Annotated in this window: 92 protein-coding genes, 1 tRNA gene, 5 pseudogenes and 2 riboswitches (1 of these 100 only partly in view); of the genes and pseudogenes, 67 read left to right on the forward strand and 31 right to left on the reverse strand. The window is 61.2% G+C overall.

Annotated features, from left to right (window positions below; translation table 11 throughout):
* Positions 1-187 precede the first annotated feature (187 nt).
* From J3T93_RS09995 to J3T93_RS01965, 6 genes are all read right to left on the reverse strand, one after another.
* Complete coding sequence (locus J3T93_RS09995; protein ID WP_416378821.1) at positions 188-535, reverse strand: DUF1643 domain-containing protein; 348 nt, start codon at positions 533-535, stop codon at positions 188-190.
* Between the two features lie 58 nt (positions 536-593).
* Positions 594-797 (reverse strand): hypothetical protein, encoded by a 204-nt coding sequence (locus J3T93_RS01945; RefSeq protein WP_267430340.1) that lies wholly within the window; start codon positions 795-797, stop codon positions 594-596.
* 679 nt (positions 798-1,476) lie between these two features.
* Positions 1,477-1,552, reverse strand: a tRNA-His gene (locus J3T93_RS01950).
* A gap of 132 nt (positions 1,553-1,684) precedes the next feature.
* Positions 1,685-2,143, reverse strand: coding sequence for an ASCH domain-containing protein (locus tag J3T93_RS01955; protein WP_267430341.1), 459 nt, complete (start codon positions 2,141-2,143; stop codon positions 1,685-1,687).
* Positions 2,133-2,711 carry a DNA-deoxyinosine glycosylase gene (locus J3T93_RS01960; protein ID WP_267430342.1) on the reverse strand — a complete coding sequence of 193 codons (579 nt, stop codon included), beginning with the start codon at positions 2,709-2,711 and terminating at the stop codon, positions 2,133-2,135. The genes J3T93_RS01955 and J3T93_RS01960 overlap by 11 nt, the downstream gene beginning before the upstream one ends.
* Positions 2,708-3,700 (reverse strand): YwiC-like family protein, encoded by a 993-nt coding sequence (locus J3T93_RS01965; protein ID WP_267430343.1) that lies wholly within the window; start codon positions 3,698-3,700, stop codon positions 2,708-2,710. Before J3T93_RS01965 ends, J3T93_RS01960 begins: the two co-directional genes overlap by 4 nt.
* A gap of 81 nt (positions 3,701-3,781) precedes the next feature.
* Between J3T93_RS01965 and J3T93_RS01970 the strand changes: the two genes are divergently transcribed.
* The 10 genes from J3T93_RS01970 to gmk all read left to right on the forward strand — a co-directional run bounded on the left by J3T93_RS01970 (position 3,782) and on the right by gmk (position 16,075).
* Positions 3,782-4,189: a DUF488 domain-containing protein gene (locus J3T93_RS01970; protein ID WP_416378719.1), complete on the forward strand. Its 408-nt coding sequence runs from the start codon at positions 3,782-3,784 to the stop codon at positions 4,187-4,189.
* A 494-nt stretch (positions 4,190-4,683) separates the two neighbouring features.
* On the forward strand, positions 4,684-5,055 hold the full coding sequence (gene rpsL, locus J3T93_RS01975; protein WP_015022141.1) for a 30S ribosomal protein S12: 372 nt from the start codon (positions 4,684-4,686) through the stop codon (positions 5,053-5,055).
* A 3-nt stretch (positions 5,056-5,058) separates the two neighbouring features.
* Complete coding sequence (gene rpsG, locus J3T93_RS01980) at positions 5,059-5,529, forward strand: 30S ribosomal protein S7 (RefSeq protein WP_015022140.1); 471 nt, start codon at positions 5,059-5,061, stop codon at positions 5,527-5,529.
* A 26-nt stretch (positions 5,530-5,555) separates the two neighbouring features.
* The gene (fusA, locus tag J3T93_RS01985; RefSeq protein WP_045924656.1) at positions 5,556-7,682 is read left to right on the forward strand and encodes an elongation factor G; all 2,127 of its coding nucleotides are present in this window, start codon (positions 5,556-5,558) and stop codon (positions 7,680-7,682) included.
* A 195-nt stretch (positions 7,683-7,877) separates the two neighbouring features.
* Positions 7,878-9,077, forward strand: a complete 1,200-nt coding sequence (gene tuf, locus J3T93_RS01990; RefSeq protein WP_267399656.1) for an elongation factor Tu — start codon at positions 7,878-7,880, stop codon at positions 9,075-9,077.
* 236 nt (positions 9,078-9,313) lie between these two features.
* Positions 9,314-9,877 (forward strand): elongation factor P, encoded by a 564-nt coding sequence (gene efp, locus J3T93_RS01995; RefSeq protein WP_045924655.1) that lies wholly within the window; start codon positions 9,314-9,316, stop codon positions 9,875-9,877.
* 23 nt (positions 9,878-9,900) lie between these two features.
* Positions 9,901-10,581: a transcription antitermination factor NusB gene (gene nusB / locus J3T93_RS02000; RefSeq protein WP_267399657.1), complete on the forward strand. Its 681-nt coding sequence runs from the start codon at positions 9,901-9,903 to the stop codon at positions 10,579-10,581.
* A gap of 196 nt (positions 10,582-10,777) precedes the next feature.
* Entirely contained in the window at positions 10,778-11,989 is a 1,212-nt protein-coding gene (gene carA, locus J3T93_RS02005) for a glutamine-hydrolyzing carbamoyl-phosphate synthase small subunit (protein WP_267430344.1), read from the forward strand.
* On the forward strand, positions 11,982-15,356 hold the full coding sequence (gene carB / locus J3T93_RS02010; RefSeq protein WP_267430345.1) for a carbamoyl-phosphate synthase large subunit: 3,375 nt from the start codon (positions 11,982-11,984) through the stop codon (positions 15,354-15,356). Before carA ends, carB begins: the two co-directional genes overlap by 8 nt.
* A 95-nt stretch (positions 15,357-15,451) precedes the next feature.
* Positions 15,452-16,075: a guanylate kinase gene (gene gmk / locus J3T93_RS02015; protein WP_267430593.1), complete on the forward strand. Its 624-nt coding sequence runs from the start codon at positions 15,452-15,454 to the stop codon at positions 16,073-16,075.
* Between the two features lie 74 nt (positions 16,076-16,149).
* On the opposite strand, the gene ilvD is transcribed toward gmk, so the two are convergent.
* Positions 16,150-18,009, reverse strand: a complete 1,860-nt coding sequence (gene ilvD, locus J3T93_RS02020; RefSeq protein ID WP_267430346.1) for a dihydroxy-acid dehydratase — start codon at positions 18,007-18,009, stop codon at positions 16,150-16,152.
* Positions 18,010-18,187: 178 nt separating this feature from the next.
* Here ilvD and rpoZ point away from each other — a divergent pair, with 178 nt between their 5' ends.
* The 10 genes and pseudogenes from rpoZ (at position 18,188) to J3T93_RS02070 (ending at position 29,702) form a co-directional block, all read left to right on the forward strand.
* Positions 18,188-18,472 carry a DNA-directed RNA polymerase subunit omega gene (rpoZ, locus tag J3T93_RS02025; RefSeq protein ID WP_015022131.1) on the forward strand — a complete coding sequence of 95 codons (285 nt, stop codon included), beginning with the start codon at positions 18,188-18,190 and terminating at the stop codon, positions 18,470-18,472.
* 61 nt (positions 18,473-18,533) lie between these two features.
* Positions 18,534-19,754: a methionine adenosyltransferase gene (gene metK / locus J3T93_RS02030; protein WP_267430347.1), complete on the forward strand. Its 1,221-nt coding sequence runs from the start codon at positions 18,534-18,536 to the stop codon at positions 19,752-19,754.
* A gap of 92 nt (positions 19,755-19,846) precedes the next feature.
* Positions 19,847-22,150 carry a primosomal protein N' gene (locus J3T93_RS02035; protein ID WP_267430348.1) on the forward strand — a complete coding sequence of 768 codons (2,304 nt, stop codon included), beginning with the start codon at positions 19,847-19,849 and terminating at the stop codon, positions 22,148-22,150.
* Positions 22,151-22,251: 101 nt separating this feature from the next.
* Positions 22,252-22,956, forward strand: a complete 705-nt coding sequence (locus tag J3T93_RS02040; protein ID WP_267430349.1) for an HAD family hydrolase — start codon at positions 22,252-22,254, stop codon at positions 22,954-22,956.
* Positions 22,957-23,001: 45 nt separating this feature from the next.
* Positions 23,002-23,976, forward strand: coding sequence for a methionyl-tRNA formyltransferase (fmt, locus tag J3T93_RS02045; protein WP_267430350.1), 975 nt, complete (start codon positions 23,002-23,004; stop codon positions 23,974-23,976).
* A 71-nt stretch (positions 23,977-24,047) separates the two neighbouring features.
* Positions 24,048-25,610 carry a proteasome ATPase gene (gene arc / locus J3T93_RS02050; protein WP_267430351.1) on the forward strand — a complete coding sequence of 521 codons (1,563 nt, stop codon included), beginning with the start codon at positions 24,048-24,050 and terminating at the stop codon, positions 25,608-25,610.
* On the forward strand, positions 25,607-27,115 hold the full coding sequence (gene dop, locus J3T93_RS02055) for a depupylase/deamidase Dop (protein ID WP_267430352.1): 1,509 nt from the start codon (positions 25,607-25,609) through the stop codon (positions 27,113-27,115). The genes arc and dop overlap by 4 nt, the downstream gene beginning before the upstream one ends.
* A 90-nt stretch (positions 27,116-27,205) precedes the next feature.
* Positions 27,206-28,042, forward strand: a complete 837-nt coding sequence (locus tag J3T93_RS02060) for an inositol monophosphatase family protein (RefSeq protein WP_024626589.1) — start codon at positions 27,206-27,208, stop codon at positions 28,040-28,042.
* Positions 28,043-28,163: 121 nt separating this feature from the next.
* Positions 28,164-28,271, forward strand: a pseudogene (locus J3T93_RS02065) (ubiquitin-like protein Pup); the annotation flags it as partial.
* 3 nt (positions 28,272-28,274) lie between these two features.
* Complete coding sequence (locus J3T93_RS02070; RefSeq protein WP_267430353.1) at positions 28,275-29,702, forward strand: proteasome accessory factor PafA2 family protein; 1,428 nt, start codon at positions 28,275-28,277, stop codon at positions 29,700-29,702.
* Positions 29,703-29,803: 101 nt separating this feature from the next.
* On the opposite strand, the gene J3T93_RS02075 is transcribed toward J3T93_RS02070, so the two are convergent.
* The 12 genes from J3T93_RS02075 to J3T93_RS02130 all read right to left on the reverse strand — a co-directional run bounded on the left by J3T93_RS02075 (position 29,804) and on the right by J3T93_RS02130 (position 42,109).
* Entirely contained in the window at positions 29,804-30,091 is a 288-nt protein-coding gene (locus J3T93_RS02075) for an HU family DNA-binding protein (RefSeq protein WP_015022121.1), read from the reverse strand.
* A 169-nt stretch (positions 30,092-30,260) separates the two neighbouring features.
* Positions 30,261-32,732, reverse strand: a complete 2,472-nt coding sequence (locus tag J3T93_RS02080) for a lysylphosphatidylglycerol synthase transmembrane domain-containing protein (RefSeq protein WP_267430354.1) — start codon at positions 32,730-32,732, stop codon at positions 30,261-30,263.
* A gap of 2 nt (positions 32,733-32,734) precedes the next feature.
* Positions 32,735-34,180, reverse strand: coding sequence for an adenylosuccinate lyase (gene purB / locus J3T93_RS02085; protein WP_267430355.1), 1,446 nt, complete (start codon positions 34,178-34,180; stop codon positions 32,735-32,737).
* A 72-nt stretch (positions 34,181-34,252) separates the two neighbouring features.
* Entirely contained in the window at positions 34,253-35,680 is a 1,428-nt protein-coding gene (locus J3T93_RS02090; protein ID WP_267430356.1) for an alpha/beta hydrolase, read from the reverse strand.
* A complete protein-coding gene (locus tag J3T93_RS02095; RefSeq protein ID WP_267399675.1) occupies positions 35,677-36,006 on the reverse strand; it encodes a hypothetical protein in 330 nt (109 codons plus the stop codon). Before J3T93_RS02095 ends, J3T93_RS02090 begins: the two co-directional genes overlap by 4 nt.
* Positions 36,007-36,132: 126 nt before the next feature.
* Positions 36,133-36,666 carry a DUF6466 family protein gene (locus tag J3T93_RS02100; protein WP_267430357.1) on the reverse strand — a complete coding sequence of 178 codons (534 nt, stop codon included), beginning with the start codon at positions 36,664-36,666 and terminating at the stop codon, positions 36,133-36,135.
* Entirely contained in the window at positions 36,663-37,691 is a 1,029-nt protein-coding gene (locus J3T93_RS02105) for a vWA domain-containing protein (RefSeq protein WP_267430358.1), read from the reverse strand. The genes J3T93_RS02100 and J3T93_RS02105 overlap by 4 nt, the downstream gene beginning before the upstream one ends.
* Positions 37,688-38,764, reverse strand: a complete 1,077-nt coding sequence (locus J3T93_RS02110; RefSeq protein ID WP_267399678.1) for a vWA domain-containing protein — start codon at positions 38,762-38,764, stop codon at positions 37,688-37,690. The genes J3T93_RS02105 and J3T93_RS02110 overlap by 4 nt, the downstream gene beginning before the upstream one ends.
* On the reverse strand, positions 38,761-39,294 hold the full coding sequence (locus tag J3T93_RS02115; RefSeq protein ID WP_267399679.1) for a hypothetical protein: 534 nt from the start codon (positions 39,292-39,294) through the stop codon (positions 38,761-38,763). Before J3T93_RS02115 ends, J3T93_RS02110 begins: the two co-directional genes overlap by 4 nt.
* Complete coding sequence (locus J3T93_RS02120; protein ID WP_267399680.1) at positions 39,291-40,223, reverse strand: DUF58 domain-containing protein; 933 nt, start codon at positions 40,221-40,223, stop codon at positions 39,291-39,293. The genes J3T93_RS02115 and J3T93_RS02120 overlap by 4 nt, the downstream gene beginning before the upstream one ends.
* Positions 40,220-41,275: an AAA family ATPase gene (locus J3T93_RS02125; protein ID WP_373312847.1), complete on the reverse strand. Its 1,056-nt coding sequence runs from the start codon at positions 41,273-41,275 to the stop codon at positions 40,220-40,222. Before J3T93_RS02125 ends, J3T93_RS02120 begins: the two co-directional genes overlap by 4 nt.
* A 45-nt stretch (positions 41,276-41,320) precedes the next feature.
* Entirely contained in the window at positions 41,321-42,109 is a 789-nt protein-coding gene (locus J3T93_RS02130) for a uracil-DNA glycosylase (protein ID WP_267399681.1), read from the reverse strand.
* Between the two features lie 148 nt (positions 42,110-42,257).
* Here J3T93_RS02130 and J3T93_RS02135 point away from each other — a divergent pair, with 148 nt between their 5' ends.
* From J3T93_RS02135 to groL, 3 genes are all read left to right on the forward strand, one after another.
* Positions 42,258-42,902, forward strand: a complete 645-nt coding sequence (locus tag J3T93_RS02135; RefSeq protein WP_267430359.1) for a LytR C-terminal domain-containing protein — start codon at positions 42,258-42,260, stop codon at positions 42,900-42,902.
* A 169-nt stretch (positions 42,903-43,071) separates the two neighbouring features.
* Complete coding sequence (locus J3T93_RS02140; RefSeq protein ID WP_015022108.1) at positions 43,072-43,275, forward strand: cold-shock protein; 204 nt, start codon at positions 43,072-43,074, stop codon at positions 43,273-43,275.
* A 297-nt stretch (positions 43,276-43,572) separates the two neighbouring features.
* Positions 43,573-45,192, forward strand: coding sequence for a chaperonin GroEL (gene groL, locus J3T93_RS02145; RefSeq protein ID WP_024626575.1), 1,620 nt, complete (start codon positions 43,573-43,575; stop codon positions 45,190-45,192).
* Between the two features lie 207 nt (positions 45,193-45,399).
* Here groL and J3T93_RS02150 read toward each other — a convergent pair whose 3' ends face one another.
* Positions 45,400-45,693, reverse strand: a complete 294-nt coding sequence (locus J3T93_RS02150) for a WXG100 family type VII secretion target (protein WP_024626574.1) — start codon at positions 45,691-45,693, stop codon at positions 45,400-45,402.
* Between the two features lie 69 nt (positions 45,694-45,762).
* Between J3T93_RS02150 and J3T93_RS02155 the strand changes: the two genes are divergently transcribed.
* The 6 genes and pseudogenes from J3T93_RS02155 (at position 45,763) to J3T93_RS02180 (ending at position 53,541) form a co-directional block, all read left to right on the forward strand.
* A complete protein-coding gene (locus tag J3T93_RS02155) occupies positions 45,763-46,554 on the forward strand; it encodes a TPM domain-containing protein (protein ID WP_267430360.1) in 792 nt (263 codons plus the stop codon).
* A 4-nt stretch (positions 46,555-46,558) separates the two neighbouring features.
* Positions 46,559-47,317 (forward strand): response regulator transcription factor, encoded by a 759-nt coding sequence (locus J3T93_RS02160; protein WP_267399685.1) that lies wholly within the window; start codon positions 46,559-46,561, stop codon positions 47,315-47,317.
* Positions 47,307-49,226 carry a HAMP domain-containing sensor histidine kinase gene (locus tag J3T93_RS09935; protein WP_324123860.1) on the forward strand — a complete coding sequence of 640 codons (1,920 nt, stop codon included), beginning with the start codon at positions 47,307-47,309 and terminating at the stop codon, positions 49,224-49,226. The genes J3T93_RS02160 and J3T93_RS09935 overlap by 11 nt, the downstream gene beginning before the upstream one ends.
* Positions 49,227-49,349: 123 nt before the next feature.
* Positions 49,350-49,739 carry a cold-shock protein gene (locus J3T93_RS02170; protein WP_015022102.1) on the forward strand — a complete coding sequence of 130 codons (390 nt, stop codon included), beginning with the start codon at positions 49,350-49,352 and terminating at the stop codon, positions 49,737-49,739.
* Positions 49,740-49,806: 67 nt separating this feature from the next.
* Positions 49,807-50,760: pseudogene (locus J3T93_RS02175) on the forward strand (DUF3027 domain-containing protein); the annotation flags it as partial.
* 132 nt (positions 50,761-50,892) lie between these two features.
* Complete coding sequence (locus tag J3T93_RS02180) at positions 50,893-53,541, forward strand: ATP-dependent Clp protease ATP-binding subunit (protein WP_267430362.1); 2,649 nt, start codon at positions 50,893-50,895, stop codon at positions 53,539-53,541.
* A 383-nt stretch (positions 53,542-53,924) separates the two neighbouring features.
* Here J3T93_RS02180 and J3T93_RS02185 read toward each other — a convergent pair whose 3' ends face one another.
* Positions 53,925-56,351, reverse strand: a complete 2,427-nt coding sequence (locus tag J3T93_RS02185; RefSeq protein ID WP_267430363.1) for an energy-coupling factor transporter ATPase — start codon at positions 56,349-56,351, stop codon at positions 53,925-53,927.
* Positions 56,352-56,384: 33 nt separating this feature from the next.
* Entirely contained in the window at positions 56,385-56,990 is a 606-nt protein-coding gene (locus J3T93_RS02190; protein ID WP_267430364.1) for an ECF transporter S component, read from the reverse strand.
* A gap of 5 nt (positions 56,991-56,995) precedes the next feature.
* A riboswitch (FMN riboswitch) is annotated at positions 56,996-57,130 on the reverse strand.
* A 144-nt stretch (positions 57,131-57,274) separates the two neighbouring features.
* On the opposite strand from J3T93_RS02190, the gene J3T93_RS02195 reads away from it, so the two are divergent.
* From J3T93_RS02195 to J3T93_RS02225, 7 genes are all read left to right on the forward strand, one after another.
* A complete protein-coding gene (locus J3T93_RS02195; protein ID WP_267430365.1) occupies positions 57,275-57,946 on the forward strand; it encodes an RNA polymerase sigma factor in 672 nt (223 codons plus the stop codon).
* A complete protein-coding gene (locus tag J3T93_RS02200; RefSeq protein WP_267430366.1) occupies positions 57,933-58,775 on the forward strand; it encodes a hypothetical protein in 843 nt (280 codons plus the stop codon). Before J3T93_RS02195 ends, J3T93_RS02200 begins: the two co-directional genes overlap by 14 nt.
* A gap of 81 nt (positions 58,776-58,856) precedes the next feature.
* Entirely contained in the window at positions 58,857-59,687 is an 831-nt protein-coding gene (locus J3T93_RS02205; RefSeq protein WP_267430367.1) for an ABC transporter ATP-binding protein, read from the forward strand.
* Positions 59,688-59,853: 166 nt separating this feature from the next.
* On the forward strand, positions 59,854-60,954 hold the full coding sequence (locus J3T93_RS02210; RefSeq protein ID WP_267430368.1) for a hypothetical protein: 1,101 nt from the start codon (positions 59,854-59,856) through the stop codon (positions 60,952-60,954).
* Between the two features lie 39 nt (positions 60,955-60,993).
* Positions 60,994-61,731 (forward strand): ABC transporter ATP-binding protein, encoded by a 738-nt coding sequence (locus J3T93_RS02215; protein WP_267430369.1) that lies wholly within the window; start codon positions 60,994-60,996, stop codon positions 61,729-61,731.
* 140 nt (positions 61,732-61,871) lie between these two features.
* Positions 61,872-63,779, forward strand: a complete 1,908-nt coding sequence (locus tag J3T93_RS02220) for an ABC transporter permease (protein ID WP_267430370.1) — start codon at positions 61,872-61,874, stop codon at positions 63,777-63,779.
* Positions 63,780-63,841: 62 nt separating this feature from the next.
* Positions 63,842-64,867, forward strand: coding sequence for a glycosyltransferase (locus J3T93_RS02225; protein ID WP_416378810.1), 1,026 nt, complete (start codon positions 63,842-63,844; stop codon positions 64,865-64,867).
* Between the two features lie 13 nt (positions 64,868-64,880).
* Here the strand turns inward: J3T93_RS02225 and J3T93_RS02230 are convergent, their stop codons facing one another.
* Entirely contained in the window at positions 64,881-65,651 is a 771-nt protein-coding gene (locus tag J3T93_RS02230) for a histidine phosphatase family protein (protein WP_267430372.1), read from the reverse strand.
* A 51-nt stretch (positions 65,652-65,702) separates the two neighbouring features.
* Positions 65,703-66,482: a nitroreductase family protein gene (locus tag J3T93_RS02235; RefSeq protein WP_267399701.1), complete on the reverse strand. Its 780-nt coding sequence runs from the start codon at positions 66,480-66,482 to the stop codon at positions 65,703-65,705.
* A gap of 173 nt (positions 66,483-66,655) precedes the next feature.
* On the opposite strand from J3T93_RS02235, the gene ppgK reads away from it, so the two are divergent.
* The 4 genes from ppgK to J3T93_RS02255 all read left to right on the forward strand — a co-directional run bounded on the left by ppgK (position 66,656) and on the right by J3T93_RS02255 (position 72,499).
* Complete coding sequence (gene ppgK, locus J3T93_RS02240) at positions 66,656-67,426, forward strand: polyphosphate--glucose phosphotransferase (protein ID WP_220236045.1); 771 nt, start codon at positions 66,656-66,658, stop codon at positions 67,424-67,426.
* A gap of 74 nt (positions 67,427-67,500) precedes the next feature.
* Positions 67,501-68,682, forward strand: coding sequence for a pyridoxal phosphate-dependent aminotransferase (locus tag J3T93_RS02245; RefSeq protein ID WP_267430373.1), 1,182 nt, complete (start codon positions 67,501-67,503; stop codon positions 68,680-68,682).
* A gap of 131 nt (positions 68,683-68,813) precedes the next feature.
* Positions 68,814-70,190: an MFS transporter gene (locus J3T93_RS02250; RefSeq protein WP_267430374.1), complete on the forward strand. Its 1,377-nt coding sequence runs from the start codon at positions 68,814-68,816 to the stop codon at positions 70,188-70,190.
* 71 nt (positions 70,191-70,261) lie between these two features.
* Complete coding sequence (locus tag J3T93_RS02255; RefSeq protein WP_267430375.1) at positions 70,262-72,499, forward strand: glycoside hydrolase family 3 C-terminal domain-containing protein; 2,238 nt, start codon at positions 70,262-70,264, stop codon at positions 72,497-72,499.
* 18 nt (positions 72,500-72,517) lie between these two features.
* On the opposite strand, the gene J3T93_RS02260 is transcribed toward J3T93_RS02255, so the two are convergent.
* Positions 72,518-74,776 carry a hypothetical protein gene (locus J3T93_RS02260; protein WP_267430376.1) on the reverse strand — a complete coding sequence of 753 codons (2,259 nt, stop codon included), beginning with the start codon at positions 74,774-74,776 and terminating at the stop codon, positions 72,518-72,520.
* 50 nt (positions 74,777-74,826) lie between these two features.
* Between J3T93_RS02260 and J3T93_RS02265 the strand changes: the two genes are divergently transcribed.
* The 3 genes from J3T93_RS02265 to J3T93_RS02275 all read left to right on the forward strand — a co-directional run bounded on the left by J3T93_RS02265 (position 74,827) and on the right by J3T93_RS02275 (position 82,102).
* Positions 74,827-78,255 (forward strand): tetratricopeptide repeat protein, encoded by a 3,429-nt coding sequence (locus J3T93_RS02265; protein ID WP_267430377.1) that lies wholly within the window; start codon positions 74,827-74,829, stop codon positions 78,253-78,255.
* Complete coding sequence (gene ligA, locus J3T93_RS02270) at positions 78,248-80,836, forward strand: NAD-dependent DNA ligase LigA (RefSeq protein WP_267430378.1); 2,589 nt, start codon at positions 78,248-78,250, stop codon at positions 80,834-80,836. Before J3T93_RS02265 ends, ligA begins: the two co-directional genes overlap by 8 nt.
* 69 nt (positions 80,837-80,905) lie before the next feature.
* A complete protein-coding gene (locus tag J3T93_RS02275) occupies positions 80,906-82,102 on the forward strand; it encodes an Mrp/NBP35 family ATP-binding protein (RefSeq protein ID WP_267430379.1) in 1,197 nt (398 codons plus the stop codon).
* Positions 82,103-82,199: 97 nt separating this feature from the next.
* Here J3T93_RS02275 and J3T93_RS02280 read toward each other — a convergent pair whose 3' ends face one another.
* From J3T93_RS02280 to J3T93_RS02300, 5 genes are all read right to left on the reverse strand, one after another.
* Positions 82,200-83,546: an MFS transporter gene (locus J3T93_RS02280; RefSeq protein WP_267430380.1), complete on the reverse strand. Its 1,347-nt coding sequence runs from the start codon at positions 83,544-83,546 to the stop codon at positions 82,200-82,202.
* Positions 83,547-83,748: 202 nt separating this feature from the next.
* Positions 83,749-85,185, reverse strand: coding sequence for a type I glutamate--ammonia ligase (gene glnA / locus J3T93_RS02285; RefSeq protein WP_024626535.1), 1,437 nt, complete (start codon positions 85,183-85,185; stop codon positions 83,749-83,751).
* A 142-nt stretch (positions 85,186-85,327) separates the two neighbouring features.
* Complete coding sequence (locus tag J3T93_RS02290) at positions 85,328-86,062, reverse strand: DUF4191 domain-containing protein (RefSeq protein WP_267430381.1); 735 nt, start codon at positions 86,060-86,062, stop codon at positions 85,328-85,330.
* A 48-nt stretch (positions 86,063-86,110) separates the two neighbouring features.
* Complete coding sequence (locus tag J3T93_RS02295; protein WP_267430382.1) at positions 86,111-87,598, reverse strand: dihydrolipoyl dehydrogenase family protein; 1,488 nt, start codon at positions 87,596-87,598, stop codon at positions 86,111-86,113.
* A 141-nt stretch (positions 87,599-87,739) separates the two neighbouring features.
* Positions 87,740-88,366, reverse strand: coding sequence for a DUF3043 domain-containing protein (locus tag J3T93_RS02300; RefSeq protein ID WP_267430383.1), 627 nt, complete (start codon positions 88,364-88,366; stop codon positions 87,740-87,742).
* Between the two features lie 66 nt (positions 88,367-88,432).
* Here J3T93_RS02300 and J3T93_RS02305 point away from each other — a divergent pair, with 66 nt between their 5' ends.
* The 5 genes and pseudogenes from J3T93_RS02305 to J3T93_RS10010 all read left to right on the forward strand — a co-directional run.
* Positions 88,433-89,809, forward strand: a complete 1,377-nt coding sequence (locus J3T93_RS02305) for a dipeptidase (RefSeq protein WP_267430597.1) — start codon at positions 88,433-88,435, stop codon at positions 89,807-89,809.
* Positions 89,810-89,812: 3 nt separating this feature from the next.
* Positions 89,813-89,928: riboswitch (TPP riboswitch) on the forward strand.
* 49 nt (positions 89,929-89,977) lie between these two features.
* Positions 89,978-90,652, forward strand: a complete 675-nt coding sequence (locus tag J3T93_RS02310; protein WP_267430384.1) for an ECF transporter S component — start codon at positions 89,978-89,980, stop codon at positions 90,650-90,652.
* Positions 90,653-90,662: 10 nt separating this feature from the next.
* Positions 90,663-91,223, forward strand: a pseudogene (locus J3T93_RS10000) (energy-coupling factor ABC transporter ATP-binding protein); the annotation flags it as partial.
* A 450-nt stretch (positions 91,224-91,673) separates the two neighbouring features.
* A pseudogene (locus J3T93_RS10005) lies at positions 91,674-92,066 on the forward strand (ATP-binding cassette domain-containing protein); the annotation flags it as partial.
* Between the two features lie 357 nt (positions 92,067-92,423).
* Positions 92,424-93,152: pseudogene (locus J3T93_RS10010) on the forward strand (energy-coupling factor transporter transmembrane component T family protein); the annotation flags it as partial.
* Between the two features lie 109 nt (positions 93,153-93,261).
* Here J3T93_RS10010 and J3T93_RS02320 read toward each other — a convergent pair.
* Positions 93,262-93,882, reverse strand: a complete 621-nt coding sequence (locus J3T93_RS02320; protein ID WP_024626528.1) for a superoxide dismutase — start codon at positions 93,880-93,882, stop codon at positions 93,262-93,264.
* Positions 93,883-94,103: 221 nt separating this feature from the next.
* Between J3T93_RS02320 and J3T93_RS02325 the strand changes: the two genes are divergently transcribed.
* The 19 genes from J3T93_RS02325 to J3T93_RS02415 all read left to right on the forward strand — a co-directional run.
* Positions 94,104-95,024, forward strand: a complete 921-nt coding sequence (locus J3T93_RS02325) for a TrmH family RNA methyltransferase (RefSeq protein ID WP_267430386.1) — start codon at positions 94,104-94,106, stop codon at positions 95,022-95,024.
* A 69-nt stretch (positions 95,025-95,093) separates the two neighbouring features.
* Positions 95,094-96,161, forward strand: a complete 1,068-nt coding sequence (pheS, locus tag J3T93_RS02330) for a phenylalanine--tRNA ligase subunit alpha (protein ID WP_267399717.1) — start codon at positions 95,094-95,096, stop codon at positions 96,159-96,161.
* A gap of 7 nt (positions 96,162-96,168) precedes the next feature.
* Positions 96,169-98,775 (forward strand): phenylalanine--tRNA ligase subunit beta, encoded by a 2,607-nt coding sequence (gene pheT, locus J3T93_RS02335; RefSeq protein ID WP_267430387.1) that lies wholly within the window; start codon positions 96,169-96,171, stop codon positions 98,773-98,775.
* A 25-nt stretch (positions 98,776-98,800) separates the two neighbouring features.
* A complete protein-coding gene (locus J3T93_RS02340; protein WP_267430388.1) occupies positions 98,801-99,409 on the forward strand; it encodes a DUF4190 domain-containing protein in 609 nt (202 codons plus the stop codon).
* 23 nt (positions 99,410-99,432) lie between these two features.
* Positions 99,433-100,023, forward strand: a complete 591-nt coding sequence (locus J3T93_RS02345; protein WP_267430389.1) for a DJ-1/PfpI family protein — start codon at positions 99,433-99,435, stop codon at positions 100,021-100,023.
* Positions 100,024-100,131: 108 nt separating this feature from the next.
* Positions 100,132-101,226, forward strand: coding sequence for an N-acetyl-gamma-glutamyl-phosphate reductase (gene argC / locus J3T93_RS02350; RefSeq protein WP_267430390.1), 1,095 nt, complete (start codon positions 100,132-100,134; stop codon positions 101,224-101,226).
* Positions 101,223-102,392, forward strand: a complete 1,170-nt coding sequence (gene argJ / locus J3T93_RS02355) for a bifunctional glutamate N-acetyltransferase/amino-acid acetyltransferase ArgJ (protein WP_267430391.1) — start codon at positions 101,223-101,225, stop codon at positions 102,390-102,392. Before argC ends, argJ begins: the two co-directional genes overlap by 4 nt.
* A 70-nt stretch (positions 102,393-102,462) precedes the next feature.
* The gene (argB, locus tag J3T93_RS02360) at positions 102,463-103,410 is read left to right on the forward strand and encodes an acetylglutamate kinase (RefSeq protein WP_267430392.1); all 948 of its coding nucleotides are present in this window, start codon (positions 102,463-102,465) and stop codon (positions 103,408-103,410) included.
* Positions 103,397-104,692 (forward strand): acetylornithine transaminase, encoded by a 1,296-nt coding sequence (locus J3T93_RS02365; protein WP_416378811.1) that lies wholly within the window; start codon positions 103,397-103,399, stop codon positions 104,690-104,692. The genes argB and J3T93_RS02365 overlap by 14 nt, the downstream gene beginning before the upstream one ends.
* A 47-nt stretch (positions 104,693-104,739) precedes the next feature.
* Positions 104,740-105,714, forward strand: a complete 975-nt coding sequence (gene argF / locus J3T93_RS02370; protein ID WP_267430393.1) for an ornithine carbamoyltransferase — start codon at positions 104,740-104,742, stop codon at positions 105,712-105,714.
* Entirely contained in the window at positions 105,714-106,250 is a 537-nt protein-coding gene (locus tag J3T93_RS02375) for an arginine repressor (RefSeq protein WP_267399726.1), read from the forward strand. Before argF ends, J3T93_RS02375 begins: the two co-directional genes overlap by 1 nt.
* Before the next feature lie 59 nt (positions 106,251-106,309).
* The gene (locus tag J3T93_RS02380; protein WP_024626517.1) at positions 106,310-107,545 is read left to right on the forward strand and encodes an argininosuccinate synthase; all 1,236 of its coding nucleotides are present in this window, start codon (positions 106,310-106,312) and stop codon (positions 107,543-107,545) included.
* 17 nt (positions 107,546-107,562) lie between these two features.
* The gene (argH, locus tag J3T93_RS02385; protein ID WP_267430599.1) at positions 107,563-109,008 is read left to right on the forward strand and encodes an argininosuccinate lyase; all 1,446 of its coding nucleotides are present in this window, start codon (positions 107,563-107,565) and stop codon (positions 109,006-109,008) included.
* A gap of 93 nt (positions 109,009-109,101) precedes the next feature.
* The gene (locus J3T93_RS02390) at positions 109,102-109,833 is read left to right on the forward strand and encodes an SGNH/GDSL hydrolase family protein (RefSeq protein ID WP_267399728.1); all 732 of its coding nucleotides are present in this window, start codon (positions 109,102-109,104) and stop codon (positions 109,831-109,833) included.
* A 248-nt stretch (positions 109,834-110,081) separates the two neighbouring features.
* On the forward strand, positions 110,082-111,413 hold the full coding sequence (gene tyrS / locus J3T93_RS02395) for a tyrosine--tRNA ligase (protein ID WP_267399729.1): 1,332 nt from the start codon (positions 110,082-110,084) through the stop codon (positions 111,411-111,413).
* A 23-nt stretch (positions 111,414-111,436) separates the two neighbouring features.
* Positions 111,437-113,611, forward strand: coding sequence for a helicase (locus tag J3T93_RS02400; protein WP_267430394.1), 2,175 nt, complete (start codon positions 111,437-111,439; stop codon positions 113,609-113,611).
* The gene (locus J3T93_RS02405) at positions 113,608-114,672 is read left to right on the forward strand and encodes an HAD-IIA family hydrolase (protein WP_267430395.1); all 1,065 of its coding nucleotides are present in this window, start codon (positions 113,608-113,610) and stop codon (positions 114,670-114,672) included. The genes J3T93_RS02400 and J3T93_RS02405 overlap by 4 nt, the downstream gene beginning before the upstream one ends.
* A gap of 5 nt (positions 114,673-114,677) precedes the next feature.
* Complete coding sequence (locus J3T93_RS02410; RefSeq protein ID WP_267430396.1) at positions 114,678-114,998, forward strand: hypothetical protein; 321 nt, start codon at positions 114,678-114,680, stop codon at positions 114,996-114,998.
* A 47-nt stretch (positions 114,999-115,045) separates the two neighbouring features.
* Positions 115,046-115,343: the 5' end (the start) of a TlyA family RNA methyltransferase gene (locus J3T93_RS02415; RefSeq protein WP_267430600.1), read on the forward strand. 461 nt of this gene lie beyond the right edge of the window; only the first 298 of its 759 coding nucleotides appear in the window; the start codon lies at positions 115,046-115,048; its stop codon lies beyond the right edge, outside the window.

Consider the following 115,343-nt stretch of genomic DNA (forward strand, 5'->3'; position numbering starts at 1 on the left):
TAGTGAGGGGAGCAGGTTAGTGCTCCCCTCATGTAAATATCTTTTGTTAGGATACGCCTATAAATTGAACTAATTCAGCAAGCGAATTATAGAATATAGCCATTGCGCCGTTTTTCGCTTCATTATTACTAAAATCCATTATACGATAAGTCATCGTAGCTCTCACCGATGCAGGAAATAAGCAAAGCTAGCTATAAATCTGGTGATTATCGTTCTTCTTCAAATCACAACTCTCTTGGCCATTTTGAATAAGTAACCTATCAGCCAATGTAAAACAACGGGGTTGTCCCTCTTTCTTTGTGCCTAGACAGTAAATCCCAGTCTTGGGTGGCATTGCCCATAATGCTCTGCAGCGACGCGTAAATTTTGGCGGATCACCCGATCCATTTCCCCAAGCAGCAATGATGCTATCAGAGTATTTACTGATTGCCTCCCTTGTGAATTCGTCGTTTTCAGAGCCAATTGGGTCGTTTACCGCTTGAAATGGTTCTTTGCCAGGAGGTCTTACACCGGCATAAAGATCAACTATTGCTATGCCATCATGACATAGTCCTTTTTGTCATCCCATTTTTGAACGAGTTTTATGCATTTATCTATAGCGGGGCGGTCATCGTATTCGTTGCCCGTAAAAAATTCTGCATAATGATGCATGCCGGATTCGGCTTTTCAGCGTCGGTGCTCCATTCTCTGGCGAGCAGGAAGCGATATGCTCTTTGGTCGTTTTTTGAACCAGCAAAAACTGCTGTCTGTTTCATGTTTTGGACATGTGTTGCAAGTGAAGAGGTTTTACCTACCATGATTCTCCTTTCAAAATGGAATATAGGCAAAGAGGCATTTAAATATATCGGGTTATATAGGGTGGCCGCTTCATGATTGTTTCGGAGCTATCCGAGTTGTGTGGAGCAATCTACTCCCTGGTATTTCGCAAAGGCAGCATTGTATTGAAGAAAGTTGTATATGTTAAACTTAAATTATTGTTATGTCAAAGTGCCTAGTGTTCATTAAACATGAAGCATTCTGCATAGTCCATTTCAAGGTTCTGCCTGTAGTTGCTTTTGAGAGGTCTGTTTCCTAGAAATCTGCATATTTAATGGGGCGACATCAATTACTTAACGGCTAGCGTAAATCTAAAGCTATTGGGAATTAAAATAAATATGTGAGCACAAAGTTTATCATCAACTACTCTGCTCGATCTTTGGTGCTGCTCCTAATAATTGCCAATTATTTCTTTCTCTCAAGATCTTTGATCTTTCTGCTGATCGGAACAACTTTCTGCGAACATGAGCTTTTACTGCAGGATTGCATTGAAATAACTTGCACAAGTTCTGTAGAGAGGAAAATAATCTTGGTGGGCTCTAATCGTATGTCAACCGTCAGCACTTTTATCTAAGGCACACAAATGGCATACAAGAGTAGTTTAAAAAGTCCTTCTGCACATATGGAAACCCTGCTTGTCAAGCGGAAGCAAGGTTGTGGTGGGGTGGCTAACGCGGCTCGAACGCGCGACCTCCTGAACCACAATCAGGTGCTCTACCAACTGAGCTATAGCCACCATGGTGAATCGACCCGCGATGCGGATCAATGCAACAGATGAAACTATACACGATGGCGCGACATGGCACGCCGGTGAGGTGTGACCCATGCGATAAAAGCCAGGTTTTGTCTTGGCATATTTCATGCATATTCAATTCACGACCGCGGCCTCTACGTAAAAAGTTTCCAGCACCACCAGGGTCTTGTCGTCGGCGGCGAAGTCGGGATCATCCAGTGCCTGTCGCATGTTCTCTGAGGTCCAGAAGGACTCATGAGACTCTCGCCACTCCGCCAGACTTTTATGGCCTTCTCCTTCGTTCAGAACATGCTGCAGCGCGACCACGCCCAGTCGGGTCACGCTCACCGAGGCATATCTGAGGACGGCAACCGGTTGCTCATCTGAGTCCACTAAAACTGTTCGTCGGCCGGAGGAGGGAAGTGGTTCATGACCATGGATGAACTCTGCCATAAGACTGGTCGTAGCAGTTTTGCGCCCGTCCAGAATAGCCTCCACCAGGCGGTCACGTTCTGGACCAGGGAAGACGAATTCATCCTTGGGTAGATTCCTAACATCTTGGGCTTCTATAGTCGGTACTTGTTTATTTGACATAGTCGATGCGATTGTCTTGCCTCTTAGGCTCTTCGTTGTCGAGCGCTTTTCTTACCGGCTGGTAGGCCTTGATCAGATCAGCCAGACTCATAGCGGCGTTGGCAGGGCTGGTGGACGGCAGATTGATCATCGTCGGTCGATGCCCTTTCTCTTCCAGATCCGGCAGGCAGTAGCGACGGTAAAGCTGACCGGCCTTGCGTCCTGTAGTGAAAATGGTGCCGATCGGCGCACCATCCAGCAGATCGGCGATGTCGGTCGGCACCACTCCGGTGATGGAGGCATCGGAGGCGCCGCAGATGTCGCATTCCTGAACGACATCCCAGAGCGCTATGCGGTGATTGAGGGCGAACCGAGCGCGGACAGCCGGATCGGGCTCCGGAACAGGCTGGTCGAAGAGTGCGGCCAGTACAGGCCAGAAGCGGTTGCGCGGAAACATGTAGTAGAAGCCAGCCTCGCGAGAACTTGGGCTGGGTATAGATCCAAGGATCAGCACACGGGACTGGTCATTCCAGACAGGCCCGAACCCGTGGGTGACGTGGGTGACATGTGTGGACGAACCTGCGATCATGCGCCAAGCAGACTAGTCAGAGACGCGGTCATCACATCAGCCTGAGCGACCACCATAATGAAGACCAGCAGACTGGTTGCACATTCAACCAGGCCCACATACAAAATGGGAATGCGGCGCCGACGGGAGATGGCAGGCAGCAGGGCCGCACGCACCAGCAAAACCAGGCCGGTCAGCAGAGGCCACCATCCTGCGGTGTGCACCATGGCGACCCCGATCAGGCAGAGGGCCAGGTTCCAAGTCAGCGAAAGCAGGTAGCACCAGGTCTTGCCACGCTCGCGGATCATGGTTTTGACGAAGATGACCGACCCGAACTGGGTCACAGCGAAGACCGCTGCACTGACCACTCCGATCGATGGCAGGGAGGCGCTTGGCAGGAATCCGCTGGCAAAGCAGTCCACTGCAGGATTCGGTTGGCATCCAGAGTAGCCGGCGTTGGCACCTGTCAGACCCGATTCCGGCTTCTGGAATCGTGACCCTAAGGAAACGACGATCAGACAGAGCATGCAGGCTGCAATCACCGCTACGGCATCGTTCCACCAAGAGCGCTCCGTGCGCATCCAGGCGGCGGCAAAGTTCAGCACGCCCAGCACCAGGTAGAGCGGGGCCCATCGCAGGAGCCCAGGGGTGCCGACCAACAGGATCAGCCCGGTCACAGCCGTGAGCAGAGCGTATCCCAAAGCCGGTGGCGCGAATCTGGCAGCTCGGTGCGAAACCATCCACCGCGAGCCCGTGAACTCAAAGCAGTAGCAGAAAGCCCAAGCGACCATGAGCAGCAGGCTCCTCCAGGTTCGGCCTCCGACCAGCAGCCCAGCCAGGCCCGGCATCAAGGCCATGGCCCAGCCGCCTATCTGGTCGGGTATCCATAAACGACGCCACTGTCGACCCTTGGACCCTGATCCGGTCGGTTTTGCTGATTTGCAGGCTCGAGGGCTCGGTCTGCTGCCGTTTGATCCGGCTGCCTTGACCCTTTCTGCGTCTGTAAGCATACTCATCAGCCTACGCCCCGGTATGGCTGTCGCCGCCTCTTCCGTAATGCAGACTCAGTCAATATCATGGTCGAAGGAGTCATGGGGATCATACGGGTCCCTGGTTTCAGGAGGCGGATGATGGGTCAGGTGGATATTAAACGCGTATACGAGCAGGCCGCTGACGAGGACGGGGTCCGCATCCTGGTCGACAGGCTCTGGCCGCGCGGCGTCAGCAAGGAGCGGGCAGCCCTGTCCGGCTGGCTCAAGGATGTTGCGCCCAGTCCGGATCTGCGGCGCTGGTGGCACCATGATCCGGACCGCTTCGAGGACTTTGCACGCCGCTACTGCATTGAGCTGGATGACAATCCCGCCCTGGAGGATCTGCTGAGCATCGCGCGTGAACATGATCGGACAACACTGGTTTATGCAGCCAAGGACCCAGCCGTCAACCATGCCCTGATCCTGCGTGACTACGTCCGCCAGGCTCTTGACAAGGAAGATAAGTAGACGCTGACCATTCACAAATGTCAGAGCATTTCCGGACGCTGGCATTGATGTTTCTGGTGACTATATTTACCGATCCAGATGTGCTTTTCCGATACCTATATATGTGTATAGTAGGAATCTGCCATAGACGGGTACCTCATTGTAGGTATCTGTAAATATAAGGCATGTGCAAGGATCTCCCATTAACAGTTTCAGTGCGGCATTGCAGCGAGCACAGCCTAGAGCATACTTCCAAGTGCAAGACATGGACATGTCTGCCCCGATGATATACTTTTCATCGTGTGTGCCGACAGCACGCCTTATGTTACAGGTGGGCTCGTCGGGGTATCCCCGGATCCGAAGAGTGCAGGCAGCAATGCCCAGCAGGAGGATCAGGGGCCATCGGGCCGGTGGACAGTGGCTGATCTCTCCTTTTGGGAGCGACTGCGGCTGCGGTGCGGCGGTCTCGCAGTGCAAACGAAGACAAGTTCATCGAAGGAATCGGAGAGAGTCAGTTGCCAACAATTGAACAGCTCGTCCGCAAAGGGCGCAAGGCCAAGCCTCGCAAGTCGAAGACTTTGGCGCTTAAGGGCAGCCCGTTGCGTCGCGGCGTATGCACCCGTGTTTACACCACCACCCCCAAGAAGCCGAATTCGGCTCTGCGGAAGGTTGCCCGTGTCCGTCTGAGCTCCGGCATTGAGGTTTCCGCCTACATCCCCGGCGAGGGCCACAACCTGCAGGAGCACTCCATCGTGCTGGTGCGCGGCGGACGTGTCAAGGATCTGCCCGGCGTGCGCTACCACATCGTGCGCGGTGCGTTGGATACCCAGGGAGTCAAGGATCGTAAGCAGGGCCGTTCCCTGTACGGAGCAAAGAAGGCCAAGTAACACATGTCACGCAAAGGACCAGCTAAAAAGCATCAGCTCCTGCCCGATCCCATCTACGGTTCCACCGTGGTGGCCCAGCTGATCAACAAGATCCTGCTGGACGGCAAAAAGTCCATCGCCGAGAACATCGTCTACACCGCTCTGGAGCAGGTCAAGGAGAAGACCGACCAGGAGCCTGTGGCCGTGCTCAAGCGCGCCTTGGACAACATTCGTCCCAGCCTGGAGGTCCGCAGCCGTCGTGTCGGCGGCGCCACCTACCAGGTCCCCGTCGAGGTCAAGCCGAACCGCGCCAATACGCTCTCGTTGCGGTGGCTGACCGATTACAGCCGCGCCCGTCGTGAGAAGACCATGTCGGAGCGGCTGGCCAACGAGATCCTTGATGCCTCCAACGGCCTGGGTGCCGCGGTCAAGCGCCGCGAGGACACCCACAAGATGGCCGAGGCCAACAAGGCATTCGCCCACTATCGCTGGTAATCCCAAGAGAGCGAGAACAAGGAATTATGGCACAAGACGTGCTCACGGACCTGACCAAGGTCCGCAACATCGGCATCATGGCCCACATCGATGCCGGCAAGACAACGACGACCGAGCGTATCCTCTACTACACCGGCGTCAATTACAAGATCGGCGAGACCCACGATGGCGCCTCCACTATGGACTGGATGGATCAGGAGAAGGAACGTGGCATCACGATTACCTCCGCCGCCATCACGGCCTTCTGGAACCGTCAGTCTCACGATCCTGAGGACCGCTACCAGATCAACATCATCGACACTCCCGGCCACGTGGACTTCACCGCCGAGGTGGAGCGCTCCCTGCGCGTGCTCGATGGAGCTGTGGCGGTGTTCGACGGCAAGGAGGGCGTGGAGCCCCAGTCCGAGACCGTCTGGCGTCAGGCTGACAAGTATGGCGTGCCCCGCATCTGCTTCATCAACAAGATGGACAAGCTGGGTGCCGACTTCTACTACTCGGTGGACACCATCAAGGACAAGTTGGGCGTCAAGCCGCTGGTCATGCAGTTGCCCATCGGCGCTGAAAGCGACTTCCACGGCGTGGTCGACCTGGTTCGCATGGTAGCCTACTACTGGAAGGACGAGGCCGACCTAGGCGCCAAGTATGAGACCATCGACATCCCCGATGATCTCAAGGACAAGGCCGAGCAGTACCACACCGAGCTGCTCGAGGCCGTGGCCGAGTCGGACGAGGACCTGCTTGAGAAGTACCTGGGCGGCGAAGAGATCTCCCAGCAGGAGATCCGCACCGCTGTGCGCAAGATGACCATCGAGCAGTCAGCCTTCCCGGTCTTCTGCGGATCCGCTTTCAAGGACAAGGGCGTGCAGCCCATGTTGGACGCGGTCGTGGACTACCTGCCCAGCCCCGAGGACGTGCCGGCCATCAAGGGCTACAAGATCGGCGACGAGTCCGTCGAGATCGATCGCAAGCCCACCGTGGACGAACCTTTCTCAGCCCTTGCATTCAAGGTGGCCACCCACCCCTTCTACGGCAAGCTGATCTATGTGCGCGTCTACTCCGGCAAGGTGGCTCAGGGCGAAACGGTCCTGGACTCCACCAAGGACAAGAAGGAGCGCGTCGGCAAGCTCTTCCAGATGCACTCCAACAAGGAGAATCCGGTCGATGAGGCCATCGCCGGCAACATCTACGCCTTCGTCGGGCTCAAGAACGTCACCACTGGTGATACCCTGTGCGACGAAAAGGCGCCGCTGGTGCTGGAATCCATGACCTTCCCCGATCCTGTGATCGAGGTGGCCGTGGAGCCTAAGACCAAGGCCGACCAGGAGAAGATGGGCATCGCCCTGCAGAAGCTCTCCGAGGAGGATCCCACCTTCCAGGTCAAGACCGACGAAGAGTCCGGCCAGACCCTGATCTCCGGCATGGGCGAGCTCCAGCTGGACATCCTGGTGGACCGCATGCGTCGCGAGTTCCATGTGGAGTGCAACGTGGGCAAGCCCCAGGTGGCCTACCGCGAGACCATCCGCAAGCCCGTCATGAACCAGGAATACACCCACAAGAAGCAGACCGGCGGTTCCGGCCAGTTCGCCAAGGTGCTCATGAACTTCGAGCCCTTGGATACTTCTGAGGGCGAATCCTACATCTTCGAGAACAAGGTCACCGGCGGCCATATCACCAAGGAGTTCATCCCCTCGGTCGATGCTGGTGTGCAGGAGGCCATGGAGTCCGGCGTGCTGGCAGGCTTCCCGGTCGTGGGCGTTAAGGCGACCCTGACCGACGGCCAGATCCACGAGGTCGACTCTTCGGAGATGGCCTTCAAGATTGCAGGCTCCATGTGCTTCAAGGAGGCTGCTCCCAAGGCCAAGCCCGTCATCCTCGAGCCTATTATGGCTGTGGAGGTCCGTACTCCCGAGGAGTACATGGGCGACGTCATGGGCGACATCAACTCCCGGCGTGGCTCCATCCAGTCCATGACCGACGCCACCGGTGTCAAGGTCATCGACGCCAAGGTGCCCCTGTCGGAGATGTTCGGCTATATTGGCGACCTCAGGTCCAAGACCCAGGGGCGCGCCATGTTCACCATGCAGATGGACTCCTACGCTGAGGTCCCCAAGGCCGTCAGCGACGAGATCATCAAGGCCCAGCGGGGCGAGTAATGCCGGTCCGGTCCGCCGCTACTGCGGGCCGCCGCAAAAAGGCTCTTCTGTCACAAGTCGGCGCTACACTCTTGTAGCGCTGACTGGGCGGAGGGCAAAAGTGGCAAAGAACCCGATAACCCAGTAATATGTAGCGAGTGCTCTGTGCGTGGTTCGTGCAGGCAACCTACGAGACGTCCAGGAGGACAAAACATAATGGCAAAGGAAAAGTACGAGCGGAACAAGCCGCACGTTAACATTGGCACCATCGGCCACGTCGATCACGGCAAGACCACCCTGACCGCGGCCATCTCCAAGGTGCTGCACGAGGAGTACCCGGACGTCAACCCCGAGTACGATTTCGCTCAGATTGATGCTGCTCCTGAGGAGAAGGAGCGCGGCATCACCATCAACATCGCGCACATCGAGTACCAGACTGCCAAGCGCCATTACGCCCACGTGGACTGCCCCGGACACGCCGACTTCGTCAAGAACATGATCACCGGCGCTGCTCAGATGGATGGCGCCATCCTGGTGGTCGCCGCCACTGACGGCCCCATGGCCCAGACTCGCGAGCACGTGCTGCTGGCCCGCCAGGTCGGCGTGCCGAAGATCCTGGTCGCCCTGAACAAGTGCGACATGGTCGACGACGAAGAGCTGATCGAGCTGGTCGAGGAAGAAGTCCGCGATCTGCTGGACGAGAACGGCTTCGATCGCGACTGCCCTGTCATCCGCACCTCCGCCTATGGCGCCCTGCATGACGATGCCCCTGACCACGACAAGTGGGTTCAGACCATCAAGGACCTCATGGATGCCGTCGACGACTACATCCCCACCCCGGTCCACGACCTGGACAAGCCCTTCCTGATGCCCATCGAGGATGTCTTCACCATCTCCGGCCGTGGCACCGTGGTGACCGGCCGTGTCGAGCGTGGCAAGCTGCCCGTGAACACCAACGTGGAGATCGTCGGTCTGCGTGAGACCCAGTCCACCACCGTCACCTCCATCGAGACCTTCCACAAGCAGATGGACGAGGCTGAGGCTGGCGACAACACCGGCCTGCTGCTGCGCGGCATCGGCCGTGAGGACGTTGAGCGCGGCCAGGTTGTGGCTGCTCCCGGCACCGTGACCCCTCACCACAAGTTCGAGGGCGAGGTCTACGTGCTGACCAAGGACGAGGGTGGACGCCACTCGCCGTTCTTCTCCAACTACCGTCCGCAGTTCTACTTCCGGACCACCGACGTCACCGGCGTCATCACCCTGCCCGAGGGCGTGGAGATGGTTCAGCCCGGCGATCACGCCACCTTCTCTGTCGAACTGATCCAGCCCGTCGCCATGGAAGAGGGCCTGACCTTCGCTGTTCGTGAAGGCGGCCACACGGTTGGCTCAGGCCGAGTCACCAAGATCATCGAGTAGGATTGCCTGTCGCTTATCGACACAATCCGATGACGGGGCCCGGAATCCTTTCTGTGATTCCGGGCCCCGCCCATATCCGGCAGGCTTCGCCGCCGGGCCAGCCCCGGTGTTCATGCGCCGTGGCATAATAGGCGAGGATTTATCGCGAGCGGGCTGGATCCTGTGTGGCCCGGTGCTTTCGGCAGATGGCCAGGAGCCCTCCGAAGGAACGTTCATAAGAATGAGGTGGTATCAAGATGGCACAGACTTCCAACGACATCAAGAACGGATCGGTCATCAACCTGGACGGCAAGCTTTGGACCGTCATTAAGTTCCAGCATGTCAAGCCAGGCAAAGGGCCGGCCTTTGTGCGCACGACCATCAAGGACGTCCTTTCGGGCAAGATCGTGGACCGCACCTTCAACGCGGGCATGAAGATGGACTTCGAGACCGTCGACAATAGGACCATGCAGTACTCCTACCGGGATGGCGACTCGTTCGTCTTCATGGATATGAACACCTACGAACAGGTCAACATCCCCGAAACCCTGGTCGGCGATCAGGAACGCTTCCTGCTTGAGGGCACCGACTGCATCATCAGCTTCCATGACGGCAACCCGCTGTCCGTAGAACTGCCTGCATCCGTGGTGCTGACTGTGACCGCAACTGAGCCCGGCGTCCAGGGCAACCGCTCCAACGCCGGCACCAAGCCCGCCACTGTGGAGACCGGAGCAGAGATTCAGGTGCCCCTCTTCGTGGGTGAGGGCGAGAAGGTCAAGGTGGACACCCGCGACGGTTCCTACCTGGGCCGCGAGAACTGAGCAAGTCTGGAAACCACGTATCCATGGCACGTTCCACAGCCCGCAAGCGGGCCTTGAACACCCTGTATGAGGCCGATGAGAAGAGCCAGGATTTCCTCTCCCTGTTGGAGGAGCGCAAGGCTAGGCCGGGGGCACAGACACCTCTGCCTGCCTATGCCGTGACCATCGTTGAGGGTGTGGCAGAACATCGTCGAAATATTGATGAGGCCCTGCAGACCCATTCCACCCGGTGGCCGCTGAGCCGCATGCATGCCATCGACCGCAACATTCTGCGTATCGCCGCCTGGGAGATGTTCTACAACCCTGACGTTCCCGACAAGGTGGCCATCGATGAGGCCCTGTCCCTGGCCAAGACCCTCTCTGATGCTGATGCCCCCTCCTTCATTCACGGCGTTCTCAGCGCCCTGGAGCAGGAGAAGGATGAGCATCAGGCTCGTCGTGAGCAAGCCGATCGGATCGCTGCCCTGGCTGATGCCGAGGCCGATGCGGACGCTTCGGATGATGAATCCGATAAGGCAAAAGCAGGGATCGCAGCCTCTGAGCCAGTCTCCTCTGGGGATGGCCATGCTGACAGCGAGTCGGAATCGGCAGAGGGTACACACGAGGATGAGGATGCCGACCAGTCGGCTCCCAGTCTGGATCAGTTGAAATTGACGTTGCCGAAGGAACTGACCCCGGATGTGGATCTTCCTTCAGGCGACTGAGTAATGATTCGGATAAAGGCCGACCGATGTCCGCTGGCTGTTAGGGCATCAGGTCGGCCTTTTTCCATATTGAGATTTATTGAACAGCAGGCCTTGCTGCAAGATTTGCCCAATCATCTTTTGGGCGAGCTAGTCGGCATGATCCATGGGGGACATTAATATAGGTGCGAATATCCACGGCAAACAAGGGGGTTCGGTGAACCTGAAGGACACCAACGCCATCGCCTCCGATCGTCGTTTCTCCGATTCCGCCATCCTTCTGCTGGAGGACGGCCAGGTGTATGAGGGAAAGGCCTTCGGGGCACTGGGCAGCACTATCGGTGAGGTCGTATTCGCCACGGGGATGACCGGATACCAGGAGACCCTGACCGATCCCAGTTATGACAGACAGATAGTAGTCCAGACGTTTCCGCACATCGGCAATACCGGTGTCAACGGGGAGGACGGTGAATCATCACGGATCTGGGTGGCCGGATATGTGGTCCGGGAACCCAGTCCCACTTTCAGCAACTGGCGGGCTACAGGCGGTCTCCAAGGGGAGATGATTGACCAAGGCATCGTCGGCATCAGCGGCATAGACACTCGCCGGCTCGTACGGCACCTGCGTTCAGCGGGCGTCATGCGGGCCGGTATTTTTTCTGGGTCGGCCCTGGACGATGGCAGCATCCAGAGTCTTTTGGATCGAGTCAGACAGGCGCCGACCATGGGCGGCTCCCACCTGACCGGCGAAGTCAGCACAAACTATCCCTACACGGTGGAGCCTTGCGGTCAATATCAGGATAGGGAGCCGCTCTGCACGGTGGCTGCTGTCGATCTGGGCATCAAGGCCATGACCCCTCATCGGCTGGCCGAGCGCGGATGCCGGGTCCACCTGCTGCCCGTGGGCACCACCATGGAGACCATCCGCTCGCTCAATCCAGATGGCGTCTTCTTCTCCAACGGTCCCGGCGACCCCTCTACGGCCGACCATGAGGTGGCCCTCCTGCGCCAGGTGCTTGATGCAAGGCTGCCCTTCTTCGGCATCTGCCTGGGCAACCAGCTACTGGGCCGTGCCCTGGGCTTCGAGACCTACAAGCTGAAATTCGGTCATCGCGGCATCAATCAGCCGGTCATGGATCTCAGCACTGGCAAGGTGGAGATCACTGCCCACAATCACGGGTTCGCAGTCAAGGCGCCCAAGGGTGACCCGGTGCCCTCGCCCTATGGTGAGGGCCGATATGGTCGTGTTCGGGTCTCTCATGTCGATCTCAACGACGGCGTGGTCGAGGGTCTGGAGTGCCTGGATATTCCGGCCTTCTCCGTTCAATATCATCCGGAGGCGGCGGCTGGTCCGCACGATGCCTCCTATCTGTTTGACAGGTTCATCACGTTGATGCAGGACGCCAAGGAAGGGAAGGCACATGCCTAAGCGGCAGGACATCCATTCGGTCATGGTCATCGGCTCTGGGCCCATCGTCATCGGGCAGGCGGCCGAGTTCGATTATTCGGGGACACAGGCCTGCCGGGTGCTGCGCGAAGAGGGGATTCGCGTTATCCTGGTCAATTCCAATCCCGCCACCATCATGACGGATCCCGAGATGGCCGATGCCACCTACATAGAGCCCATCGCTCTGCCTTTCCTTGAGCGGATCATTGCCAAGGAGCGGCCGGATGCGCTGCTGCCCACCCTGGGCGGCCAGACCGCTCTGAACGCTGCCGTGGAGCTGGGCAAGGCCGGCGTGCTGGAGCGCTACGGGGTGGAGCTGATCGGCGCTTCGCTGGAGGCCATCGACAGGGGAGAGGACCGTGAGCTCTTCAAGCAGGTGGTGGACCAGGCCGGCGCCGAGTCAGCCAAGTCCCGCATCGCCCACAGTCTGGATGAGGCCGAGGCAGTTGCCGCTGAACTGGGCTACCCTCTGGTGGTTCGTCCCTCCTTCACCATGGGCGGCCTGGGCTCAGGCATCGCCCACGATCGTGAGGAACTGAGGCGGATCGCCGGTGCTGGCATCCACTATTCGCCCACCGATGAGATCCTTTTGGAGGAGGGCATCGAAGGGTGGAAAGAGTATGAGCTGGAGCTCATGCGCGACCGCCTGGATAATGTGGTTGTGGTCTGCCCCATCGAGAATGTAGACCCGGTAGGCGTGCACACCGGCGACTCCATCACCGTGGCCCCGGTCTTCACCCTGACCGACCGGGAGTATCAGCGGATGCGCGACATCGGTATCGCCATCATCCGCGGCGTGGGGGTGGATACGGGCGGCTGCAACATCCAGTTCGCCGTCAACCCCAAGAACGGCCGGATCATCGTCATCGAAATGAATCCGCGTGTTTCACGGTCTTCGGCTCTGGCTTCCAAGGCCACCGGCTTCCCCATCGCCAAGATCGCAGTCAAGCTGGCCCTAGGATACACCTTGGACGAGATAGAGAACGACATCACCCGCTCAACCCCTGCCTCCTTCGAGCCGACCATCGACTACGTGGTCACCAAGATTCCGCGCTTCACTTTCGAGAAGTTCCCCGGGGCGGACACGACCCTGACCACCTCGATGAAGTCCGTGGGCGAGGCCATGGCTCTGGCTGGCAACTTCCGCGAGTCCCTGGGCAAGGCCATGCGCTCCATCGACAAGCGGCACATGACCTTCTCCTGGGATGGCCCCAGGCCCGACCAGGCCGAGACGGACCAGCTGCTGGAGGCCATGCACACTCCCACAGAGCACCGCTACCTGCAGATTCAGCGAGCCTTCTGGGGCGGAGCCACCGTGGAGCAGGTCCACCAGGCCACCAGGATCGACCCCTGGTTCCTGGAGCAGATCAGCATGATCAATGATCTGGCCCTCCAAGTGCGCCAGTCCGAGGTCCTGGACGAGGACCTGCTGCGCCGGGCCAAGCAATCGGGGCTGAGCGACCTGCAGATTGCCCACCTGCGTGGCATGGGTGACCAGGGCGAGGCAGTCGTCAGGGAACTTCGCTGGGCCTTCGGTCTTCATCCTGTCTACAAGACTGTGGACACCTGTGCAGCTGAGTTCGATGCGGTCACGCCCTACTACTACTCCTGCTACGCCGACGAGTCCGAGCTGCGACCCCGTCAGCGCGAGGCGGTCATCATCCTGGGCTCGGGGCCCAACCGAATCGGTCAGGGGGTCGAGTTCGATTACACCTGCGTGCACGCCGTCCAGGAGCTAGGCAAGGACTATGACACCATCATGGTCAACTGCAATCCCGAGACGGTCTCCACCGACTATGACATGTCGGACAGGCTCTATTTCGAGCCGCTGACCTTCGAGGATGTTCTGGAGATCTACCGAGCTGAGAAGGCCATGGGACCTGTCAAAGGGGTCATCGTCCAGCTGGGCGGTCAGACGCCCTTGTCTCTGGCGGCCAGGCTCAAGGCGGCCGGGGTGCCCATTCTGGGAACCAGTCCCGAGTCCATCGACCTTGCCGAGAACCGCGAACTCTTCGGCCAGGTGCTCAGCAAGGAGCATTTGAACGCTCCACGGTACGGCACTGCTCTTTCCTTGGATGAGGCCAAGGAGGCAGCCCACGCCATCGGTTACCCGGTTCTGGTCAGGCCCTCCTACGTGTTGGGCGGACGAGGCATGGAGATCGTCTACGACGACCAGCAGTTGGCCACCTACGTGGATCGAGCCCTGGATGAGGCCAAGGCCGATACGGTGGTCTCCGGCCGTCTGCCCTCACCCCTGCTGATCGACAAGTTCCTCCAGGACGCCATCGAGATCGACGTGGATGCCCTCTATGACGGGCAGGAGCTCTACATCGGCGGAATCATGGAGCATGTGGAGGAGGCCGGAGTCCACTCCGGCGATGCCGCCTGCACCCTGCCGCCCTCAACCCTCTCCGACGACCAGATCAATCGGTTGCGGCAGGCCACCCTGGCTATAGCCCAAGGGTGCGGGGTCCAGGGGCTGATCAATGTTCAGTATGCCTTCATGGCCAACACCCTCTATGTGATCGAGGCCAATCCCCGCGCATCCCGGACCGTCCCCTTTGCCTCCAAGGCCACGGGTACGGCGCTGGCCAAGGCTGCGGCGCGGATCATGGTGGGGGAGTCCATCGCCCAGCAACGAGCCAATGGTCTGCTCTTGCCTGTCGGCGACGGCGGCATGGTTCGCATCGGTCAGCCTGTGGCGGTCAAGGAGTCCGTCCTGCCCTTCAAGCGCTTCCGTACTCCAGTGGGTCGGACCGTAGATATCCTGCTGGGCCCGGAGATGCGTTCCACCGGAGAGGTCATGGGCTTCGATCGGGACTTTCCCCACGCTTTCGCCAAGAGCCAGCTGGCCGCCTACCAGGGAGGTCTGCCTACCAGCGGGGTCGTTTTCCTGTCGGTCAATGATGCGGACAAGCGCCAGCTGCCCATGCTGGCAGCCCGCCTGTTGGAGCAGGGCTTCAGCATCTGCGCCACCAGTGGCACGGCCTCTGTCCTGCGCCGGTACGGCTTCGATGTGGCCGTTGTCGACAAGATCAGCGATGGTGAGGAGCAGGGTCAGGCTTTTACTGATTCTGACGGAGTAAGGCATATGGGCCGGAATCCTGTCCAGCTTATTGAGGATGGGACCATCGACATGATCCTCAACACGCCCAGCTCCAGGGGTTCCCGTTCTGACGGCTATTTGATCCGGGTGGCCGCCATAGCCGCCGATCTGCCGCAGTTCACCACCATCACCGAATTCTCAGCCGCACTGATGGCCATTGACGTGGTCAAAAAGGACGACTACGAGGTCATGAGCATCCAGGAACACGCGGCCCGGCTGCTGGAGCTGGAAAAGGCCAAGTAGGTACGCTATATGATTGATCCATGTTCCGGTCCGGATAGGCTGGAGGGTGACTTTTAGGAAAGGAAGTGGCCGTGTCAACGATCAACGGTGCCGACATGTCAAGTCAGGATCCTTCGGGAGAGCGGACCGGGGGGCCGGGGAAGACGGGCGGCCGGTTGATCGTGTTGACGGGTCCCACGGCTGTTGGCAAGGGTACTGTTGAGGCAGCTCTGCGTCGTGTCCACCCGGAGGTTTGGGTCTCCGTCTCGGCCACCACCCGCGCGCCGCGTCCGGGCGAAAAGGATGGCATTACCTACTGGTTCATGGATGAGCAGGAGTTTGCCCGCAGGGAGGCTGCCGGAGATTTTCTGGAGACCGCCCTGGTTCACGGCTTGTCCCACTATGGCACCCCGCTGCAGCCGGTCCTTGAACATCTGGCAGCAGGAGTGCCCACAATTTTGGAGATCGACCTGCAAGGGGCGCACCGTGTTCGTCAAAGGGCGGGAGAGCTGGGCCTGGAAGTGTTTTACGTCTTCCTGGCTCCGCCGTCATTCCAGGATCTGGTTACCAGGCTGAACATGCGGGGAACCGAAAATGAGGAGCAGCGAGCCCGCAGGCTGGAGACCGCCAAAGTTGAGCTGGCCTCCGAGGATCAGTTCGATCAGGTCATAGTCAATGACAATGTGGATAAAGCCGCCCAGGCGCTCTGGGCGGTAATCGCCAAAGAGTACGGTCTCTGAACGCCTGCCCCAGCTGCGGAAGAGTTAAAAAATCCTCCAATCGAGTGAGAGCTCGATTGGAGGATTTTAGTCTATCAGTCCAAGCCTGACAGTCGGTTGATCAGGTCAGGGTCGCGGGTGGCACCCTTGTCTGCAGAGCGGGCGAAAGCGGCATAGGCTTTCAGCGCCAGGGAAACCTTGCGATCCCTGTGGGCCACATAGCCTTCGCCGGCTTCCAGCTCTGCGCGGCGCTGCTCAAGTTCCTCGTCGCTCAGCTCGACATCTACGCGCCGGTTGGGGATGTCGATGCGGATCATGTCGCCGTTGCGGATTAGGGCGATGGGGCCCTTGTTGGCTGCTTCAGGCGCGATATGGCCGATGGCCAGGCCTGATGAGCCGCCGGAATAGCGGCCGTCGGTCAGCAGGGCCACGTCCTTGCCGATGCCCTTGCCCTTGACGAATGAGGTGGGGTAGAGCATCTCCTGCATGCCGGGGCCGCCCTTGGGTCCCTCGTAGCGGATGACCAGGGCTTGGCCCTTGTGCAGGGTGCCGTTGAGAATGACCTCCACAGCCTGTTCCTGCGATTCGACCACCAGGGCCGGTCCGCGGAAGTTCCAGATTTCCTTGGGCACACCAGCGGTCTTGACCACGCAGCCATCGGGGGCCAGATTGCCGCGCAGTATGGCCAGACCGCCTTCGGAGACGGCCGGGTGATCCAGGTCGTGAATGGCGCCGTTGACACGGTCGGTGTCCAAGTCCTCCCACTCCTTGGACTGGTTGAAGGGCTCGGGGGAGGTGATGTGCCCGGGCGCTGCGTGGTAGAGCTCCTTGGCCTGGTCCAGGCAGGTGGGACGCATGATGTCCCAGTCGTTGAGCTTGGACTCCAGATCCGGGTAGTCGATGGAATGCGTGTCCTTGTGCAGCACTCCGCCACGGTCCAGCTCACCCAGGATGCCGCAGATGCCGCCAGCGCGGTGGACGTCGGATATCTCCCAGTCTCCGGAGGGAGAGGCCTTGCAGATGCAGGGGACTGTGTGGGAGATGCGCTCGATGTCGTCCAGGGTGAAGTCCACATCCGCCGACTGCGCGGCAGCCAGGATGTGCAGGACGGTGTTGGTAGACCCGCCCATGGCCACATCCATGGTCATGGCGTTTTCGAAGGCTTTCTTGGTGGCGATGGACCGTGGCAGGACCGAGTCGTCGTCATCCTGGTAATACCGGTTGGCAATCTCGACGACCAGCTTGCCGGCCCGCTCGAAGAGCATCTTCCGTGCTGTGTGCGAGGCCAGGGTGGTGCCGTTGCCGGGCAGGGCCAGACCTATGGCCTCGGTCAGGCAGTTCATGGAGTTGGCGGTGAACATGCCGGCGCAGGACCCGCAGGTGGGGCAGACCGTCTTCTCCAGTGCCAGCAGACCTGCATCGTCGATGCTGTCGTCAGCCGAGGCGTACATGACGTCGATCAGGTCTGTGCTCTCCTGGACTGTTCCGTCGGGCATGACCGTGCGTCCGGCCTCCATGGGGCCGCCGGAGACGAAGACTGTGGGAATGTTCAGACGCAGAGCGGCCATGAGCATGCCGGGGGTGATCTTGTCGCAGTTGGAAATGCAGATCAGGGCATCGGCGCAGTGGGCGTTGACCGAGTACTCCACGGCGTCTGCGATCAGGTCACGGCTGGGCAGAGAGTAGAGCATGCCCGTATGGCCCATGGCGATGCCGTCGTCCACGGCGATGGTATTGAACTCGCGGGGGATGCCGCCCGCTTCCTTGACGGCCTTGGAGACCAGACGCCCCACCTTGTTCAGGTGGACGTGGCCGGGCACGAATTCGGAGAAGGAGTTGGCGATGGCCACGATAGGCTTGCCGAAGTCCTCACCCTTGACGCCAGCGGCACGATAGAGGGCACGGGCGCCCGCGAACTCTCGTTCCTTCATTAATTTGGCTGATCGCATCTGCATAGTTTTATTCAAGTGATCGCAGGCATCAACGGTTTGAACATGACCACATGTTGGAATTTCCGAGGTTCTCGTTCCGCTTTCCCCGGCAGAGAAGCATTCGAGGCTAAAATCGAGCCCGGGCGGTAAAATCATTCAGATTGAATGAATGGTTCATCCAGTTGAATTGGAGAAACATCTTATGGCATTCGGTACCGAGCCCCATCCGCAGGGATTTGCGAATCCTCCCATCGACGACCTCATGAAGCACGCCGATTCGAAGTATGCGCTCTCTATCTTCGCGGCCAAGCGGGCCCGTCAGATCAATTCCTATTTTACACAGCTCAATGAGGGCCTGCTGCAGAACGTCGGCCCGCTGGTTGAGTACCAGAACCAGGAGAAGCCCCTGTCCATCGCCTTCCGTGAGATCAACGAGGGCCTGCTTGAAGAGACCCTGGGCGAGGATGATCTGAGCGAAGGCAACTGAGCCTTCGACTCTCGGTGCAGGGTTCTCGGACGGTGACGGTTTCTAGACAAAGGTGAATGAAATGACAGAGCGACGGCTGATTTCGGCTGAATCAGTGACCGAGGGCCATCCAGACAAGGTCTGCGACCAGATTTCCGATGCCATCCTGGACGATTTGATCGCCCAGGATCCGCACTCGCATGTGGCCGTGGAGACCTCGGCGGCCACCGGCCTCTTCTTCGTCTTCGGAGAGGTTTCATCCCAAGGTTACACGGACATTCAGTGCCAGGTCAGGTCGGTGCTGCGCAGGATCGGCTACACCTCATCCGATATTGGACTGGACGCGGATTCCTGCGGCGTGACCGTGGCGCTGAGCGAGCAGAGCAAGGAAATCAACCAGGGTGTGGAACGGCTGTCGGCCAGCCAGGAGAGCGCTGCCACCCGTGAGGAGCGTTACCAGTCCCAGGGGGCCGGCGACCAGGGAGTCATGTTCGGGTACGCCTGTGATGAGACCGACACGCTCATGCCCCTGCCCATCTATCTGGCCCACCAGCTGGCCTTCCGACTGGCACAGGTGCGCAAGGAGGGGATCATCCCCCACCTGCGGCCCGACGGCAAGACCCAAGTCACCATCGAATATGATCAGGATGACCGCCCCCGCCGGGTGGATACGGTCCTCATCTCCACCCAGCACGATCCCGAGGTGGGGCATGACTGGCTGCAGGAGCAGTTGATGGAGCATGTCATCACGCCCGTCCTGGATCGCGTTTGCGGCAAGGCTGTCGAACACCAGGGCTATCGGGTGCTGGTCAATCCTACCGGTTCCTTTATTTTGGGCGGCCCAGCGGCTGACGCAGGACTGACCGGTCGCAAGATCATTGTGGACACCTATGGCGGGGCGGCGCATCATGGAGGCGGCGCCTTCTCCGGCAAGGATCCCAGCAAGGTCGACCGGTCTGCTGCCTACGCAGCGCGTTGGGTGGCCAAGAACATTGTGGCTGCTGGTCTGGCACACAAGGTCGAGGTCCAGGTGGCCTATGCCATTGGTGTGGCCGATCCGGTCAGCGTCAACGTGGAGACCTACGGCACCGAGCAGGGAGTCACCCGGGAACAGATTCAGGAGGCTGTGCGCGAGGTCTTCGACCTGCGGCCGGCAGCCATCATTGATGAGCTGGATCTGTTGAGGCCCATTTACGCCAAGACTGCGGCCTACGGGCACTTCGGCCGGGAGGATCCCGACTTCACCTGGGAGCAGGTGGACAAGGTGGGCGAGCTCAAGGCCGCCATCGGCATGACCAGGTAGTAGCTGTTCATCAAGAGCCACGGCGGATTCCCAGGTCATCGACTGGGGAATCCGCCGTGGCTCTCTTAATTGTGAAAGCGAGGGGAGAAGCCATGGATTCGCAGGATGTTAGTCAGCCCGCCCTGGATGGTCTTGCCCCACGCCGTCGTTCGAGCAGCAGTCGAAAGAAACCTCCGCGCCGACCGGCTCATGAACTCCCTGTGGCACGGGTGGTGCTGGATGTGCAGGCCACTCATCTGGGCGGGACCTTCGATTATTTGGTGGATGCCGACCAGGACGATCATGCACAGCCGGGATGTCTGGTTCGCGTCCGGTTCGGGGCGCGCAGGGTTAACGGCATCATCTGGGAACGCGCGGCAGACAGCCAGGTTCCCCGCGCCTCCCTGCGTTTCTTGGAGCGGGTGGTGCTGGATCGCAGCCTGATCTCATCTTCCCTGCGCGCGGACATCACTGCCATCGCCAGGGCCTATGGGGGTACTGAGGCCAATATTCTGCGGCTGGCCCTGCCCCCTCGCGTGGCCCGCATCGACAAGGAGCAGCAGCTGGTTCCCGGTCAGCCCCGGCTGGCGTCTGATCTCGCCTGGGTGGCCGGGCTGGCCCAGCGGCTGAGGGATCTGAAACAGAAGCTTGATCCGGGCTATCAGGGACTGGAGAAACTGGATCAGTCACTGGAAGAGGATACGTTCACCGCCTATCTGACCGACATTTTGCCCGGTATGGACCAGGCCGCCCTGCTGGCTGCCAGGGTGCTGATAGGGGCCCTGCTGGCCGGCCGATCGGCGGTTATGGTGCTGCCGGGCAGCCGCCAGGTGTCCCACCTGTCCGCAGTCCTTCAGCAGCTTGGGTTACGTCCCTTTGGCCCCTCTGTTGCCGCTGGTCCTGGCCAACAGGAGGCTCACGGCTGGTCCGGCGATTTCGCCATTCTGGACAGCGGCATGGCTCCTGCCGAGCGTTACAGGGCCTACCTTGCCCTAGCTTCAGGTCAGGTCCGCTGCGCCATCGGGCTGCGGGCTGCCATGTACGCCCCGGTTGAGGGGCCCGCCCTCTTCGCCCTGATGGACGATGCCAGCTACCAGTACGCCGATGGGATGATGCCCTATGCCAATGCCCGTGGAGTGTTGAGGTTGCGGGCGCGTGCACACGGCGGCGTATTCCTGGCCATGGCCCGTGCCAGAAGCGTGCGCTCCCACTGGGAGAGTCTGCCCGAGGCCACCGAGGCGGACTCCGGTGTGACCGGTCCAGGCACCGCTTTGACGCTTGACCGGCCTACGGTGACGACCCTGCAGCCCTGGATTCGCTGGCTGAACCGGGAGGAACTGAGCCATCTGGCCGACCTGACCATGGGCGCCCGGGTTCCACATACCGCCGTCGTGGTTATTGACAAAGCCTTGGAGCGTGGTCCGGTTCTGCTGTCCATCCCTCAGGACGGCATCTTCGAAAGCCTGAGTTGCGCTCGCTGCCATCATCAGGCTCGCTGCCCGCGTTGCACCGGACCCCTGCGGGCGAGGCGGCCTGGTGCGCCTCGATGCGCCTGGTGCGGGGCTGCGGCTACGGACTGGTCCTGTCCGGATTGCGGGGGTTCGCGGCTTCGGGTGGTCAGGGTAGGTGCCGCCGGGACGGCCCAGGAGCTGCGCATGCTCTTCAGAAATGTGCCCATTGTCATCTCTTCGCCCAGCCAGCCTCGCGGGGTGGTCGAACGCATACAGGATCGTCCCAGCTTGGTCATCGCCACCCCGGGTGCCGAGCCTAGAGTGGTCGCTTCGAGTGTTGAAGGCAGCAATACAGACACAGGTGATTCGGACCTGCCCCGGCTGTCGCGAGGATACCGGGCCGTGGCCATTCTGGATGCCTGGACCAGTCTGTATGCCCCTGGCGTCGATGCACGTATGGACACCCTGGGAGCCTGGATGCGCGTGGCCTCCTTTTGTCGCCCCCGGGCCCAGGGAGGTCAGGTGCTCCTGTTGGGGGAGTGCGATCCCCAGCTGGCCCAGGCGCTGATGACCTGGCAGGGGCCGGTGTTGGCCGCCGCCGATCTGGCGGACCGTCGGTTGACTGCCATGCCCCCTGCGGTCGGCATGGCTGCGATATGGGGCGAAAGGGAGGCCGTCACTTGGATGCTGGATGCCGTTGGGATTACGCCGGAGCAGGAGGCTATGACAGATGCCGGTCCTGAGCCGGTCCCTGCCCTGCTTGGCCCTGTGCCCATACCGGCGCCTTCCACGCTGAAAGCCGGCTACCTGGAGGGAACTCAGGATAGGGTCCAAGCCCTGGTTCGGGTACCCACCAGTTCCAGGGATAAGCTGGCTGACGATCTCAAGCAGGCTCAAGCCAGGTACGTGGCCGGTCGCGGGCGAGGGGAGTTGCGCTTCCGGATGGATCCCAAGGATCTGACCTGATTGTCGCCCCAGGCGAATCTCTACAGGGTCTATGCGGCGTGGTTTCATGAGGGGGCGCAGGCAGAGGCGCGAATGAACGAATTCAGGAAAGGCGGAGAGGCATGAAGGGATGGCCGGGCGAGATTCGGGTTGAGGAAGATGTGATCCAGGCCGAGCAGGCGGCGGCTCAGGCCCAGGGTCAGCCCATCGAGCAGGTCATCTTCGACTTCGGCAACGTCTTGATTCGTTGGCAACCCGAGATGGCCATGGTGGCCAGGTACGGGCGCAAGAGCATCGAAGCCATGCTGGACGACAGCCGTTCCGGTTTCTACCGGGCCAACAACATGATGGATGGCGGAGCCACCTGCGCCCAGGCCCGTGACTGGGTGGCCGCCAACTGCGGGGCCCCTTGGGATGCCATGTTCGCCTACTACTGTGATCATTTCGTCGATTCACTGACCGGACCTGTACCAGGGGCACGTATGCTGGTGGAGGATCTCAAGGCGGCAGGCCTGAGTGTCTGGGGGCTGACCAACTGGGGTGCCGAACTCTTCCATCACGCCTGGGACGGAGACTCCTTCCTGCATAGGCTGGACGGGGTGGTGGTCTCCGGGCCCATTCACATGCGCAAGCCCAACCCGGCCATCTACCGGTACGCCCTGGACCAGTTCAGAATCCAGGCTGACAGGACCCTCTTCGTGGATGACAAGGGTATGAATGTAGTTGGTGCCAACAAGGCCGGCATCCGCAGTCTGCGATTCAGCGACCCCTACGGGCTGCGCACTGCCTTGATTGAAGCAGAGGTGAACATTCCTCAGGTGCAGTGAACGTGCAGAGTTCCGAAGCCGTCAGATGAAAAGGAGATAGACGATATGGTCATGACATTGCTGTTTGCGGGCACACCCCAGGTCGCCTTGCCGTCTCTGAGATTGCTGGCGGCCGACCAGGAGCATTTCCGGGTTGCCGCCGTGCTCACCAGACCCGACGCACCCCAGGGGCGTGGAAGGCATCTGCAGCCCAGTCCGGTCAAGGCTGAGGCCATCAAGCTGGGGATTCCCGTTCTTGAGGACAACCCGTCCGATCCGGGTTTTCCGGCGCGGCTGAAGGATACGGGTGCCAACTGTGCGGCTGTCGTGGCCTACGGACGGATCCTGCGCCAGCCGGTCCTGGACGCCTTTGAGGGGGGCTGGTACAACCTACACTTTTCCCTGCTGCCGCAGTGGCGTGGAGCAGCCCCAGTACAGCGGGCCATCTGGGCCGGGGATACCATCACTGGCGCCACGGTCTTCCGGCTCACGGCTGGCATGGATGAAGGCCCTATCCTGGCACAGTCTACGGTGGAGATCGGGTCGCACGAGACCTCGGGCGAGCTGCTGGATCGCCTGGCTGAGGACGGATCCCACCTGCTGGCTGCCAGTCTTGAGGCCCTTGCGGAGGGTCGGATTCAACCCAAGGAGCAGATGCGGGGCGCCTATCAGGTGGCCGCCAAAATCACCCATCAGGATGCCCACATGCGTTTCGATGTGCCCGTCTTTGCTCTGGATCGGCAGGTTCGCGCCTGCAGCCCGGAACCGGGAGCCTGGTGTCTGTACCGGCGGGGCGACGATCCGCAGGACGAGCAGACAGGACTGACCGTGCTCAGGGCGGCACCGGCCCGAGGGGATGAGCCCGGTCTTCCGGGGCACCTGGAGCCGGGTCGGCTGGCCAGGGACCGTCATCACTTCTGGGTGGGCACCAAGACCCTGCCCCTGGAGCTGCAGATGGTCAAGGCTGCCGGCAAACGCGCCATGAAGGCCATGGACTGGGCCCGTGGAGCTCGTTTGGAAGACGGGGCCCACTGCAGCTGAGTCCCTTCCCGGCTGGCTGTCCAAGCCGTGCGGGGATTCCAGGGGCGAACGATGGAGGGAAGAGGGTAGTCATGCAGTCCGATGATGTTGAGCAAGCTGACGATGCCAATGACCAGGACCAGGACGGGGAACGGCGCAACCGGGCCTTGGCTGCTGCGCTGACCAGGGCTGCCAAGGAACTGTCCAAGGCCAAGAGCCAGTTGGCCCAGCTGGGCCAACCGCCCTTGACCGTCGCCCTGGCCTTGGGCGTGGATTCCGTAGCCTATGACAGCCAGGGGGTGCAGCAGGCCCGTCTGCTGATCCTGAACGGTTCCAGACGGATGGTCGTCCCCCTGGCGCCTGATATCCACGCCGAGCGGATCCGGGCCGGCCAGGAGGTTCTGCTCAACGCCGATATGGTGGTGGTGCGTGTGGGCGATCAGCCGGTGACCGGGCAGGTCCGCACGCTGCGGGAGACCTTGGAATCCGGTGCCCTGTTGGTGGAAGACCCCTCCGGTCAGACCCGCGTAGCCGCGCGTGCGGGCTCTCTACAGGACCAGCCCATCGAGGCGGGCAGCGCCTTGCTCATGGACGAAAGCTGTTCGATGGCCCTGGCTGTGCTGCCTGAGTCGGATCAGGCCGACATGCTCCTGGAGGAGACTCCTGACGTGGACTTCTCTGATATAGGCGGCCTGGACAGGCAGATCGAGCGGATCCGGGATGCGGTCCAGCTGCCCTTCCAGCATGCTGATCTCATGCGTCGTTATGGGCTTCAGGCCCCCAAGGGTGTCCTGCTCTACGGTCCGCCCGGCAATGGCAAGACCATGATCGCCAAGGCTCTGGCCCGTGCCCTGGCCCAGGAGAGCGACGGTCATGGGGTCTTCCTGTCAGTTAAGGGTCCTGAGGTGCTCAACAAGTTCGTGGGCGAGTCCGAACGGCTGATTCGCCGCCTCTTCGCCCGGGCCCGCAACCTGGCAGGCCAGGGTGGACCGGTGGTGGTCTTCATCGACGAGATGGATGCCCTGTTGCGAACCCGAGGTTCTGGTATCTCGTCGGATGTGGAGACCACCATCGTCCCCCAGTTCCTGACCGAGCTGGACGGTGTCGAATCCCTGGACCAGGTCATGGTCATCGGCGCCTCCAACCGCATTGACATGATCGACCCGGCGGTTCTGCGCCCTGGACGGCTGGATGTCAAGATCCGCATCGATCGGCCCGACAGAACCAGGTCAGCCGCCATTCTGGGCAAATATCTGGGCTCCGATATGCCCATGGAGGATGATGGTGGGCCGGAGGAGCTGATCCAGGTGCTGGTCGACGGACTCTTCGCTCGGGATGATGACCACCTGCTGGGCAGAATCATGGATGCCAGGGGCCGCTGGCAGCCCCTCTACCTAGAGTCAGTGGTCTCCGGCGCCATGCTGCATAACCTGGTTGATCGGGTCAAGACCATGGCGATCAAGGCCTCCATCGAACAGGGTCGGCAGGTGGGTCTTGACCGCGGGTTCTGCGCAAGGGCGGTCCGTGGGCAGTATGAGGACACGCTGGAGGAGCTCAGTGGGCAGGATCCGGACCGCTGGGCCGATCTGGCAGGACTGCGCCCAGGGCAGGTTCAGGAGGTTCGCCCAGTTGACGGGCCAGGGGAGCGATCATGAATGCCGAGCGGGTCATGGGTACCGAGACGGAGTACGCCATAGCCGACCCCCAGGATCTCGGCGCCGATCCACGTACCCTGGCCCTGCGTCTGGTAAGGGCCGCCGCCCAGCCGGCCTTGGCGCATATCCGCTGGGACTATGGGCAAGAGGATCCGGTCAATGATGCCAGGGGAGGTCGGCTGCCGCGTTCCGCCGCCGCTCCGAGCATGCTCACTGACGCGCCCGGCGCCCGGCTGATTGATGTGGCAGCTCCCAATGGCGCTCGCATTTACGTGGATCATGCCCACCCGGAGTATGCCTCGGCGGAAACAGTGAATGCCTTCGATGCGTTGGTCCAGGACCGTGCGGGTGATCGGATGATGGCCCAGGCCGCAAAAAGAGCCGGAGGTCTGACTCTCTACAAGAACAACGTAGACGGCAAGGGTGCCGCCTGGGGATCCCATGAAAACTATCTGATGGATAGGGCGGTGCCCTTCGCCAGGGTGGCGGCTCTGATGACCATTCATTTCGTCACCCGGCAGATCTACACCGGCTCGGGCAGGGTGGGTCTGGGGCCCAGGAGCGAAGAGTCTGGCTTCCAGCTCAGCCAGCGCGCCGACTATCTGACCAGCCGCATTGGACTGCAGACCACCTTCGGGCGGCCGATCATCAATACCCGGGACGAGTCACATGCCGGGCCGGGCAGTCGCCGCCTCCATGTGATTGTGGGCGATGCCAACCGGCTGGATGCGCCCCTGGTCCTCAAGCTGGGAACGACCGATCTGCTGCTGGGCCTCTTGGAGTCCGAGGGTGGTTCGACCAGTCAAGTCGATGAGCTGTTGGATCGCTGGACGCTGGATGATCCGGTGTCGGCCCTGCACACGGTTTCGCGAGATGTCACCCTGACCAAGCCGCTGGCCCTGGCAAACGGAGGGTTCGCCGATGCGCTGACCATCCAAAGAGCATTGCTGGATGCGGCCCGCCAGACCAGACGGGATGTCAACAGGCCTGGATGTGCCGATGATCGGGTTCTGAGCCTCTGGGATCAGGTGCTCGAAGATCTGGCCGCAGTGCGTTCGGGCGACGAGGAGGCCCGTTTGGCTATGCACGACCAGGCAGGCAGGTTGGAATGGCTGCTCAAATGGCAGCTCCTGGAGCGTCTGCGTCGTCGTCGTTCCATATCCGACTGGTTGGATCCCCGTCTGGCGGCCCTGGATTTGGCCTGGGCACGGGTGGATCCCGGCCGTGACCTGCCTTGGCGACTGAGAGGATCCGCCCTGCAACTGGCCGATCCCGATCAGATCACCATAGCCATGGACCAGGGGCCGGAGCAGACTCGCGCCTGGTACCGTTCCCGGCTGCTACATCGCTGCCCTGATGCGGTCAGGGCTGTCTCCTGGAGTCGTGTCATTCTTGAGGGCCAGGGCCCGGAGGGAGAGCCTAGGACCAGGGTGGTGGATCTGTCCGATCCGCTGAGTCACACACGGTCTTCCTACCGGGATGGCCGCGACATATACTGCAGGTAGCGCAGAAAATAGTCCGATATCCGACAGGACGACCACCGGTGGATCACGGTCGGCAATGCCTCGGCCACCCGTTTGAAAGAGAAGAGAAGTATGGAATTGCGCGATTTGGCCATGCAGGCCGCCACCATTGCTGTGGAGGCCGGTCGTCATGCCCTCCAGGACCAGATCAACCCCCACGATCCCCGCTCCACCTCAGCCATCGGCCAAGGCACCCAGTTTTCGCCGAGCATTGACACGCGTCTGATCCGATACTGCCGGACCAAGATCGCCGCCCTGGACCCCATGGACGGCTTCTGGGAGGAGGAGGCCGGCAACCGCCGTCCAGGCGGTCGTTACTGGTGCCTGGGCCACATCGACGGTCCGGTCAACTATGTGCGCAACATGGCCGAATGGACACTGACCATCTCCCTCTTCGCCGTGGACGAGAAGGGTCACGCTTCACCGGTCCTGGGCATCGTGCATGCACCGGTCCTGGGCCTGACCTATCTGGCTGCCAAGGGTCAGGGCGCCATCAGGATCCGACGGACTATTGTGGGCGACAAGCGGGAGAAGATCATCCCCTCCACGATGACCACCCTGAATGGGTCAGTGATCAGCTTCGGTATGTCCTACTTCCCCAACGAGTCCGAAAAGGTCCTGCAGATCGTTTCACGCATGGCCGGCAAGCCTGCCGACATCAAGCGTGTTGGTCCGGTCTCGCTGGACCTGTGTCGGGTGGCGGACGGCAGCTACGACGCCTACTTCGAACCGGCCCTGCACTCCTGGGACATCCCCGCTGTCTCTGCAGCGGCTGTCGTGGTCCGGGAGGCCAAGGGCACCCTTTGGCGCTGGGACGGCGGACACGTGCGCTGGGAGGGCAGCAACGACGTGGTAGCCACCAACGGGCTCATCGCCGAGGATTTGAACACCTATCTGAGCGGACGCTGATTCGGGCAGGGAAGGAGAGCGACCATGGCTGAGGCATCCCAGCAGGGACGGCATATGGCAGCCGGGCAGCAGCAGGAACAGGAAGAGGATTTGCCGCAGACCGGGGCACGTTGAACAGGGTCAGACGGCTCAGTCCGATCTTGATGCCGTCTTGGATGATATCGAGACCACCCTGGAGACCAATGCCAAGGAGTATGTGCAGGGCTTCGTCCAGAAGGGCGGCCAGTGATCCATGACGGATGGGCATGGGACTGACTCGGACTTTCGCAGAATATTCGGCATCGAGACCGAGTATGGACTGAGTCTGACCGGCGCCAGTGGCCCCTACGCCGCTGGCAGGGTGGCCATGGCCATGTTCCGTCCTCTGATCGAGAAGCACGGGTCAACCAACATCTATCTGCCCAATGGCGCTCGGCTTTACCTGGATGTGGGCTCCCACCCGGAGTATGCCACGGCGGAGGCCCGCGATCCGCTGACGGCACTGAAACAGGTGCTGGCCGGGGAGCGGATCATGACCGACCTTGCGGAGCGCGCTGGGAAACGCCTGACGGAGGATCTGGGCAGGCCCGTGAAGGTGCATGTCTTTGCCAACAATGTGGATGCCCGGGATCATGCCTTCGGTTGCCATGAGAACTACCTGCTGGATCGGGGAGTCCCCTTGGACATGATCGGAGCCTGCCTGGTCCCCTTTCTGGTCACCCGACAGCTGATCACCGGGGCGGGTCGTCTGGACCCAGATGGCTTCCAGATCAGCCAGCGGGCCGACTTTCTGGATGAGGCGGTTTCCTCGGCCACCACCCGTGCCCGTCCCATGGTCAACACCCGTGACGAGCCTCTGGCCGATCCCGAACGATGGCGGCGTCTGCATGTGATCGTAGGGGATACCAACCGTTCGCCGTTGGTCACTTGGTTCAAGATGGCCAGCACTCACGTGGTTCTGAACCTGATCGAGCAAGCCTGCCGTCAAGGCCGACGACCAGACCTGGCGGACTGGGCCCTGGCTGATCCCCGTGCAGCCGTCCGAGCCGTCAGTCGGGATCGGACCGGCCGGGTCACTCTGGAACTGCAGGCTTCCACGAAAACTGGCAGTATCAGCGCCCTGGGTCTGCAAGAGGCCTATTGGTCGGCCTGCAAGGATTTGGTTGACCAGCAGGAGGATATAGGCATCGATCGACCCCAGGCTCTGCAGGCCCTGCGACTTTGGAGGGTTGCCCTGGATGCGCTGGACGCGGGGCGTTGGCAGGATCTGGCTGACTGGGTGGATTGGGCCGCCAAGTTGCGGTTGATCCAGGGCCTGAGTCGACGAGAGGCCGGACGGGATCTGGCCGAGGCCCTGGATCTGGACTATCACGATCTGAGCGCCGGAAGATCCTTCCCTGGCCTGATCAGGCATGGGCTCATGCGCTCGCCGGTCGACGACTCGGAGATACGTCGCGCCATGGATCAACCTCCGGAGGATACCCGGGCCCGTCTGCGTGGCGACTTCGTCCGTGCCGCAGACCGGGGAACACGCAGCTGGTCATGCGACTGGAGCAACCTGGTCCTAGGCGGCTCTCACCGAGTAGAGGTTGCCCTGCCTAACCCCTTCGATCATCTGGGCCCACCCCGATACCACTCCTTGATGGACTTTCTCAAGAATGCCGCAGAACCTCGTGCCTAGAAGCCCAGTTTGCACCGCGGGACTTCCATTAGGTCTTCTCTAACCAAGAAGGGCCCCAGCATCCGTGGATGGATGCCGGGGCCCTTGCAGAAAGGCTGGTTTCACTTCTTGTTGGTGACGGCCTTCTTCAGCAGCGAGCCTGCGGAGATACGCACGCCGTAGCTGGCCGGAATCTTGATGGTCTCACCGGTGCGGGGGTTGCGGCCGGTGCGGGCGGCGCGCTTGACACGCTCGGCCGAGAACAGACCGGTCAGCTTCAGACCCTCACCGGACTTCATGGCCTCGACGAAGACATCCTGGAAGGCGTTGACAGCAGCTTCCGCCTGAGCCTTGGTCAGGTTGGACTTCTGCGCGATCTTCGAAACGAGATCAGACTTGTTGTATGCCATAGAACATCCTTCTTTCGGGGGCCTCCCATTGCTTGATTTGGGGGAAGCCCAACGGTCAATGACTGATATTACCGCAGATTAGGCTCAAACACCGCATTTTTCGGGGGTTTCCGACATTTCATCAAGCGATTTTTGAGGTCCTTGGGAATGAAAGTGTCCAAAGGGCTCTTCATATGCGATTGTGCTTGCTCAACCAGCGCATGGCAAGGGCTCCCAGGGGGATGCGCAGCCAGTAGGTGGCTACACGGAAGACCAGAGTGGCCGAGATGGCCACACCTGAGGGGACGCCAGCCAGGCGGAAGGCGGAGAAGAGTACGGCTTCTATGGCCCCTAGGCCGCCAGGAGTGGGAACAGCCGAACCTAGCGTGTTGGCCAGAAGGAAGACGAAAGTGGTCTCAAAAACGTTGGTCCTGCAGCCGAAGGCCATCAGGGCGGCCCAGAAACTCATGCCCAAGGCGGCCGACTGCAGCACAGCACCAAGCACGGCCACTACCAGCTGCCGGGGCTGAGTCAATATCTCTACAAGGTGGCGGGCGTAGGAGGCCACAATGGGCATCAAACGTTCCATGACCATTCGTCGTGTGTACGGCAGGGCCATGATCAGTGCTGCGATGATGGCCACTGTTCCGATGACGATGACCAGGGTGTTGGTGGGGATCATCCCGGATAGGGTGTTGCGTCCGGTGAACAGTCCGATGACGATCAGCAGGCAGAAGGTGGTCGCGAACTGGACGGCCACCACGGCGCTCATGATGGCCGTGGCCATGGTGTTGCCATAACCGTCCCGTCGCAAGAACTGCAGGTTGACGAAGGCCGGCCCCACTCCGGCAGGCATGGAGACCGAGGTGAAGGAGGAGGCCACCTGGGATAGGAAGATACCCTTGAAATCGCGCTTGGCCGGATCGATGAAGACTCCTAGAGTGATGGCGCAACCCGCCCAAGACAGTGATCCCAGCAGGAAGGAGAGCCCAGCCATCCAAGGATTGGCATTGCGGACGGCGCTGATGACCTGAGGCAGGTTGAACTGGGTGACAATGACTGCCACAGCTACCACCAAGAGGGCCAGGGCCACGAAGCTGCGCAGACTGAAACGTGAGAGGGTTACCTGGCCGGTCTCAGCCACCGACTCAGGGGGAGCCAGAGCCTGCAACTGTTTGCGCAGGTCAGTCAGAATCTGTCGATCCCAGCCGGGCAGGGCTTGGGTCTGTGCGGGAATGGCTACCATCTGGCAGAATGGCGATAGCCCCGCCAGGGTCTTGACACCCCAGGAGGCACGGGCGGCATCAATGGCTTGATCCACCCCGATCATTGTGGCAATCAAGGCCAGAAGCTGGATCCGGTCCAGGGCAATGTTGGCCTGGGAGCTGGCGCTGTCGCCGTTCTCCCAGCCGGCGATGACCATGGAGCCCGACTGGTCCACGGCCAGAGTCTCCGGGCGGATGCGGCGGTGTGTGAAGCCGCGCTCGTTGGCCCGGCGAAGGTAGTCCATCAGCTGCTTGGCCCTGTCGGCGTCCAGGTTCTCAGGTTCCAGGGGATCAAGATGGACATCATCCTCCAGTACCAGAATTGAGGATTCGGCGCTCTCCGTCAGGCCATAAGGGTGCAGGGCGGGCAGCCCCAGGTCCCGCAATTCAGTCAGCAGGGCCATGTGGTGTTGCATGGAGTTTCTGACTGACCGGTCCCGGCGCATGGAGACTCCGGACAGCTTGATCCACTGCCAGAGCTGCATCAGATAGCCCATGGTGTGCAGCTGGCCGTCCATGACCGACACCGTGTAGGTGTGGCCTTGCCCGTCATGGGCTCTGTAGATGCGGGAGGCCTCAATGAGGTCGTCGTCGAGGGCTGGCAGGGGCTGGCCATCGGAGTCCAGACTGGGATCCTGACGTTCCAGACTCGTGGCATGGATGCCGATGGAGGCTATCGCCTGCACCACCCCCTGCCCCCAGGCGCCCTTGTTCTGTGTGCCCGCCAGGTATCGGACGACCATGCCCATGATTCGTCCAAGGATAAGCGAGACCAGAACCCCGCTGGCCGAATTGGAGGATATGGCGACCATGATGATGGCCACGACGTATAGAGCGTTCCATCCCCACTTGACCGAGCTGCGCAGGCGACGGGGTCCTGCTGCGCTCAGGAAGGCAGCTAGACCGGCATAGAAGTCAGGCAGCAGGACGGGCGACCCTATGGCGTTCTGGGAGCTGAATGAGGCGATCAGGGTCGGGTTGCCTGCCTTCAGGATGAGGTTGGAGGTCAGCATGACCAGCCCAAACCCCAGGAACATGGCCAGGGGGGCGGTGATGGCCTGGATCCATTCCCTGTTGACCAGCAGGTGGATTATCACGGCCAGGACCACGGTCACCGTCACCGCCTGTTGGAGGAAAGCGGTGGGTACGTCCATGAGCCAGTCCATGGCGTTGCCAGCCTGGCGCATGTCAGACTCGACTCCGGCCGCTATGCCTTTCAGGTAGACAGCTGCCAGGGTGACCAGGATTCCCAGGATCAGGGCTGCCAGGGCTCGAAGTAGGTCTTCGGCATCATGGACCCGCTGGGGTGGGGTATCTCTGATGACGACTTGGTCTTCCTGCCCAGGGTGGGCGGAATCAGTGTCCTCGGGGGTGGTGGTCGACTGGGACGGGGTCATGGTCAGTCGCGATCGAAGTCCACCAAGGTTCCGGCTGTGCCGGTGTAGGTTGCCGGCGTCAGGGCCTTGAGCCGACTGGCCGTGTCCTGGTCCAGGTCCAAGCCATCGATGAAGTGCTCGACATCCTCCCGGCCGATCCTCTTGCCCCGCATCAGCTCCTTGACCTGCTCATAGGGGTGATCCATGCCTGAGCGTCCAGCCAGTCCAGCGGCCCGCATGGCCGTCTGTATGGGCTCGCCTAGAACCTCCCAATTGCTGTCCAGCTCGCGGGCCATCAGGGTCTTGTCGGGGTGGATGGTCTGCAGGCCGCCGTCCAGGTTGTCCAGAGCCAGCAGGCTGTAGCCCAGGGCCGAACCTATGTTGCGTTGGGTGGTGGAGTCGGTCAGGTCCCGCTGCCAGCGGGTTTCGGTGAGGGTAGTGGCCAGGGTGTCCAGCAGGGCTCCCGAAATCTCCAGATTGGCTTCGGCGTTCTCGAAGCGTATGGGGTTGACCTTGTGGGGCATGGTGCTGGACCCTGTCGCGCCTTTGACAGGTTCCTGGGCAAAGACGCCACGGGAGATGTACATCCAGATGTCCACGGCCAGGTTGTGTAGGATCCGGCCCAGGTGGGCGATGTTGCCGAAGAGCTCGGCCTGCCAGTCGTGGGACTCTATCTGGGTGGTCAATGGGTTCCAGACCAGGCCCATCCGCTCGGTGATGAAGGTCCGGGTCAGATCAATCCAATCCACCTGCGGCAGGGCGGCCATATGGGCGCCAAAGGTTCCAGTGGCACCATTCATCTTGCCCATGTAGTCCTGATTGCGGATCCGGTCCAGCTGCCGGTGCAGCCGGTGGACGTAGACCGCCATCTCCTTGCCCAGGGTGGTGGGTGTGGCCGGCTGGCCGTGGGTCAGGGCAAGCATGGGCAGATCGCGGTATTGTTCTGCCATGGTGGCCAGGTGTTTCTCGATTCGGGTGGCCTTGGGGAGCCAGACCTGTTCGACCCCGCCTCGGATGCAGCGGGCATAGGACAGGTTGTTGATGTCCTCGCTGGTGCAGGCGAAGTGGACCAGGGGAGTCAGCCTGGGAAGTTGTGACTCGGGGCCAAGGGCTGTGGCTGCAGCCTCCAGACGGCGGTCGATGAAGTATTCCACTGCTTTGACATCGTGGTGGGTCTGGGCTTCGATACCTGCCAGTTCGGTGATGCCATCGGCATCGAAATCCTCGGGGATAGCCCGCAGATAAGCCTGCTCAGCCTTGGTCAGAGGCTTTACGCCCGGCAGGACCGGGTGCTGGCCGTTGCCCTGGTAGCCGTTGGCCAGCATGATCATCCATTCGACCTCGACCCGTATACGCTCGCGGTTCAAGGCAGGTTCACTCAGGTAGTCCACCAGATCGCTGGTCTGTCTGCGGTAACGTCCGTCCAAGGGGTTGAGGGGGATGACTGGGGTGATTCGGCTCAGGTTCATGACTCCAGCCTAGACGACCGGGTCAACCAGCAGGAATCGATATGAGTGCTCTTGGGGGTCCGCGTGTCCCGCTCATCGCCGCAGCCTGCCGCGGTAGTAGCGGGTCTCCTGCAGATCGCCCTCGATGGCTTGGGCGAAGTGGTCGTCCTGACGTCGTACGGCTGGTGAATTCTGATCGCTGGCATCAGCCCAGGCCGCACGTTGGTAGGCCATGCCATGGGTGGATTCCTTGCCGGGGCCGGCAGTGGTCACCGACCGGCCAGTTTGGTTGCCACCTGGAGGGGGAGGTCCGCCCGCCCTTCCCCTGACAGTCAGTTGATTGGGCCGCGAGGGGTTGTCGGCTCCATCAAGACTGGAGACCAGTTCCTCGCGCATCTCCACGCTGGTGACCCAGGTGTCTGACCCTATCTGGCGGTGAGCGATGGGTGATCCGACGGTCACGATGTGATCGAAGTGGTAACGGTTGGAAAGATCCGAGGCCATGGTGGCGGCCACGATGCCGCCCTGGGAATGACCTACCAGGCTGACCGGATCGTCCGGACGCACCCCGGCCTCCCGCATGGCCTGGTCCACTAGACGCAGGGAGGCCGCACTTTCGCGCACTGAAGCCTTGTCGCTCATGAGCTGGATGTTTTGGCCCCAGCCGATGGGGGAATCGAGATGGGAGCTGGTGCCGGGTATGTAGACCAGCCAGCGGTCCTTGCCGTCCGCCTCCCGATATCGTTGTACAGCGATGGTTGCGTAAGGAATGCCGTCCCGGCAGGATCCCAAGGCCTCCAGATTCTGCAGAGCGGTGGCGATGTCATGAGCCTCGCCCAACCCCTTGCCCTGTGGCTGGACAGGATCCATCGTGAGCCGGTCACCCTGAAGATGAGCGAGTATCAAGGGCACCAGCAGACCTGGATCGGTGACCAATCTGCCAATAGGATCATGGTAGTCTGAAGTCAGGTCGGACGCGGCGGCGGCCAGCAGAGGCTGATGGATGCCGGCTGTAGTTTCCAGAAATTCCTGGAATTGCGAGGCATCCAGGTTGCCGGTCAGTTTAGCTGCTCCCAGGCTCAGACCGATGGTTCCCAACATGTACGGGGCGATGGGCTGAAAGAGGGTCACGGCCGTGGATATCAGGGAGTCCATCAGCTTTTCCATGAATGATTCCGCATGCGAGTACAACCCGTAGGCCTTGGTCAGCCGATCGGCCACAGACTGGAGTTTGGTGCGTAGGTTTTCGCAGGACTGAGCTTGGTCACGGCAGAAGGTCACCATCAGGTCCAGGGGCAGACGGGCGTGACCTGGTGGCGGCACGGCAGCCTGGGCGCAGGGGAGTGCCGGCAGTCCTGGCATGGTTCTGCGGATGGCCTGATCGGTAAGAATCCATTGTGTCTGCAGGGTGGCCAGGGCACCACCTGCCTGGTTGAGCCGGTCCGCCATGCCGGTCAGATGATCCAATTCGGTGCTGGTGTAACCGTTGGCGTCTGGTGCGGCAGTGATCGTCCGCTTCATGGCTGGCTCTCTTGATCGATCACGTTCAAGGTGCGTCCTGCCTGGACACGCTGATCCTGGCAGAGGGCATCCATGGCCCGTACCTGGGCCCGGTAGGCCTGAGCGGCCTTTCCCTGCCAGTCGACCCTAAGAGCTTGGCCGGCTAACTCGCTCAGGTGGACCAGGGTTGTTCTCGACTGCCGAGCCATATCGGCCAGCATGGTCCGGCAGCGGGCTGCCCGTGCGTGGCAGGGGCAGGCTCCGGCCGCCTCAGGATCGGACAGGTAGGAGGACTGCTCGAGGAAGGAGCCCCAGGTTGGTAGTAACGATGGTGATGACTTGTCCATGCGCCTACTTCATCACCGCGGTCACGCTTGCATGGCGTCGATTGGGCTATGTGGTCGAATGTTGCCTGACCCGTTTTGATGGGGACAGGTCTTTGCAAATGGTTGAGCAATGCCTGGTATGGCCGGTCACCAGGGTTTGACGCCCTTTTCCTGGTCCTGGTGGCCGCCCGTATTGCCTGTTGGGTTGGGGGAGGAGGAGGGATCGCTCTGTTGTTGGTTGCGCTTGAGCAGATCCTCCACCTCAGCCTCCTGCTGCTTGGTCAGCCCAAAGGATGAGCCCTTGCCTGATCCGCTCTTTCCATCCTGCCCATTCTTGGTTTTGTCTGCTTGTTGTTTTTTGAGTACCCGTTCCGTACGTTGGGTCAGCGCAGTACTGGTCGCTTGGTTGGCCTGCGCGGCCTGCCTGGTCTTCGGCAGAAGCAAGGGGCCCGGCCGCGCCGCTTGGGCGAAAAGGCGGTCTGCCTGATCTTGCAGCGCCTTGATTGCTGCCGGGTCTGCCTGTGGGTTTCGGGCCTGCCGGATGCTGGTGTTCAGTGTGCGCGTGGCCTCGTTGTAAGTGGCGATGGCTCTGACGTTGATCAGGCCCCATGCCCCGGCCAGCGCTGCTATCAGGGCTACAACAATAAGAACCAGACGCGTTCGAAGGATCTTCCTGCTCATAGCAATCTCCTCGAAGTACGGATCCATTGCCCTGCCTCAACCAGGACCAGGACCAGTTCCACCAGTGCCAAGGGCCAGACCAGTGGAGTGACATGTCGGCGTACCTGGTCGACCGTGGTCACCCGGTAGCGCTTGGAGACCGAAGCCGTAGCACCCTCGTGGACGGTGACCCCCTTGACCAGGGCCTGATAGTGGCCGCTCATCTCGTCGGCCATGGCCTTCAAGGTGTTCGGGTCCATGGCCGAGATGCCCGGCTGGCCGGTCTGCGGATCCTTCACCCAGCCTCCGGCATCGCTGCCGCCCACATCGGAGGTCAACGGCACCGTGCCTCCCTTGACTGAACCGGTTCCCAGGACAAAAGCCTCGTCCAACCCTTCTCTAAGAGCGCTGAAGGATCGCCGTTCGTCCCTGCCGGTCTGCTCCCCATCGCTGATCAGATAGAGCAGGATCCGGTCGTTGGGATGTCGGTCCTTGGTCTGCTTCAATGCCAGAGTCAGCCGATCGAGAGGAGCGTCCAGACTGGAACCCGAGGAACGGGAGGTGGGCTCTGTGGTCAGCCCACGGGCCCAGTTGTCCACAGCTCGTACGTCGGGGGTCAGGGGCAGATCGACGCTGGCCGAGGCACCGAAACTCAGAGCCGAGAAGGATGCATCCGGATAGATGTCGACCAGGTCTCGAACGGCCGCCTTGGCCGCCTCCAACCGGCTCATGCCGTCCTGGGTTCCATATCCGGCATCCTTGACTGCCATGGATCCGGTCACGTCAACCGCAATGAAGACATCAGTGGCGTTGACGGCCTTGTTGGTGGTTTTGCTGACGGTGCTGGGAGTCAGGACCATGAGGGCCAGGATCAGGACCATGGCGGTGCGTCGGGCCAGGGCCCAGCGATCGGCATCCGTATCCTGTCCCTTACGCAGTCCATGGATGACCAGCGCAATGGCCAGGAGCAAGAGCAGGCCTGCCAGAAGGCCGCCGGCCACCCAGCCCAGAGCAGGCTCAAAGGTCAGGGACTTGAGTATGTTCATCGCTTCAGCCTCCAGGCCAGGAGCAGATATGCGGACAGGGCCAGGGCCAGGGCCAGGGTCCACCAGCCGGGTGCATCCACCAGGCTGGACTGCTCCTGCTGGCGTGGGTCGGCTCCATGGCGACGTTCGATCCGGCGGACCAGCGCGTTGATGGAGTTCCCATCCTGCCGTCGCAGGAAGATACCGCCACGGGCTTCGATCAGCCGCTGCATCTGCTTGGTGGTCTCATCCTCGGTGCCTTGGTCCGGTCCCGAATAGAGCCCGTCCACCGCGATTTCTGCGGCCGAGGTCAGCTTGAGCGCCTCTTCCAGGGTGTACGTGGGTTTGCCGGAGACCACGTTATCGGTGGCCAGGACCAAGGAGCTCGAACGTTGGTCGGCCTTTGCCGGTCGGGTTTGGTTCTTGGGAGCGAATTGCGGCAGGAGCGCAGCACAGCCCACCAGTCCGTCGCCGATCAGTGAGGTGGTGTCCCGGCGGTTCTGCGTGCCCTCCAGCCAGTCGCTGATGTCCTGGTACTGTCGTCCGCTCATGGCGTCGATGCGGTCCTGGGATTGCACCCCGTCCAGGATCCGCCGAGCCTTGCTTAATTCGGCAGTGATCATGTCATAGTCATCAGTCAGGGGGAAGACGGTGCGCGATGTGGAGTTGAAGATGCTCAGAGCCATGCGTTCGCCCCGGAAGTTGCGGACCAGATCGAGGTAGGAGGCGATCACCTGCCGGTCGTAGGGCAGGGTGGACCCGGACACATCAAGACATAGGACAATATCGCGGTTATGACCCTCCTCCAATGTCCGATCGACCCGGGCGGGCCTTGCAGCCAGGCTTAAAACCATCATCAGGGCCAGAGCGAGCAGGATTGCGGCGCAGCGGTTCAATCGCCGCCAGCGCCGCAGGGCCTCGTGGCCCTCCTCGGTGTCCAGGTCGTTGTCCAAGGTCCAGATCCGGGCTCCCGGTTCCTGATCCGGCCGGCCACGACGCGCCATACGGTGAGCCAGCAGGCCCACTGCCAATGCCAGGACCAGAGCCAGGACCGGCAGCCAGGGCCACCTCCAGGACAGATTGCCTATGCTCATCGTGGCCACCGTTCAATCAAATCCCGTACCCAGTCGGCTGCCTGATTCACCGTGGCGTCAGTTCCCTCGCTGTCCCTTGGAAGGGCGAATTCGGGCGGGTAGAGGGCATCTATGGTCTGTCGAAGCAGATCCAGACCCTGCTGCGTACTCGGCGTGCGGGGCTGAGCCTGGATTTCGGCCAAAGTCTTGGATTTCATGTCGCTGTTCCAGGAGTGGGAGGCAAATCCACGAGCGATAGTGGCCAGTGCTGTCATGGCCTGGTCGCGGTCCAGATGGCCCTTGTTGTACTGGGCCACCACCTGATCAATCCGCCGACGCCATGCATCGAGGGAGTCAGAGCTCGCCTGGATCGGATGCTCTTCCTGCTGACGGCGGAACATAGGCAAAAGAATGGCCGCTCCGGCCAGGGCCAGGGCCAGTATGATGGCGGTCGTTGTCAGAGCCAACAGCCAGGTGGGCTGGGTCATGGTGGGCATGACCTTGATTCGGCCATGATCGGACGCAAGACGAATCAGGACGACACCACTCATGCCGCCATCACCGTCCGTCGCATGGGGATGCCCGGTCTGCCGGCTGAAAGCAGGTGGATGAACCTGTTGAACATGGCTGTGCTGGAGTCTGCCCGGATCAGGGAGGCCCCGATTCTGGACAGTTCCCGGCTAAAGGCCTCAATCTGGTAGCGTCTGTGCAGGTCCACAGCTTGCGTCCCGTTCGCGGTTCGCAGGAAAGCCGGGATCCTGCGTCCGCTGGGCGCATCCTTTACCGAGCCCATAGCGGGCTGCTGGCGCAGGGGATTCATGGTCTCCACTCCGATGAGATTCAGGGGGTGGGTGGTTGCCAACTGTCGGATGGTCGGCATCAGGTCTACGTGCAATGCCGACTGGTCGGTGGCGATAACCAGCATGGCCTGCCGGTCCTGGATGCCGGCGGCGTAGCCCAGCAGGGCCTCAAGGTTGCGTGGCTGTTCCAGCGGTGACTCCAGAGCCCGGTCCAGCGTCTGTTCGAATCGAGCGAAGCCGCCCTGGCAGGGTATGCGGCGGATGGCGGACGAATTGACCAGGACCAGATCCACCTCATCGCTGCGGCGCAGGCTTAGGGAGGCGAACATGCACAGGGCGTTGGCGGCTACCTGGATGGCCTGCTCCCCGTCAGGGCAGGTTCCGGACATCTCGCGGCCAACGTCCAGCAACAGCCAGACCTTGCTGGTAACCAGGCGCTCGCGCTCCACCACCATGGGCCGACCCATCCGTGCGCTGGCGTGCCAGTCGATCATGCGGGTTTCGTCTCCGAACTCATAGGCGCGCAGGTCGGCGCGTTCGTCTCCACCGCCGCGTCGGCTGGAGGAGTGCTCACCCTCCAGCAGACCAAGGGCCCTGCGCACCGTGGGAAGCCGCAGGCTGGAGTCCAAGGACTCGATCCGCCTGCGGACCGGGTCGCGATCCGAGCGTCGACGGCTCATGGCACCGGCACCGTGTCGACGATCTGGTCGATGATGTCGTCGCTGCTGATGCCGTCGGCCTGAGCCTCGAAGGTCAGCAGAATCCGGTGGCGGAGTACTGAATGGGCCCAGTCCTTCAGATCCTCGGGAATGACGTAATCCCTGCCAGTCAGCAGGGCTCTGGCCTGGCCAATGCGCACCAGAGCGATGGAGGCACGCGGGCTGGCTCCCAGTCTCACCTGTTCGGCCAGCCCTTGGATGGGCCGCGATCCAGCCCCCCTGCTGGTGGCTGCCAGATCGACTGCATATCGCATGATGGGCTCTGCCACGTGGACCTGCCGGGCCTTCTGCCTCAAGAAGTCCACATCGGCGATGGTCAGTGCGTCCCGATCGTCCTTGCCGGGCATATCGGTGCCTCGACTGGTCAGCATCTGCAGCATTCGAGTCTCCTGGTCGGCATCAGGATAGGTCATGACGGCCTTGAGCATGAACCGGTCCATCTGGGCCTCGGGCAGGTTGTAGGTACCCTCCTCCTCAATGGGGTTTTGGGTGGCGATCACCATGAAGGGCCGGGGCAGGGCTATGCGCTCGCCGCCGATGGTGGTGGCGCCCTCGGCCATGGCCTCAAGCATGGCTGACTGGGTCTTGGCGTTGGAGCGGTTGATCTCGTCCAGGAGAACGAAGTTGGCGTGAATAGGGCCCAGTTGCGTCGAGAAGCGCTGTGTGGAGAAGTCATAAACCTGAGTGCCTACCAGATCCGAGGGCATTAGGTCGGGCGTGCACTGAATCCGCTTGAAGCTGCCGGAGACCGAGGTGGCCAGGGTCTGGGCGGCGGTGGTCTTGGCCAAGCCGGGCACGGATTCGATCAGGATGTGTCCGGAGGCCACCAGCGTCAGGATAAGGGCCTCGCGCAGGTTCTCCTGGCCTACCAGAGTCCTTGAAAAGCGGGTTCGGATCCGGTCGGCCAACTGACGGCAACGTTGCAGGTCGTCCTGGCTGATTGGCGGAACCTGCCGGTTCTGACCGGACTGAACAGATGGGGACTGACTGGGGCGTGGTGGGAATAATGCCATAGCAGACATGGTAACGGCATTTCCTGACGATTCAGCCAGCCGGACTCAGGTCAGGGACCAGTCCACCGGCTCGGCGCCCATGGCCTCCAGCGCTTCGTTGGCCTTGGAGAACGGACGGGACCCGAAGAAGCCGTATCGGGCCGACATGGGACTGGGGTGCGGGGATTTGATGATGGCCGCGTTGGTCAGCAGGGGCTCCAGGCTCTGGGCCTGTCTTCCCCAAAGAATGGCTACCAGGGGCCGGATCTTGCCCTCCTGGTCGCGCCTGTCGTTCAGAGCTCGGATGGCGGCGTCGGTGATCTCCTCCCAGCCCTTGTTCCGGTGGCTGGCCGGCTTGCCCACCCGAACAGTCAGGCAGCGGTTGAGCAGCATGACCCCTCGCCGGGTCCAAGGTGTCAGATCGCCGTTGGAGGGCGTGGGCAGGCCCAGGTCAGTACTCAGCTCGGCGTAGATATTGCGCAGGGAGCCGGGGATGGGGCTGACTGCAGGATCCACGCAGAAGCTTAGGCCTACCGGATGCCCGGGAGTCGGATAGGGATCCTGGCCCACGATCAGGACCTTGATGGAGTCGAAGGGGATGGTAAAGGCGCGCAGGATGTTCTTGCTGGCAGGCAGATAGCGGTGGCCCTGGGCCAGCTCGGATCTGAGGAAGTCGCCCATCCGGTGAATGTTGGGTTCGACAGGAGCGAGAGCCTTGGCCCAGCCGGGATCCACCAGGGCACTCAGAGGTTTGCGATGGGGTCGGCCCTGGCCTCCTGCTATGGTCGGAGGGTTGGTACCGGTTCCGTTCGTCGGCGCGGGGGAGGTTGCGGCAATAGGCTGGCTGCTGTTCATAAGGTCACTATATCGCTTGGTGCTATGAGCCGGCCAGGGTTGTCATGGCTCTCCCAGGCTCGCGGGAACGTCGGATGGTCAGTGGGATGCTGCTCCGGCGTCCCATTACCTATAATGGTTCAGGATCCGGTGGAGCAGAGGAGAGTTCATGGCTAGCACGCGCGACAATGGGACGCAGGCGCGCCCCCAGGTTCATGATGCGTTCGACAACCCTCCCAAGGGGCCGGTCGGTGTGCATCGGGGGCCTCGTTCCCTGTCGGTCAGGGTTCTGCCCTACCTGCTGGTGGTGGTCTTGGCCGTGCTGTGCGGACTGGGCCTATGGGCTGCAGTCAGTGGCTCCCTGCCCTGGCAGCAGACGCATACTGATGCCTCACGGGTCATCAGCAGCCATCTGCCCAAGAGGTCTGCATCCTCCTCTGCCTCAGAGAGCAAGACCTCTGCTGAAGAATCCTCACAGGGCCAGGCTTCACAACCGTCCTCGCAATCGCCTTCGGCGAGTGCATCCAGCAGCAGCCCGGCACCCGTGGTCAACAGGGGCACACAGGTGGCGGTCATCAACGGAACCAGGATCACCGGTTATGCAGGCAACAAGCGTCAGGTTCTGGTCAATGCCGGTTATACTGCGGTCACGGCAACCAACCCGCAGGGCGCTCTGTCTGGCGTAAGTACGGTCCGTTACCGTGACGAGGGTGACAAGGCTACTGCCCAGGAGGTGGCCAGCCTGTTGGGCATCACCCAGGTAGAGCAGTCCTCCGTGGCCTCCACTCCGGTGGAAGCCATCCTCATGCAGTGAGGTTCAACCAACCGGACGACCGAGGAAATTCGATGGCAAAAGTTCCCGAATTTCGGCTCGGCGTTTTGCAATTGCCCTATCAATGGGCCTAAACTGACCTTGCCGACCAGGCAGATGCGGTCAGTCTCGTATCTGTTGTGACGCGGCACCTATGTTAAGGAAGTTAGTTATGGCACAAGGCACTGTGAAATTCTTCAGCGCTGGCAAGGGTTACGGATTCATCAATCCCGACGATGGCGGCGAGGACGTGTTCGTGCACTACTCAGCCATTCAGTCCGACGGGTTCAAGACCCTTGATGAGGGAGATAAGGTCGAATATCAGGTGGAGCAGGGCCCCAAGGGTCTGCAGGCAACCAAGGTCACCAAGCTCTGATTGTCGTCTTCTGTATTCGTCATGGTGGATCCCGGTCATTCCGGGGTCCATTTTTTTATAGCATTCGTTTGAGAGCAGAGTGCGGATCGTCTGTGGGCACGGCTGATCGGTCAGGGCCGATATGACATACAGCCTGCAGCGTATTTTCCACTCAGGTTGGCACTCGGCTCCACCGAGTGCTAATCTGCTGAATTAGCACTCGAGGTGCGGGAGTGATAACACGACAGCTGACGGTCGGGTTCCGTTCCACGCCGACGGTGGGTCATGAAACCTCAAGCCATGACGGAGGAAGCAACAATGGCAAAAATCATCGAGTATGACGAGGAAGCTCGTCAGGGCATGCTTGCCGGCCTGGACAAGCTGGCCGACACGGTCAAGGTCACGCTGGGCCCCAAGGGTCGCAATGTGGTGCTGGACAAGTCCTACGGCGCGCCGACCATCACCAACGACGGTGTCTCCATCGCCAAGGAGATCGACCTGGAGGATCCTTACGAGCGCATCGGCGCCGAGCTGGTCAAGGAAGTAGCCAAGAAGACTGATGACGTAGCCGGAGACGGCACCACCACCGCCACCGTACTGGCCCAGTCCCTGGTGCATGAGGGTCTGAAGAACGTGGCTGCCGGGTCCAACCCCATCGCCCTGCGTCGCGGCATCGAGAAGGCGGCCGATGCCATCGTCAAGGAGCTCGTGGCACAGTCCAAGGAAGTCGAGACCAAGGATCAGATCGCTGCCACCGCCACCATCTCTGCAGGCGACCCCGAGATCGGCAATGAGATCGCCGAGGCTCTGGACAAGGTCGGTCAGGACGGCGTGGTCACCGTCGAGGACAACAACCGCTTCGGCCTGGACCTGGAGTTCACCGAGGGCATGCGTTTCGACAAGGGCTACATCGCTCCCTACTTCGTCACCAACAACGACGACCAGACCGCCGTTCTGGATGATCCATACATTCTGCTGACCTCAGGCAAGGTCTCCAGCCAGCAGGACGTGGTCCACATCGCCGAGCTGGTCATGAAGACCGGCAAGCCGCTGCTGATCGTCGCTGAGGACGTGGACGGCGAGGCGCTGCCCACCCTGATCCTCAACAAGATCCGCGGCACCTTCAACTCCTGCGCCGTCAAGGCCCCTGGCTTTGGCGACCGCCGAAAGGCCATGCTGCAGGATATGGCCATTCTGACCGGCGCACAGGTGGTTTCCGATGAGCTCGGCCTCAAGCTGGACTCCATCGACATGAGCGTGCTGGGCACCGCCAAGAAGGTCATCGTCTCCAAGGACGAGACCACCATCGTCTCCGGAGGTGGTTCCAAGGACGAGGTCTCCGCTCGCGTGGGCCAGATCCGCACCGAGATCGAGAACACCGACTCCGACTACGACCGTGAGAAGCTGCAGGAGCGGCTGGCCAAGCTGGCCGGCGGCGTGGCCGTCATCAAGGTCGGCGCAGCCACCGAGGTCGAAGCCAAGGAGCGCAAGCACCGCATCGAAGATGCTGTCCGCAACGCCAAGGCCGCCATCGAGGAGGGCCTGCTGCCCGGAGGTGGCGTGGCTCTGGTTCAGGCCGCTGCCAAGGCCGAGAAGGATGTCAAGCTGGATGGCGACGAGTCCACCGGCGCATCCATCGTCTTCCGCGCCATCGAGGCCCCCATCAAGCAGATTGCCGAGAACAGCGGCGTCTCCGGTGACGTGGTCATCAACAAGGTTCGTTCGCTGCCTGCTGGTCAGGGCTTCAACGCCGCCAACAACGAGTACCAGGATCTGCTGGAGGCCGGCGTGGCCGACCCTGTCAAGGTGACTCGTTCTGCTCTGCAGAACGCTGCCTCCATCGCCGGGCTCTTCCTGACCACCGAGGCCGTCGTGGCCAACAAGCCTGAGCCTCCGGCACCTGCTGCCGCTCAGCCTCAGGGCGACATGGGCTACTGATCCCTCGAGGTTCGGCCCGGCTTTTCGGCCGAACTGATTGATCGCCAAGGACAGGGGCCTGCGCACCGGATAATGGTGCGCAGGCCCCTGTCTCTGTTCTTGTACTCGTTGACCGTCTGTTTTCGTTTTCCGCATATGCTTGCCAGGTCCGGGGCCGATCCGCCATGATCACATAGCTCCAGGTTGCTTGCATGTATCAACCAGGCGTCAGGCTCCGGCAAACAGACGGGTGGCCTGGGCCTCGGTGTCCGCATAGAGCGACGATGCCTGTGTCAGAGCTGCCTGGATACCTTCAAGCGCCTGTTCCATCTGAGCCTGCGAGGCGCGCCACTGCTGGGCCACCGTGGCGAATTGGCTGGCCGCCGAGCCCTGCCAGACGCTTTGCAGATTGTCCAGATTGGTGTACATTCCCGCCACGGCATCTCTGATGGCTCCTATTGAGCCGCTGACCGCGCCGGAGGCTGTCTGTATCTGATCAGAATCAACTTGGAATCGTGTCATGATTGTCCTTTCCGTGAATGGCGGTGATGGTGGGGGAGTCCACTGCCGTCAACCGCTACTGTGGACACTATGACAGTGTTCAAGCAGTTGCCCCGTCCGCGGATCCATGTGGTCGAACGAGTCCCCTTCCACAAGACGAATCCTGTCGGCGTTTCACCCATAAGGCGGGTGCTGGCTTTCCTGCTCCTGATGATTGTGATGGTCGGCGTCCTGGGGCCGATCAAGGCTTTTGCCGATGAGCCTCAGAATGGGGCCGGAACCATGACCGACACGATCACCGATCCGCAGAATTTGCTGGGTTCTGACGTGGGATCAGTCAAGGATGCCATTGAGGAAACCGCGCAGCAGACAGGAGTATCGGTCCGACTGCTCTACCTTCCGCATTTCTATCAGGGTGTTAAGCCTGAGACCTGGGCATCCAGGGTGCTCGAATCGATGAAGCCCACCCACGACACGGTTCTGCTGGCTGTGGCCTCTCAGGACGGCAAATTGGTCGTGGCGGTCTCCAGCAACTCGCAGGCCTGGCTCAAGGACCAATCCAGCGTGGATCAGCTCTCGCAGGCGGCTCTGGAGCCAGTCACCAAGGGCCGCAATCCCGACTGGGTGGGCTCGGCCAAGGCCATGATGGACCAGGTTGAGACTCTTGACCAAAACCACCGGCATCACCGGGTGATGATCATTGCTCTTTCGGCGACGGTTGTCGTCCTGATCGTGCTGGGCGTAGCCGTTACGATTTGGTGGCGTCGCAGTAGCCGAACCGGGGCTCATCATCGCAAGTCCGGCGCTGCAAAGAAACAATTACGCCCGGCAGAGACGGTCAGCAAACTATCAGAGAATACCCAGAAAGTGGCGGCAAGCTGAAGCCATGAGCAAACCGACGCAAGCACAACTGGTCGTGGTCGACGACGAACCGTCCATCAGGGATCTGCTGGTGGCCTCCCTGCACTTCGCGGGCTTTGCTGTCGAGACCGCGGCATCCGGCTCCGAGGCCATCCAGGTCATTGAGCGCACCCAGCCAGATCTGATTGTCTTGGATGTCATGCTGCCTGACATCGATGGGTTCACGGTCACCTCACGCATCCGTCAGGAGGGGATCGATGCGCCCGTGCTCTTCCTGACCGCCAGGGATGACACCCAGGACAAGGTCATGGGACTGACTGTGGGCGGCGACGATTATGTGACCAAGCCTTTCAGCCTGGAGGAGGTTGTGGCCAGGATCAAGGCCATACTGCGCAGGACCCGCGAACACCAGGAGGACGATCCGGTCATTCGTGTGGGCGATCTGGAGATCAATGAGGATTCCCACGACGTCACCAGGGCCGGTCAACCCATCGACCTGAGCCCGACCGAATACAAGCTGCTGCGCTACCTGATGGACAACGAGGGTCGTGTGCTCAGCAAGGCCCAGATCCTGGACCATGTCTGGCAGTACGACTGGGGCGGCGATGCGGCCATTGTTGAATCTTACATCTCATACCTGCGCAAGAAAGTGGATGGCATCACCGTCAGTGACGGACAAGGCGGTGAGCGCAAGGTCACCCCGCTGATTGAGACCAAGCGCGGCATCGGCTACATGATCAGGGCTCCCAGGCAGAACGCATCGGACGGCGGCGATGGCGACTAGTCCCGAGGGTCCGCTCCCCAAGACAGAATCGTCGGCCATTCCCGGCACGAAGACGGCTGACGGGTCCAAGTCCTTCATGGGTTCGGACTCCGGCAAGGCATCCGGCTCCAGCAAACCGAGGGATCGCTCCTTGCCTAGGTCGCCTCTGGCTGCCATCCCCCTAAGCACCAAACTTGTGGCCAGCATGCTCATTCTGCTCATCGTGGGCACGGTGGGCGTTTCTGTAGCCATCTGCCAGATGGCCGACGACTATCTGATGAAGCGCACAGACTCGCAATTGATCCGCCAGGCCAACCTAGGCATTCGCAACGCCACCCTCCTCCGTCAGGAGGATCTGAGCAAGAACGGGCTTGGCCCCACCGACTATTTCCTGCAGATCCGCGACGACGACCTGCACATCATTTCGGACGATCTGAATCCGATGCAGGTCAATGGGGTCGTCTCCCGCCCGCGTCTTCCGGCCGACGGTAGCCTGGGCTCGATACCCTTGGGCCAGCCGACCACGGTACCAGCCTACGTGCGCGGCTCTCAGCAGGCCTCGCCCGACCGGGACACCATGAAGCGAGCCAGAGCCTCCTGGCGGGTGGTGGCCATGCAGTGGAAGCTAGGCAACGAGCTGGACGGTTCCGAAATCAGCGGCGTGCTCTTCATTGGCCTGTCCATGAGCGATCAGGATGAGGCTGTGCATGATCTGACGGCTTTCTGCATGATCATTTCCGTCGTGGTGGTCCTTCTGGGTGGAGTCATCTCGGTCCTGCTGATCCAGTCCACCCTGGTTCCCCTCAAGCGCATTGAGAAGACCGCTGCAAAGATAGCGGCTGGCGACCTTTCTCAACGCATTCCCAGTTTCCCGGAGAATACCGAGGTGGGTTCCCTGGCAGCATCCCTGAATGCCATGCTGACGCGAATCGAGCATTCCTTCGACGAGCAGCGCCAGACCACTGAGAAGATGAAACAGTTCGTTTCAGATGCCAGCCATGAGCTGCGCACCCCACTGGCTGCCATCCACGGCTATGCGGAGCTTTACAGGATGCAGCGTGACTATCCAGGGGCTTTGGAGCGGGCCGACAAATCCATTCAGCACATCGAGGACTCCTCCACCAGGATGACTGTCCTGGTCACGGATCTGCTCTCGCTTGCACGCCTGGATGAGGGCAGGGGAATCGACCCGACCCTGGCGGTCGATTTGACTGGACTGGTGCGAGATGGGGTGGATGACCTGCATGCCCTGGACCCGGGCAGGCAGGTGGCTACAGGAAAGGTATGCCTGCATACCGAGGATCAGCCAGCCCTCCAGGAGGTCCCGGTCGCAGCCAACAAGGGTCTGCCAGGCCTCAAAGGGCGCAGCAAGGAGAAAATCACCGTGGGCGGGCACTTGGGTCCATCTGTCAGTCTGGACATTCATGTAGGCCCCTTGCCCTCGGTGCAGGTGACTGGCGATCCCAGCCGTCTGCGTCAGGTGATTACCAATATCGTGGGCAATATCCACCGCTATACCCCATCTGATTCGCCTGTTCGGGTGGGATTGGGCCTGGTCAAGGCGACCATCGCTCCAGCGGATCTGACAAGGTTGGAGGCCGCCGAATCCTCGCTGGGACGTCTGACAGAAGCGATCCAAGTGGCAGAGAACAGCCATGTGGGCACCGACTACGCCATTATTCGCGTGGTCGACCACGGGCCGGGCGTCCCGGAGGAATCCAGGTCCAGGCTCTTCGAGCGCTTCTACACAGCCGATCCATCCAGGGCTCGGGAGAAGGGCGGCACGGGGCTGGGTCTGGCCATTGTACAATCCATTGTCAAGGCCCATCAGGGGTTCATCTGCGCCTCGCAGACCCCGGGGGGCGGCTTGACCTTCACCATCGTCATACCCCAGGGCGTCAGGCAGGATCAGGGGGGCGTTGAGGATTAGGCCAATCCTGCTGCCAACCCGTTCCGTATGCCCATGACAAGATGGGTCGTCCTGCCTGTCCAGGTCAGGTAGACTGATTTCGGATATACCTGTACAAGAAGCAACGTAAGGAAGTGGCAGAGCATGCCCAGCGGGAGAGTACGATGGTACGACGCCAAGCGGGGGTTCGGGTTCATCACGGATGAACAAGGTGGGGATGTCTTCCTGCCATCATCAGCCCTGCCTGCTGGGGTATCCACCATACGCAAGGGATCCCGGGTGGAGTTCTCGGTGGCTGAGGGCCGCAAGGGCCCCCAGGCACTGGATCTGAAGCTGGTGGGGCCTACCCCCTCCATTCTGCGTGCCAAGCGTCCCGATCCGGACGATATGGCCGCCATCGTGGAGGATCTGATCAAGCTGCTGGATTCAGCTGGCAATGGACTGCGTAGGCACCACTATCCAGGTCGGGCTGAATCCGCCAAGCTGGCTACCCTCCTGAGGGCTGTGGCCGATGACTTTGACGTGCCGGACTGAGCGGACGGCGAGAAGAATCCGACGTGGATCGGTTGATCCGGTCCCACTGATGATGAAGGTGTGATAGATGGTTCAAGAGGACTTGGATCCTGAGGAACTGGCCAGGCGAGTAGTTCTGAGCGTGGCTGCCGACAGCGATGAGGTCGGTGGGCTGGTCGGACGCACCCTGATCGGGGATGGAGTCTGGGACTACCGGTTCGCTTCGGCCATCAAGGGCTACGAGGGCTGGCAATGGTCGGTCACTCTATACCGTGATGAGGATGCCGATACCTGGACTGTTGATGAATCGTCTCTGGTGCCCACCGATGCGGCCCTGCAGCCCCCGGCATGGGTCCCCTGGAGGGATCGTCTGCTGCCTTCGGATCTGAGCGTGACCGATGCCATGGGGACCGATCCCGACGACCCCAGGCTGACGGACGGATACAAGCCTGCGCAGACTAGGCTTCAGAATTCTGAAGTACAGCAGACCTCAGAAGACAATGAAGAGGGCCGGAAAGCATCAGCCTCGGTTGATGCTGACGGTGCGGTTTTCCGTCTGGCAGACCGCGCAGGTGGCGAAAAAGACGTTCACGAGCATGATCCGGATGGTCAGGTTTCCTTGGGCGTAAAGACCTCTTCCGACGACCTTGACGAGGCCGTCGACAGCTTCGCTCTGACTCGTCGGCACTTGATGACAGCCGAGGCCAGGTCCGTCACTGCCAAGCGCTGGTACGAGGGGCAGCACGGTCCTAAGTCCCTGTCGACTCGGACGGCCAAGGGCAAGGCCTGCGAGACCTGCGGCTTCCTGATTCCCTTGGCAGGTGATCTGGGGACCATGTTCGGCGTCTGTGCTAATCGTTGGAGTCCGGACGACGGGCGGGTGGTCTCCATGGATCATGGCTGCGGCGAGCATTCCGAGATCGAGCCCCAGGAGGAGTCCCATCTCTGGGTCCAGTCCCAGCCGGCCTATGACGATCTTCATATCGATGTGGTCAGGCAGAAGCCCCGCGAGGAGCGCCCTGAGGTGGAACTCATGGAGCAGATGCAGTCGGAAGACGGCTCAGAGGACTGATTCCAAGGCCTCGTTGCGTTCAGAGCGCAATCCCCGGTGGGCCGAGAATAAACGTCACCGTAAATCTGTAGAGTGAATTACGGATCAAAGGGAAGGACAAGTATGTTCGAACGGTTTACCGACCGTGCGCGGCGGGTGATTGTGCTGGCGCAGGAAGAGGCCCGCACTCTGCAGCACAATTACATCGGCACCGAGCACCTCCTCCTGGGCCTGATCAGGGAAGGTGACGGTGTTGCCGCCAAGGCCCTGGCCTCCAAGGGCGTGGAACTGGATGCCACCCGCAAACAGGTCGAGGAGATGATCGGTAAGGGCAATGCGGTTCCCAATGGGCACATCCCATTTACGCCGCACGCCCGTCAGGTCCTGGAGCTGTCGCTGCGTGAGGCGCTTCAGCTGGGCCACTCTTATATTGGCACTGAGCACATTTTGCTGGGACTCATTCGCGAGGGTGAAGGCGTCGGCACCCAGGTGCTGATCAAGATGGGCGTGGACTTGGGCGATCTGCGGACCGCCACGATTGACATGATTCGCGGCAACCACGAGGGAAGCGATGCTGGCAAGGGTGATCTGGCCAATGCCGGCGGCGTTTCCAACAAGGGCGGCCAGACCGGTTCAGCCATCCTGGATCAGTTCGGCAGGAACCTGACCCAGGAAGCCGCTGAAGGCAAGCTGGACCCGGTTATCGGCCGGGCCAACGAGATCGAGCGGGTCATGGTCGTTCTGTCCAGAAGGACCAAGAACAACCCTGTGCTGATCGGAGAGCCCGGTGTAGGTAAGACCGCCGTGGTCGAGGGTCTGGCGCAGAAGATCCATGAAGGCGATGTGCCCGAGACCCTCAAGGGCAAGCAGGTCTACTCGCTGGATCTGGGCTCCATGGTGGCCGGTTCACGCTACCGGGGCGACTTCGAGGAGCGTCTGAAGAAGGTGCTCAAGGAGATCAAGACCCGGGGTGACATCATTCTCTTCATCGATGAGATTCATACCATCGTCGGCGCAGGTTCGGCTGACGGGGCCCTGGGAGCCTCCGACATGCTCAAGCCTCTGCTGGCCCGCGGCGAACTGCAGACCATCGGAGCAACCACTACCGACGAGTACCGCAAGTACATCGAAAAGGATGCAGCCCTGGAGCGGCGTTTCCAACCGATTCAGGTTTCCGAGCCCAGCATCGCCCAGACCATCGAGATCCTCAAGGGTCTGCGCGGCCGCTACGAGCATCATCATCACGTCACTATCACTGACAAGGCTCTGCAGTCGGCGGCCGAGCTCTCCGCGCGCTACATTCAGGACAGGAACCTGCCTGACAAGGCTATCGACCTGATTGATGAGGCCGGCGCACGTCTGCGCATTAAGCGGCTGACTGCCCCGCCGGAGCTCAAGGAGCTGGACACCAAGGTGGATCGTATCTCCGCTCAGAAGGACCAGGCCATCAAGGACCAAGACTTCGAGAAGGCCGCTCAGCTGCGTGACAGCCAGGAAAAGCTGGAGGCCGAGCGCAAGGAGAGGGAGCAGGCCTGGCACGAGGGCGAGTCCGACGTCAAGATGGTTGTCGACGAAGATGTGATCGCCGAGGTGGTCTCCTCGACCACCGGCATTCCGGTCTTCAAGCTGACTCAGGCCGAGTCCAAGAAGCTCTTGGGTATGGAGAAGGAACTGCACAAGCGGATTATCGGCCAGGATGAGGCCGTCTCCGCCCTGTCCCGCTCCATCCGCCGTACCCGTGTGGGCCTCAAGGATCCCAAGCGTCCCGCAGGTTCCTTCATCTTCGCTGGTCCCACCGGCGTGGGCAAGACCGAGCTGGCCAAGGCTCTGGCCCAGTTCCTCTTTGATGATGAGGATGCCCTGATCCGCGTGGATATGTCCGAATTCTCGGAGAAGTACTCCACCTCTCGTCTCTTCGGCGCCCCTCCGGGGTACGTGGGATACGAAGAGGGTGGCGAGCTGACCGAGAAGGTCAGGCGCAAGCCATTCTCCGTGGTCCTCTTCGACGAGATCGAGAAGGCTCATCCGGACATCTTCAACACTCTTCTGCAGGTGCTGGACGACGGCCATCTGACCGATGGACAGGGTCGCGTGGTGGACTTCAAGAACACCATCATCATCCTGACCACCAACCTGGGAACCCGCGACATCGCCAAGGCGGCCAACACCGGCTTCAACGTGAGCGGCAACACCGAGACCTCCTATCAGCGAATGAAGGATCAGGTGACCAGCGAGCTCAAGCAGCAGTTCAGGCCCGAGTTCCTGAACCGCCTGGATGACATCATCGTCTTCCAGCAGCTGACCGAGCCTCAGGTCCGTCAGATTGTCGATCTGGACATCGCTCAGCTCAACGATCGTCTCTTCGAGCGCCACATGTCCTTGGATCTGACCGACAAGGCCAAAGATCTGCTGGCCGAGAAGGGGTTCGATCCGCTCCTGGGTGCCCGGCCTCTACGTCGCGTCATCCAGCGGGACATCGAAGATGCCGTCTCCGAGAAGATCCTCATGGGTGAGCTTACAGACAATGAGTCCGTTCAGGTTGACGCCGAAGGCGAGGGCATCCTGGGCGAGTTCACCTTCACCGGCAAGCCCTTTGAGGGACCCAGGCATGCGGCCAGCTCCGCTGATGGACAGGACCAGAAGCCCGAACTGGTTGGAGCTTCGGTCGGTTCTTCCGAGGCTGATGTTCCGCCAGTAGGCGAGGCTGACGGCCAGAGCCAGGATGGCCAGGGTCCTGAGCAGTCTGGCCAGAGTTCGCCTGCTGGTGACTGAGATACATGGTTAATGCCTGACGCGGCTGACTGAAGTGGGGCTGGAGCACTTGGATAGTGCTCCAGCCCCACTTATTTGATGCTGCCGAGGATCGGTGCTGATCTCTGCAATATCGTTCTTGAAGCATCGCTTGAAATATATAGTGTCTGTTGGCAGAGTGAGCTCCGCATTCGCCTTGCCTTACGAGTCCGTCGAAGGGCTCGATCGTTTTCTTATATCAGCTTCGAGGCAGCGATGAAGTTGACAGCGACTGACCCCAGCGTTCCCAGGTCAGCCTTCCATTCACAACGGCTCGTTTGCTTAAGTAGTCGAGGACTCAGATGGTTGCGGGATGGAGCACTTAAGCCAGGCATGGACTAAGTGCTTGACGCGGCCCTGACTGCTCAGAACAGGGGATGCAGCAGCAGGGCCAGAAGGTAGAGGGACATGAGAGCGATGAACAGGATGTCCATCCTGCCCAGTCGCAGCAATCGGTAGTGGGTGCGTTCTTGACGGCTGCCCTCATAGCACCGGGCGTCCAATGCCCGGCTCAGGTTATCAGCGTGGCGCAGGGCTCCGGCGAAGACGGGGACTGTGATGGCTATGGCTGCATGTAGGCGTTGCGAGAGCGAGCCGGACTCGATGGATCCGCCGCGGGCGGCCTGGGCCTCAACGATGGCCTGAACTTCACGTCCCAAGGTGGGGATGAAACGCAGGGCCAATGAAAGGACCAGAGCAATCTCATTGGTGTGTATGCCCAGCTTTGACAGTGGGCTCAGCAGGGATTCACAGGCATCGGTCATCTGCGTCGGCGTGGTGGTCTCCACTAGGAGCGCTCCCAGAAAGATAATCAGCATAAAGCGGCAGGCATAGAGTACGGCCACCCAGATGCCGCCAGTGGTCAGCACGAATGGGCCCCAGGCAGTCAATTTCCGGCCGGTTTGCGTGACCAAAAGATTGAACACAGCCAGCAGAAGCATGAGGGCCAGAAAGCCTTTGACCGAGTTCATGATGGAACGCAGTGGGGCCCGGGCGGCGGCAAAGAGACCCACAGTGACCACCAGCGCCAGAACAAGCTGCCTTGGCGTGGAGATAGCGAAGGCGGTGAACATGGCTAGGAGGAAGGTTGCCAGCTTGGCTCGCGGGTCAAGTCTTGCCAGCAAGGACAGGGGTTTCTGGTCGGTCTGAGTGCGATTGGTTTCCTTCTCCGCTGCTTCTGTTGCCAGCAGTTGATGGTAGCGCTTCACGACTTCAGCAGCAGGCCCATAGGCCAGTGTTTCTCCATGCTCCAGGAGCAGGGTCTGGTCGGCCAGGCCCAGGGCCTCACGATCGGCGTGCGTGCTCATGACGATGGTGACACCGCGCCGATGGAGCACTCGAAGCAGTGTCATGATGCGTGCGCAGGCCTGGGGATCGAGACTGGCAGTGGCCTCGTCCAAAACCAGCAGTTGCGGGCTGCAGGCCACGACTCCGGCGATGGCCACCAGGCGCCGCTGGCCCCCCGAGAGGTCGAAGGGGGAGCGGTCGGCCAGATCACTGATGCCCAGGAGCTTCATGGCTTCATCCACCCGATGCTGCACCTGTTCGGGCCCGTAGCCCAGGTTGTGTGGACCATAGGCGATGTCCTGGGCAACAGAATCCGCAAAAAGCTGATGTTCGGGGTATTGCATGACATAGCCGACTCGTTGGCGCAGCAGCTTCAGATTCTGGCGCCGCAGATGCCTGGCCTTGGGCCGGTCGGGTCCGGCCAGGGGCAGGCCGGCCACCTGGATGGACCCGCTGTCGGGAGTGGCCAGGGCGCAGATGAGCCTGGCCAGTGTGGACTTGCCGGATCCGTTGCGCCCGATGATGGCCAGGGTCTGTCCTGCCGCCAACTCCAGACTCACATGGCTGAGCACTTGGTCGTCGGCATCGGGAAAGCTGTAGGAGACGCCCGAGAGTTTGACCATAGTATCAGCCTGATCGCCGACCGTAGATTTCGTATCCGCATGTATCGTCGCGCTCTGGCTTGATGTATTCCGATCCGGTTCGCTGCCTGCCTGCTGGGCATCTTCGCGGGCAAGGACAGGCAGGTTTTGTCCTTCCAGGATCCGGACCGGGTTTCCTGAGGCCAGGATGTGCCCATGGTCAAGCACGAGGACCCGATCAGCATGCCTGGCCTGCTCGAGCAGGTGGGTGATGTGGACGACAGCTGTGCCCTGGGCCGTCAGCCGACGCAGAATTGATTGGATCTCCTGTCGACCGGCCGCGTCGAGCATGGCGCCAGGTTCGTCCAGCACCATCATGCCTGGATTCATGGCCAGGCTGCCGGCCAGGGCCAGTCGTTGCTGCTGTCCGCCAGACATGCGGGTGGGATTATCATTCATCCTCGTCTGCAGATCTACCTGCTTCAGGGCCGCTGGCACGCAGGAAAGCATCTTTTGGCGGGGCATGCCCAGATTCTCGGGTCCAAAAGCCACGTCGTCCTGGGCAACGGTGGTTACGATCTGGTCTTCGGGGTTCTGAAAGACCATGCCGATGCTCCGCCGTGTCTGTCGGTAGGCCTCAGTATCGATCTGTCGGCCCTGCCCCGGCGTATCTGAGCAGACCGCTCGACCCATAAGCTCGACCTGGCCGTGGTCAGGTGCCGCCGCACCCGAGAGGATGCTTCCCAGAGTGGATTTGCCGGAACCATTTGCTCCCAGGATGCACAGATGTTCGCCTGCATGCACTTCCATGGACAGGTGGTCCAAGGCCCAGGTCCGGCCTCCGTCATAGGAGAAAGAGACCTGGCTGAGCCGGGCGACGGTCGCCTTCGAATCCGCTGAATCCGAGACTGCGGATTGGGTCATGGATGCCGCCATGACGTTCCGAACCGCCGTGGCCTACTTGTTGATCAGTGTGGAGATGGGCTTGTAGATCAGGAAGGTGACCACGCCGTGGATGGCGAACTTCATCAGGTTGAAGGGCAGGAGGATCGGCACGATCATGGCGGCCACCTTGGCCATGGACATGTGCGCGTAGAAGGGGGTGATTACCACGTTGCACAGGATGGCTGCGATCACGCCCAGAATAGCACCGGAGACGATCCCGATGACCGCTCCTTTACGGCTGTGCAACCTGCGGTAGACCAAGGCTGCCGGCACGCTCAGGGCCAGGGCCACGATCATCGAGATCAGAGCGCCGAAGGGGTTGGTGAACAGGTGAGGGACGAATCCCAGGATGGAGATGATGGCGGCAGCCGCTGGTCCGAAGGCGAAGCCGCATACCAGGACGACGATGCCTGAGGGGTCGTATTTGAGCCAAGGAGCCGCTGGAAAGATCGGGAAGGAGAAAAAGCTCAGCACCATGGCCAGGGCTACGAAGAGCGCGTAGACCGCGATCCGCCTGGTAGACCAGCGTCCTGAACCGCCCGCTCCTGTGGAATGGATATCATTGAAGCGCGTGTCCTTGTTCGCAACGGTGTGTGTATGAGAATTGGACATGCTCATAGAAAGCCTCGTTTCTTCCATCCGGACTGTAACCGTTGGCTTCGGACTTTGACCGATATCCACCGCTTGCGCGGGTCGCGGGCTCCCGGCATTCAGCCGGATACCGCCAGTAAGGACTTCCACCTTCCCTGAAACTGACAATTTCAATATAGCTGTGCTCTTTGGAATGGTCAATCCCCTCTCGCTGCTGGTGCATTTCTAGACACTCCGAGAAAGAAATAAAACCGCCGTCCATGCAACTATTGCAGCCTGCACAACGAATATGAGGTTGTATAAAGTTCACAATGTTGCAAGGAGGCTGGAGCGTGGTGAGGATGGGCGACCATCTGCTGCCTACGGATGAAGCTATGCATCCGGCCCTTGTCAGACAAACAAGTGACGGAGACGCTGACGGTGGCCAATCCCAAGCAGAGGACCTGGAATGGATCAGAAGCATACTGTCCACCAGATCCTTTCGCGCAGCCGATGACTTGGTTCGCAAGTATTACGACGACCTGCTGGTCTACATCCGCGCTCAGGTCGGCGACAGGGAGGAGGCGCGTAACCTTGCTCAGGATACTTTCGTCGCTATTCTGCGGTCATTGGGCGGCTACGATCCGAACAAGTCCAGCTTCCGAACCTGGATCCATCGCATTGCCACCTACAAGGTCATCGACTACTGGCGGATACGCCGCAGACGACAGCGGCAGGAGACACAAGTACTTGTGGTATCCGGCCACGATCAGCATGATGACCCGGCCGACCAGACCTTCAAGGACGACTTGGTTGGTCGGATTGAAGACAGGATTTCACAGGCTCCGGTCCCGGCGCAGGAGGTCTTGCGCCTCCATCTGTACGCCGGCTATGGGTTCGCGCAGATCGCTGAGGTTTGCGGAGAACCTGAAAGCACGGTCAAGGCTCGGTATTACCGACTCTTGGACAATTTGAGGAAGGAGTTTGGTCATGAATCGGTCTGAACCTGATATCCGTCCCATTCTGGCGGCTCTGCAGGGTAGCGACCTTGAGTGCGATGATGCTGCTGAAACTCAGGTCGGCGGCTCCAAAATGCGCGAGCGATCCATAAAAACGATTGTCCGCAAGGGGATGGGAAAACGGCCTGGGCTGATCTGGACCCTTGTAGCCATGGTTCGTTCCCTGGGCCTGAGAAACCTGCTCTTTGGCCTCTGGGACTGTGTGTTCATCGGCCTGATCCTGACGCTGGCGGTCTGGGCGGCCGTCTTTGGCTCCTTCATGAAGACCGCTTGGCCTAGCAGGGTCGATAGGATATTCGGTCTGGTTGTCCCCATATTCGTCTGCTCGCCTGCTCTTTTCCTGGTAGTGCACCTTTTGGTAGTGCTCAAGGAGCGGAACCTGAATACCTTGAATCTAATCAGAACCTGCAGGTGGTCATTCCGCCAGATAGCTGCAGTCAGGATGCTCCTGTTCGGCATGGTCAGCATGATGATTTCATCCTTGGCCACCGTCCTATTGGCGCAGACGACCAATCCGGGGCTGTCCACCATGACCCTTTTGGGGATCAGCTTCTCCTCCCTCTTTCTCTTTTCCTTGGCTCAGATATGGGTGGAGGAACATGTGCGTGGAGAACTGTCCATCTACCCGGTTCTCGGACTCTGGATTGTGCTCGGCTGGATTCTTTATCTTACTCGATTTGCCACCGCTCCCATTCTTTTCTTCATTCCGCCGGCTCTAAGCCTGGCGACGGGCCTTGTCCTTCTGCTGATCTTCCTTCTTGTTCTGCATGAACGCTGCGTGGGATCAATGCTGCCAAAGCGGACATGCGGATGAAAAGACTGGCGACTGTATGAGGACAGAATCGCACATGTTTAGCCTGAAAGGACGGTAAGTTTCGTGTTGCACTTGTACCATGTGTCAAAGAGCTTCAGGGACAAACGGGTGATCGACGATCTGAGCCTCTCTATTGGAACCGGCGTCCATGGGCTCCTCGCGCCCAACGGAGCAGGCAAGACCACGCTGATCCAAATGATCGCCACCCTGATCCGCCCGGATTCGGGAGACATCACTTGGAACGGGCAGGACATCATGATCATGGACGAGGATTATCGGGGCCTCCTAGGGTATCTGCCCCAAAAATTCGGCTATTACCCAGACTACAGCGCTCAGGATTTTTTGATGTACATAGCAGCCCTTCAGGGGATTGGTCACAAACGGGCCAAGCCTCTGGCTAAACATCTGCTAGAGATTGTGGGGCTTAAAAACCATGGCAAGCAGAAGATGAAGACACTCTCCGGGGGCATGATTCAGCGCGTGGGATTGGCGCAGGCCATGATCAATGACCCGGAACTGATGATTTTGGACGAGCCGACCGCAGGTTTGGATCCACGCGAGCGCGTCCGTTTGCGCAACCTAGTCCATGCGCTTTCGCACGATCGGATTGTCATCCTATCCACCCATATCGTCTCTGACCTGGAGACTATCGCCGACCATGTCATCATGCTTAAGGATGGACGGATCTGCTGCAACCAGTCACCAAGGCAAATAACTCGCAGGCTGGAAGGCAAAATATTCCTGGTTCCTGCAGATTACCGCTTAGGGGAGGGGCAGCTGCTCCTTGAGGAGGAGCTGGACGGGGATGCGACCCGTCTGAGAATCTACTCGCCTGCGCCACCGTCCCAGGGCCAGGGTGTTCCTGCCAACTTGGAGGATGCCTTCCTGGTGATTTACAGGGACGGGGAGTAGCGATGCAGCATACTTCGCCGAATCAGGCTCGCAATCCCTTCTCTTGTCAAGGATGCCTTTTATGAGATGGACGGTGATCAGGAACGAGATGCGACATCTTCTGGGTACCTCCTTTTGGCTGGTACTCTGTCTGTCTCTTGGATTCGTTTTCTGTCTAAATCTAGCCATGTATGACCAGATTCTCACTGACGAAGCTCATCATGACCTGGCTAGCTATGGATTGCATGTCAGTCAGTCCACCATTGCCGGAATGAAGCGTGAGGCTGGCAGACTTGAGCCGGCGGTATCCAGAGATCTGATGGCTCTTGGTTCTCAAGCTGTGCAACTGGACGTCAAGGACTATCAGTCGGCCAGGGACCTGGTCGACTCGGTCGAGAGCTCGCGCTGGTCACATCCTTCAGTATTGAACACAGACAGGGGCAGACTGACTGAGCGCATCAGTGCCTTGCCCAGCTATCGTCGGCTTGCTCATTGCCATGATGTGATGGATGCCTATCGCGGATGCAACCGAGAAGCCCTGACTGCAACAGCCAAGAAACAGTTGGGAAAGGGCAATACAAAGGGCAGTGACCTTCCCAGCTTGGTGACCAAGCGGCTTGACGCCTTAAGCGGACAGTGCAAGACGGGCATGGGCTTGGCCGCCCCAGAACTATTGGAGTACACCCAGAGCAACTTCAGACTTTCAGTCTTTCTGGTTCCGCTTCTGGCAGCCTTGGTTGTCGTAGCCCCGCGCCTTGTCAAGGATCAGGTCCATAGAGTAAGGCAGACGCAGTTGACGACACGGACTGGACGATTCTTGCCTGAGCTGCAATTGTTCGCCATGGTCTGTACTGGTCTGCTGATGATGCTCATGGTGGCAGGGGGATCCATGCTGATGTGGTTGCCCAAGACCGCTGGTCTGCAGGATCTTCCGGTCTTTGATGGACATGCATTGCCTTGGTTCACCTGGTCTTTAGGAGAATACCTGGCTGTTTTCATATTGCTTTGCTTGGGGTCAGCCTTTCTTGTTTTTCTCTTGGTTCTCTGGATTTCCACACACTGCAGCACCTACACACGCTTGGTCTTGCTTGCAGTTCCGGTGGTGTTGCCGGCCTTTCATGTCTTTGTCGACTGGCTTCTCGTGGATCCATGCTGCATTGGCAGTGTGGTTACTCGAATTGTGCCATTGCCTGGGATTGAACTCTACCTGATCCTAAGCCTGCTGGTTTTAGCCGTTTTGCTTTGCTGGCGGTCGGCCAGAAGGCTCCATAGCCATCCAACCATCTGACGATTTGCTGCTTAGGCGGCCTGAATGAAAGGAATATCCATGAATGAACTGCCACTGAAGATGGAGGGGGTGTCCTTTCATTACAAGTCTGGTGAAGCTGGAATAGACCAAGTTGGCTTGGAATGCCCGGCAGGATCTTGGACTGCAGTCATGGGCCCTTCCGGAGCAGGGAAAACCACCCTGCTCTATTGCGCCTCAGGGCTCTTGCCTGTGCAGCAGGGATCGGTCGAGATTGCCGGCCAGAACATAGCCGGGATGAAGGGGTCCGCTTTGACCAGGATGCGGCGTGACCATATAGGTTTCGTCTTTCAGGATTACAACCTGGTCGAGGCCTTCACCTGTTTGCAGAACGTCATGCTGCCCCAGCTCTTCGGCGGCCCCAAAGTTGGTGTCGTCCGATCACTGCAGTCCCTAAAGATTTTGGGGCTGGATGGTTATGCACAGCAGTATCCGTCTGACATATCTGGCGGTCAAAGGCAACGCGTGGCCATTGCCAGGGCGTTGGTCGCCCAGCCAGACATGATTTTTGCGGACGAACCCACGGGTGCGCTGGATACGCGCAGCTCGGGAATGGTTCTGGATGCCCTTTCGACCCTGGTGGAGAGCGGACGAACCGTGCTGATGGTAACACATGACCCCAACGTGGCGGCCTGGGCGCAGCGCACGGTGTTCTTGGTGGACGGCACCGTGCATTCGATCTGCCAGGGGTATACGGCCGAGCAGCTGGCCACTCATCTGACCAGCATGACTCAGGTTAGCCAGGGGGTAGACAGATGATGCATGTAGGCAAAGGTCAAGCTGGAAGAGGTGAAGTTCCCGGACAGGTGCCCCTACATGCATCCTCCTCGATCAGTCGACCGACCTTTTTCTCTTTGGTCTGGTCCCTGATCAAGAAGCATCGAGCATCATACACGGTCATGGGTCTGTCCACATGCCTGGCATCCCTTCTGACTTCTTCGACCATGCAGGTCTACCAAGCGGGAAAGTCCTTTGATAGTATTGGCAATTTGAGCAAGCTGAACACCTATCGGCGTTTCCAAGCCAAGGCACCTTATTCAGGTCTCTTCATAGTCACTGTCCCAGCGCTGGCTTGCTGCCTGCTCGTGTCGGTTTTTTTGATTCTCTCGTCGGTAACCTTTCTGACTCAGGAGCGCCGACGCGAGTATGGAATGATGCGGTTGAACGGTGCCTCCCGCAGGAGGATCCTGATCATAGGTCTCCTGGAGTTCTCGATTCCCTTGGCCCTCTCGAATCTCATAGGTTGCCTGGTCGGATCCCTCCTGACTGTACCAGTTGGACGGTTTTACGCGCGCTCGGCCGAGTTCAGCGACAGGGGCATGGTTTTCACCCCACGGATTCGGCCTTTCATTGCAGTGGTCACCTTCATCATGATGATGGTCGCCTGTCTGCTGGGAGTATGGATGGCTATGCGCAAGGTGGGCGGGGCATCACCGCTCCAACTCATGACGGAAACCAATGACCGAACCAAGCGGATCGGATGGGTTCGTTCTTCGGCAGCCTTGGTCTTTCTGGTCCTGACCTTGGTGGTTGGGTTCGCCCCACTGCCTTCTATGACTCAGGACCTGCGGATTATGTTCGAGGTCATTCTTGTCATCACTACGGTCTATTTGGCGGCTCCGGTCCTGGTTGTCCTGACTGTGTCAGTCATCGGTCTGATTCCGGCGAAGGCGGCCGGAGGCCCCGGTCTTCTGGCCCTGCAGCGTGCTCGAAAGGAGAGCGCAGGTTCAACCGCGATAGCTCTCCCAGCTATGATGGTTCTGACCGTTGTCATCTCACTTGTGGCTGCCCTGCAGGCTGGTTCCATCGGAGGGGCGGTTCTGAGCTTGTACCCCTTGAAAGCCGATGTTATGGCTACTTCCCTTGATCCGGGTGCCGAAAACCGCGATCCATCCGAGCTGATCAGTGGGATGCCTGAGGTTCGAGACTTTGTCACCTACCAGACTCAGCAATGGGCTATGGAAGGATCGCAGGGCCAGGCGGCAACGGTGGTATGGGAATCTGCGGATCAACTGCGGGGTCAGAATTCGTCGGGCATTCAGTTCTCCCTGGTTAAAGGGAATTTGGCTGACCTAGGTCCAGGGCGAGTCGCAGTGAATCAGGATTCCTCCTATTCCATAGGCGACACCGTCTGTCTTCTTGATCGTCATGATCGACGGCATGAGGCACGGATCGTTGCTCTTGTTCAGTCGCCTAAGGGCATCCCACAACTATCTGCAAGCAATAACTATCCTCAATTTCTGACTGTGGATGATGACCTGCCTCGATTGGGGGAAGACCCACATACGATCATTCCCATTTCAGCTGCCAATCAGACTGATGCGCATAGGATTGTCACTCTTCTGAAGGGTGGCCTTCAGGGCGACTTCGCAGTGCAGACCAGGCAGGAATATATAGACGACTTTATTCAACGAGGCCTGTCCGGGCAGACGGCCTTGACGGTCATGATCGTCGGCGGGACCGTTCTTGCCCTGATCTTCATGATGCAGTCTATCGCTATTTTGGCCTGGGAGCGCAAGCGGCAGAACCAGCGGCTCAACAAGATTGGTGTTGTCTGGAGTTCAATAACCTGGTCGGGGGTGATGGAGACGCTGACCGATGTGGCCGGTGGCGCAGTAATGTCTCTGCTGGCGATTGTCATCGTCGAAGGCTGCATAGCCTTGAGTTTCGTCCAGGCCGGCATGTCTGTGGCTCTGACTCCTGTGCCCGTAGGCCGGTTCCTCCTAGTGACTGTTGTTCTTTTGCTGGTGGCGGTGTTCACATCCTGGCTGTGCAGTCTGCAATCCAGGAAGGCGGAAGAAGGCTAAACTCGTCAGGAGGTTTGTCCCGTAGTAAGCCAAAGTTGCGGGTCGGTGTCACAATGGAGAGCATGGGAAAGACCTTGAATAAGGCGGCCATGGTCGTCGTAACCTATAAGCGTCAGGAATTGCTGACAGGCCTGTTTGACTCGATTCTTCAACTTACCCAAGCCCCATGGCGGATTGTGGTGGTGGATAACGAGAATTCGGCAGACACGCGAACCATAGTTGAGCAGTTTTCTGAACGTGTGACAGGACGTTGGGGCAGGACCATCATCGACGGCTCCGGCAATCAAGATCGTGTGGTTTATCTGCCACAGGACCAGAATGGCGGCGGCGCGGGAGGCTTCTCCGCCGGTGTGGGGAAAGCATACGAGCTTGGTGCCGAATGGTTCTGGGTCATGGATGATGACGTTGCAGTAGAACCTGAAGGACTTGACTTGCTGGCCCAATGGAGTGACCGCTATCAGGTGGTGCAGGGTTCCCGGCTGGATTATGATGGCGGTTCCTTCTATTGGCAGTATCATTTTCTCACGGCCTTGGGTATTCCAGACCCGATCGCTCCAGGTGATTTCGGACCATCAGGATGTCGGCCTATGAACACCATGTGCTTTGAAGGGGGATTCTTCTCCAGGCAGATTGTGGATCAAATCGGTCTGCCTGATCCGCGCTTCTTCATCTATTGGGATGACACCATCTATGGGTACTTGGCATCCAAGGTCACACAGCCTGTGGTCATATCAGATGTAGTCATGCGCCGGACTCGCAACATAGCTAATTGGAACATCGCTGGGGTGCGCCAGCTCAATTCCACGTCTGACATGAACCGTTATCACATCATGCGCAACCGGGGCTTCATGGCCAGGTATTTCATGGTTCACGGGGACTATCGACCTCTGGCTTTCTCCTTGGGAACCCTGGCAACAGCTCTCAAGGAAGTCATCCGCCTTCTGGCTGTTGATCGTAGCCACATCATGACTGGTATTCCTGCCATCCTGAAGGGATGGGTGGATTCGCGCCAGATACTGCATGATCCCGAATGGAGGCCCATGGAACCCCTTAAGAGACAACCAGCCAGGGAAATACAGCGCGCCTGAATAGGTTTGACTGCTACTTTTCTTGACTCCCTGCCTGGAAGTAATCCATGGAACCGATTGGTCCAGCTAGATGGAAACCATCATTCCCATAGATTACCTTGGTGACTGCGGTGTTGGCCATGTCAGGGATAGGACAATCGTCGTCGATGGCCAGAAGGAACTGTTGAAGGCACATGCCTGAGGAGACCACCAGGACAGGCCCGCCGCCCTCTTCGATTGCGGACTGGGCGATGCGCGTCAGCGCAGCGATCATTCTGCTACGGACCTGGGCCGTGGTCTCAGCCCGATCCTGTTCTTCCAGTCCGGCGGACAGGACGTCCTGGGCATCCAGCCGGTGGAAGGTGTCCTGCATATGGACGGAGATGTTTCTGCCGTAGGTTGCCTTGGCTGTAGTGAAGTCCTTGAACCCCATGGCGGCGCAGACCTGGTCAAGAGTGGTGCGCTCGTCCCGGCCCTCGAAACTGCCGAAATTATCCTCGCGCAGGTCAGGGTCAACGCCCACGCGCAGGTCCCCATTGCCCGACATGTCAAGGGCCAGACGGGCGGTTTCATATTGTCGGCTCAGATTGCCGCTCCAGGCTGCCCGGAAACGAATGGGCCGCAGACCCCGGCCGAACTGGCGCACGTCCTCGCGACCTTGCCTGGTCAGGGGAAAATCGGACCAGCCCTGCATCAGGTGCATGACATTGGCCGTTGTTCTGCCGTGTCGGGTCAGGTAAAGGGTGGCCGGACCTGCTTCAGTGCTCGTTTGGGTGGTGGACTGTGATGATGCTCCATTGTTCATAGGTCATCACCCTACACGGCCCCCTTGCCCGGTCACGGGGTGCAGCCATGGTCAGGACCTGATAAAGCGGCCTTTGTCGCCCCAGGTCCATGTGCCGCCTCCGGCTCCGATCTGGAAGTTCATTTTGGCTATGCCCAGATCAACGACGGAACCATAAGCGACCGAGGGGTCCAATGTGGCGATCGCACTGCCTGAGCCCTTGTCCCAAGCGAATAGCACTGGCTGCCCGTTCATGGCTGAAGGAGCCTTGGCGGCGGCAGCCACGCCGGCCTTGAACCATTCCGGAGCATCCTGGTGGTCCTGCGCGCTCATGGATGAAGTCAGCTCCTTGTAGCTTTTGGAGGTTCGATGCTCGCTCTGACGTTGGCAAAGCTTGTCGAAGTCCTGGTTGCCGTAGCCGACCTGGTCGGCCGGATAGCCGATGGTGACCACTAGATAGAGCGACTGGCTGGGGGTGATCCGGCAGTGGCGCTCGGCCGCCTGGCGGTCCCAGCTGCCTGACACCCATCCTGTCCCCAGTCCGTATAAGGTGGCGGCAAGAACTATGCGCTCGCCATAAAAGCCGGCTTTCTCCAGGCTCTTCTGATCATCTTTGGGTCCTACTAGGGCAAGGTAGTTGGCAGCATTGGCCAGGTGGCCGGAAGCGTTGTCGGCCGCGAAGGCGTCGGGTTTGCCCAGAACCAGCTGCATGTCCAGGCCGCTCAGCGTGTTCAGAGCGTTCAGAGTGCTGCCCAGCTGCCCGGCTAGTTCGGGATCGATGGGCTTGGGGTCGTATTCTCTGGTGGTGATTCGCACGTTGACTGCATCAATAAGCTGTGTATGTTCGGTCATAACCTCATTATTCCACCCAATTCTTTTTCCTGCATGTAGTAGCACAAGGCCGGCGGAATGGTCTGCGCTTGGTCCGGCTTGTGCCGCTGCCGAGGATTACGGAGACATGGGTTGGGGTACAATCGCTACCGTGCCGGTTCGGACCCTCATCTTTGATCAGCTAAGGAGCAGCAATGATTGAAACAGCGCAGGCTTTTGGAGTGGATATTGGTGGATCCGGCATCAAGGCTGCCCCAGTTGACCTGACGATCGGCGATTTTGCAGAACCTCGCAAGAAAATTCTGACCCCGGAGCACTCGACGCCGGAGGCTGTAGGAGTCGTGGTCAAAGAGCTCCTGGACCGCTTCGAAGTCTCCTCGGACGTCCCTGTGGGCATCGCTTTTCCGGCACCTGTCAAGCCTGACAAACCGCTCGATTTCATGGCCAACCTGGATCAGGCCTGGGTGGGCACCAATGTTCAGGAGGTCCTTTCCAAGGCCTGCGGCAGGCCCGTCAGCGTTGTCAACGATGCAGATGCGGCCGGCCTTGCCGAGGTACAGTACGGGGCGGCCAAGGGACAGAGGGGTCTGGTCATCGCCACTACACTGGGTACCGGCATCGGCACGGCTCTGATCTACAACGGTGTTCTGATCCCCAACAGTGAGTTGGGCCACTTGACGCTGGACGGCAAGGACGCAGAGAAGTACGCGGCCTCTTCGGTGCGCGACCGAAAGAAGCTGAGCTATAAGAAGTGGGCCAACCGTCTGACCAAGTACTACCGACTGCTTGAGCACTACTTCAATCCCGATTTCTTCGTCGTCGGCGGCGGTGTCAGTCGGATGAGCGAGAAGTTCCTGCCTCACATTGACATCAAGACTCCCATCGTGGCTGCCAAGCTGCGCAATCAGGCCGGCATTGTCGGCGCCGCCTATCTGGCTGACCTTCGGCAAAAGCGTCTGGGGTGAAGCAGGGCTTTTCTGCGACCAACCTGTTTGGGGCGTTCCGGCCACTGCTGGATCGCATGAGGAGCTGAGGAATCGTGCATTTTTCTCACCGTACAGGGTCTGACCGCCCTAATCGCATTGCTCTGGCCGAATCAGGAGCACGCTCCCAGGGGCTCAAGCTGGGCAGGCTGAATGATTCCAACCCCACCCGCTTCGGACTGGCCCCGTCGTTCTTGCCCCAAGTCTATGAGGCCGAACCGAGAGGACCTCGTGTGGCCCGCCAGGCCCTGGCTGAGTTTCTGACCAGGCGTCAGGAAGCGATTCAGAGCGTGGACGGTGCGGTGGTGGATCCTGATGACCTCTACCTGCTCTCCTCGACATCCCAGGCTTATTCCTGGCTGATGAAGCTTCTCTGCGATCCGGGTGATGCCATTCTGGAGCCCAGGCCTGGATATCCCCTGATCGAATCCATCGCCGGTCTGGAATGTGTCCGGACAATTCCATACCGCCTGGCCTACGACGGATCATGGGTCCTTGACCTGGCCACGGTCAGACAGGCTCTGGAAGGACCTGAGGGCGATTGTATCCGCGCTTTGGTCCTTATCAACCCCAACAATCCCACGGGTTCCTACATTCACCCGGAAGAACGCCGGTCGCTGCTGGAACTCTGCGAGCGGCAGGGGGTGGCCATCATAGCGGATGAGGTCTTCTTCGATTACCCTCTGGACCCCTTGCCGGGTCGTGCCCGGCTGGCTGGTGAGGATCGGGTGCTGACCTTCGCCTTGGACGGATTCTCGAAGAGCCTGGCAGCTCCCCATGCCAAGGTGGGCTGGATCCAGGTTTCCGGGCCGGCCGACCAGGTTGCCGAGGCCAAGCGCCATCTTGATCTGATTGCGGATGATTACCTGCCCATGAGTCTTCTGATCACCAGGGATATGGAGGCCATGCTCTCGGATATTCCTGGCCAGACCAGCCGAGTGGGTGAACGTGTCAGGGGCAATCTCGAAATCCTGAGACAGACACTGGTTCTAAAGGAGTCCTGCCTCTCTCTGCTCAGGCCTGAGGCTGGCTGGAACGTTCTTCTTCGCTTCCCTCAGGTCATCGACGAGGAGGAGTTGATCCTTCGCTTGATCGGGTCCTACGGGCTGACTGGCCAGCCCGGATACTTTTTCGACATGCCAGGGAATGGGTATCTGGCCCTGTCGCTCCTGCCTGAAGCCTCGGAATTCCAGCGGAATGCTGACTCAGTCGTGTCAGCGATTGAAAAAATATTGTGACTGTGGGCCGTTTGCTGGCTGGTTTGCTCCGATAATAAGTTCTAAGTGACCATTCATCATGGAAGGGGGAGATTGGTTAGGCTCAATGATGAGCTACTGACTGCAGGGTTGCACAGGAAGGAAAGACGATAATGGGGAACGGAAATAAGGGTCAGAGGAGAAATCCAGCTGAGGGGGTTGGCGCTCGAGTCGGGGAAGACATCAAGGCCATGGCCTCCGCAGATGAGACCGGAGGCGCCGCAGCGGACCGGGGCATTGACGCGAACCTGGCTCCGGACACGGGCAGAAGGCTCAACAATGCGGAGAAGGTCCGCTTTGCCATTGGCTTTGTCCTGGTATCCCTGCTCTGGGCTGCGCCCTTTACCATGGGATCCGGGGTCCTCCTGCCGCAGATTTTCAATTCCCTGCATGGGGTCAGCGCTGAAGCGGCTCTGGGGACAATGAATTCGATCGGCTGCGTGTTCGCCTTAGTGGCCAACGTTGTTTTCGGTGCTCTCTCAGACATGTCGAGGTTCCGAGTCGGCAAGCGCACCCCTTGGATCGTGTTGGGCGGAATTATCGGCGCCCTTGGTTTTCTGCTGGTTATCCAGTCCCATACGCTCGCCATGATCATCCTCGGCTGGTGCATTGTGCAGGTGGGCATCAACTGCCTGATAGCCCCGGCCGTGGCAGTCCTTTCAGACAGGATTCCTGAGTCGACCAGGGGAACCTATTCGGCACTCTATGGCGCCAGCCAGGTCATCGGCCAGCAGCTGGGAACCATCATCGGCAGCTCCTTCATAGCCAGCATCCATACAGGCCTTGTAGTCGCCATGATCATCTTCCTCTTCTCTGGTATCCTCACTGTGTTGATCTGGCCCCGGGAGAAGTCGGCTGCCAACACGGTCGTGGAACGAACCTGGGCAGATGTCGGCCGGTCCTTCATACCGCCCACCAAAAATTGCCGCGACTTCTACCTGGCGCTTCTGGGCAGGTTCACTTTCGTCGTCGGATGCTTCATGATCCAGGGCTACCAGCTCTACATACTGCAAAAGTACTGTCACCTGAGCGATGCCCAGGCCGCATCCACACTCAAGATCATGGCCCTGATCTCGGTGGTGACCACCATCCTGGCCTCCGTGGTTTCGGGCCCGCTTTCGGACTTTCTGCACAGGAGAAAGGTGATTGTAGCCACTAGCTGTCTGATTCTCGCTATCGGCATACTCTTCCCATTCCTGATGCCAACTGCAACGGGTATGTACATTTATGCCGCCCTGGCTGGAATCGGCAATGGCTGCTACATGTCAGTCGATCAGGCGCTGAACGTCGATGTGCTGCCGAACGCCAAGGAGGCAGGCAAGGATCTGGGCATCCTCAACCTGGCCAATACGATCGGTCAGGTGATCGCTCCCGGGTGCACCACGCTGGTCATTGGACTCTTCGACGGCTACAGGATGATCTTCCCGGTCGCCATCGCCTGCCTGCTGGTGGGAACCGTATTCATCATGATGATTCGCAAGGTCAAGTGAGCCTGAAAACCTGTAATCCGGACCTGTGCTGAGCAGCGGCCCGGCCAATCAAACCCGAAAGGAAAAAAGACATGACAGAAGAATCACGTACCAAAGCCAAGGATTTGGAACTGCAAGAGGAGGCCTCGCTGACCTCGGGATCCGACTCCTGGCACCTGCAGGGACTGACCGACAAGGGCTATGAAGGCTATATGATCACCGACGGTCCCTATGGCCTGCGCAAGGCCACTGGCTCCGACGTCTACGGATCGGTTCCGGCCACCTGCTTCCCCCCGACAGCGGGACTGGCCTCCTCCTGGAACCCTGATCTGACCTACCAGGTGGGCCAGGCCATGGGCGAGGAGTGCGTCCAGGAGAAGGTGGCCGTAATCCTGGGACCCGGTATCAATATCAAGCGCAGCCCGCTGGGCGGTCGTAATTTCGAGTTTTACTCGGAGGATCCTGTGCTGGCCGGGCATGAAGCCGCAGGTTTGGTCGAAGGGGTCCAGTCCAAGGGGGTGGGAACCTCCCTGAAGCACTTTGCAGCCAACAACCAGGAAACAGACCGGCTCAGGGTCAGCTCTGACGTGGACATGCGCACCCTGCGCGAGATCTATCTGCCGGCCTTCGAATATGTGGTCAGGAATGCCAAGCCATGGACCATCATGTGCGCCTACAACAAGCTCAACGGGGTCTTCAGCTCAGAGAACCGCTGGCTGCTGACGGGCGTTCTGCGCGGTGAGTGGGGCTACCAGGGCATGGTCATGTCCGACTGGGGTGCCGTCCACAACAGGGTCAATGCCTTGCAGGCCGGGCTCAACCTGGAGATGCCGCCTTCCCGCACTGACGACCAGGTAGTCCAGGCCGTACAGGTTGGCAAGCTGGACAAGGAACAGCTGGACCGCATGGCCCAGGGGGTCCTGGACCTGATCGAAAAGGCCCGTCCGGCCATGTCCCGACAGGATTATCGCTACGACGTCCAGGAACACAACAACATGGCTCGTCGAGCGGCCCAGGAGTCCATCGTCCTCTTGCGCAACGAGGACCGGATCCTGCCCCTTGACCCGAAGGAGAAGATCGCCGTCATCGGTGAGTTCGCCCGGACTCCGCGCTACCAGGGCGGAGGCTCCTCGCACATCACACCCACCGAGGTCTCCTCGGTCCTGGGTGGCTTCAAAGAGGCTGGCATAAATGTGGACTTTGCTCCCGGGTTCACGTTGGACGAGAAGGAACAGGATCCTGCTCTGACCCAGCAGGCGCTTGAGGTAGCGCGCGGAGCCGACACCGTGGTGCTCTTCCTGGGATTGCCTGAATACGCCGAGTCCGAGGGCTTCGACCGCACCAGTATGGATCTTCCCGACAAGCAAGTGGCTCTGCTCAGGGCCGTGTCCGAGGTCAACGACCGGGTGGTTGCCGTCCTTTCCAACGGAGCAGTGGTGACGGTTGCCGATTGGATGGACAATACCAAGGGTCTGCTGGAGACCTGGTTGCTGGGCCAGGAGGGCGGACGCGCCGTGGTGGATGTGCTGACCGGTGCCGCTAACCCCTCGGGTCATCTGCCTGAAACCATTCCGGTCCGGCTGGAGGACAACCCCACCATTACCTCCTTCCCTGGCGAGGAGGGTCACTCCCGCTATGGCGAGGGCGTCTACGTGGGGTACCGCTACTACGATACTTTCCAGCGACCAGTGGCTTTCCCCTTCGGATTCGGGCTGTCCTATGCCGACTTTGCACTGGAACAGATTGCGGTGACCAAGACCGGAGCCAACTCGGCTCGGGTGGAGGTGACCGTGACCAACACCTCGCAGGCGGATGGCGCTCAGACCGTGCAGGTCTATGTGGCCCCCTGCTCCAGCCGGGTGAATCGGCCCAGCCATGAGCTCAAGGCCTTCACCAAGGTCTTCCTGAAAGCCGGACAGTCCAGCCGAGTGAGCATGGACCTGACTGAGCGCGACTTCGCCTACTGGTCAACGGTCATGGATGGCTGGCATGTGGAGGCGGGCACTTACCGCATCCAAGTGGGCACCTCCAGTCGCGATCTGGTTGCGGAGCAGGACCTGCAGGTGGATGGCGACGGCCGCTTTATTCCGTTGAATGCTGAATCGACCATGGCGGAGTGGCGCGAGAATTCGATCGGCGGGCCCATCCTGCGCGATCGTATCGAGCAGGATGGCATACCTCTGCCCGACGATCCCAATACAGCCCAGCTCTTTGACACCATGCCCCTGGCCTCGGTGATCACCCTGTCGGGCGGTGATGGCAATGGCATCGTGGCCGACATGGTCGACCGGTATCACCAGGCCCTCAAGCAGCAGGGTCTGGACTCCTGATACCGTGGTCGGCTGGGCTCAGGGTGCTAGGAACCAGACGGCTACGTTCATGGCCTGACTGGGGTCGAAGTGCTCCAGCAGGACTATGGCGTTGACCAAGGCCAGGACCAGACCAGCCAGGCAGGCCAGTGCCAGCAGGCTCATGACGGCCGCTTCCGCTGCGGGGCGGCCGTCTTCATATGTCGAGAATGCGGCGGCCATGGCCACAACGGCGACCAGGCAGACCAACCAGGCGAAATCAATGGTGTAGCGCACCGAAAATCCACCCAGATAGGAGTCTGCAGCCATGACCAGGGCTGCCAGAGCCAGGGCCAAGACCAAGGCGGGCATCCATCCCCGACGCTGTAGCTCTTTTCGCACCCGGGGCAGAGCAAGAAGAGCAAGGGCCAGCGCGAGTGACGGGGTGGTGACCAGGAGCCCGCCCAGGCCAGGCTCGGTGAAGTGCCAGACCCGCATGGGAGCGGGGGAGAATTGCAAGTAGGGGAAGACCGGCAGGGTGGTCAAAGGCTGCAGCAGGTAGTAGCTAAAGATCTGAAGCAGGCCCTGGATGCCGGGATGGTAGTTGGTCAGGTCCAGGACGGTCATCTGATACCGGTTGCCGAAATCCAGCAGGGACCCGAAGCGCCAACGGTTGTACCAGAGCAGAGGGGCGGCGACCAGGAGGACCGGCAAGAGGCAGCAGGCCAGCAGGGACAGTGCCCGCCTCCGGGACATGCCAGCCGGATGGCGTCCACGCGTGAACAGGGCCTTGACGACTGCCCTTATCTCCTTGACAAACAGGGGCAGCGCCAGCAGGCCGGCAGCGAGGAAGGTGGGCCGACAGCCCAGGGTGGCGGCCACTGACAGCGATCCCAGAAAGAGCCGAGATTTGGACAGATGCCAGGGTTGGTCCCCGTCCTCCACAGTCCACATCCGTGTTGATCCACGCCCCGAACGCTCACCGGCGTTTGCAGCCTGTCGCTGAACCCGTCTGGCCCCCATCCAGAGCCAGAGCCCGGTCATGACCGCCAGCAGGGAGGCATCGAAAGGGATCGTATAGAAGTTGCGGCGGCACCAGAGGTAGACCATGCCGGATCCTCCCAGCATGGTTATAAGGGCCATGCCGACCACGGCCAGATTGACCCGTGGGAACCAGCGGGCCAGCAGGCGGATGGTAGCTAGGGCCGTCATGACGGTGGCCGTCGCGACCAGCAGGGCCGCAGCCGAACTGGTGGGCAGGGCATAGCCGCCCGGATACACCAGGCTGGTTATCACTCGGTAGGGCAGGAAGAGCAGCAGCACCGGCAGGACACCGAAGTAGGAATACCAGTGGCCGCCCCGGTAGACGTAGTCCCAATATATGGGTTGCTGGTCCTGGGCCAGCAGCGCGTTACGGGTGGCTATGTCGAAGGGGTTGGCTGCCTTGGCCAGACCCGGCGCCTGGCCCAGATCCAGCCAGGGGCGTCCATGCAGTAGGGCCTGGGCTACGTGGTCGTACTGGTTGAAGTCGTATACGTAGGCGTTCGGCTGGTGATAGGCCATGGGAGTGAAGGTGGACAGATCGTGCTGGATGTTCCAGCAGGACCAGGCTGCCAGCGGAGCCAGAATCATGGCCAGGGCCAGACGTTGGCTCACCGAGCCTGTATCCAACCGGGTCCGCCAGAGGATCGAGCCGGGCAGGTAGCCCAGGATCAGTGCCGCCAGACAGGTCAGCAGCAGTATCCGCGCCAAGTTGAAGTCCAGGGGGACCACCTTGGTTGGGGTCACTCCTGTCAGTTCCAGTCGGGAACCGATGGGTTCCTGTATCCACAGGCGCATGGCCTGGATCCGGGTGCCGCTGGGTTTTCCGCGGACGCGCAGGTAGTGGCTACGGGCCTGACCGGGGCAGATCAGCCCTCGGGTGCCCTGGATCCATCCCTTGCCGCCGGCCGGGCGCAGGTCCAGACGTACATGGATCTGCGACAGGAATGAACCCTCGACATCCTCTGCCAGATGGGCCTGAACAAAGGATGCCTGTCCATCGACATCAGGGACATCTACCCAGGCGCCAGCCGGATCGGTGACTTTCAGTCCCCCGCCTGGCAGAGGGGACAGCCCTGGTCCCAGCCGACCTAGTGGGGAGTGGGGATCGGCCGTAGTCTGTGCCGGAGAGTTTGATGTGGAGCCCATCAGCGACTGCCAATGGGCCAGATTGAATACTCCCAGTTCGAGGATGAGTACCGCAGCAAGCGCTACCAGCAGGCGAATGGTCGTGCCCCTGGCCGGGGTGGGTCGTCGCAGGGCTGGCAGAGTCATCACGGTTTTATTCTAACGGCGACATGTCTGGCTGGATTGGGACAATCAAAGGTATGTCCAAGAACGCGAAGAAGTCCCGGGGTTTCGGTGATCTGTCCGGCCTGGGCCGTTCCATTCTTTCCGCACTGGAGGGATTGGTGGGCTCCTCTCGGCCGACCAGAGGGGGTCGTGGGGATCATCCCCTGGATTCTTCGGTGGCCGACATGGTCGATCTAATCAACCGGACGGGAGGCCATCCGGATGATCGGCAGATGCGCGAATTCCTGGCTTCTCACAGCCGTATTCTGGGTATCGCTGTCAAGCGTCGGCTCTTTCCCCGTCTGCAGGGCGTGCCCGAGGGACTGACGCTGGGCTGGGTTCAGTGGCCCGATGCCCCGGGCCGGGGCTTCGCGTTGGGGATCTTCACCGATCACCGTCACTTTGCCCAGATCGCTCTGGCCGACGACCATGGCCGGGTCTTCATTGGCGAGCAGAGCCGGATGGACCTGCAGAATATGGAGCCTGCTTTCTTGCTGGGTCGTGAGGAGGAGGTGACCCTGGCCGACGGTCGTCGGTTGGGCCGCGATCCGGGTCAGGATTCGGGCCCGGTCCATGCCCTGCAGGGTGCCGTAGCAGGCCGTGATGATGCCGGCCACATGCGTTGGCTGGCCTCCTGGCTGCGAGCCGATGGTCGCTATTGCCTGGAGCAGCTGCGTCCCCTCCTGCCGCCTGAGATGCGCCTGGACCTGGAGTATCGGGATGCTGTGGCCATCGCCTTCTTCGCCGCCTACCTGCTGCCGCGCATTCAGGGAACCTTCACCGGGTTCGGCTCGGGCAACATCTTCTACCGGCTCAATCGGGAGGCGCCCATGGGAGCCATCCGACGCAGCGTGGGCGACATGATCCAGGCACGCTCCCACGGACAGCGGGTCTCCGGACTGGAGGATCTGTTCGCCGACCTGATGCGTGAGGCCGGTGCTCTATCGCCCGTCTCAGGCCTTGAGGCCGTTCATGGGGCGGAGCCCCTGCATCTGTATGCTTCCTCCTACTCCGGCGCCTACTTCCTGAGCTGGGACAACGGACTGGAGTTCACTGCCGCGCTTGCGGCCCTGCGTATCGAGGGCAACCTCAACAGATTCGCCGCAGTCAGCGCCTGGCTGGAGCGCAATGCCCGTCTGGGGACGCTGCCCACCGAGGACTCGATCAATCGCGTCCAGGCAACGCGGCTGGACCAGGCACTTTTGGAGGATCCTGCCATTGTCGCCCTGCTGCGCCCGGGAGACTATCCGATTCGCTTCGATCCCCTGGAGGACGACGGGCGGACTGCTATCAACGCCATGGTTGATAAGGCTGCGGCCACCGCCGTCATGGTCCAACAACAAGCTCCCCAGGCTCTGCCGGTGCGAGCGGACGGCCAGGGCCAGGAGCCGGTGCGATCCGAGTGGGTTTACCGGCAGACGCTGTCCATGCTGGTGCGATCCCTCCGGCTGCCCTTCCGTTTTGATGTAGAGTTCAGGTCAAACCTCGCCCAAGGACAGGTGGCCCTGGCCTTCACCGCAGCAGGACGCACCATGATGCCCTCCAGCCGTTATGAGGACCAGTCAAGGGCCTGGCGGGATCTGAACGACGGTGAGCGTTCCGCCATGAGCGCTGACTACAACCTGCGCGTCGGGCTGATGATGGCTGCCCTGGCCTTTGGAGTGGATCCGTCCGTGCGCGAGGTCAGCCTTCAGATTGACTCCATCGGTCTGGAAGAGGCAGTCGACCAGCAAAACTCGGCCATCAGGACCATGATGGGACAGGCCCTGGAGGCTTTTGAGCGCATGCGTTCCGGCGAGGTAGCCCCCACTGGGTCCAAGGCTGATCCCAAGGATGGCGATGTGCATGGCGATCCTGCCAAGCCCATTGCCTCCCGGATGGCTCCTGAGCAACAAGAGGGAAGTGAAGAGGACAAGGCCGAGGATCAGGGCGAAAAGGAATCCGTGGACCGAGAGTTCAAGGATCTTATGCAGGGCGTGGACCTTGACTCTGCCGCCTTTGCAGCGCCGTCATCAACCAATGGGTCCGATTCGGATGAGTCGACCGCCGATGATACAACGAACGACGATGTCTCGGGCGAAGACGCCTCTGCTGATCAGACTGACGACGGATCCCAGAATCCGCTCAGCGCCTTGCAGAGCAATCCGACCATTCGAAACCTGGTATCGGTGGTCTTCAGCAGGGAACTCTTCCTCTCCCGCATCCGTTCGCAGGGTCTGAAGGATCCATGTGCCATCTATCGCTTCTTCGATGCGGCCATGCAGGTGGATTCTCAAGGCGGGCTCAAGCCCACTGAGGCTGTCTTCGACATGCGCGATGACCGCTTCAGCCCGCATGGCAGCCAGGAGGAGCCCGAGTTTTCCGAGGTGACCTTTGCCGACAAGTCCGCCAAAGCCTTGGGCGCGCATAAGGCCGTGGACCTTTCAATCCAACGGGCCGACCTGCTGCAGAGGGCTGTAGGCGGCTTCCACCAGCTGGCTTCAAACCGGACCATGACATCAGCAGCCAAGGCCCAGGAGGCTACAAGCATCATCCAGAGTATTGGCGACCCGGAGCTGGAACAGCTGGCCCCACAGGTCGCCAGCGCCATGATCGACGGCACCCCTGTTCCCGACTTTGACTTCTCCTTGTCCTCCCAGCTGGACAAGGTGCGCGTCAGGGCCCGCGATCTGCTCTTCTCCGGCGGCGCAGCCCAGGGCATACAGGTTGAGCAAGACGCTATCGCCCATCTGGATGCCGTCTTTGCGGCCGAGGGCCAGGTGCCCCGCTACTTCAATTCCTATGCCGAGCGGGTGGTCTATAACCGCCTCTTCGCTACACCGGGGGAGCGGACCCTGCTCATCTCTGACAACCTCTTCTACGCCCACCTGGAAATAGCCGACTTGCTGGCACAGCTCAAGGAGGACCAGGCAGCCCTCAAGCATCTGAACGCCATGGTGGCCTATGCGCCCGCCTACCCGCTCTCCCACCTGAAGCTGGCGGTCATGCTGGCCAACCGCGAGGACTGGGATTCGGCCCGGGCTGCCACACTGAACGCCTTGCGGGTGGCCCTGGACCGGGACGATGCCTCCTTCGCCTACTACCGTCTTGCTTATGCCTCATGGATGCGCGACGAATTCGACGTAGCTGCAGCTGCCTACCTGATGAGCGAGCACATCAGTCCCGACCGGATACCAGCCCTCAAGAACGAACTGTCTGAGCTGCAGGCCAGGGCCCGCTCCCAATGCGTGGTCCTGCCCGAAGATCACAGGCAGGCACGCCGGGTGCTGGCTGAACACGGTCTGCCGGTCTGGCCTCACACCGAGGTGGCTTCGATAGTTCGCCAGGCAGCACGCATCTGTGTGGACGGCGGGCTCTTCGTCCCGGCCCGAACATTGTCAATGGCGGCCGCAAGGATGAACGACGACGATAATGAAGGTGTTGATGTGGTACAGGCACAGTTCATGAGGTCGCTCAATGCATGACAAAACAGCTCGGGAAGATATCCAGCAATCCAGTGACGAGGGCGGGAATGCCGATTCCAGGCCCAGGCCGGGCACTGACCGATGGATAGCCTCTCTTCAACCAGACGATGCTGATGCCATGCGACTGGGGGAGCTGGACCTTGAATCCTTGGGAGCCCAGCAGGCCCAGCGCCTCTGGTCCAGGCTGGCCGCCTGGGTGGAGTCCGACCAGGTCGCCTACTACATAGACAATGCGCCGGTCTCCTCCGACGCGGCCTATGACGCCAGGATGCGCTGCCTGCAGGAGCTGGAGTCCCGCTTCCCCAGCCTGGACACTCCCCAGTCGCCGACGCACCGGGTCGGAGGGACTTTCTCCAACGACTTCGCCTCCGTCCGCCACCCCTCCCAGATGCTCAGCCTGGATGACGTCTTCAGCGTCGCCGAGCTGCGCCAGTGGTATGACGGGCTGCGCAGCGAGCTCGACTGGCCGCAGGACAAGGCCCTGCCCATGACCAGCGAGGTCAAGATCGACGGCCTGGCCCTCAACCTCCTCTACCGCAACGGGGTCCTGGAGCAGGGCCTGACCAGGGGGGACGGGGTGACCGGTGAGGACATTACCCTCAACGTCAGGACCATTTCGAGCATTCCGCAGAACCTGTCCGGGCCGGCCCGCGACATCCCCGAATTCGTGGAGGTCCGCGGCGAGGTCTTCATGCGGTTCGACGACTTCAATGCCTTGAACGAGCAACAGGAGCAGGAGGGCAAGGCGCCCTTCGCCAACCCCCGCAACGCCGCCGCCGGATCCCTGAGGCAGAAGGATCCGCGCATCACTGCCAGCCGCCGTCTGAGCTTCTACGCCCATGGCCTTGGCTCTCTGAGGTGGGGGCCAGCCCATCCCAAGGGGACTCATGACGAGGTCATCGACCAGTCCCAGGCCTACGACCTCTATAGGCAGTGGGGGATTCCGGTCTCCCCCCACAACCGGGTCGTCACGTCCTTCGACCAGATCCTGGACATGATCGACTATTACGGCCAGCACCGCAACGACATCGAGCACGCCTTGGACGGCATCGTGGTCAAGCTGCAGGACCGGGATCTTCAGCGCAGGCTGGGCGCCACCTCCCGTGCCCCCCGCTGGGCCGTGGCCTACAAGTACCCTCCGGAGGAGGTCAATACCCGGCTTCTGGACATCACCGTCCAGGTGGGCCGAACCGGGCGGATTACCCCGGTGGCGGTTCTCACCCCGGTCACCGTGGCCGGCTCCACGGTCTCCAGGACCACCCTCCACAACGCTTCCGAGGTCAAGCGCAAGGGCATTCTGATCGGGGACACGGTCGTGGTCCGCAAGGCGGGCGATGTGATTCCCGAGCTGGTCGGACCGGTCGTCGAGGCTAGGAAGGGGCGCGAGAAGGACCTGAGACCCTTCGTCATGCCCGAGATCTGCCCCAGCTGTGGCGCCCGTCTGGCTCCGGCCAAGGAGGGCGATGTGGACATCCGCTGCCCCAATGTGGAGTCCTGCCCGGCCCAGCTGACCGAGCGGATCATCCACATGGCTTCGCGCAAAGCCCTGGATATCGAACATCTGGGGGAGCAGAGCGCCATAGCCTTGACCAATCCCGATGAAAACCGGCCCGATTCCGTTGAGGTCTATGCTCCTGGCCTGCGTGAGGTTCTGGTTGACCAAGGCGGCCAGGCAGCCCCCTACCAGCCGGATCCGGATCTGAAGCTTCCGCCTCGGCAGGATCCTGTCCTGACCAGCGAGGCAGGCCTCTTCGACCTGAAGGCGGAGGATCTGCGCCAGGTTTATGTCTGGCGCGAGGTCCCTCTGATGGAGCAGGCGGAAGTCGAAGGTCGGCAGGGACGAGCTGCGATCAAGCGCCGGACTGGCGGCAGCGGCCTGTGGTACCGTGTGCCTGCCTTCTACAACCTGCCCAAGGGCGATCAGGCAGCCCACGGCGAACGGGCCATGAACAGCCATGAGACCCAGGCTCAGGAGGCTGCACTGGGCAGTGCTGATGCCCAACCCTCCAGGAACACCCTGCAGATGCTCGAAGAGATCGACAAGGCCAGGCATGCCGACCTGTGGAGGGTTCTGGTGGCCCTATCCATCCGGCACCTGGGACCGACCTCGGCCCGGGCCATAGCCACCCGCTTCCCGTCTCTCGAGGCGGTGGAGGAGGCCAGCGTGGAGGACTTGTCCGAGCTGGACGGCGTGGGCCCCGAGATCGCGCACTCCATCCACGACTGGTTCCAGGGCGCCCGACAGCCCAACGACTGGCGCGGGCGCATCTTGGATTCCTGGCAGGCCGCCGGGGTGGGTGCTCACGTCGAACGCAGCACCAAGCCGCAGACCCTGAAAGGCATGACCGTGGTGGTCACCGGCAGCCTGGAGGACTTCTCCAGGGACTCTGCCAAGGAGGCCATCGTGGAGCGCGGCGGCAAGGCCTCCGGATCCGTCAGTAAAAGGACCACCTATGTGGTTGTGGGTGCCAACCCGGGCTCCAAGGCCGACAAGGCTGAGAGTCTGGGCCTGCCGATCCTGGACGAGGCGGGCTTCCATCGCTTGCTTGATACCGGCGATCCCAACCCAGCACAAGGCTGATTGTGACATTCGCAATATCCGACCAGCCGCGCCCTGGCAGCGGATGGCTGGGCGCGATATGGTGACGGCATGGAACAAGCAGAGCATGGCAAGGAAAGGACCCGGAATCTAGAGGAACTGCCTCGAAGAATCAAGGGGGAGGTCTATGAGCGGCTCAGTCGGGTCATCGATCCGGAACTGGGCCGATCCATTACTGATCTGGGCATGATCACCGACATCATTGTCGAGCCAGCCAGGGATGCCCAAGTCGACTACGAGGTGACCGTGCGGGTGGAGCTGACCATCAAGGGATGCCCGTTGTCGACCACTATTACCAACCAGATCAATGGAACCGTGACCTCATATCCGCGAGCCCGGCTGCGCCCGCATATCGATGTCTCCTCGATGAGCCGGGAGAAGCTGGACAACCTGGTAGCCGACCTCAAGGCGGCCCGGCGCAGCAATCCCTTTTCCAAGCCTGGCGTGGGCACCCGCATCTTTGCCATCGCCTCGGGCAAGGGCGGCGTGGGCAAGTCCTCGGTGACCGTCAACCTTGCTGCCACCTTGGCTGCCCTGGGCTATGACACGGCCGCCATTGACGCGGACATCTACGGATTCTCCCTGCCTGGGCTCTTCGGCGTGCGCAATCGGCCTACCAATCTGCATGGCATGTTGATGCCGGTCACCGCCTGGGGGGTCAAGCTGATCTCCATCGGCATGTTCGCCGGGTCGGACCGGGCCATCCTCTGGAGGGGTCCGCGCCTGCAGCGCTCGCTGGAGCAGTTCCTCTCTGATGTCTGGTGGGGCGACCCCGATGTGCTTCTGCTGGATCTGGCCCCAGGCACCGGAGACATGGCCCTGTCCGTGGCCCAGGCCCTGCCCAACAGCCGGCTGATCGTGGTCACCACTCCCCAGCCATCGGCCTCGCAGGTGGCTGTTCGCTCAGGTCTGGTGGCCCTGCAGTTGCCCACTAAAGTCCAGGGTGTGATCGAAAACATGTCCTGGTACGAGCACAATGGCGAACGGCTTCGCATCTTCGGTCAGGGAGGCGGCCAGCGTGTGGCCGACCAGCTGACCCGTGACCTGGGATATCAGGTGCCCCTGCTGGAGCAGCTGCCCCTGCAGACCGACCTGCGCGAGTCTGGAGAGTCCGGTCGACCGGCTGTACTCAGACCGGATGGATCCCTGGATGACTCTCCGCTGACCAAACGGTTTGTGGACCTGGCCAAGACCTTGATGGCGGGTTCGGAGCCTGGCGATGCCCGTCGGGCTGCCGGCGAAGACTGACTTTAAATGAGGACTGGCAACTGCGGATCTGCCTTCTTGGACGCCTTTCGAATCTGCCCCTTTCGAAGTTTTGCCCGGTGTCGTGCCTTGCCTGAGATTAGATGGCGGCCGGGCTCTTCTGGCTGGTGATCTGCCGCGATGGGATGGCCAGGAACCAGGGCACTGCCAGCACGACCAGGCCAATGGCACACATGGCCAGGAAGGGGATGACCTCATGTCCGGCCAGGATGTAGGAGGCGAACATGGGTCCTACGATGTAGCCCAGGGAGGCAGCTGTGTTGAGCAGGCCGAACATGCGTCCGCTAAACGATGGCCCGGCCAGCTCGGCGGCCACCACCGGCTGGGAGATGCCCATCATGACCTCGCCCAGTCCGAAAATGGTGATGCCCAGGGAGGCTATGCTCAGGGCGCCGGGGGTGGAATCCAGGCGCAGGCCAAGGACGATGATCACCCATGCCGCAGCCCAGAAGACCGGCACGGTGCGCAGCAGGCGCACGTGGTTGGCGTTCTTGAGCCGGGGCAGCAGCACGATATTCATGATGACCACTGAGAAAGTGTTGACCACGTCCACCACTGAAAGGGACCAGCGTGGGATGTGCGGATCCGAAATCAGGGTGGTGACCAGACCGGCGTCAAACTGAGAGTAGCCGAAAAGGTCCATGAAGAAGGTGCCTAGGGTCAGCAGGGCCATGGAGGCAAGCACTCTGGTCAGTGAGCTGGTTCGCCCTCCGAAGGTGCCGTTGATGGCCATGCTTTCTTTGTTGTCAGACTGCTTAGCCTGCAGAGCGCCCGTGGCCCCTGCGGATTCCTGGACGGCCTCCCGCTCTGCCTTGGCCTTGAGTTCAGCCGTCAGCCGACGCAGCTGCCAGTGGTGTTCGATGACCAGTAGGGACAGGCTGAGCAGGGCGAATCCCAGGGCTCTGCCGCCAAAACCAATGCGATAGAGGAAGTCCTGACCGCCTGCGGCCAGCAGTCCGCCCACGGCAGCTCCTAGGCCGATGCCCAAGTTGAGCTCAGCCTGGTTGATGCCGTAGACGATCCGGTGCTGCTCCCTGGTGGAGATCTGCGTCAGAATGCTGGCCCAGGAGGTCTGCATGCCCATCCCCAAGCCCGAGACGAAGGCTCCCGCCACTGCTGCCCGGTAGTCGTGGGCCATGGTGAAAATCAGGGGGCCGATGACCGAGAAGATCATGGCCGTGTGCATGGCCAGCCAGGAGGAGCGACGATCCGAGACCCAGCCGATAATGGGGTTGGAGATCAGCGACCCGACCGAGCTGATGGTCACCAGGAGGGCGGCCTCGCTCATGGTGGCACCCAGGGAATGGGTGGCGAAGAGTAGTTCGATGGGCATAACCAGACCGATGCCGAAGTTGCACATGAGGTCCACGATGAGCATGGCTCGCAGATATACGGGCAACTCCGTGAACTCACGCAGCCAGCGCATCGGTTTCCACCTCCATCGGATCTGTTTTCGTACCTCTCCTCATTCTGGCCTGACCGCCTGCCGGGATGCCGGGGCTGGCGTGTTGCCATCAACGGGTGGATGCCGATAGTCCTGATACGCAAAGAGGCCCGACCCTTCGGCATGAAGGATCAGGCCCTATGTGTGAACTGGCCGGTCAGCCGGCCTCAGTCGTCATACGAACTCAGATGTGGAAGTAGAGCTCGTACTCCAGGGGGGTGGGGGCCAGACGGGTCTGGTCCAGTTCACCGCGCTTCAAGTCCAACCAGGTCTGGATCAGATCGTCGGTGAAGACGTCGCCCTCGCTCAGGAAGTCGTGGTCCTCTTCCAAGGCGTTCAGAGCCTCCTCCAGGGAGCCGGGCACCTGCTTGATCTGGGCATGCTCTTCGGGAGGCAGCTCATAGAGGTCCTTGTCGATGGGGGCCGGGGGCTCGGTGTGGTTGAGAATGCCGTCCAGTCCTGCCATCAGCTGGGCCGAGAAGGCCAGGAAGGGGTTGCAGGAGGGGTCGGGGGCGCGGAACTCGATCCGCTTGGCGGCAGGCGAGGTGCCGGCCAGGGGGATGCGGATGGCTGCCGAACGGTTCCGGGCCGAGTAAACCAGGTTGACAGGGGCCTCGTAGCCGGGCACCAGCCTCTTGTAGGAGTTGGTGGAGGGGTTGGTGAAGGCCAGAACAGACGAGGCGTGCTCAATCAGGCCACCCACATACCAGCGGGCAATGTCGGAAAGTCCGCCGTAGCCGTTCTCGTCGTAGAAGAGGGGCTTGCCATCCTTCCAGAGGGACTGGTGGCAGTGCATGCCGGTTCCGTTGTCCCCGGCGATGGGCTTGGGCATGAAGGTGGCTGCTTTGCCGGCCAGGGCGGCGGTCTCGTGGACCACGTACTTGTACTTCATCAGGTCGTCGCCCGCATGCAGCAGGGTGTTGAAACGGTAGTTGATCTCCTGCTGGCCGGCGCCGCCCACCTCATGATGGGAGCGCTCCAGAATCAGGCCCACCTTCTGCAGGTTGGCCACCATGTCGTCGCGCAGATCCTGGTAATGGTCGATGGGGGGCACAGGGAAGTAACCCTTCTTGACTCGGTTCTTGAAGCCAATGTTGTCGGAGCCGTCCTCCTCGACGTCGACGCCCGAGTTCCAAGGAGCCTCAATGGAGTCGACCTCGTAGAAGGAGCGCTGCATGCTGTTTTCGAAGCGGACCTTGTCGAAGATGAAGAACTCGGCCTCGGGGGCGAATGAGGCCGTATCGGCGATGCCGGTGGAGCGCAGGTAGGCCTCCGCCTTGGCGGCAATCTGCCGAGGGTCGCGCGAGTAGGGCTCGTCGGTCACCGGGTCAACAATGGAGAAGGCCACGTTCAGGGTGCGATGACGGCGGAAGGGATCCATGTAAGCAGTCTCTGGATCGGGAATCAGCTTCATATCCGATTCGTTGATGGCTTGGAAGCCTTGAACGGAGGAGCCGTCGAAGGCCATGCCGTCTGTGAAAGCGTCTTTGAGGAATTCGCTGGCGGGCACGGTGAAGTGCTGCTGGACCCCGATCAGGTCCGTGAACCTGACTGAGACATATTCCACGCCCTCCTGGTTTATCAGAGCTTCGCAATCGGCCTTTGACTTAAGTTCGCTCACTGAACTGCTCCTTTCGTGGAAACCGTAACGGTCACCCAGTCTAGGGGACCGGTTTTTTCGGCAATGCACCGCTGAGGTTACGGGGGTGTTTCATGCGAAGGTCCCGGCGCCTCCCTGGGGAGATGCCGGGACCTTCAAAACATCAGCGCCCGCGCATGGCCTTGCGGCTGACGTGTATCTTTGTCGGATCGATGCCCTTGGGCATGCCCAGGGCGTTCTGCCGCTTTTGTAGGGTGACCAGCCGGTCGTTCAGGGTCTCCAACTCGGTGGCGGTCAGCTTGACCTTCTTCTTGACCACGGTGCGCTGGAGCTTGTTGAGTGGAACCTGGTCAGGACCGTGGCCCACGCTGATCCGGTAGATGGGGATGGCCGACCCACGGGTGATGCGGCGGATCTTCTCCTCCTCGCGGTTCATGGCCTTGTTGACGCGGTTGTAGTCGCCCTCGGCTATCAGGTAGACCCCGGTGCGACCAGTGCCCCTCCAGACGGCGTCCTTGGTCTTGGCATCAATCCATACAGGTTCCTGCGGGAAGGAGAAGCCCGCCTTGGAGATGCTGCTCAGCACGGCGGCGGCAGCGCCTGGACGGCCCTCCATCTTGGCGTAGCCGACCTTGTCGGAGCGCCTGGTCAGGGTCATGGTGGCCAAAAGCAGGCCGACCATGATGCCCAGAAGCACGGTCAGGATCCAGGACAGCCCCCCAAAGTGAACAAGCAGGCAGATCACCACTGCTATCAGTGTGGGCACCAGGATGGCCGCGGCCAGCAGCCAGGGAAGAGCCTTGTCCTCTGCGTAAGTGAATTGGTAGATCTTGACGATCTGACTGATCGTGCTGTTCTTCTTTTTTGCTTTTTTGCCCTTGGTGTCCTCTGTAGCCATGCCATCCTCACTCGGAAACGTTCACTGGTTGACCAGTCTACCGCATGCCTACTGCATGTTCAGGGGTCTGCCGTCAGCCTTGAGCAGGGCCTCTCCAATGGCTTCCGAGAAGGTGGGATGGGGATGGATGAGCCCGGCCGCCCGGTGCAAGGGGATCTGGTTGCCCACCAGCTGCTGGGCCTCGGCGATGTTCTCGGAGGCCTGGGGGGAGACCATCTCCAGACCGACGACTATCTGCTTCTCCAGATCGGTGGCTTGGCAGGCGGTGATCAGGCTGAGGGTGCCCTGCAGGCCGCTCATGCGCATGCGCGAGTTGGACATCATGGGGTAGATGGTCTCCTTGACCTGGTTCAGCGATGGATCGTCCTCGGCCTCCTGCCGGCTGAAGCCCACAGCTGCGGCCTGGGGGGAGGAGAAGACCACGCGGGGGATGGTGGCCTCGTTGACAGGTTCAGGATCCAGACCAGAGGCGGCATCGGCCAGGGTGATGCCCTGCTGGAAGGCCCTGTGGGCCAGATGGTGACCCGGGGTGATGTCGCCCAGGGCCCAGACCCGGTCACGGCTGGTGCGCCCCTGGGAGTCGGTCAGGACCTGGCCCTGCCCGTCCAGGTCAATGCCCAGCTCCTTCATATGCTCGGGGTTCGTATTGGGGTCCCTGCCGATGGCCACCAGAACCAGATCAGTCTCGATCGCTCCCGCCTGGCCCTTGTCGTCGGTCGGCTGGTAGTCGACCTGCATGCCCCCATCTGCAGGCAGACGGTGTCCGCCCGAGCAGCGGGCATGGGTAATGATCTGAATTCCCTGACGTTTCAGCTCCCGGGTCATGATCTGGCCGGTCCGCCGACCCCAGTGGGAGAGCACCCGGTCATGCCTGACCATCAGGGTCACCTGGCAGCCGGCTTGGTTCCAAATGGTGGCGAATTCCAGGGCCACCGCACCTGAACCGATAATCAGCGCCCTGCGGGGGAAGGGCTTGAGGGTCAGCGCCCTGTCCGTGTCGATGACCAGATCATCGAAGGGGAGCTCCTCCAAGGGCCTGGCGTGAGACCCAGTGGCCAGGATGGTATCGCAGGTGGTCAGCCGGGTTCGATTGCCGTCAGCAGCGGTCACCTCCACCAGGCCGTCGCGGACGATGGTGCCGTGGCCGTGCACCACGGTGATACCACGCTGCTTGAGCAGGCTCGCCAGGCCGCCGGTCATGGCGTCCACCATACGGTCCTGATAATCCTGGAGCTTCTGGTAGTCGATGCTGGCCGACCCGATATTGATACCCATGGCGGCTCCAAGATTAGCCTGTTCCAAAACCTGGGTGGCTGTCAGCAGGGCCTTGGTAGGGATGCATCCGCGGTTCAGGCAGACGCCGCCAACCACAGGGTCCTGCTCAATCAGGGCCACCCGTCCGCCCAGTTCTGCCGTGCGCAGGGCAGTGGCATACCCGCCTGGGCCCGATCCGATGATGATGGTGTCGTACTGGCGGCTGTCGGCATCCCAGGGGTCAAGAGACTCTGTGCCGGGTTGGTTGATCGATTGCTGCATAAGAATCCATGCTAGCCATACCGGCTGGGAGAATGAAGAGCATTCGCACAATGTGGAGTGAGTACAAAAACCGACCGGAACCCAAAGGGCACCGGGCGGCGCTACCAGTCCATCGTTCGGTATGTCAGGACGATTCGCTTGTCAGTCGGGCCAGTGCCCGCGCTTGCTCTGATTGGGCTTGGGAACCCGCCAGCGGCGGACCATCATGGCACGTTGCCAGGCGTAGGAGGCCGAACGTGAACCTTTGGCCACCGAGCGCTCGCCGAACTTGTCGATCAGCAGGCGCTTGAGCTTGCGCCACATCAGCCAGGTATCTATCAGGGCAATGATCAGGTAGCCATACAGCAGGATGGTCACCACCATGGTGAAAGTGGCATAATGCTGCGGACCCACGAACATGCCCATCAGGGTGGCGACGAACATAAGGATGATGGCCGGGAATATCCATTCCAGCAGATTGAAACGGGCATCTACATAGTTACGGATGTAGATCCTCCAAGGGAGGCGTTCCGACTTGGGCATGTGGTCGAGGTCGCCGGTCCTCATGGCCTCGTACTGGGCATCCTCACGGGCCCGAATCCGGGCCTTGGCGGCCTTGCGTGAGGCCTTGCGGTCCTTGGGGACCAACGGTCGCAGGTTCCTAGCCTCGGCCTGTTTGCGTTTGGGGGTGGGGCGTCCCTTGCCTCGTGCCTCTTCAGCGGAGGCCGTCTGGTCCGCCTCCGCCTCTTTGTCCCGTCGATCCTTGCGTGAGAAGGGGTTCCATGTCATGCGAACAGGTTACGGTGACGCCTAGACTCGCAAGCATTGATTCACAAGCAATTATAGGAGGTAATGATGGCGGAACTGGGCCTGGAGACGATCCGTACCCGTGTGCAAGACGATAGGAGCCGGATCGTCGATCTGCTCAAGGACAAGATCGCCCTGGCTTCGGTTTCGGCCAAGGGGATTACCGGGGATCACATGCGGCGATCAGCCGACTATGTGGCCGGGCAACTGCGGCAGGTGGGTGTAGATGCCCGTGTGGTCCAGGCCACCAATCCTGACGGGACCCCTGGTGCTTTCGAGGTCATCGGATCCCGGCAGGTGGACGACAAGGCCCCGACCGTTCTGCTCTATGCCCATCACGACGTGCAGCCGGTGCCCGACCCCTCCCAGTGGACAACCGATCCCTTTACCGGTGTGGAGAAGGAGGGACGGCTCTACGGACGCGGATCGGCCGACGACGGTGGCGGCATCGCCATCCACTCGGGTGCCCTGCATGCCCTGGGCAAGGACCTGCACGTCAACGTCAAGGTCTTCATCGAAGGCGAGGAGGAGATGGGCTCGCGCAGTTTCATCCCCTTCCTCCAAGCTCATCGGGACGACTTCGCCTCGGACCTGATCATCGTGGCCGACTCGGGCAACTGGTCGGCGGACACCCCCAGCCTGACCACCTCACTAAGAGGGAATGCGGACCTGGATGTCACGGTCACAGCCTTGGAGCACCCGGTCCATTCCGGGCAGTTCGGCGGGCCCATCCTGGATGCTAACACCCTGGCTGCCATGCTGATCTCCTCCATGTATGACGACCATGGGGAACTTGCCGTGCCCGGCCTGGAGGGTGGACAGCCCGTCGGCGGCCTGCAGCGTGACCTGGATCAGGCTCAGCTGCGTGCGGATGCCGGCGTGGTGGACTCCTACCGGCTGGCCGGAACCGACTCCCTGGCCTCCAGGCTCTGGACCAAGCCTGCGGCGGCTGTGATCGGCTTCGATGCCCATCCGGTGGAGGGCTCCTTCAACGTGCTGGCCGACAAGACCCGCTTCCGCATTTCGCTGCGGACTGCGCCCACCCAACGGCCTGAGCAGGCCGCGCAGGCTCTGGCTGATTTCCTGGTCGCCCATGCCCCTCATGGGGCCAAAGTGGAGGTCACCCCCAGCGACATGGGCATGGGATGGGCCATGGACGCCGATAGCCCGGTGGTCCGGCAGGCCGAGGAGGCCATGCGGCAGGCCTTCGGACGCGACCCGGTCAACAAGGGCGAGGGCGGATCCATCCCCTTCATCCCCGAACTCAAGCGCCTCTTCCCTGAGGCCCAGGTCCTGGTGACCGGCCCCGAGGATCCCCAGTCCAACGCGCACAGTCCGAACGAGTCCATTTCCCTGCAGGGGCTGGTCGACAACATCATCACCGAGGCCCTCCTGCTGGATTCCCTTGACCATCGTATGTTCTAGAATGCCAGGTGACACGGGGGCCGTATGCTCAAGGGCGTGCGGCTGAGAGGAGGCTCAGCCTCAACCGGACGAACGTTTACCGGGTAATGCCGGCGCACGGATGTCACTGGACCCGTGCCTGAACGGGATGGCGCTCATAGGGGGCGCCCCGAGGAAAGGCACAAGATCATGACTGATGGTCATTTCATGAACAATACTGTTTCCGGACCGGAGTCGGAGTCTGACAAGACTCCCTCCCAAGTCAGGATCCCCTCCAGACGGTGGAGGGTGGTGGATATCGCTGTTGCCTCGGTCATCGGGGTGGCTTCCGCCGTCATCTACTGGGTGGTCGCCATGGTGACTACCATTCCCTGGTCCTTCTTGGACGGGGTTGTGCCTGGTCTGGGCGGTATTCTCAACGGCCTCTACCTGTTCGCCGGGCCCTTGGCATTGGTCATCGTACGCAAGCCAGGTGCAGCCGTCTATGCCGAGCTGGTCGCCGCCATCCTGGAGTCGCTGCTGGGCAGCCTTTGGGTGCCTGTGGAGACCATACTGATCGGTCTGCTTCAGGGCTTCATGGCCGAACTGGTCTTCATGCTGCTGCGCTACCGGCGTTGGAACATGTCCACGGTGGCACTGTCGGGCGCTGCCGCTGGTTTCGGCTGCTGGCTGTATTCTTTCTGCACGCACCTACAGGCCATCAACCTGACCGGCCCCTATGGGGTGATCTATCTGATAGCCACCCTGATTTCGGGCGCGCTGATCGCCGGAGTTCTGGTTTGGTACCTCTATAAGGCCATTGCCGCCACCGGGGCTCTGGACCGTTTCGCCTCCGGCCGCGATATTCGGACGGCCGGGAAGTAGAGGTCTGGGCGTGTACCAGAGCATCCAGGACAATCCCTACCAACCCGCGGCCTTGGAACTGCGCGGTTGGGGGTACCGCCATGCCTATCGGAACCACTTTGCTGTCAGGGATCTTTCCCTGAGTATTCCTGCGGGTCAGCGGGTGCTTCTGCTGGGAGCCTCCGGCATTGGCAAATCGACCATCCTTGAGGGTGTGGCCGGGCTGCTGGGCGATCATGCCCCGCAGAGCGGTCAGGACCAGGTCGAGGATGACGAAGGCGGGGTGACCCAGGGTCAGGTCCTCATCGACGGCAATCCCGCCGTATCCAGCCGTGGGCGTGTGGGTCTGGTCCTGCAGGATCCGGATGCTCAGGCCATCTTTCAGCGGCTGGGTGACAATGTGGCCTTCGGGCCGGAGAACATGGGGTTGCCCCGCGAGGAGATCTGGCCACGGGTGCGGAAGGCCATGGCCGAGGTGGGTCTGGCTGACCTGCAGCTGACCCGATCCACCATGCATTTGAGCGGAGGGCAGATGCAGCGTCTGGCCCTGGCCGGCGCTCTGGCCATGCAGCCTGGGTTGCTTCTGCTGGATGAGCCAACGGCCAACCTGGACCCGGTCGGTGTCAAGCAAATTGTCGGTGCCGTCAGGAAGGTCTTGGATCGGCAAGGCTCCACCATGGTTCTGGTCGAGCACCGGGCAGGGCCTTGGATGGATATGATCGACAGGGTCATCGTGCTCGGGCTGGGCGAGGTTGAAGACAGCGTCGGTGGATCGGGTGTTGCAGCCTATCGCAAGACAGTGATCATGGCCGACGGCAGCCCCCAGGAGGTCTTCACTGATCCTGGATTGGATCTGGCCTCCCTGGGCATCTGGGTTCCTGAGGCCTATAGGAGTGCCAAGGATTCGCTCCCTGAGCTTGGACGTGCTCGGTCTGGGCAATTCGGCCACGGTCATGATGGTCATCAAGTCTTGTTGACCGCCCGGGATCTGGCGGTTGGTCGTCAGGGCAAGGCAGTGGCCGAGCACATCGATCTGGAATTCAGGGCCGGGCAGGTCACTGCCCTGGTCGGAGCCAACGGAGCCGGCAAGTCCACGCTGGCCATGACCCTGGCTGGTTTGCTGGAGCCCGTGGCCGGTTCGGTGCTTGCCCATGCCCATCTGCTTCGAGGACCCCAGGGGCAGACGCCTACCGAGCCGGAGCCTATTCGATGGACCTCTTCCCAGCTGGCCGCGCGTATCGCCTATGTCTTTCAGAATCCCGAGCACCAGTTTGCCCGGGGCACGGTCCTGGAAGAGCTCAAGCTGGCCCCCATTCGCACCGGCATGACCGAGGACCAGGCCCAGGCCCGCGCCCTGGAGCTGCTGGGTCGCTTCAGTCTGAGACAGTACGCCCGCGCCAACCCTTACACGCTCTCCGGTGGCGAGAAGCGGCGGCTCACTGTGGCCTCGGCCCTGGCCGCTGCACCACAGATGCTGATTCTTGACGAGCCCACCTTCGGCCAGGACAGGAACACCTGGGTCAGCATGGCCCAGCTGATTGCAGACCTGCGCGACCAGGGAGCCTGCATCATTCTGGTCACCCATGACCGGGAACTGGTTCAGACCCTGGATGCCCGCCTGGTGGAAATGACGCCTCCGGGAGTCCAGAAGGCCGTCTGGCCTGCAGTCGAGTCAGATATGCAGGCTCGCCACAAGACTGTTGCGGCCAGACTGACCGTCACGCCCATGGATCAGCGGGACGAACCTGTCAAGCCAGCCAGCCGATCGCCATACATAGCCTCTATCAATCCAGCCTTTCGTCTGATCGGGGCCTTTCTGGCGGCTCTGCCCCTGCTGATCAGCCTGGACCCGGTTTCGGCCACGACGGCCCTGATCCTGGAGTTCCTGCTGCTGGGCGCGGCAGGCTTCACGCCCCTGCGCGTGGTCAGGTCTACCTGGCCTATCTTCCTGGGGGCACCGGGTTCGGCCCTGGCAATCATCCTCTATGGCAAGAGCGGCGGCGCCACCTTCTGGCAGTGGGGAATGATCCACATCACCCAGCGGTCGCTGGACCTGGCCCTGGCTACTGCGTTGCGAATCCTGGCCATCGGGATCCCCGCCATCATCACCGTGCTGGGAATAGACGCCACCGACCTGGCCGATGCCTTCAGCCAGGTGCTCCACCTGCCTGATCGCTTCGTCTACGGCGGGTTGGCCGGCATGCGGCTTTTCACTGTTCTCAAGGACGACTGGTCGGCCCTGACGGCCTCGCGCCGCAGTCGCGGACTGGGCGATGAGAATCGTTTCAAGGCTTTCATGCCTCAAGCCTTCGCGCTGCTGGTCCTGTCCATCAGGCGTTCGACGACCTTGGCCACGGCCATGGAGGCCCGGGGCTTCGGCGGCAGCACTCCACGAACCCATGCCAGGGTTTCCCATGTCAGAACTCGTGATGCAGGCTTCCTGCTTATCTGTCTGGCTGTGCCCGCAATCTCCCTGACCATGGCTGCGCTGACCGGCTCCATCGCCTTCTTCGGCAACTGATCGTCAGGGGTTTCCGCAGGTCTCAGATATAGAGGAAGCCTGGCCCTTTCCACCTCCCGCAGAGAGGGGAAAGGGCCAAGGTTTGCCTGTGGTTGGAAGCGCTGGTCTTTTACCTGGCCAGAGTGGTGTTGATGTTGCGCACCTCGTCGAAGCGCTTGGAAGCATCCTCCCAGTTGACGATGTGCCACCAGGCCTTGACGTAGCTGGCCCGGTCGTTCAGGTACTCCAGGTAGTAGGCGTGCTCCCAGAGGTCCAGCAGGACCAGCGGGAAGATGGTGACGGGCAGGTTGCCCTGGTGGTCGTACATCTGTAGGGTGACCAGGCGCTCGCCCAGGGTATCCCAAGCCAGGACGGCCCAGCCGGAGCCCTGGATGCCTGCGCACATGGACTCGAAGTAGGTCTGGAAGCCCTGGAAGGACCCGAACTGGTCTTCGATGGCGGCCTTAAGTTCGCCAGTAGGCTCCTGGCCGTCGGCCGGGGCCATGTTCTTCCAGAAGATGGAGTGGTTCTTGTGCCCGGCCAGGTTGAAGGCCAGGTTCTTCTCCAGCAGGTTGGACTGAGCCACGTTGCCGGACTCGGCCGCGTCGTGGATCTGCTCCAGGGCCTTGTTGGCCCCGTTCACATAAGCCTGATGGTGCTTATCATGGTGCAGCTCCATGATCTTGCCGGACACGTACGGCTCCAGTGCCGAGTAGTCGTAGGGCAGATCGGGAAGTGTGTATACGGGCATATCGTCTCCTCACAATGATTCTGGCCAAGCCAGATGTGCCATGGTCGGTCTGCGCCATACCAGCAATGGACGTGGTCGACCCGACCGGTTCTTTTACACTAGCCTTTTGTTCGCCGAGCACAAGGGGCGCAGACCTTATCTTTCAGTGAAATTTCCCACAGATGCGGGCTCATGAAGGTCCGTCAGCCGTGCTCTCGACTGCCGGGGTTAGAGTTGTGCTCATGCCCTTTGATGAATCCCTTCTCGACAATCCCCGTGCCCAACGAATTCGTCGCTTGGCTGAACTGCAGGATCGGCGGGCCCGGCAGCGTCATGGCCGCTTCCTGATAGAGGGGCCGCAGAGCGTGCGCGAGGCGGTCCGCTGGCGTCCCGACCTGCTGACCGACCTCTATATTCAGGTGGATGAATCCTCTCCTGTAGCCCAGGGCGGCCATCCGCAGCCACTCAACGAGACCGTAGGGGCCATCATGGAGCAGGCTCGAGAGCTGCCTGACTGCTACGGACACTTCGTCTCGGCCCGGGTCATGCGTGCCATCAGCGGCAATGCCCAGGGAATCCTGGCACAGGCGCGGACTGATGGATTTTTGGTCCAACCGACAGATCTTGAGGATCCCCAGCACTTGCCGGGGGAGGGGCCCGACCTGGTGGCGGCCTTCTGGCAGATTCGTGATCCAGGCAATGCCGGAACCGTCATTCGCACCGCCGATGCTGCCGGTTGCCGGGCGGTCATCCTGGTGGACCAGTGCGTGGAACCCACCAATCCCAAGGTTATTCGTTCTACGGCCGGATCGGCCTTTCATATACCCCTGATGAGCATGGGCACCGAAGACTTCCTGGGCCTGTGCAGACGACAGGGTCGGTCCATGGTGGCCGCGGATGTCTATGGCACGCCGGACAAACCCGTCCGCTCCTTGACTGATTTGATGGCGAGCGGTGCCCTGGCCAAGCCGGACTCGTCGGGTCAACCCATGGCCCTGCTTTTCGGCAATGAGGCACGTGGACTGCCCAGTGGGTTGCTGCAGTCCATGGATCAGATCGTTCGCATACCCATATACGGGCGGGCTGAATCACTCAATCTGGCCACCTCGGCGGCGGTGCTGCTTTACGCCATGGCCATGTCGAGTCGTATTGAAAGAATGTGAAGGCGTCAACGACCGGGATTTCCGCTGATTTGCGGCCCGGACACGGCATTGGCAACAGTGGAAAGGTCCATGGTGGCACAGGAAGAATTCGACCCCGCGGCGATGACCGACGAGGTCAACGAGGGCATCGGCAGGATTCGCGAAGCCTCCGATCTGGAAGAACTCAAGGCGATCAAGGCCAAGTATGCAGGGACAGGTTCAGCCCTGGCCGGATCCGGCCGGATCATCGGAAGGCTGCCAGCGGATCAGAAGAAGACCGCCGGCCGTTTAGCGGGCAAGCTCAAGGCTGACTTCGGCCGCGCCTACGGGCTCAAGGAGCGGCAGTTGCGCCAGGAGGAGGAGTCCCGCCGCCTTGCTGCCGAGCAGGTGGATATGACCCTTCCGGTCGAGCGTAAACCTCAGGGCGCACGTCATCCGCTGTCCAAGCTCATGGAGGACGTGGAGGATTTCTTCGTCTCCATGGGTTGGAGTATCGCCCAGGGCCCCGAGCTGGAAGCCGAATGGTACAACTTCGATGCGCTCAACTTCGGCCCTGACCATCCTGCCCGTCAGATGCAGGACACCTTCTACGTCAAGGGCAGCCAGGCCAGGGACGCCGCCGGCTTCGTCGGCTCCAACATGGTCATGCGCACCCATACCTCGCCCGATCAAGCCCGTTCCCTGATAACCCGCGGTGTACCGCTTTACGTGGCCTGCACGGGCAGGGTCTTCCGCACCGATGAACTGGATGCCACCCACACCCCGGTCTTCCATCAGTGCGAGGCCATCGCCGTCGATGAACACCTGACTATGGCCGACCTCAAGGGCACCCTGGACAAGCTCGCTGTGGCCATGTTCGGTCCTGAGGCCCGGACCAGACTACGGCCCTCGTACTTCCCCTTCACCGAGCCCAGCGCCGAGATGGATCTCTGGTTCCCTGACAAGAAGGGCGGCCCCGGATGGATTGAATGGGGAGGCTGCGGCATGGTCAACCCCAACGTTCTGAGATCAGCCGGCGTGGATCCGCAGCGCTACTCAGGCTTCGCCTTCGGTGTGGGCATGGAGCGCACCCTGCTCCTGCGCCACGACATCAACGATATGCACGACCTGGTCGAAGGCGACGTGCGGTTCAGCCAGCAGTTCGAGATGGGGGAGTGACTGTCAGATGCCAATGGTAGATATCGACTGGCTCAAGGAGCATGTGCAGGTCCCTGAGGATCTGACCTATGAACAGCTGGCCAAGGACCTGGTTCGGGTCGGACTGGAGGAAGAGGACATCCACCAGTCCACTGTGACCGGCCCAATCGTAGTCGGCTATGTGGTGGATGCCGAGCCTGAGCCTCAGAAGAACGGCAAGACCATCAACTGGTGTCATGTTGATGTGGGCGAGCAGTACAACGCCGTGGACGACCAGGGTCGCAAGGTGCCGCGTGGCATCGTCTGCGGGGCCCCCAACATGGCTGCGGGTGAGAAGGTGGTGGTAACTCTGCCAGGGGCCGTCCTGCCCGGTGACTTCCGCATCGAACCACGCAAGACCTACGGTCATATCTCGGACGGCATGTGCGCCTCCGAGCGTGAGCTGGGACTGGGTTCGGACCATCAGGGCATCATCCTGCTACGCAACTACGGGTTCACCCCCGAGCAGTACGAGCAGCTCAAGCCTGGTGACGATGCCATGAGCCTCCTGCATATGAATACGCCCGTGCTTGAGATCAACATCACCCCTGACCGTGGCTACGCCTTCTCCTACCGGGGGGTTGCCCGCGAATACCACCACTCCACGGGCGCCGAGTACACGGATCCGGTGATTGAACTGAACAAGACGGTGCCGGCCTCGGCAGCCCAGGAGGATCAGGCACCGCTGGCCGTGCGCGTTCAGGATGAGAATCCTATTCACGGTCAGCCAGGCTGTGATCGGTACTACCTGCGTGCCTTGACCGGGTGCGACCCCAAGGCGGCGACTCCCAGCTGGATGCGTCGTCGGCTGGTTCGGGCCGGCATGCGCTCCATCAGCCTGCCGGTGGACATCACCAACTACGTCATGCTGGATCTGGGCCAGCCCCTGCACGCCTACGACCTGGACAAGCTCAGCGGGCCTATCGTGGTGCGCAGGGCCAGGCAGGGCGAGCACCTGACCACTCTGGATGGCAAGGATCGCGAGCTCAGCACCGAGGATCTGCTCATCACCGACTCGCCCCAGGGGCAAGAGGGATCTCGCATTCTGGGTCTGGCCGGCGTCATGGGCGGTCTGTACGGAGAAGTGACCGATCAGACGAAGAACATTCTGATTGAGTCCGCTCACTTCGACCAGGTGACCATCGCCCGGACCGCCCGTCGCCACAAGCTGCCCTCGGAGGCCTCCAAGCGCTTTGAGCGCGGGGTCGATCCGCAGATGCAGCCAGCCGCCGCAGCCATGGCCGCTGACCTGCTGCATCGCCTTGCCGGTGGGCAGGACCTGGATGCTCCGCTGGATATGGATCAGACCAAGCCCATGCCGGTCATCGACTTTGCCGTCAGCGAGGTGGCACGTCTGACCGGACTGGAGGTGGAGCCCCAGCGCATCGTGGCCATTCTGCGTGATATCGGCTGTACTGTCCAGGGCGATCCTCAAGATCGGCTGTCGGTGACTCCTCCAACCTGGAGGCCCGACCTGGGTGAGGGCTGCGACCTGGTCGAGGAGGTGGCCCGTCTGGTGGGTTATGACCGCATTCCCGTCACCGTGCCATCACCCAAGGTGTCCGGAGCGGTTGGTCTGACCGATCGCCAGCAGCGCCGCCGTTGGGTGGCTGACACCCTGGCCGAGTATGGACTGACCGAGGTTCTGGGCTACCCGTTCGTCGGTAACAATGATTTCAAGGCCTTCGGCATGGATCCTGATGAGGCCCATGTCAACAGCGTGGAACTCGCCAACCCCATGGCCGCTGACAGGCCCTACCTGCGCCAGAGCCTGCTGCTGCCGCTGGCCAACACCGTGGAGCGCAACCTGCGACGTGGCAACACGGATGTGCGTCTCTTCGAGATCGGCTATGTCTTCCGTCGCGATCCCAAGGCTCCTGCGGTGCCCACCCTTCCGGGCGGTGTGCGGCCCAGCGACGAGGATCTGGCCCGCCTGGACCAGGGTCTGCCAGAGCAACGGCTGCATGTGGCGGCCTTGCTGACCGGCCGTGCCCAGGAGGACGGCTGGCTCAAGGACAGCAGGGATGTGGACTGGACCGATGCAGTCGAATCCGCTCGGCGTGTCCTGGATAGGCTGGGAGCGCATTATCGGCTTGAGCAGCCCTCGGCCGAGCAGGTGCCCGATCAGTGGCATCCGGGCCGTACCGCCAGGCTGGTCCTGGATGACGGCACGCTTGTCGGCATGGTGGGCGAGTTGCATCCTCGGGTTGATCAGGCTCTGGGCTTCCCTGCCCACTCGGCCGCCTTCGAGCTGAGTATGGACATGGTGCTGGACCATTTGGACTACACCCCCCTGCAGGCCAAGCCCGTGTCGACCTTCCCGCCGGTCCGTCAGGATCTGGCCTTCACCGTGCCGGACACGGTCTCGGCAGCCGACCTGACTTCCGCCATCAGAGAAGCGGCTGGGTCTAGTCTTGAATCCATCGAGCTGTTCGACGTTTTCACTGGCGATCAGATCGGTGAGCATGCAAAATCGCTGGCCTTCGCAGTCACCTTCCGCGCCCCGGACCGCACCTTGACGTCCGAGGACAGCGAATCCCTGCGCCAGGCCATCGTTGACAGGACTGCAGGTCTGGGCGCCGTGCTGCGTGCCTGACCGGGCATCAAGGGGACCGAGGGACATGACGGATTCTCAAGAACAGGGCACAGCCGGTGGACCCGACCGCCAGGATCATGATGGGGGCGACCAGCCCTTGTACGGCGCGCGCGCCGATCGTTATCCAGGATGGAATCCGTACATCTACGGTCGCCCAGACCCCGAACCCAAGGCCAAGGAATCCGATTCGTCCCAGGACAACCCCGCCAATAGGCCCATGCCCATGGCGGGGCAGTCGGGTCCCGGCCGCGGCGGAAATCCTGGCAATCCTCAGGCCCGTCCCGGTGCGCCAGGATGGCTTCCCCAGGGCATGCCCGATCTGAACGACCCCTCCCAAAATCCGGTCTACGGCCACTGGGATCCCTGCGCCATCATTGCCTTCCTTATGGCCCTCTTCCTGCCCATGCCTGTGATTCCCGCTTTGCTCGGCGGCGTTTCCATGTATCGGACCCGCCGACTGCATATGAAGGGCTATGGGCTGGCCATGGCTGCCCTGATCATCAACCTGCTCTTTACCTTGGCCTGGATCTGGCTTCTGGTCAACGGGGTCTCCCTGAACGACTTCTACCAACAGATGGTGCCGTCGCCCTCGACGGGGGGCGGCGGCTCAGGCGGGGACGGTGTCAGCGCCTGAGATCTAAGCAGGGGGTCATTCAGATGGGTTTGGATATCAATATTGTCGTATTCGACGGGTTTGCGCCCTTGGATGTTTTCGGCCCCTTTGAGGTTTTCATCAATACTGATGGCGCCCGGGTGCGACTTTTCTCCTTGGAGGGCCCTGGAGTGAAAGTCGGGGAGGGCGGTGTCAGGGTCGAAGCTGTAGGACCCGAAGCGATCGATCCCAAGGGAGTTTTGCTGATACCTGGCGGGTCCGGCACGCGAACTCTGGTTGGAAACGACCGATGGATTGGGCAGTTGGCAAGCCTGGCCGCCCAGTCGCCCCAGGTAATGACGGTCTGCACAGGATCGGCTCTCTTGGCTGCCGCCGGTGTGTTCGACGGTCGGCGTGCGACCTCCAATGACTTGGCCTTTGACTGGGTCGTCAGTACGGGGAAGCGTGTGAACTGGGTCAAGGATGCCCGTTGGGTGGTCGATGGCAAGTTTCGTACTTCTTCGGGTATCTCGGCCGGTATTGACATGGCACTGGCCTTTGTGGAGGACACATGCGGGCCCGAGGCTGCGGACAGGGCCAGTACGCAAATAGAATACATCCGAAACCGAGATTCCGGTTATGATCCCTTCGCATAGGTGACAGCGTCGCGCAGCTATAGCATGTGCATAGCGACACGCCGAATTGTATAAATATGCGTTTTACTGCATGAGTATGTATGATGGTGCCCGATGAAGGGAGCACTCATGCGGCAATACACGGTGGTTGTAGCGGGAGCTTCGGGGTATGCCGGCTCGGAAATGATCCGTCTATTGGCAGCGCATCCAGCCTTTCAGGTATGCACGGTCACCGGTCACGGCTCCGCTGGTCGACTGTTGGGGGAGTTCTCGCCCAACCTTCCGGATTCGCTGGCCTCGCTGCAGATTCAGGATACGAAGCCGGAGATTTTGGCCGGCCATGATCTGGTGGTTCTGGCCCTGCCTCACGGGGCTTCGGGTCCCTTGGCCGAGCAGCTGGATCCGCAATCGCTGATGGTCGACCTGGGCGCTGATCACCGGCTGGAGAATCCGGAGGACTGGCAAGACTATTATGGCGGACCTTTCTCAAGCCCGTGGACCTACGGGATGCCTGAGCTGCTCAATCCTGGTGGCGGTCGTCAGCGTCAGTTGCTTGGGCAGACCCGGCGGATCGCTGGTCCCGGCTGCAATGTCACGGCAGTCACCCTGGCCTTCCAGCCTGCTTTGGCCGCCGGACTGGTGCAGACCAATGATCTGGTTGCTGACCTGGCAGTCGGCTATTCGGGTGCCGGACGCTCAAGCGGCAGAATGGATCTACTGGCAGCCCAGGCCATCAATTCAGCCCATCCCTATTCGGTCGGCGGCACCCACCGGCATATCCCTGAGATTCTGCAGAACCTGCGTAAGGCCGCAGCTGCGGATCCGAACCTCGGAGGTCTTGGGAAACAGCCCATCAGTTTGGGGCTGACCCCCATACTGGTCCCCATGTCAAGGGGGATTCTGGCTGTGGTCTCGGCCAAGCTAAGCGAGCGTGGACGGAGCATGGGGATGGCTGATATTCGTGCCGTTTGGGAAGAGATCTATGCCCAGGAGCAGTTCGTCGATCTGCTCCCCGAGGGCAGGCTCCCCTCCACGGCCGACGTGTACGGCTCCAACCGGGCCCAGGTCCAGGTCGCTGTGGACCAGCGCGCCGACCGCCTCTACGCTTTCGCCGCCATCGACAACCTGACCCGGGGCACCGCAGGCCAGGCCCTCCAGGCCGTAAATCTGGCCCTGGGCCTGCCCGAGGAGACCGGATTGACAACCATAGGAGTGGCACCATGAGCATCACCTACCCTGCAGGCTTCCGGACTGGCACCGCCATCGCCCATCGTCCGGGAGGTCCACAGCGCCGAAACCTGGCCTTGGTCGTCAACAGCGGACCCATGGACACGGCTGTTGGGGTCTTTACCCCTAATCGTTTCCGGGCCGCTCCGGTCATCTGGACCAGCCGAATCCTTGAAGAAGGCCATGCTGGAGCCGTGGTCATCAACTCCGGCAATGCCAACGCCTGCACTGGTCCCGAGGGCCTGGACCAGGCCAGGGCCATGGCTGAGCGGACAGGAGAGCAACTGGGTCTGCCCGCTGATCGAGTTGCTGTCTGCTCCACCGGGATCATCGGCCATCTGCTGCATCTGGATTCCATATTGACCGGCATTGACCAGGCTGCCCAGGATTTGTCGGCCAGTCAGGAGGCCGGCGAAGAGGCCGCCAAGGCCATATTGACCACCGACACCTGCACCAAGACCGTGGCTGTGGACGGATCCGGCTGGCGGCTGGGCGGCATGGTCAAGGGTTCCGGGATGATCGCCCCGCAGTTGGCCACTATGATCTGTGTAATCACCGCCGATGCCATTCTGGAGCCGGAAGAGGCACTCCAAGCCTTGTCGGAAGCTTGCCAGCTCAGCTTCAACCGGATCGACGTGGACGGGTGCATGTCCACCAACGACACCGTCCTGCTGATGGCCTCCGGGGCCTCTGGTGTGCGGCCTGATCCCGACCAGTTCCAGGAGAAGCTGGGTCAGGCCTGCGCGGATCTGGCCCATCGGATTGTGGCCGACGGCGAGGGCAGTAGGCATCGGATCCGTATCCGGGTGGATGGTGCCGAGAGTGAGGATGCAGCCCTTGCCTGCGCCCGGGCGGTCTCCGGCTCAACACTGCTCAAGTGCGCGGTGGCCGGCGAGGATCCCAACTGGGGCCGAGTGGTGTCCTCCCTGGGCACCGTGCCGGTTTCGACGGCGGCCTATGACCCGGCCCATGTGGATGTCAGCTTCAACGGCATCAAGGTTTGCCGGGGCGGCCGTCCCGGCCAGGACCCGGAGCTGGTCGACCTGCATGTCCCAGAGGTCCATATCGATATCGACCTTGGTCATGGTGACAGCCAGGCCACGGTATGGACCGATGATCTGACCCACGAATACGTGACCATCAATGCCGACTACCACACCTGATGGGAAGACCGATCAGGCGCGCTGCCAAGAGCTGCAGCAATCGGAAGATGGTCATAAGGAAGGGAAGAGGATGGCGGATGACGAGCAGGAAGCCGAAGCTGAAAAGGCCTTGGACGACGCCCGCAAGGCCCAGGTGCTCATCGAGGCCCTGCCCTGGCTGGAGGAGTTCGCCGGCCAGCGGATCGTAGTCAAATACGGTGGCCATGCCATGGTGGACGACCATCTGCGGCAGTGCTTTGCCCAAGACATGGTCTTCCTGAGGCAGGTGGGCATGCATCCGGTGGTGGTGCACGGCGGCGGCCCGCAAATCTCCAGCATGCTCCAGGCCCTGGGCATCCCCTCGGTCTTCCGCGGCGGCCTACGGGTGACCACATCGGAGACCATGAAGGTGGTTCGTATGGTGCTGACCGGACAGGTGGGCAGGGATCTGGTCGGGGCCATCAATGCCCACGGTCCCATGGCTGTAGGCCTGTCGGGTGAGGATGCTGGCCTGTTCAGTGCAGCCCGCCGTACCGGCATGGCGGATGGTCAGCCGGTTGATTTGGGCCTGGTGGGCGAGGTCGTGGGCGTGGATGCCTCGGCCGTCGAAGACCTGATCGATGCCGGGCGAATTCCCGTCGTCTCCTCTGTGGCTCCTGACGAGCAGGATCCCACCCAGGTGCTCAACGTGAATGCCGATGCGGCCGCATCCGCTCTGGCAGTAGCTTTGGGGGCCCGGAAACTGGTCATCCTCACCGACGTGGAGGGCCTGTATGCCAACTGGCCCCAGGCCGACTCCCTGGTCTCCAGCATCGGGGTGGACCATCTTGAGGACATGCTGGAGGACATGCATGAGGGGATGCGCCCCAAGATGGAGGCCTGCCTGCAGGCCGTGCGCTCCGGGGTGGGCGAGGCCCACGTCATCGACGGGCGGCGGCCGCATTCCATGCTCAACGAGATCTTCACCCGCAACGGCATCGGCACGGTGGTCGTACCGGGCAAGGACATGATCATGAGGAGGAGCCATGACGAAGACTGATGCACCTATGAGAACTCCCGAGGGGCCGCAGAGCAGTCAATGGGCAGACCGCTATGACCGCGTCCACATGCAGGTCTTCGGTCGGCCGGGCAGGGTCATGGACCATGGTCGAGGCGCCTGGATCTGGGACCTGGACGGCAACCGCTATCTGGACATGATGGCCGGCATCGCGGTCAATGCCCTCGGTTACGCCCATCCTGCCTGGAACAAGGCATTGGCAGAGCAGGCCGGAAAGATGGCCCACATCAGCAACTTCTTCGCCTCCCAGCCTCAGATCGAGCTGGCCGAACGACTGCTGGACCTGGCTCAGGCACCGGAGGGATCCCGCGTCTTCTTCGCCAACTCGGGAACCGAGGCCAATGAGGCGGCTATCAAGCTGGCCAGGCTGCATGGCGCTCACTTGGGCGGGCATCCCGGCCGTATCATGGCGCTGACCCATAGTTTCCACGGCCGCAGCATGGGATCCTTGAGTCTGACATGGAAGCCGGCCATCCGTGAGCCCTTCCAGCCCCTGGTCCCGGGTATGGGCTTCCTGCCGGCAGAAGATGGCGAAGCTATAGAGAAGGCCTTTGCACAGGGGGAGACCTCAGAAGAGCCGGTGGCTGCCGTCATTCTGGGGCTTATCCAGGGAGAGGCCGGGGTGCTGCCGCTGAATCCTGACTACGTTCGGCAGGTGCGTGAGCTCTGTAGCCAGCATGGAGCCCTGATGATTCTGGACGAGGTGCAGACCGGCATGGGCAGGACCGGCCACTGGTTCGCCTTCCAAGACCAGAGCCTGTCCGGAGGAGCCTGCCCGGACGTGCTCACCTTCGCCAAGGGGGTGGCAGGCGGATTCCCCATGGGCGGGATGATCACCTTCGGCCCTGGACCGTCAGGTCTGCTGACCCCGGGCATGCACGGGTCCACCTTCGGCGGCAATCCTCTGGGATCGGCTCTGGCGCTGACCACCTTGGATACCATCCAGCAGGAGGGCCTGTTGGAGCGGGCGCGGCAGATGGGGGAGAGGCTGCGCGCCGGCCTTACTGACTGTGGCAATCCCCTCTATACCCAGGTCAGAGGCAGGGGACTGCTGGATGCGGTCCAGCTGAGCGCTCCCTGTGCCGGGGATCTGGCCTCTTGGGCCCTGGACCATGGGCTGATCGTCAACGCTGTGGCCCCCGATGCCCTGCGTCTGGCCCCGCCCCTGATCATCCAGGCCGATCAGATCGACCTGGCCGTGGATATCCTGTCCAAGGCTCCGGCCAGTCTCGCGGACAAGGGCTTGCGGCAGGATGATCAGTGAGATCAGCCATCAATGACGTGCATAATCATAGCGATAGGGAGGCAGAGATGAACAACGGTTTGCGGCACATGCTGCGTGACGACGACCTCAACCACGAGGAGCAGTTGGAGGTTCTCCGACTGGGCATGGCTTTCAGGGCAAATCCCTATTTATCTCAGCCTTATAAGGGGCCTCAGGCCGTGGCCATCATCTTCGACAAGCCCAGCACGCGCACCAGAACCAGCTTCTGCGTGGGTGTGGCCCAGCTGGGCGGCTATCCCATGGTCATCGATAGCTCTGGCTCGCAGCTGGGCCGTGGCGAGCCCGTGGCGGACACCTCCAACGTGCTGACACGGATGACGTCCACCATAGTCTGGCGCACCTTTGGCCAGGATCGGGTGGAGACCATGGCTGCCCATGCCACCGTGCCCGTCATCAACGCGCTGACCGATTCCTTCCATCCCTGCCAGGTTCTGGCCGACTTCCTGACCTTGGCACAGCACCGGGGCGGGGTCGACGCCCTGGCCGGCATGACCATCGCCTACCTGGGCGACGCAGCCAACAACATGGCCAACTCCTATCTGCTGGCCGGGGCAGTAGCCGGCATGAACGTGCGGATTGCCGGACCCAACGGCTTCCTGCCCGATCCAAACCTGGTGGAACAGGCGCGGACCCTGGCTGCTGAAAACGGCGGATCCATTCTGGTCACCACGGATCCGGTCCAGGCCGTGGAGGACGCTGACTGCGTCTTCACCGACACCTGGGTCTCCATGGGCGAGGAGGACCAGTACGCCATCCGCTCCCATCCCTTCCTGCCCTATCAGGTCAACGCCGCACTTATGGCCCATGCCCGCCCGGATGCACTCTTCCAGCACTGCCTGCCCGCCTACAGGGGCCGGGAGGTGACGGCCGAGGTCATTGACGGCCCCCAGTCCGTGGTCTGGGACGAGGCCGAAAATCGGCTACACGCCCAGAAGGCCCTGATGACCTGGCTGGTGGCCCGCTCCCGGGGTGACGAATCCCTCCTGCAGGGGGTGTGCTGATGCGTCCGACGACCAAGGTGGCCCGGCTGGATGCCATCCGTCAGGCTTTGAGCCGACATAGGGTCAACTCCCAGCAGCAGCTGTCAGCCCTGCTGGCTGATCAGGGCATTGAGGTGACCCAGGCCACCCTGAGCCGGGACCTGGACGACCTGCATGCCACCAAGTTGCGGTATGCAGACGGCAGCATGGCCTACTGGATTCCCGCCACCACCGACCAGCAGGCCATGGAGGCGGCTGCCGCAGAGGGGCCTGAGGTCGAGGGGGAGAACAAGACCGATGCCTACCTGGCCAAGATTCTGACTGGGCTGATTACCTCAGTGGCCCGGGCCCGCAACCTGCTGGTGGTCAGAACCCCGGCCGGCGCTGCCCAGTATGCAGCTTCTGCCCTGGACCGCCAGCCCATCAATGGAATCCTGGGCACCATAGCCGGGGACGACACGATTCTGATCATCGCTGCAGACGATGAATCGGCTTCATCCCGGGCCGACTGGCTCATGACTATCGTCTCCGGCCAGGAGGATGCCAGAGCCCGATGATGGCTGAAAGCATGAACTGAATATTGACAAGTGTGAAATTAGAAGGAAAGAGGATCGCCATGACCGAAAACAATCGCATCGTGCTGGCCTACTCGGGCGGCCTGGACACCTCGGTGTCCATTCCCTACCTCAAGGAGCGCACCGGCAAGGATGTGGTGGCCGTCTCCCTAGATGTGGGGCAAGGCGGCGAGCGTCTGCAGACCATCCGCCAGCGGGCCCTGGACTGCGGAGCCGTCGAGTCTGTAGTGGTGGATGCCCGGGACGAGTTCGCCAGGGATTACTGCATGCTGGCGCTCAAGGCCAATGCCATGTACGAGGGCGTCTACCCGCTGGTATCGGCCATCTCCAGGCCGCTGATCACCAAGCATCTGGTCCAGGCGGCCCACCAGTACGGTGCCGACACCATAGCCCACGGCTGCACCGGCAAGGGCAACGATCAGGTTCGCTTCGAGGTCTCCATCATGTCCATCGACCCCTCGCTGAAGGCCATCAGCCCCATCCGTGACCTGGGACTGATGAGGGATGTGGAAATCGCCTACGCCAAGGAGCACCACCTGCCCATCGAGCAGACCGAGGAGAGCCCCTATTCCATCGATCAGAACGTCTGGGGACGGGCCATCGAGACAGGCTACCTGGAGGATCCCTGGAACGGGCCCACCAAGGATGTCTACTCCTACACCGACGATCCTGCCTTCCCACCGGTCGAGGACGAGGTGACCATCGACTTCGAGCAGGGCATCCCCGTGCGCATCGACGGCAGGGCCGTTACGCCTCTGGAGGCCATCGAAGAGATGAACCGCCGGGCCGGAGCCCAGGGCATCGGACGTGTGGATCTGATCGAGGATAGGCTTGTGGGCATCAAGTCCCGCGAGCTCTACGAGGCACCCGGGGCCATTGCCCTGATCACCGCCCACCAGGAGCTGGAGAACTGCTGCCTGGAGCGCGAACAGCACCGGATCAAGCGCGACATCGACAAGCGTTGGGGCGAGCTGGTCTACGACGCCCAGTGGTACTCGCCGGCCGTCCGCTCCCTGAACGCCTTCATCGAGGAGACCCAGCGCTATGTCTCCGGCCGCATCCGTATGGTCATGCACGGGGGGCGGGCCGTGGTCACAGGCCGTCACTCCGACAGCTCCCTCTACGACTACAGCCTGGCCACCTACGAGTCCGGCGACAGCTTCGACCAGAACGCCTCCAACGGGTTCATCGCCATCTACGGCCTGGCCGACAAGGTGGCCGCCGCCCGTGACATGCGCTTCGGCAACGGCATTGCACAGGACGGACAAGAGCAGTGAGCACCGGCGACAAGCCCATGGCCCTCTGGGGCGGGCGCTTCAGCGGTGGTCCCTCGCCGGCGTTGGTTGAGCTCAGCCGGTCCACCCAGTTCGACTGGCGACTGGCCGATGACGACCTTGCCGGTTCCCGGGCACACGCTCGGGCCCTCAACCGTGCTGGGTTGCTGGATGATGGCGAGCTGGCACGTATGGAACAAGCCCTGGATGAACTCCAGGATCAGGTGGATTCCGGCGCCTTCGCCCCTGAACCCGGCGATGAGGACGAGGCCACGGCCCTGGAGCGCGGCCTGATCGACATTGCGGGGGACCAGCTGGGCGGCAAGTTGCGGGCCGGGCGTTCGCGCAACGATCAGATCGCCACCCTGATTCGGATCTGGTTGCGTCGTCACGCCCGGGTGCTGGCCAAGGATCTGCTGTGCACGGCCCAGGCTCTGATGGATCAGGCCCGTGCGGCGGGGGCCACGGTCATGCCTGGCCGCACCCACATGCAGCACGCCCAGCCTGTTCTGCTGGCCCACCAGCTCATGGCCCATGTCTGGCCCCTGATCCGTGACTTGGAGCGCCTGAGAGACTGGGACCAGCGTGCTGATGCCAGTCCATACGGGTCGGGTGCGCTGGCTGGCACCACCCTTGGTCTGGACCCCCTGCCAGTGGCCCGGGATCTGGGCTTTAGCCGGGTCTGCGCCAACTCCATCGACGGGACAGCCGCCAGGGATGTGGTGGCCGAATTCGCCTTCGTCGCCGCCATGATCGGCGTGGACCTATCTAGGCTGGCCGAGGAGATCATCATCTGGAACACCCAGGAGTTCGCCTTCGTTCGCCTGGACGACGGCTATTCGACCGGGTCCTCCATTATGCCTCAGAAGAAGAATCCGGACGTGGCCGAGCTGGCTCGCGGCAAGGCCGGTCGACTGATCGGGGATCTGGCTGGCCTGCTGACCACCCTCAAGGGGCTGCCGACAGCCTATGCGCGCGACCTGCAGGAGGACAAGGAGGCGGTCTTCGACCAGGTGGATACCCTGGAGGTCCTGCTGCCCGCCTTTGCCGGCATGGTCGCTACTTTGACCTTCAACAAGGATCGGCTGGAGGAGCAGGCACCCACAGGCTTTGCTCTGGCCACCGACCTGGCCGAATGGCTGGTCAGGCAAGGAGTGCCCTTCCGGCATGCCCACGAGCTCTCCGGAGCCTGCGTCAAGCTGGCCGAGGGGCGTGGATGCGAGCTGGCTGACCTGGAGGATGCCGATTTCGTCAGGGTCTTCGCTGACTGGGTGCCTGCCGGTCAAGCTCCAAAGGTCCGTTCGGTCCTGACTGCCGCGGGAGCAGTACGCGCTCGCCAGGGCCAGGGGGGCACCGCACCGGAGAGGGTCAAGGAGCAGATGGACCAGGCTGTACATGTGCTGGAAGAGCTGAAGGCTTTCGCCGACTCGCAATCTGATGGGCCCGCCTTCCGTCCGCCCAAGTGAGCTTTCTGGTTTCCGCCAGACCGGTGGCCGCGTTAAAATTCCGAACGGCAATTCCCCAAGAGGGAGGGTAAAGAGCGAAAGGCGGCGGCGAACATGAATCCGGTGGCACTGGTTCAGGCCTGGTGGGCCAAGCAGCACATCACTCTGGCCAAGGAGCCACCCGGCTCACGCCAAGGGCTGTGCTCGCCACCGGATCAAGGCCGCGACCTGGAGCCGCTGACCATGCTGGTGGTGGGTGACTCCATGGCGGTCGGCTGCGGGGTGAAGGACCAGAGCCAGGGCTTCGTCCCTGACATAGCAGCCTGCCTGGCCACCCGGTTGGGGCGCCCGGTATCCTGGTCGACCCAGGGCCGGTTGGGGGCCACCATCCGCAGGGTGCGTTACCGGTTTCTGCCCGCTCTGCAGGATCATCCTGATCTGCTGGTTCTGTGTGCGGGATCCAACGACATCATGGCCAATCGTACCGATGAGCAGTGGCGGGATGACCTGGCAGCCAGCATCGATCTGGCTAAAGACAAGGGCCGCCAGGTGCTGGTGCTCAGCTCCGGTCAGCTCTATCGAGATCCTGCCCTGGGTCGGGCGCTCAGGGCCGAGGTGGAGCGTCGGATAGCACGCCAGACGCAGACCAGCCGTCGGGTCTGCCAAGAGGCCTCGGTGCCTTTCGTGGATGCCACCCGTGACGACGTTGGCACTGACCGACCCGATTTCTGGGGCATTGACCACTTCCATCCGGGGGTTGAAGGATATCGGCGCATGGCCGCCTGCGTGGTCGACCATATTCCCCAAGACTTGATCGATCAGTTATCTGTGTCTGTGCATTCCTGACTTGAATGCAGCGATTGTGCAGAAAGGTTCCTGCTGGTCGCCCTGCCATAGCCCAACAGTCGGCGGTCAAGAGTCGGTCAAAAGCGGATGGTCCGCAATTAATAATCAACCCAGCTTCATTCCTCGGGAATTCCGGCTTGATGCGGTCTTGTCTGCAGTGGTTCGGGGCTCTGTCGTGTCGGTATCTGTTGCAAGAATAGTAGGGTTTAGCATATATTCATCAAATATTCGATAGGGAGTAGCCTCTCATGTCGCAGGTCACCGATTTCAGGCAGGCGGGTTTCGACTCGCTTTTCGACGAACTCAAGTGGCGCGGTCTCATTGCCCAGTGCACGGACGAGTCCGAGCTCAGGAAGGTGCTGGCCGACCCCTCGGTGACCTATTATTGCGGATTTGACCCCACGGCCCCCTCACTGCACGTGGGCAATCTGGTCCAGCTGCTCAACATGCGCCACCTGCAGGCGGCCGGTCTGCATCCCATCGCCGTTGTGGGCGGGGCCACCGGGCTGATCGGCGACCCTCGGCAGTCGGGGGAGCGCACCCTGAACCCCAAGCAGACCGTGGCTGAGTGGACCGAGCGCCTGCGTGGCCAGATCGGGCGCTTCCTGGACACCAAAGGTGAGAATCCCGTCCGGTTTGTCAATAATTATGAGTGGACCGGCTCTATGAGCACCATCGACTTCCTGCGCGATGTTGGCAAGAACTTCCGCATGGGCACCATGCTGGCCAAGGACACGGTGGCCCGCCGTCTGGACTCAGACGAAGGCATCTCCTTTACCGAGTTCAGCTACCAGGTGCTTCAGGGCAACGACTTCCTGGAGCTCTTCGACCGCTACGGATGCAGCCTGCAGCTGGGCGGCAGCGACCAGTGGGGGAACCTGACCAGCGGCCTGGACCTGATTCGTAAGGTGCGCAATGCATCCGTCAACGTCATGACCAGCCCATTGATCACCGACTCCCAGGGCAAGAAGTTCGGCAAGTCCGAAGGCAATGCAGTCTGGCTGGATCCCACCATGTTCAGCCCCTATCGCTTCTACCAGTTCTGGTTCAACCAGCCTGACGACCAGGTGGTCAAGCTGCTGAAGACCTTCACCTTCCTGCCCAAGGCCGAGATTGAGCGTCTGGAGGAGAGGACCGCCCAGGATCCGGGCGTTCGCGAGGCCCAGAAGGTCCTTGCCTGGCAGGTGACCTCCTATGTGCACGGCGAGCATGCCGCCCAAGGGGCCATTGATGCCTCTGGTGCTCTCTTCGGTCGCGGCAAGACCCTGGAGGAGCTGGACGAGGATGTGCTGGATTCCGCACTCGACGGCCTCAAGATCGATGATGGCCAAGGCGGGCGAGCCCTGCCTGCAGCCAGTGAGGGTCAACGTCTGGTTGAAGCCGGGGTTGCGGCCGGACTCTTCCGCTCGGTCTCTGAGGCTCGTAAAACTGTGGCATCGGGCGGTTTCTATCTGAATAACCAGCGGATCGAGGATCCGGATCAGGTTTTGGAGAATAAGGACTTTCTGCATGGGCGCTTCGCCCTGGTTCGCAGAGGAAAGAAGGCCCTGGGCGCACTTGAGCGTCGGGCCGGCAAGTAGGAACGTAGGAATTAAGGACACTGATGGCAGAAGAACACAATCATTCCCGGGGTGATCGCGGACGAGGCCGGGGCGGTTCGCGCCCAGGAGGCTTCCGGTCGGGCGGCCGTCGCTCTTCGGGCTTCCACAAGGGCGGTTCGCATTCGGGCGGATACCGCTCCGGAGGCTACCGTTCGGGAGGTCACCGTTCCGGCAACTTCCACAACCATGACGGCGAGAGCGGCGAAGAGCGTCGCTCCGAGGGCAGGAATGGACAGCGGCCCTTCCGCGGACGCGGGCACGACCGGTTCGACCGCGATAATCGAGGATACAGGCATGATCGTCAGGATGGCCACGGCGGCTTCCGTAGGGATTCCGACCGGGATCGCTATTTTGACAGGCGTGATGACCGCCACGGCCGTCGACAGGATGGTGACCGTCCTCGTCGCGACTTCCACACCAACGGTCATGGGGGATACGGGCATCGTGACCATGACAATGATCGCGGTAGGTCGGGGTACGGCTACCAGCGGCATGACCGTGACCACGATCGCGGTCAGGGCTTCCGTGGCAACCGTCGTCGGGATGACGACCGGAGGTTTGATCGTCGGAAGGATGAGCGGTCCGGTGGGAATCGCCCATGGAACAACCGTTCCCGTGATGACCGCCCGCGTCAGGACCGTTCGCATGGGGACCGTCCCTACGGCAACCGCTCCTATGGTAACCGTTCCCGCGATGACTATCGTCAAGGCGGTTATCGGAGCGACCGTTCCCATGGCGACAGGTACCAGGGCCAGCATGGTCGCGATGACCGTCGCCGTGAAGATTATCGCCATGACGACCGCCGCGGGACTTATCAGCGTGACCGTCAGAATGGTTATGACCGCGGTCGCCGCAACTCAGACGGGACCATTTCCTACCCCTCGCAGAACCCCTACACGGATCGTCGGCCTGGCGAGCCCAAGATGCCCAAGGGCCTGGAATGGTCCATGCTCTCCAAGGATGATCGCCTGCGCCTGCGCGGACTGAGCAAGGAACACGCGGAGAACATCGGCTTGCACATCCTGGCCGCCTATGCGCTGGAGGAGACTGATCCCCAGGGGGCCCTTGCTCATGCCAAGTGGGCTGCACGGCAGGCCTCGCGGATTGATCTTGCCCGGGAGACGCTGGCCTTGGTGGCCTACCGTCAGGGCGACTACAAACTGGCCCTCAAGGAGTTCCGCACTGCGCACCGTATGAACGGCTACCCGGATTACCTGCCCTTCATCGCCGACTGCGAACGCGGTCTGGGCAATCCCCGCAAGGCCATTGAGGAGGCTACCTCCGACGAGGGCAGCCAGCTGCAGGGCGAGTCCAAGGCGGAGATGTTCTTGGTCTATGCCGGAGCCTTGGGCGATTTGGGCCTGTGGGACAAGGCCATCGAGACCGTTCAGGCCCTGGTCAAGGCCCGTGGGCTCAGCGGCGACTATCGGATGCGTGCCGTCCAAGCCGAACAGAACTTCCTTGATCAGGCTGGTCGTGGCCAGGAGGCTCTGGAGCTGGAACCCTTGCTGGATCGGCTGGAAGCTGAGTATGCCGACGAGGATGAAGGCGAGGATGGGCAAAAGGATGGACAGTCCGAGGAGATCCTGATTGACTATGACCTGGAGCACCTGGATCCGGCCATGATGGAGGATCTCTCCATCGACCCGGACGTCGGTGAGGATGACTCGGATGAGGGTGAGACTGAATATGCTGAGTCTGATGCCACTGATGCATCCGATCAGGGTGCTGATGACAGCATGGCTAAGGAATCCCACGAGTCAGTAGCTTTGAACGATTCAACTGACTCAGCTGGCATAGGTGACGCAGATGGCTCAACCGACTCGACTGATTCAGTCGATATATCCGACACTGTTGATTCAACTGGTTCGTCCGACTCTGCTAGTTCATCTGAAATGCAGGAATCCGGAATGCAGGAATCGTCAGATGCTGTGGAGCAATCCGGGGGGGAGTCTTCTCGCCTTGATGCAGAAACTTCGGATGATGGTTCTCAAATCGGCCAGAACAGTAGCGAAGCTGACGCGGCTGTTGCCGATGAATCGACTGTCGACGACGGTGAGACGGCTGTCCTGAGTGCAGGATCCGAGACAGACACTATCAATGATCAAAATGAACAGGCCAGGGATGAGCAGGTCAATGAGTCCGGTATGTCTGATGATGACAGGGCTGAATCGTGACCATCTTCTTCAAAGGAACTGATGACGCTCCGGCAAAGACCTACCGCCTGGCTCTGCTGGACCTGGACGGGGTGGTCTACCGGGGCGCTGACCCTGTCGAGCATGCGGCCGAGGGCATCGATCGCGCTCAATTGCTGGGCATGCGCATGGCTTACACCACCAACAACGCATCCCGGTTCCCTCATGTGGTGGCCGATCAGCTGCGCGGGTTCGGTCTGACCTTGGATGATGAACAGGTGATTACTTCCGCTGTAGTCGCCGCACGAATGCTGCGCCGACACTTGCAGGAGGGCGCCAAGGTGCTGGTCATCGGATCCGATCATCTACGCGATCAAATCCGCATCAACGGAATGGTGCCCGTCGACAAGGCCACAGACCAGCCGGAGGCCGTCATCCAGGCTTGGTATCCCGAACTGAGCTGGCAGGACCTGGCCCAAGCCGCTTTTGCCATCGAAAACGGTGCACGTTACTTCACCACCAACAAGGATCAGACCCTGCCCAGGGAGGGCGGTATGGCGCCCGGCAATGGGGCCATGCTCCAACCGGTGATTCTGGCTACTGGCAAGCAGCCGGAGGACTCGGCGGGCAAGCCGGAATCGGCCATGTACGACGAGGCCCGGCAGCTCTTGGCCAGCAGCCAGGAGGAGATCCTGAACGTTGACCCATGCCTACCTGTGGGCGATCGTCTGGACACTGACATCGAGGCAGCCAACCGGGGCGGGTACGACTCTATGCTCGTCCTGACGGGTGTGGCTCGAACACCCTCCATTCTGACTGCACCTGCCAAGTGGCGGCCTACCTATCTGGCTGAAGACCTGCGCAGCCTGGCCGTGCCGCAACCGCAGCCCAGCAAGGAGGCAGATCAGATCTGGCACTGCGGCGACCAAACCGCAAGGGTGGATGATGACGGGCATGTCACCCTCCGTGCTCTTGAAGGCGGTGGTGACCCCCTGCACGACTTGGATGCTGTGCGAGCCTGCGCCTGTGCGATCTGGGAATATCAGGATTGTGGTGGCGATATGGATTCGCTGGATTTGCCTGCCTTTGACATCGGGGCGTAGCGCTCATGTCGGAAGAGGTCAAATCAGGACAGCTTGGAGCGAGTGGATCTTCGCAAGATTCCAATGACTACAGGCTGTCTGAGCAGTCCGGCCAGACCGAGCAGCCTGTTGAGTCTGAGGATTCTGGAGGGTCCTCACAGGCAGAAGACGAGAATACAACTGCGTCAGTACCTCAAGAGCCCATGGATAAGCAAGCCATGGCCCCCCTTTTGGAGCGTTTCCCTGATTTGGCGAAATTGGACGATCTGGATGATGCCCAACAGGTTGAGATGCTCGGCAAGGTGCTGGCCGGGCTTCAGCAGGATCTGAATCGGGAGGGCAAGTGAACGATGAGGATACGGTTGTCAGCGCTGGGGATGGTCGCCGAAGAACCGTGGCTCTTGCCCGCGACCGACTTGACCGTATCCTGCCTGCACAGGGGCTGACGAATTCGCGGGCCAGAGCCCAGGCGCTGATTCGTCAAGGCCGGGTTACGGTCAATGATCATCCGGCATCAAGGCCTGCTCAGAGTGTCCAGCCAGGCGATGTGATTTTTCTGGACCCGGGCGGTGACTATGCCTCCCGTGGAGCACTGAAGCTGGAGGGTGCCCTGACGACTTTTGCGGCGCAGGGGATGCCCGATCCGCAGGACAGGCTCTGCCTCGATATCGGGGCGTCTACGGGTGGTTTCA

The sequence above is a fragment of the Bifidobacterium sp. B4111 genome (assembly GCF_026537235.1).
GTDB lineage: Bacteria > Actinomycetota > Actinomycetes > Actinomycetales > Bifidobacteriaceae > Bombiscardovia.

Bases quoted from the DNA above. Each gene is read 5' to 3' on its own strand.
- J3T93_RS02185 (WP_267430363.1), bottom strand. From the start codon at position 56,351: ATGACCCAATCCGCAGTCTCGGATTCAGCGGATTCGAAGGCGACCGTC.
- J3T93_RS02150 (WP_024626574.1), bottom strand. From the start codon at position 45,693: ATGACACGATTCCAAGTTGATTCTGATCAGATACAGACAGCCTCCGGC.
- J3T93_RS02400 (WP_267430394.1), top strand. From the start codon at position 111,437: ATGGCAGAAGAACACAATCATTCCCGGGGTGATCGCGGACGAGGCCGG.
- J3T93_RS02135 (WP_267430359.1), top strand. From the start codon at position 42,258: ATGGCTAGCACGCGCGACAATGGGACGCAGGCGCGCCCCCAGGTTCAT.
- J3T93_RS02210 (WP_267430368.1), top strand. From the start codon at position 59,854: ATGTATGACCAGATTCTCACTGACGAAGCTCATCATGACCTGGCTAGC.
- J3T93_RS02250 (WP_267430374.1), top strand. From the start codon at position 68,814: ATGGGGAACGGAAATAAGGGTCAGAGGAGAAATCCAGCTGAGGGGGTT.
- purB (WP_267430355.1), bottom strand. From the start codon at position 34,180: ATGAACCTGAGCCGAATCACCCCAGTCATCCCCCTCAACCCCTTGGAC.
- gmk (WP_267430593.1), top strand. From the start codon at position 15,452: ATGTCAAGTCAGGATCCTTCGGGAGAGCGGACCGGGGGGCCGGGGAAG.
- J3T93_RS02075 (WP_015022121.1), bottom strand. From the start codon at position 30,091: ATGGCATACAACAAGTCTGATCTCGTTTCGAAGATCGCGCAGAAGTCC.
- J3T93_RS02340 (WP_267430388.1), top strand. From the start codon at position 98,801: ATGACGGATTCTCAAGAACAGGGCACAGCCGGTGGACCCGACCGCCAG.
- J3T93_RS02100 (WP_267430357.1), bottom strand. From the start codon at position 36,666: ATGAGCAGGAAGATCCTTCGAACGCGTCTGGTTCTTATTGTTGTAGCC.
- J3T93_RS02235 (WP_267399701.1), bottom strand. From the start codon at position 66,482: ATGACCGAACATACACAGCTTATTGATGCAGTCAACGTGCGAATCACC.
- J3T93_RS02105 (WP_267430358.1), bottom strand. From the start codon at position 37,691: ATGAACATACTCAAGTCCCTGACCTTTGAGCCTGCTCTGGGCTGGGTG.
- J3T93_RS02140 (WP_015022108.1), top strand. From the start codon at position 43,072: ATGGCACAAGGCACTGTGAAATTCTTCAGCGCTGGCAAGGGTTACGGA.
- J3T93_RS02120 (WP_267399680.1), bottom strand. From the start codon at position 40,223: ATGAGCCGTCGACGCTCGGATCGCGACCCGGTCCGCAGGCGGATCGAG.
- J3T93_RS02060 (WP_024626589.1), top strand. From the start codon at position 27,206: ATGGAATTGCGCGATTTGGCCATGCAGGCCGCCACCATTGCTGTGGAG.
- argJ (WP_267430391.1), top strand. From the start codon at position 101,223: ATGAGCATCACCTACCCTGCAGGCTTCCGGACTGGCACCGCCATCGCC.
- J3T93_RS02160 (WP_267399685.1), top strand. From the start codon at position 46,559: ATGAGCAAACCGACGCAAGCACAACTGGTCGTGGTCGACGACGAACCG.
- J3T93_RS02190 (WP_267430364.1), bottom strand. From the start codon at position 56,990: ATGAGCATGTCCAATTCTCATACACACACCGTTGCGAACAAGGACACG.
- J3T93_RS02080 (WP_267430354.1), bottom strand. From the start codon at position 32,732: ATGACCCCGTCCCAGTCGACCACCACCCCCGAGGACACTGATTCCGCC.
- J3T93_RS01955 (WP_267430341.1), bottom strand. From the start codon at position 2,143: ATGTCAAATAAACAAGTACCGACTATAGAAGCCCAAGATGTTAGGAAT.
- arc (WP_267430351.1), top strand. From the start codon at position 24,048: ATGCAGTCCGATGATGTTGAGCAAGCTGACGATGCCAATGACCAGGAC.
- J3T93_RS02110 (WP_267399678.1), bottom strand. From the start codon at position 38,764: ATGAGCATAGGCAATCTGTCCTGGAGGTGGCCCTGGCTGCCGGTCCTG.
- pheT (WP_267430387.1), top strand. From the start codon at position 96,169: ATGCCAATGGTAGATATCGACTGGCTCAAGGAGCATGTGCAGGTCCCT.
- rpoZ (WP_015022131.1), top strand. From the start codon at position 18,188: ATGGCATTCGGTACCGAGCCCCATCCGCAGGGATTTGCGAATCCTCCC.
- J3T93_RS02280 (WP_267430380.1), bottom strand. From the start codon at position 83,546: ATGCGCTGGCTGCGTGAGTTCACGGAGTTGCCCGTATATCTGCGAGCC.
- argB (WP_267430392.1), top strand. From the start codon at position 102,463: ATGGCGGATGACGAGCAGGAAGCCGAAGCTGAAAAGGCCTTGGACGAC.
- J3T93_RS02230 (WP_267430372.1), bottom strand. From the start codon at position 65,651: ATGAACAATGGAGCATCATCACAGTCCACCACCCAAACGAGCACTGAA.
- J3T93_RS02375 (WP_267399726.1), top strand. From the start codon at position 105,714: ATGCGTCCGACGACCAAGGTGGCCCGGCTGGATGCCATCCGTCAGGCT.
- J3T93_RS09935 (WP_324123860.1), top strand. From the start codon at position 47,307: ATGGCGACTAGTCCCGAGGGTCCGCTCCCCAAGACAGAATCGTCGGCC.
- tyrS (WP_267399729.1), top strand. From the start codon at position 110,082: ATGTCGCAGGTCACCGATTTCAGGCAGGCGGGTTTCGACTCGCTTTTC.
- J3T93_RS02390 (WP_267399728.1), top strand. From the start codon at position 109,102: ATGAATCCGGTGGCACTGGTTCAGGCCTGGTGGGCCAAGCAGCACATC.
- ligA (WP_267430378.1), top strand. From the start codon at position 78,248: ATGCATGACAAAACAGCTCGGGAAGATATCCAGCAATCCAGTGACGAG.
- ppgK (WP_220236045.1), top strand. From the start codon at position 66,656: ATGATTGAAACAGCGCAGGCTTTTGGAGTGGATATTGGTGGATCCGGC.
- J3T93_RS02215 (WP_267430369.1), top strand. From the start codon at position 60,994: ATGAATGAACTGCCACTGAAGATGGAGGGGGTGTCCTTTCATTACAAG.
- J3T93_RS02170 (WP_015022102.1), top strand. From the start codon at position 49,350: ATGCCCAGCGGGAGAGTACGATGGTACGACGCCAAGCGGGGGTTCGGG.
- J3T93_RS01945 (WP_267430340.1), bottom strand. From the start codon at position 797: ATGGTAGGTAAAACCTCTTCACTTGCAACACATGTCCAAAACATGAAA.
- J3T93_RS02365 (WP_416378811.1), top strand. From the start codon at position 103,397: ATGACGAAGACTGATGCACCTATGAGAACTCCCGAGGGGCCGCAGAGC.
- J3T93_RS02325 (WP_267430386.1), top strand. From the start codon at position 94,104: ATGCCCTTTGATGAATCCCTTCTCGACAATCCCCGTGCCCAACGAATT.
- pheS (WP_267399717.1), top strand. From the start codon at position 95,094: ATGGTGGCACAGGAAGAATTCGACCCCGCGGCGATGACCGACGAGGTC.
- J3T93_RS02130 (WP_267399681.1), bottom strand. From the start codon at position 42,109: ATGAACAGCAGCCAGCCTATTGCCGCAACCTCCCCCGCGCCGACGAAC.
- argH (WP_267430599.1), top strand. From the start codon at position 107,563: ATGGCCCTCTGGGGCGGGCGCTTCAGCGGTGGTCCCTCGCCGGCGTTG.
- argF (WP_267430393.1), top strand. From the start codon at position 104,740: ATGAACAACGGTTTGCGGCACATGCTGCGTGACGACGACCTCAACCAC.
- J3T93_RS02275 (WP_267430379.1), top strand. From the start codon at position 80,906: ATGGAACAAGCAGAGCATGGCAAGGAAAGGACCCGGAATCTAGAGGAA.
- argC (WP_267430390.1), top strand. From the start codon at position 100,132: ATGCGGCAATACACGGTGGTTGTAGCGGGAGCTTCGGGGTATGCCGGC.
- J3T93_RS02035 (WP_267430348.1), top strand. From the start codon at position 19,847: ATGGATTCGCAGGATGTTAGTCAGCCCGCCCTGGATGGTCTTGCCCCA.
- rpsG (WP_015022140.1), top strand. From the start codon at position 5,059: ATGTCACGCAAAGGACCAGCTAAAAAGCATCAGCTCCTGCCCGATCCC.
- J3T93_RS02300 (WP_267430383.1), bottom strand. From the start codon at position 88,366: ATGACATGGAACCCCTTCTCACGCAAGGATCGACGGGACAAAGAGGCG.
- fusA (WP_045924656.1), top strand. From the start codon at position 5,556: ATGGCACAAGACGTGCTCACGGACCTGACCAAGGTCCGCAACATCGGC.
- J3T93_RS02195 (WP_267430365.1), top strand. From the start codon at position 57,275: ATGTTGCAAGGAGGCTGGAGCGTGGTGAGGATGGGCGACCATCTGCTG.
- dop (WP_267430352.1), top strand. From the start codon at position 25,607: ATGAATGCCGAGCGGGTCATGGGTACCGAGACGGAGTACGCCATAGCC.
- J3T93_RS02155 (WP_267430360.1), top strand. From the start codon at position 45,763: ATGACAGTGTTCAAGCAGTTGCCCCGTCCGCGGATCCATGTGGTCGAA.
- ilvD (WP_267430346.1), bottom strand. From the start codon at position 18,009: ATGCAGATGCGATCAGCCAAATTAATGAAGGAACGAGAGTTCGCGGGC.
- J3T93_RS02305 (WP_267430597.1), top strand. From the start codon at position 88,433: ATGGCGGAACTGGGCCTGGAGACGATCCGTACCCGTGTGCAAGACGAT.
- J3T93_RS02115 (WP_267399679.1), bottom strand. From the start codon at position 39,294: ATGAGTGGTGTCGTCCTGATTCGTCTTGCGTCCGATCATGGCCGAATC.
- J3T93_RS01970 (WP_416378719.1), top strand. From the start codon at position 3,782: ATGGGGATCATACGGGTCCCTGGTTTCAGGAGGCGGATGATGGGTCAG.
- J3T93_RS01965 (WP_267430343.1), bottom strand. From the start codon at position 3,700: ATGCTTACAGACGCAGAAAGGGTCAAGGCAGCCGGATCAAACGGCAGC.
- groL (WP_024626575.1), top strand. From the start codon at position 43,573: ATGGCAAAAATCATCGAGTATGACGAGGAAGCTCGTCAGGGCATGCTT.
- J3T93_RS02225 (WP_416378810.1), top strand. From the start codon at position 63,842: ATGGGAAAGACCTTGAATAAGGCGGCCATGGTCGTCGTAACCTATAAG.
- J3T93_RS02295 (WP_267430382.1), bottom strand. From the start codon at position 87,598: ATGCAGCAATCGATCAACCAACCCGGCACAGAGTCTCTTGACCCCTGG.
- J3T93_RS02255 (WP_267430375.1), top strand. From the start codon at position 70,262: ATGACAGAAGAATCACGTACCAAAGCCAAGGATTTGGAACTGCAAGAG.
- J3T93_RS02410 (WP_267430396.1), top strand. From the start codon at position 114,678: ATGTCGGAAGAGGTCAAATCAGGACAGCTTGGAGCGAGTGGATCTTCG.
- nusB (WP_267399657.1), top strand. From the start codon at position 9,901: ATGGCACGTTCCACAGCCCGCAAGCGGGCCTTGAACACCCTGTATGAG.
- J3T93_RS02090 (WP_267430356.1), bottom strand. From the start codon at position 35,680: ATGAAGCGGACGATCACTGCCGCACCAGACGCCAACGGTTACACCAGC.
- J3T93_RS01960 (WP_267430342.1), bottom strand. From the start codon at position 2,711: ATGATCGCAGGTTCGTCCACACATGTCACCCACGTCACCCACGGGTTC.
- J3T93_RS02265 (WP_267430377.1), top strand. From the start codon at position 74,827: ATGTCCAAGAACGCGAAGAAGTCCCGGGGTTTCGGTGATCTGTCCGGC.
- carB (WP_267430345.1), top strand. From the start codon at position 11,982: ATGCCTAAGCGGCAGGACATCCATTCGGTCATGGTCATCGGCTCTGGG.
- J3T93_RS02345 (WP_267430389.1), top strand. From the start codon at position 99,433: ATGGGTTTGGATATCAATATTGTCGTATTCGACGGGTTTGCGCCCTTG.
- fmt (WP_267430350.1), top strand. From the start codon at position 23,002: ATGGTCATGACATTGCTGTTTGCGGGCACACCCCAGGTCGCCTTGCCG.
- efp (WP_045924655.1), top strand. From the start codon at position 9,314: ATGGCACAGACTTCCAACGACATCAAGAACGGATCGGTCATCAACCTG.
- J3T93_RS02320 (WP_024626528.1), bottom strand. From the start codon at position 93,882: ATGCCCGTATACACACTTCCCGATCTGCCCTACGACTACTCGGCACTG.
- J3T93_RS02310 (WP_267430384.1), top strand. From the start codon at position 89,978: ATGACTGATGGTCATTTCATGAACAATACTGTTTCCGGACCGGAGTCG.
- J3T93_RS02290 (WP_267430381.1), bottom strand. From the start codon at position 86,062: ATGGCTACAGAGGACACCAAGGGCAAAAAAGCAAAAAAGAAGAACAGC.
- J3T93_RS02220 (WP_267430370.1), top strand. From the start codon at position 61,872: ATGGGTCTGTCCACATGCCTGGCATCCCTTCTGACTTCTTCGACCATG.
- J3T93_RS02180 (WP_267430362.1), top strand. From the start codon at position 50,893: ATGTTCGAACGGTTTACCGACCGTGCGCGGCGGGTGATTGTGCTGGCG.
- J3T93_RS02125 (WP_373312847.1), bottom strand. From the start codon at position 41,275: ATGGCATTATTCCCACCACGCCCCAGTCAGTCCCCATCTGTTCAGTCC.
- J3T93_RS02040 (WP_267430349.1), top strand. From the start codon at position 22,252: ATGAAGGGATGGCCGGGCGAGATTCGGGTTGAGGAAGATGTGATCCAG.
- J3T93_RS02095 (WP_267399675.1), bottom strand. From the start codon at position 36,006: ATGGACAAGTCATCACCATCGTTACTACCAACCTGGGGCTCCTTCCTC.
- metK (WP_267430347.1), top strand. From the start codon at position 18,534: ATGACAGAGCGACGGCTGATTTCGGCTGAATCAGTGACCGAGGGCCAT.
- J3T93_RS02380 (WP_024626517.1), top strand. From the start codon at position 106,310: ATGACCGAAAACAATCGCATCGTGCTGGCCTACTCGGGCGGCCTGGAC.
- J3T93_RS02070 (WP_267430353.1), top strand. From the start codon at position 28,275: ATGACGGATGGGCATGGGACTGACTCGGACTTTCGCAGAATATTCGGC.
- J3T93_RS02200 (WP_267430366.1), top strand. From the start codon at position 57,933: ATGAATCGGTCTGAACCTGATATCCGTCCCATTCTGGCGGCTCTGCAG.
- tuf (WP_267399656.1), top strand. From the start codon at position 7,878: ATGGCAAAGGAAAAGTACGAGCGGAACAAGCCGCACGTTAACATTGGC.